Annotated in this window: 88 protein-coding genes and 1 pseudogene (2 of these 89 running past the window's edge); 22 read left to right on the plus strand and 67 right to left on the minus strand. The window is 51.3% G+C overall.

All coding sequences use genetic code 11. The annotated features are described in order from the left end of the window. Together H7F31_RS30220 and H7F31_RS30225 are read right to left on the minus strand one after the other, a co-directional pair. Nucleotides 1–440: the start of an AraC family transcriptional regulator gene (locus tag H7F31_RS30220; RefSeq protein WP_187101845.1), read on the minus strand. It extends 1,210 nt beyond the left edge of the window; 440 of the gene's 1,650 nt are visible here — the first part of the coding sequence; the start codon lies at nt 438–440; the stop codon falls past the left edge of the window. Between the two features lie 51 nt (nt 441–491). Further along, nucleotides 492–1,544, minus strand: a complete 1,053-nt coding sequence (locus H7F31_RS30225) for a helix-turn-helix transcriptional regulator (RefSeq protein ID WP_187101846.1) — start codon at nt 1,542–1,544, stop codon at nt 492–494. Between the two features lie 239 nt (nt 1,545–1,783). Here H7F31_RS30225 and H7F31_RS30230 point away from each other — a divergent pair, with 239 nt between their 5' ends. Further along, the gene (locus H7F31_RS30230; RefSeq protein WP_187101847.1) at nt 1,784–3,505 is read left to right on the plus strand and encodes an ABC transporter ATP-binding protein; all 1,722 of its coding nucleotides are present in this window, start codon (nt 1,784–1,786) and stop codon (nt 3,503–3,505) included. 576 nt (nt 3,506–4,081) lie between these two features. On the opposite strand, the gene H7F31_RS30235 is transcribed toward H7F31_RS30230, so the two are convergent. Beyond that, the gene (locus tag H7F31_RS30235; protein WP_187101848.1) at nt 4,082–6,013 is read right to left on the minus strand and encodes an FAD-dependent oxidoreductase; all 1,932 of its coding nucleotides are present in this window, start codon (nt 6,011–6,013) and stop codon (nt 4,082–4,084) included. A 108-nt stretch (nt 6,014–6,121) separates the two neighbouring features. Between H7F31_RS30235 and H7F31_RS30240 the strand changes: the two genes are divergently transcribed. Further along, a complete protein-coding gene (locus H7F31_RS30240; RefSeq protein WP_187101849.1) occupies nt 6,122–7,270 on the plus strand; it encodes an acyltransferase in 1,149 nt (382 codons plus the stop codon). Between the two features lie 49 nt (nt 7,271–7,319). Here H7F31_RS30240 and H7F31_RS30245 read toward each other — a convergent pair whose 3' ends face one another. Then, nucleotides 7,320–7,679 carry a Lin0512 family protein gene (locus tag H7F31_RS30245; RefSeq protein ID WP_087571869.1) on the minus strand — a complete coding sequence of 120 codons (360 nt, stop codon included), beginning with the start codon at nt 7,677–7,679 and terminating at the stop codon, nt 7,320–7,322. A gap of 136 nt (nt 7,680–7,815) precedes the next feature. On the opposite strand from H7F31_RS30245, the gene H7F31_RS30250 reads away from it, so the two are divergent. Together H7F31_RS30250 and H7F31_RS30255 are read left to right on the plus strand one after the other, a co-directional pair. Further along, nucleotides 7,816–9,426 (plus strand): copper amine oxidase N-terminal domain-containing protein, encoded by a 1,611-nt coding sequence (locus H7F31_RS30250; protein WP_187101850.1) that lies wholly within the window; start codon nt 7,816–7,818, stop codon nt 9,424–9,426. 295 nt (nt 9,427–9,721) lie between these two features. After that, nucleotides 9,722–10,399: a DUF2306 domain-containing protein gene (locus H7F31_RS30255; RefSeq protein WP_187101851.1), complete on the plus strand. Its 678-nt coding sequence runs from the start codon at nt 9,722–9,724 to the stop codon at nt 10,397–10,399. A gap of 843 nt (nt 10,400–11,242) precedes the next feature. On the opposite strand, the gene H7F31_RS30260 is transcribed toward H7F31_RS30255, so the two are convergent. From H7F31_RS30260 to H7F31_RS34515, 15 genes are all read right to left on the minus strand, one after another. Continuing rightward, nucleotides 11,243–11,596 (minus strand): hypothetical protein, encoded by a 354-nt coding sequence (locus H7F31_RS30260; RefSeq protein ID WP_261800188.1) that lies wholly within the window; start codon nt 11,594–11,596, stop codon nt 11,243–11,245. A gap of 193 nt (nt 11,597–11,789) precedes the next feature. After that, nucleotides 11,790–13,082 carry an MFS transporter gene (locus H7F31_RS30265; RefSeq protein WP_187101852.1) on the minus strand — a complete coding sequence of 431 codons (1,293 nt, stop codon included), beginning with the start codon at nt 13,080–13,082 and terminating at the stop codon, nt 11,790–11,792. A 70-nt stretch (nt 13,083–13,152) separates the two neighbouring features. After that, complete coding sequence (locus H7F31_RS30270; RefSeq protein WP_179215913.1) at nt 13,153–13,596, minus strand: SRPBCC family protein; 444 nt, start codon at nt 13,594–13,596, stop codon at nt 13,153–13,155. 27 nt (nt 13,597–13,623) lie between these two features. After that, nucleotides 13,624–14,625 (minus strand): acetylxylan esterase, encoded by a 1,002-nt coding sequence (locus H7F31_RS30275; protein WP_261800189.1) that lies wholly within the window; start codon nt 14,623–14,625, stop codon nt 13,624–13,626. Nucleotides 14,626–14,904: 279 nt separating this feature from the next. Then, a complete protein-coding gene (locus tag H7F31_RS30280; RefSeq protein ID WP_187101853.1) occupies nt 14,905–16,056 on the minus strand; it encodes a Ger(x)C family spore germination protein in 1,152 nt (383 codons plus the stop codon). Next, a complete protein-coding gene (locus H7F31_RS30285; protein WP_187101854.1) occupies nt 16,056–17,525 on the minus strand; it encodes a spore germination protein in 1,470 nt (489 codons plus the stop codon). The genes H7F31_RS30280 and H7F31_RS30285 overlap by 1 nt, the downstream gene beginning before the upstream one ends. Next, entirely contained in the window at nt 17,522–18,619 is a 1,098-nt protein-coding gene (locus H7F31_RS30290) for a GerAB/ArcD/ProY family transporter (protein WP_187101855.1), read from the minus strand. The genes H7F31_RS30285 and H7F31_RS30290 overlap by 4 nt, the downstream gene beginning before the upstream one ends. Before the next feature lie 194 nt (nt 18,620–18,813). After that, nucleotides 18,814–20,700: an ABC transporter ATP-binding protein gene (locus tag H7F31_RS30295; protein ID WP_187101856.1), complete on the minus strand. Its 1,887-nt coding sequence runs from the start codon at nt 20,698–20,700 to the stop codon at nt 18,814–18,816. Further along, nucleotides 20,697–22,493, minus strand: coding sequence for an ABC transporter ATP-binding protein (locus H7F31_RS30300; protein ID WP_187101857.1), 1,797 nt, complete (start codon nt 22,491–22,493; stop codon nt 20,697–20,699). The genes H7F31_RS30295 and H7F31_RS30300 overlap by 4 nt, the downstream gene beginning before the upstream one ends. Before the next feature lie 363 nt (nt 22,494–22,856). Beyond that, the gene (locus tag H7F31_RS30305) at nt 22,857–23,273 is read right to left on the minus strand and encodes a GNAT family N-acetyltransferase (RefSeq protein WP_261800581.1); all 417 of its coding nucleotides are present in this window, start codon (nt 23,271–23,273) and stop codon (nt 22,857–22,859) included. A 182-nt stretch (nt 23,274–23,455) separates the two neighbouring features. Beyond that, on the minus strand, nt 23,456–24,868 hold the full coding sequence (locus H7F31_RS30310; protein WP_187101858.1) for a glycan biosynthesis hexose transferase WsfD: 1,413 nt from the start codon (nt 24,866–24,868) through the stop codon (nt 23,456–23,458). Nucleotides 24,869–24,939: 71 nt separating this feature from the next. After that, nucleotides 24,940–26,046, minus strand: a complete 1,107-nt coding sequence (locus H7F31_RS30315) for a GerAB/ArcD/ProY family transporter (protein ID WP_187101859.1) — start codon at nt 26,044–26,046, stop codon at nt 24,940–24,942. A 16-nt stretch (nt 26,047–26,062) separates the two neighbouring features. After that, a complete protein-coding gene (locus H7F31_RS30320; protein WP_187101860.1) occupies nt 26,063–27,160 on the minus strand; it encodes a Ger(x)C family spore germination protein in 1,098 nt (365 codons plus the stop codon). After that, nucleotides 27,150–28,601 (minus strand): spore germination protein, encoded by a 1,452-nt coding sequence (locus tag H7F31_RS30325; protein WP_187105616.1) that lies wholly within the window; start codon nt 28,599–28,601, stop codon nt 27,150–27,152. The genes H7F31_RS30320 and H7F31_RS30325 overlap by 11 nt, the downstream gene beginning before the upstream one ends. Before the next feature lie 200 nt (nt 28,602–28,801). After that, the gene (locus H7F31_RS34515; RefSeq protein ID WP_315970534.1) at nt 28,802–30,538 is read right to left on the minus strand and encodes an ABC transporter ATP-binding protein; all 1,737 of its coding nucleotides are present in this window, start codon (nt 30,536–30,538) and stop codon (nt 28,802–28,804) included. 404 nt (nt 30,539–30,942) lie between these two features. Between H7F31_RS34515 and H7F31_RS30335 the strand changes: the two genes are divergently transcribed. The 4 genes from H7F31_RS30335 to H7F31_RS30350 all read left to right on the plus strand — a co-directional run bounded on the left by H7F31_RS30335 (nt 30,943) and on the right by H7F31_RS30350 (nt 36,490). Beyond that, a complete protein-coding gene (locus H7F31_RS30335) occupies nt 30,943–32,388 on the plus strand; it encodes an ABC transporter permease (RefSeq protein ID WP_187101861.1) in 1,446 nt (481 codons plus the stop codon). A 55-nt stretch (nt 32,389–32,443) separates the two neighbouring features. Next, entirely contained in the window at nt 32,444–33,949 is a 1,506-nt protein-coding gene (locus tag H7F31_RS30340; protein ID WP_187101862.1) for an ABC transporter permease, read from the plus strand. A 155-nt stretch (nt 33,950–34,104) separates the two neighbouring features. Further along, on the plus strand, nt 34,105–35,934 hold the full coding sequence (locus H7F31_RS30345) for an ABC transporter substrate-binding protein (protein WP_187101863.1): 1,830 nt from the start codon (nt 34,105–34,107) through the stop codon (nt 35,932–35,934). A gap of 103 nt (nt 35,935–36,037) precedes the next feature. Further along, complete coding sequence (locus H7F31_RS30350) at nt 36,038–36,490, plus strand: hypothetical protein (RefSeq protein ID WP_187101864.1); 453 nt, start codon at nt 36,038–36,040, stop codon at nt 36,488–36,490. Nucleotides 36,491–36,607: 117 nt separating this feature from the next. On the opposite strand, the pseudogene H7F31_RS30355 reads toward H7F31_RS30350, so the two are convergent. Together H7F31_RS30355 and H7F31_RS30360 are read right to left on the minus strand one after the other, a co-directional pair. After that, nucleotides 36,608–37,864, minus strand: a pseudogene (locus tag H7F31_RS30355) (SulP family inorganic anion transporter); the annotation flags it as partial. A 96-nt stretch (nt 37,865–37,960) separates the two neighbouring features. Next, the gene (locus H7F31_RS30360; protein WP_087571893.1) at nt 37,961–38,290 is read right to left on the minus strand and encodes an ArsR/SmtB family transcription factor; all 330 of its coding nucleotides are present in this window, start codon (nt 38,288–38,290) and stop codon (nt 37,961–37,963) included. Between the two features lie 170 nt (nt 38,291–38,460). Here H7F31_RS30360 and H7F31_RS30365 point away from each other — a divergent pair, with 170 nt between their 5' ends. Beyond that, entirely contained in the window at nt 38,461–39,096 is a 636-nt protein-coding gene (locus tag H7F31_RS30365; protein ID WP_187101866.1) for a hypothetical protein, read from the plus strand. Nucleotides 39,097–39,105: 9 nt separating this feature from the next. Here the strand turns inward: H7F31_RS30365 and H7F31_RS30370 are convergent, their stop codons facing one another. The 5 genes from H7F31_RS30370 to H7F31_RS30390 form a co-directional block, all read right to left on the minus strand. Next, nucleotides 39,106–40,035 carry a phosphotransferase family protein gene (locus tag H7F31_RS30370; protein ID WP_187101867.1) on the minus strand — a complete coding sequence of 310 codons (930 nt, stop codon included), beginning with the start codon at nt 40,033–40,035 and terminating at the stop codon, nt 39,106–39,108. Next, nucleotides 40,032–40,478, minus strand: coding sequence for a YdeI/OmpD-associated family protein (locus tag H7F31_RS30375; protein ID WP_187101868.1), 447 nt, complete (start codon nt 40,476–40,478; stop codon nt 40,032–40,034). The genes H7F31_RS30370 and H7F31_RS30375 overlap by 4 nt, the downstream gene beginning before the upstream one ends. Nucleotides 40,479–40,624: 146 nt before the next feature. After that, a complete protein-coding gene (locus H7F31_RS30380) occupies nt 40,625–41,710 on the minus strand; it encodes a stalk domain-containing protein (protein ID WP_187101869.1) in 1,086 nt (361 codons plus the stop codon). A gap of 14 nt (nt 41,711–41,724) precedes the next feature. Then, nucleotides 41,725–42,684, minus strand: a complete 960-nt coding sequence (locus tag H7F31_RS30385; RefSeq protein WP_187101870.1) for a hypothetical protein — start codon at nt 42,682–42,684, stop codon at nt 41,725–41,727. Next, complete coding sequence (locus tag H7F31_RS30390) at nt 42,677–43,174, minus strand: RNA polymerase sigma factor (RefSeq protein ID WP_187101871.1); 498 nt, start codon at nt 43,172–43,174, stop codon at nt 42,677–42,679. Before H7F31_RS30390 ends, H7F31_RS30385 begins: the two co-directional genes overlap by 8 nt. Nucleotides 43,175–43,259: 85 nt before the next feature. Between H7F31_RS30390 and H7F31_RS30395 the strand changes: the two genes are divergently transcribed. Continuing rightward, nucleotides 43,260–43,709, plus strand: a complete 450-nt coding sequence (locus H7F31_RS30395) for a hypothetical protein (protein WP_187101872.1) — start codon at nt 43,260–43,262, stop codon at nt 43,707–43,709. Between the two features lie 633 nt (nt 43,710–44,342). After that, a complete protein-coding gene (locus H7F31_RS30400) occupies nt 44,343–44,567 on the plus strand; it encodes a YolD-like family protein (RefSeq protein ID WP_187101873.1) in 225 nt (74 codons plus the stop codon). A 1,434-nt stretch (nt 44,568–46,001) separates the two neighbouring features. Here H7F31_RS30400 and H7F31_RS30405 read toward each other — a convergent pair. Together H7F31_RS30405 and H7F31_RS30410 are read right to left on the minus strand one after the other, a co-directional pair. Beyond that, complete coding sequence (locus H7F31_RS30405) at nt 46,002–46,577, minus strand: DUF3238 domain-containing protein (RefSeq protein ID WP_187101874.1); 576 nt, start codon at nt 46,575–46,577, stop codon at nt 46,002–46,004. A gap of 483 nt (nt 46,578–47,060) precedes the next feature. Next, a complete protein-coding gene (locus H7F31_RS30410; protein WP_187101875.1) occupies nt 47,061–47,309 on the minus strand; it encodes a hypothetical protein in 249 nt (82 codons plus the stop codon). 629 nt (nt 47,310–47,938) lie between these two features. Between H7F31_RS30410 and H7F31_RS30415 the strand changes: the two genes are divergently transcribed. Further along, a complete protein-coding gene (locus tag H7F31_RS30415; RefSeq protein WP_187101876.1) occupies nt 47,939–49,684 on the plus strand; it encodes a methyl-accepting chemotaxis protein in 1,746 nt (581 codons plus the stop codon). A 54-nt stretch (nt 49,685–49,738) separates the two neighbouring features. Here H7F31_RS30415 and H7F31_RS30420 read toward each other — a convergent pair whose 3' ends face one another. The 6 genes from H7F31_RS30420 to H7F31_RS30445 all read right to left on the minus strand — a co-directional run bounded on the left by H7F31_RS30420 (nt 49,739) and on the right by H7F31_RS30445 (nt 57,222). Further along, nucleotides 49,739–49,906 (minus strand): hypothetical protein, encoded by a 168-nt coding sequence (locus tag H7F31_RS30420; RefSeq protein WP_187101877.1) that lies wholly within the window; start codon nt 49,904–49,906, stop codon nt 49,739–49,741. A 541-nt stretch (nt 49,907–50,447) separates the two neighbouring features. Then, nucleotides 50,448–51,320, minus strand: coding sequence for a carbohydrate ABC transporter permease (locus H7F31_RS30425; RefSeq protein ID WP_187105618.1), 873 nt, complete (start codon nt 51,318–51,320; stop codon nt 50,448–50,450). Between the two features lie 57 nt (nt 51,321–51,377). Beyond that, nucleotides 51,378–52,271: a carbohydrate ABC transporter permease gene (locus tag H7F31_RS30430; RefSeq protein WP_087571912.1), complete on the minus strand. Its 894-nt coding sequence runs from the start codon at nt 52,269–52,271 to the stop codon at nt 51,378–51,380. A 140-nt stretch (nt 52,272–52,411) separates the two neighbouring features. Next, nucleotides 52,412–53,731: an ABC transporter substrate-binding protein gene (locus H7F31_RS30435; RefSeq protein ID WP_187101878.1), complete on the minus strand. Its 1,320-nt coding sequence runs from the start codon at nt 53,729–53,731 to the stop codon at nt 52,412–52,414. A gap of 121 nt (nt 53,732–53,852) precedes the next feature. Next, nucleotides 53,853–55,478, minus strand: a complete 1,626-nt coding sequence (locus tag H7F31_RS30440; protein WP_187101879.1) for a response regulator transcription factor — start codon at nt 55,476–55,478, stop codon at nt 53,853–53,855. Next, nucleotides 55,471–57,222, minus strand: a complete 1,752-nt coding sequence (locus tag H7F31_RS30445) for a sensor histidine kinase (protein WP_187101880.1) — start codon at nt 57,220–57,222, stop codon at nt 55,471–55,473. The genes H7F31_RS30440 and H7F31_RS30445 overlap by 8 nt, the downstream gene beginning before the upstream one ends. Nucleotides 57,223–57,522: 300 nt before the next feature. Between H7F31_RS30445 and H7F31_RS30450 the strand changes: the two genes are divergently transcribed. Then, nucleotides 57,523–58,032 carry a DinB family protein gene (locus H7F31_RS30450; protein ID WP_187101881.1) on the plus strand — a complete coding sequence of 170 codons (510 nt, stop codon included), beginning with the start codon at nt 57,523–57,525 and terminating at the stop codon, nt 58,030–58,032. A gap of 211 nt (nt 58,033–58,243) precedes the next feature. Here H7F31_RS30450 and H7F31_RS30455 read toward each other — a convergent pair whose 3' ends face one another. From H7F31_RS30455 to H7F31_RS30500, 10 genes are all read right to left on the minus strand, one after another. After that, a complete protein-coding gene (locus H7F31_RS30455; RefSeq protein ID WP_087571860.1) occupies nt 58,244–58,474 on the minus strand; it encodes a hypothetical protein in 231 nt (76 codons plus the stop codon). 103 nt (nt 58,475–58,577) lie between these two features. After that, nucleotides 58,578–58,931 carry a DMT family transporter gene (locus H7F31_RS30460; RefSeq protein WP_315970581.1) on the minus strand — a complete coding sequence of 118 codons (354 nt, stop codon included), beginning with the start codon at nt 58,929–58,931 and terminating at the stop codon, nt 58,578–58,580. A gap of 26 nt (nt 58,932–58,957) precedes the next feature. Next, nucleotides 58,958–59,287, minus strand: a complete 330-nt coding sequence (locus H7F31_RS30465; RefSeq protein ID WP_187101882.1) for a DMT family transporter — start codon at nt 59,285–59,287, stop codon at nt 58,958–58,960. Then, nucleotides 59,284–59,832, minus strand: a complete 549-nt coding sequence (locus H7F31_RS30470) for a TetR/AcrR family transcriptional regulator (protein WP_187101883.1) — start codon at nt 59,830–59,832, stop codon at nt 59,284–59,286. Before H7F31_RS30470 ends, H7F31_RS30465 begins: the two co-directional genes overlap by 4 nt. Nucleotides 59,833–60,488: 656 nt before the next feature. Next, nucleotides 60,489–61,361, minus strand: a complete 873-nt coding sequence (locus tag H7F31_RS30475) for a fumarylacetoacetate hydrolase family protein (RefSeq protein ID WP_187101884.1) — start codon at nt 61,359–61,361, stop codon at nt 60,489–60,491. A 48-nt stretch (nt 61,362–61,409) separates the two neighbouring features. Then, entirely contained in the window at nt 61,410–62,384 is a 975-nt protein-coding gene (locus tag H7F31_RS30480) for a zinc-dependent alcohol dehydrogenase (protein ID WP_187101885.1), read from the minus strand. Between the two features lie 69 nt (nt 62,385–62,453). Beyond that, the gene (locus H7F31_RS30485; RefSeq protein WP_087571850.1) at nt 62,454–63,575 is read right to left on the minus strand and encodes a mandelate racemase/muconate lactonizing enzyme family protein; all 1,122 of its coding nucleotides are present in this window, start codon (nt 63,573–63,575) and stop codon (nt 62,454–62,456) included. Continuing rightward, entirely contained in the window at nt 63,572–63,940 is a 369-nt protein-coding gene (locus tag H7F31_RS30490; RefSeq protein ID WP_187101886.1) for a cupin domain-containing protein, read from the minus strand. The genes H7F31_RS30485 and H7F31_RS30490 overlap by 4 nt, the downstream gene beginning before the upstream one ends. A 31-nt stretch (nt 63,941–63,971) precedes the next feature. After that, nucleotides 63,972–64,745 (minus strand): SDR family NAD(P)-dependent oxidoreductase, encoded by a 774-nt coding sequence (locus tag H7F31_RS30495; protein ID WP_187101887.1) that lies wholly within the window; start codon nt 64,743–64,745, stop codon nt 63,972–63,974. Nucleotides 64,746–64,781: 36 nt separating this feature from the next. Beyond that, a complete protein-coding gene (locus H7F31_RS30500; protein ID WP_187101888.1) occupies nt 64,782–65,492 on the minus strand; it encodes a PIG-L deacetylase family protein in 711 nt (236 codons plus the stop codon). A gap of 156 nt (nt 65,493–65,648) precedes the next feature. Between H7F31_RS30500 and H7F31_RS30505 the strand changes: the two genes are divergently transcribed. The 3 genes from H7F31_RS30505 to H7F31_RS30515 all read left to right on the plus strand — a co-directional run bounded on the left by H7F31_RS30505 (nt 65,649) and on the right by H7F31_RS30515 (nt 69,163). Further along, nucleotides 65,649–66,314: a GntR family transcriptional regulator gene (locus H7F31_RS30505; RefSeq protein ID WP_187101889.1), complete on the plus strand. Its 666-nt coding sequence runs from the start codon at nt 65,649–65,651 to the stop codon at nt 66,312–66,314. Between the two features lie 21 nt (nt 66,315–66,335). After that, nucleotides 66,336–67,394, plus strand: coding sequence for a DUF6786 family protein (locus H7F31_RS30510; RefSeq protein ID WP_187101890.1), 1,059 nt, complete (start codon nt 66,336–66,338; stop codon nt 67,392–67,394). Between the two features lie 209 nt (nt 67,395–67,603). Next, complete coding sequence (locus tag H7F31_RS30515) at nt 67,604–69,163, plus strand: IS1182 family transposase (protein ID WP_187101891.1); 1,560 nt, start codon at nt 67,604–67,606, stop codon at nt 69,161–69,163. Between the two features lie 310 nt (nt 69,164–69,473). On the opposite strand, the gene H7F31_RS30520 is transcribed toward H7F31_RS30515, so the two are convergent. From H7F31_RS30520 to H7F31_RS30585, 14 genes are all read right to left on the minus strand, one after another. Continuing rightward, a complete protein-coding gene (locus tag H7F31_RS30520) occupies nt 69,474–71,852 on the minus strand; it encodes a glycoside hydrolase family 95 protein (RefSeq protein ID WP_187101892.1) in 2,379 nt (792 codons plus the stop codon). Nucleotides 71,853–71,933: 81 nt separating this feature from the next. After that, entirely contained in the window at nt 71,934–72,137 is a 204-nt protein-coding gene (locus H7F31_RS30525) for an SDR family NAD(P)-dependent oxidoreductase (RefSeq protein ID WP_187101893.1), read from the minus strand. Nucleotides 72,138–72,504: 367 nt separating this feature from the next. Next, a complete protein-coding gene (locus tag H7F31_RS30530) occupies nt 72,505–73,683 on the minus strand; it encodes an IS110 family RNA-guided transposase (protein ID WP_187101894.1) in 1,179 nt (392 codons plus the stop codon). Between the two features lie 298 nt (nt 73,684–73,981). After that, the gene (locus tag H7F31_RS30535; RefSeq protein ID WP_261800583.1) at nt 73,982–75,397 is read right to left on the minus strand and encodes a response regulator transcription factor; all 1,416 of its coding nucleotides are present in this window, start codon (nt 75,395–75,397) and stop codon (nt 73,982–73,984) included. A gap of 1 nt (nt 75,398) precedes the next feature. After that, entirely contained in the window at nt 75,399–77,177 is a 1,779-nt protein-coding gene (locus H7F31_RS30540; RefSeq protein WP_187101896.1) for a sensor histidine kinase, read from the minus strand. Nucleotides 77,178–77,227: 50 nt separating this feature from the next. After that, complete coding sequence (locus tag H7F31_RS30545) at nt 77,228–78,679, minus strand: SGNH/GDSL hydrolase family protein (protein WP_187101897.1); 1,452 nt, start codon at nt 78,677–78,679, stop codon at nt 77,228–77,230. Between the two features lie 75 nt (nt 78,680–78,754). Next, nucleotides 78,755–81,733 carry a TIM barrel protein gene (locus H7F31_RS30550; protein ID WP_187101898.1) on the minus strand — a complete coding sequence of 993 codons (2,979 nt, stop codon included), beginning with the start codon at nt 81,731–81,733 and terminating at the stop codon, nt 78,755–78,757. 81 nt (nt 81,734–81,814) lie between these two features. Then, complete coding sequence (locus tag H7F31_RS30555) at nt 81,815–86,818, minus strand: S-layer homology domain-containing protein (protein WP_187101899.1); 5,004 nt, start codon at nt 86,816–86,818, stop codon at nt 81,815–81,817. 18 nt (nt 86,819–86,836) lie between these two features. After that, nucleotides 86,837–87,994: a Gfo/Idh/MocA family protein gene (locus H7F31_RS30560; protein ID WP_187101900.1), complete on the minus strand. Its 1,158-nt coding sequence runs from the start codon at nt 87,992–87,994 to the stop codon at nt 86,837–86,839. Nucleotides 87,995–88,058: 64 nt separating this feature from the next. Beyond that, nucleotides 88,059–89,696 carry a type 2 periplasmic-binding domain-containing protein gene (locus H7F31_RS30565; protein ID WP_187101901.1) on the minus strand — a complete coding sequence of 546 codons (1,638 nt, stop codon included), beginning with the start codon at nt 89,694–89,696 and terminating at the stop codon, nt 88,059–88,061. Between the two features lie 56 nt (nt 89,697–89,752). Continuing rightward, nucleotides 89,753–90,628, minus strand: coding sequence for a carbohydrate ABC transporter permease (locus tag H7F31_RS30570; RefSeq protein WP_187101902.1), 876 nt, complete (start codon nt 90,626–90,628; stop codon nt 89,753–89,755). Next, complete coding sequence (locus H7F31_RS30575; RefSeq protein WP_261800191.1) at nt 90,629–91,588, minus strand: ABC transporter permease; 960 nt, start codon at nt 91,586–91,588, stop codon at nt 90,629–90,631. Nucleotides 91,589–91,840: 252 nt separating this feature from the next. Further along, the gene (locus tag H7F31_RS30580) at nt 91,841–94,462 is read right to left on the minus strand and encodes a glucosidase family protein (RefSeq protein WP_187101903.1); all 2,622 of its coding nucleotides are present in this window, start codon (nt 94,460–94,462) and stop codon (nt 91,841–91,843) included. Between the two features lie 185 nt (nt 94,463–94,647). Next, entirely contained in the window at nt 94,648–95,550 is a 903-nt protein-coding gene (locus tag H7F31_RS30585) for a LysR family transcriptional regulator (RefSeq protein ID WP_187101904.1), read from the minus strand. A 145-nt stretch (nt 95,551–95,695) separates the two neighbouring features. Between H7F31_RS30585 and H7F31_RS30590 the strand changes: the two genes are divergently transcribed. From H7F31_RS30590 to H7F31_RS30605, 4 genes are read left to right on the plus strand one after another with little or no spacing between them, the layout of a single operon-like run. After that, nucleotides 95,696–96,895, plus strand: coding sequence for an acetyl-CoA C-acetyltransferase (locus H7F31_RS30590; RefSeq protein WP_187101905.1), 1,200 nt, complete (start codon nt 95,696–95,698; stop codon nt 96,893–96,895). Next, nucleotides 96,892–97,608: a CoA transferase subunit A gene (locus tag H7F31_RS30595; protein WP_261800192.1), complete on the plus strand. Its 717-nt coding sequence runs from the start codon at nt 96,892–96,894 to the stop codon at nt 97,606–97,608. The genes H7F31_RS30590 and H7F31_RS30595 overlap by 4 nt, the downstream gene beginning before the upstream one ends. Continuing rightward, entirely contained in the window at nt 97,605–98,267 is a 663-nt protein-coding gene (locus H7F31_RS30600) for a 3-oxoacid CoA-transferase subunit B (RefSeq protein ID WP_397373387.1), read from the plus strand. The genes H7F31_RS30595 and H7F31_RS30600 overlap by 4 nt, the downstream gene beginning before the upstream one ends. A gap of 16 nt (nt 98,268–98,283) precedes the next feature. After that, nucleotides 98,284–99,075 carry a 3-hydroxybutyrate dehydrogenase gene (locus H7F31_RS30605; protein ID WP_187101906.1) on the plus strand — a complete coding sequence of 264 codons (792 nt, stop codon included), beginning with the start codon at nt 98,284–98,286 and terminating at the stop codon, nt 99,073–99,075. 14 nt (nt 99,076–99,089) lie between these two features. Here the strand turns inward: H7F31_RS30605 and H7F31_RS30610 are convergent, their stop codons facing one another. The 8 genes from H7F31_RS30610 to H7F31_RS30645 all read right to left on the minus strand — a co-directional run bounded on the left by H7F31_RS30610 (nt 99,090) and on the right by H7F31_RS30645 (nt 110,903). After that, on the minus strand, nt 99,090–100,694 hold the full coding sequence (locus tag H7F31_RS30610; RefSeq protein WP_187101907.1) for a response regulator: 1,605 nt from the start codon (nt 100,692–100,694) through the stop codon (nt 99,090–99,092). 22 nt (nt 100,695–100,716) lie between these two features. Further along, nucleotides 100,717–102,504, minus strand: a complete 1,788-nt coding sequence (locus H7F31_RS30615; protein ID WP_187101908.1) for a cache domain-containing sensor histidine kinase — start codon at nt 102,502–102,504, stop codon at nt 100,717–100,719. Beyond that, complete coding sequence (locus H7F31_RS30620; protein WP_187101909.1) at nt 102,501–103,835, minus strand: ABC transporter substrate-binding protein; 1,335 nt, start codon at nt 103,833–103,835, stop codon at nt 102,501–102,503. Before H7F31_RS30620 ends, H7F31_RS30615 begins: the two co-directional genes overlap by 4 nt. A gap of 56 nt (nt 103,836–103,891) precedes the next feature. Beyond that, nucleotides 103,892–105,655: a family 43 glycosylhydrolase gene (locus tag H7F31_RS30625; protein WP_187101910.1), complete on the minus strand. Its 1,764-nt coding sequence runs from the start codon at nt 105,653–105,655 to the stop codon at nt 103,892–103,894. Nucleotides 105,656–105,675: 20 nt separating this feature from the next. Continuing rightward, nucleotides 105,676–106,509 carry a carbohydrate ABC transporter permease gene (locus H7F31_RS30630; RefSeq protein WP_187101911.1) on the minus strand — a complete coding sequence of 278 codons (834 nt, stop codon included), beginning with the start codon at nt 106,507–106,509 and terminating at the stop codon, nt 105,676–105,678. 1 nt (nt 106,510) lies between these two features. Beyond that, a complete protein-coding gene (locus tag H7F31_RS30635) occupies nt 106,511–107,410 on the minus strand; it encodes a carbohydrate ABC transporter permease (protein WP_187101912.1) in 900 nt (299 codons plus the stop codon). 104 nt (nt 107,411–107,514) lie between these two features. Continuing rightward, complete coding sequence (locus H7F31_RS30640) at nt 107,515–108,786, minus strand: ABC transporter substrate-binding protein (RefSeq protein ID WP_187101913.1); 1,272 nt, start codon at nt 108,784–108,786, stop codon at nt 107,515–107,517. A gap of 146 nt (nt 108,787–108,932) precedes the next feature. Next, entirely contained in the window at nt 108,933–110,903 is a 1,971-nt protein-coding gene (locus tag H7F31_RS30645; RefSeq protein WP_187101914.1) for a glycoside hydrolase family 43 protein, read from the minus strand. A 208-nt stretch (nt 110,904–111,111) separates the two neighbouring features. Between H7F31_RS30645 and H7F31_RS30650 the strand changes: the two genes are divergently transcribed. Both H7F31_RS30650 and H7F31_RS30655 read left to right on the plus strand, forming a co-directional pair. Beyond that, entirely contained in the window at nt 111,112–111,996 is an 885-nt protein-coding gene (locus H7F31_RS30650) for a pirin family protein (protein WP_187101915.1), read from the plus strand. A gap of 632 nt (nt 111,997–112,628) precedes the next feature. Then, a complete protein-coding gene (locus H7F31_RS30655) occupies nt 112,629–113,840 on the plus strand; it encodes an IS4 family transposase (RefSeq protein WP_187101916.1) in 1,212 nt (403 codons plus the stop codon). Between the two features lie 272 nt (nt 113,841–114,112). Here the strand turns inward: H7F31_RS30655 and H7F31_RS30660 are convergent, their stop codons facing one another. After that, nucleotides 114,113–115,343, minus strand: partial view of an MFS transporter gene (locus H7F31_RS30660; RefSeq protein WP_187101917.1) — the 3' portion only. 2 nt of this gene lie beyond the right edge of the window; 1,231 of the gene's 1,233 nt are visible here — the last part of the coding sequence; its start codon straddles the right edge of the window (only 1 of its three bases is visible, at nt 115,343); its stop codon occupies nt 114,113–114,115.

The following is a 115,343-nucleotide window of genomic DNA, read 5'->3' on the forward strand; positions in this document are numbered from 1 at the left end:
TCGCTTCGCCAATTCTCATAGATGGAGCGGCATAAGTGGGCGAGCCTTCCTTTCACGGGAACGTTCAGCTCATCCTTGCCTTCGAACAACATTTCGATCAGATGCGCAGCCGGCAGAGCCGCGAGGGGCAGTTGCTCCTTACCGGATTCGATTGTCGCCTCGAAGTGCAAAATGGCCGCTGCCAGCTCGCCGCCCCGATCCGACAGCAGGCCGAATGTGCTGTCCGGACGCACCGGGTAAGCGCGGTCTCGTACCAATCTCAGCGATCCGGCATCCAGTTCCAGCTCGCCCTCGCCGCGAATCGGCACGATGAGCGCGGGAAGCAGCGTTAATTGCCGCTCCATCCTTTCTCCTTCCGCCCCGGCAAACAGTTCAACATCGATCAACCGCACCCGAAGCCGCTCCAGCGGCACGCCCCCGTTCCTTGCTGTTTTCAACATCGCTGCTCCCTCCCCTATGTCGTATGGTCATGACTTGTTCTCCCAGTCCGATCATAGATCAAATGATTTGCGGTATTGGCTCGGCGTAATATGATGTATCTTGCGGAATACGGCGGAGAAGCGTCCGGCGCATTCGTACCCGCAGGCTCTCGCGATATCCCGGATGCTCATCTCATCCTTGGCCAGCATCCGCATCGCTTGCTGCATCTTGCCCTCGCGGACATAAGCGGCGATCGTCACGCCGTAAACCAGCTTGAACGAACGCCGCAGCTTGCTCTCGCTCATCGCCGCAAGCGCAGCCAGACGAGATAAGTCGGGCGGCTCCAACATGTTTCGGTCGATTGCATCTTTAACCTTGAAGATGCGCTGCTTATTGTCCCACGTCACATGGTCGGCGCGCCTCTTGTCGATCAGCTCCGGTTGTTCCTGATTGCGCTTGATCAGCATCAGAATTTCCCCGCATTTAAAATAGTAATAAGGCAGCGGCGTTACAGCCTTCCGTATCGACCATTTCAGCTCATCCATCGCGAGCAGCACATCCGGCGTATTGATCTGAGGCTCCGTCCATAGCCGGGCTTCGCCTGGTTTAAAAGCAGTCTCCGGGCCGCCGCCCGCAAGCAGTCTGCCGTGGATATATTCTTCGAACACGATCATCGCGTCGAAGCATATAAGTTCCTCATCGGAATAATGAATCGCAACCGGCGTTCCCGAGCTCGCCACGACCTGATTCATTGGCTTCAGCTCCCGGTCGCTCCGGCCTTGTCCGGATATCGTTATTCGTCCTTTGCTGACGCTGAACAGCCATAGACAGGGCTTGTCCGTGTCGAATGTATAAGACAGACTTGTTGTCGTTGAAAACCATGCACTGACGCAAAACAAACCTGGCTCGGGGCTCATCTGTATGATCCAGCCTTCTCCCCGGCTCTCCGGCATGTCGTAACACCATCCGTTTCCAAAGCGGCGCCTTTGCATCCCGAATTGCCGGGCCATTGATTCAAGACCGTCGACAAACATCCCTTTTTCGTCTTGAATAAAGCTTGTCCTTCTCGCCTTCGAACTTCCCACGTCTATCCTCGCATTCGCTTTTCCGATTGACTTCCCCATACCTTCTGCCTCCACACAATATGCCAAAGTGATATAGTTCTATGCTGATTTTAACTGATTTTGATTATCATTAACAGCTATAAATCTAATAAAATGCGGATGTTCCGGGCTTTCGCTTCTCTTTTCCACTTGTCCAGGAGCCTTTCGTCAGCGATTGACTTCCTCGATGACAACAACCTATTATAGCTTTGAATCATTTATTTTTTTGAACTACCTTTAGAAGGAAGGAAGATAAGCGCGTGCAGACTTTACGTCGTTTTTTCTCGTATTACAAGCCCTACAAGTGGCTTTTCACCCTTGCTTTCGGCAGCGCCATCATGGCCGCGCTGCTGGAGCTGACATTCCCGATGGCTATCAATATCATCATCGACGACTTGCTTCCCAAGGGCAACTGGATGTCGATTCTGTGGGCCGGACTTATTTTGCTCGGGATCTATTTACTGAGCTCCGTATTTCATTTTGTCGTCACCTATCATGGACACAAGCTCGGCATCAATATCGAGACGGACATGCGCCGCAATCTGTTCAAGCGGGTGCAGAAGCTGTCGTTCCGTTTCTTCGACAACAACAAAACCGGACATCTCGTCTCCCGCATGACCAACGATGTCATGGATATGGGCGAGGTCGCCCACCATGCTCCCGAGGATCTGTTTATCGCCGTCATGACGCTGCTCGGCGCTCTGGGCATCATGCTCGGCATCAACTGGCAGCTGGCTCTCCTAACGTTTGTCATCGTGCCGCTTATGATCTGGGTATCGCTGCATTTCTCCCGCAAGATGAACGCGGCCTTCAAAAAAATGTTCAGCGACATCGCCGATTATAACGCGCGCGTCGAAAATAACGTCAGCGGCATGCGGGTCGTGCAGGCTTTCGCCAACGAGCCGTTCGAGATAGAGAAGTTCAGCCAGAACAACAATCAGTTCCGCTTGACCAAATTGATCACGTACAAGGTTATGGCCTGGCATTCCTCTATCAGCTTCGTCATGCTGAAGTTCGTTTCCCTGTTCGTCATCGTCTGCGGAGCCTGGTTCGTCATTGAAGGAAGAATGAGCAATGGCGACTTCATGGCGTTCATCCTGCTCTCCAACGTCTTCCTGGGACCGATCCGCACGATCAATTCCCTGATCGAGACGATACCCAAGGGGCTCGCGGGCTTCCGCCGCTACGAGGAATTGATTCATACCGAGCCCGACGTAAAGGAGAAGCCCAATGCACGCAGCATCGGCCAACTCCGCGGCGATATCGTGTATCGGAACGTAAGCTTCGGTTATGAGTCGGACAAGTCGATCGTCAGCAATCTGAGCATGGACATTCGCGCCGGCGAAACCATCGCGCTGGTCGGGCCGTCGGGCGGCGGCAAATCCACGCTTTGCAGTCTGCTGCCCCGCTTTTACGACATTGCGGGAGGGCAAATTATGATCGATGGCCTGGACATTCGCGATATGCCGCTGCGCAGCCTGCGCGAGCAGATCGGCATTGTGCAGCAGGATGTATTCCTGTTCGACGGAACGATTCGCGAAAATATCGAATATGGCCGGCTCGGCGCAAGCGAGCAGGAGATCCGGCAGGCTGCGGAACGCGCCCAGCTCGCGGAGATGATTGACTCCATGCCGGACGGACTCGATACGCTGATCGGCGAACGCGGCGTCAAGCTGTCCGGCGGACAGAAGCAGCGGCTGTCCATTGCCCGCATCTTCCTGAAAAATCCGCCGATCCTGATCCTGGACGAAGCTACGTCGGCGCTTGATACGGAGACGGAAGCTTCCATCCAGCAAGCTCTGGCCGAACTGTCCAAAGGACGCACCACGCTGGTCATTGCCCACAGGCTAGGCACCGTCCGCAACGCTGACCGCATCTTCGTCGTGGCCGAGCAAGGCATCGCCGAGAGCGGCACGCATGAAGAGCTGATCGGCCGGGATGGCATCTACCGCCGGCTGCATCAGCAGGGGCTGACGGGCTGAAAAGCTGCATCTTCTGCATCAGCAAGGGCTGACAGATTGACGGGCCGACAGGATGCTGGGTTGATGGGCTGATGGGCGACATTAAAAGGATAATTGCCCCTTATTTGATTTCTGAGCTGGCGTTTTACGATATTATAGGGAAAACTGCCCTCTAATTAACTGCGAACAAACGGATGTGGCGCAAATCCCCAGAAATAAAGGGAGAATTTCCATCTATATACGCTAAAAAGCCATTTCCCTCGAAATTAGATGGAGAATTTCCATCTATTCCGTAAAATAGCTGCAGCGGACGATGTGAAAAATGGAGAAGGAATGCCAGAATAATAGTCTTTCCAACAATTGAACATGGGGCTGTCCAATAGTCGTAAATGACTTAGGGACAGTCCCCTGTTTAGTATTGGATCGCTAATTTCCGTTAGATTTCATCGGCTGAACATCCGCCAGTGCAACCTCACCGTTCAGATTAGCAAGACCCACGCGCATGTGCCTACCCAACGCCCATGCTCGGCGCACCGCAAAAAAAAAGCGAATTGCACGAAAACGTACAATCCGCTCGAGATTTTCAAATAAATGAAACTAGCTATAAACCTTCCCAACGTAAAACTCCATCAGATCCCGAACCAGCGAGAAAACCTCCCCCACCTTTAGCTCTTGGGAATCCTCGATATCCGACAACGTTGTCTCCGCAAGCCATCCTTTGGAGACGACATCGTCGAGTGCGGACTCCGGCGTAACAGACAAATCCGTTGTCAGCGCGATGGTGTAAGCCAGTTGCTCCAACGTAAGCGGCAGCTTGGCCGGTTCTTCGAGGTCGGCGATGGCCACGTACGGATTGCCCAGGAAGTGATCGGCATGAGCGATCTTAACCGTCTGCATGATATTGGCGAATTGACCCGCCGTTGCGATGCCGTCAAGGTTAAAGGTTTCGTTATGATCGCCGCCGAACGTCAGCGCCATGCTTACGGCGGCCAGCAGCCCCTGATAATGTTTGTGTTTGGCATATTCCGGCGTCTCGAATTTGACCGGCGCAAGCTCCATGCCCTGTGCCATTAAACGTTTGCGCAGCTCCGCGATATCCGCTTCCGAACGCGACAGCTCGCGGAACGACAAGCCAAGCTCCGCTGCCAGCTTCGTCGCGGCGCCTGCCGCCTCGCCGGTCGCCATGCCCAGCGGGATGACGCGGGCGCTTCCGTGCGGAATCGTATCGAAGCTGGCTGCGCGACCGACGACAAGAAGGTTGTCCACCGCAAGCGGCACGATAGCGCGGAACGGCACGCCGTATCGTTCCGGCGCCGCGACGATGGCCCCTTGATCCTGCGCGTTAAGCCGCTGGATATCGATTCTGTAAGAACCGTAGGCGATGGCATCCTTAAAGTCGCGGTTGTCCACGACGTCGACAGCGGTCAGACGATATTCGCCCTCAAAATGACGAGTCTCCCGCACGTACAATTCCGGTGCCACGCCCGCGTACTCGACGTCCTTAAGCTCCTTGTACGTCTTCTTAAGATAATCCACGATCAGAGGCGCTTCTTTGGCTCCAATCTCAAGCGCTTCCTGCACGGATTCCGGATTCAGCGGATCAATACCGAAAATATGCATCGCGTTGATCAGTATCGTGTCGTCGTTTTGCCTGCCTACGTTCAATGCCCGAATGCCGACCCGCTCCGGATTCGAAGAGACGTATTCCCTCGACTTTATGAACCCCCATGCGCTCATGCTGTCGATGCCCGTGCCGTCGCCGATGTTCGCGAAGGAATCCCACACCTGCTGGGTCACGCCGCTCATCTTAAAAACAAGCGTGACGGCCTGCTGGTCTTGCGGCCTGCCGATATCCTCGCGCCCCACCGAATACGGAACGCCCGCCGCGGCGGCGATATCTCCGTCCTGCGTCGCATCAATGACCGCTCCAGCACGAACGGCATATTCTACGCCGCCTTCTGTTTCCAGGCGAAGCCCCGTAATCATTTGGCCCGAGCCTTTGTTGCCCGTCTCCATGATGGGCTCCAGGAACTTCGTCTTCATGAGGAGATCGATATTCGGCTCCGCCTTCACTAGCTCGTAGAACGCGTTAGCCGCCGTATTGACGTCGAACGAAGTCCCTTCGATCATGTCGTACCATTCCTGAAAGATCCCCTTGTTGAGAAAATTATGTTTGCCGGACAACTTGGACTGCTCCGGCGAATAGTTCAAATCCAGCGAATTCAACCAGCCCAGCGTCATGAGTCCGCCCAGAATTTCGCGATTCCGCCCATCGACCAGCAATACGCGCTGATCGTTTCGCGCCGCGGAAATGGCAGCCACGATGCCCTCGGGATCCGTGCCCGCCACGATGACATCATAGTTGTCTTCGGGCTGAGTGATGGATTCGACTTGCAACAAAGCCTGAGGCTCATGCCGATTCACCGTGTTATTCCGTTCCTTGTACCAGATCCAGCCTGCCGCTGCCGCCGCAATGACGACAATTAATAATATCGCCGTAAGTAGTGCCGTTCTTTTCTTGCGCATCATTGTATAGGTTCCTCCTGCAACTCCCCGCTTGACACGGGACTAATTGTCGATGACAATTGACTTTGGCTTAAATGGAAAATATAAGAACATCACCTGTCGGGGGTATTCATGAATTCCAACATTACAGTTCCGAAGCCGCAATCGCGGATTGCAGAGCTTGATCTGCTGCGAGCATTCGCCATTATTGCCGTCATTGCCATTCACTCCACATCCTTCGCCACCATCGAAATGACTGCTTCTTCGCCAGTCGCCTACTTCCTGTACATCGCCGCGAATATCGGAATGAATTTCGCCGTTCCCGTTTTTCTGTTTCTGAGCAGTCTTGTTTTGTTCAAGCGATACGGCAACATGCCTTTCACTGGACAGACATTTATTTCCTTTTATAGGAAACGGGCGACCCAAATCATTATACCATATACTGTATGTTCGGCAATCTACTATATCGCCGTCGAGGTTACGAGAGCCGGATGGGATCTTCAAGCCTCCCTCCTGCCCGATTTTCTCGAAAAGCTGGCAACGGGGACCGCTTACGCTCATTTTTATTATATTTTTATCATCATTCAGTTCTATGCGCTGTTCCCGTTCGTTCTGCGACTGCTTCAGGCATTCCCTCGTCTTGTTTCTTGGGGAATTCCGTTCGGGATTGCCGTACAAGCTGCCTTCTATATCGCGGGCCAATTCGTGGATATTCCGAATGCCGCCAGCTGGTTTCTATCCTACTTCGGTTATTACATGTTGGGCGTATTCGTCGGCATAAAGTATGACGAGATCCGGTCTGCAATTGTTTCGTTACGCGGGGGTCTCGTTCAACGATTCGGGCTAGCTCTGCTCTGGGGAGGCTGGCTTGCTTCCGGGCTTGCCTACATCGTCTTGTGGTACAAATTTAGAATAAATACGATTACGCCCCAAACGTGGACATTCTACTTCGCGGGGAGCATTTACGCCTATTTGTCTGCTCTGACGTTGACTTACGGAGCCTTAATCCTGGAGACCAGATGGACGCATACGCGCGTTGTACGTTTCCTGAAGAAGCTTAGTCCGTATGCCTTCGGCATCTATTTGCTGCATCCGCTTCTGCTGGCCGCATATCGCGAGCTTCGTCCCTTGCACGCCGAACCTTATCTCTACCATATCTGGTACATTGTCGGCTTCCTGCTGGCTTTATTCGGCACTTGGGCAATCGTCGCCTTCGCGCAGCGTTACATCCCATTGGCATGGATTGTGTTAGGCAGCAATGAAGTTAAACAAGCGCGCTGAATAATAACGGCGAGCCGTCGAAGCGACTCGCCGCTCCCATTTTCAAAAGCTAATAGCCAACCTCCACGGACGCGATGACGACATATGCCAGATCATTGACGTCATCCTTGTCCGTGAGCAAAATACCGCTGCTTGTCAGCATGCCTCCGTCCACAACTTCGAATGTAACTTGTCCGTAAGGCAGCTCTTCTCTGACCCTCTCCAGGTCAAGCTTCTCTCTATCAGCAGGCACCGCCAGCCTAACGTTCACCTTCATATTGGCCAGATCGCCGCCAGGAAGCACGGACCGAATACCCGGCATCGAATTATGATGGATGGCGTTCTGCACGGCGCGCACCGCCGCCTTGGTCACGTTTTGCCCATGCAGGTCGATTCCCATTCCGATTTCTACGAACATCATTTTATCCATTGCCGCCTCTTCCCTTCTCAGCTTCATAAAACACTATCACTATCGTAACTTTGCAGATGGCAGATCGCAACCTTCCTGCATAATTGACGTCTTAATAATTGGTAATATTTATTTATTGTGGCGGGGAGTGGAATCCTTGGAAACAAGCAAAAGAAATGCCCGGGTCTTGGCGGCGGCTGTATTCGTGACGCTCTTGCTCAGTTCGTACGCAGGCGCTAGCCATGAAGCTGGAGCTTTGGCCGTAAACGGCAACACCGAGCAATCAGCCAAAGTTGCCACGCTTGCAGCGATCGCCCACGACAAGAGTCCCATCAAGAAACTGGATACAGAGAGCGCCGCGATTAACCAAGCGATTGCTTTAAAGCTGATACCGCAGCAAGCAGACCATTATACGGCTAGACTAGCCAACGATATTTGGACAATTCAATACACGATGTTAGATTGGGATCGTGAAGGGACGATCGGTTTAAACGCAGAGACGGGGCTTCCTGTCAGTTTGGATGAACGTTTGGGCAGAGTGTCCGTCCACGATGACAACGTACCGATAGAGTTCCTGGGCGAGGAAAACATTACTTACACGGAAGCCGTATCCATTGCGGAGGCATATACCAAAAGCCAGGGCTGGGATCTGGACACGGATTGGACGCTGTGGCGTTATCCGCACAGCTACTATTCCTTGAGGTTCGAAACAGGCGTCTACCATCGCGTAGAGTTTGTTCGTTCCTTTGAAGGCATTCGTTATGATAATAACCGGTTCATCATCTACGTGGATCGGGAATCAGGCAAGGTCGTTGCACATACTCTGACTTGGTCAGATACTGAATTTATTACTCCAGATGACATGATTACACTCGAGGAAGCGGCATCAACGTTTTACCGCAAGGTGGAGCCTGTACTCGAACCGGGATTTTGGCCAACGGACGATGGCGACTATCCACCGCAGTATAAAGCGTATTCCAGCTATACTATACATGCCAACGGAGATTGGGCCGTGGACCATAACTCTAGCACCTCTGCGCCGATTAAGGAGATCGTTGCCGCCTACCCCCGGGATATAGCAAAAAAGAGGCTGCTGTCCTTGTTTGATCTGGAGCAGCTTTATTTGGACGACTCGCCTGGTCAGGCCTCGCTTTACTTTCAACTACGCGTCAAACCCGAGGTTCCGATCTCCCCCTGGGGCGATCATCCTTTCATTTATGCACATACAGGCGAATGGCTGGTCCCTGTCCCAGATGGCTCAGCCGGAGATTTACCGCCAGCAAGCGATTGGCTGATTAATCTCACAGCCCCAGCTAGCGCCATCGATTACAATGCTGCCGTCGTATGGAACAGCAAGTTCCTCCCGCTTCGCGATGAACCGGTTATTCGCAACGGTTCCACGCTTGTGCCGTTTCGCGAGCTGCTGGAGAAGCTTGGCGCTTCCGTACTGTGGGACCCGGCGAAACGCAAAGTAACAGCCAGCAAAGGCGATGTCACAATAGAGATGACTATTGGATCCGGCTTAGCGCTTGTGAACGGCAAATCGCAGACGATAGGCGCTCCGGCAACAATCGTGAATGGCCGCACCTATATTCCGGCACGAATGGTTCTGGAAACATTCGGTGCCCATATTAGCTGGAACGAACAATCGCGATTAGTGCTGGTGAACACCGGAGAGACGTCAGAAGCTCCTGCCTTGAACGAGCAGGAGATCGGCCAGCTTCGTTTCACGGCGCAGATTAATTGGGAAGAGAAAAATATTCGCTAGTCTATTTGCCCTTTAACAGCCGGTATCGGGTATATCGATACCGATTGTTTAAGGGCTTTCGTTTGTTTTGTAACAGTGTCGCTTCCGCGAACACCAACATTCGATCGAGCTACTTATGCGCGACCTAAGGGGTCATGGACGCACAAATTTCAAAAATTGTGCCTATTTTGTAACATTACGTGAAAATATTCACGTACACTTCATTTATACTAAAAATGTGACCATCTCTGTAAAATTATCCGTAAGCGCCACCGCTTGCGAATTACTCATTCGTGCTTGAGAGGCAGGTCCTTAAATGAAAACTTCGCGGCTTTTTGCCTTTTTGCTTGTAACGATATCTCTCTATCTCGTCTACGTTCTGGTGGACAATTACGTCCTGGACCCGCAGGCGGAGCAATTCCTCGCGCTCAAAACAGGAATAGACCGCGTTCTCAACCTCCCCGTATGGCTAAACGTCATGTACGTGCATGTCGCGTTCGCGACGATTTCCACTGCGTCGGGGGCGATGAATTTCTCCAAATACATTCGAAATCGATTCCGTGGGTTTCACCGCGTCAACGGATACATTTATGTTGTGTCTGTCATGCTCGTTGTCCTTACTTCCGGTTACATGGCCCCCTACTCAACAGGCGGCAAACCAGTCAGTGTCGCTTATAATATGATGAACATCGTATGGCCGGCCTTCACTGTCATTGCTATTATGCGCATTAAAAAGAAGGACCTCGTCGGCCATCTCCGTTCGATGGTTCGCAGTTATGTCTTTTGTTTCACCAATGTGTTCGTCCACACGATGACGTTCCTCGCAGAGCAAGGGCTGCGGCTTCCGCATGAGACAAGCTACACGTTCGGCGTCTTCTCCGCTTTCGCGCTTAACTTGTTAATCGCCGAGCTTATCATCGCGATTTTTTACGCGCCGAGCCGTGTTGCCAACACCTCGACTTATATTAAGGGAGAAATACAGCCTCAAAAGTAGACTGAGGACGGCGCGCAACCAGCAGGGCTTTGGTCTCCTGAGCCCTCGCATCTAATGATTTATGGTACGTTGATTGCAACACTAACTGGGCGCTGTGGTTTCCATTAAGTTGTTGCCGGCTGCGGGCGCTGTGCTTGCCATTACGTTCTTGCCAACTGTAGGTGCTGTAACCTCCATTATGTTGTTGCCGGCTGGCCGATCCTCAGCTTTCCCCTACAATTGTACAAATCTACACAAATTCACTTACGGAATCCCATCTAAAGCCGTAAATTGTACGAAAATACACAAATTTTCGCTTCACATCATCGTTTTTGAGCTCTCCGAGCCTAAATTTATGTATATTTGTACAAATTCATAGAAAACAAGCATGCACCTGGTACTATTTGTGTATTTTCGTACAATTGTTATCAAGCAAACTCCACGATGCGGTATCTATTATGTGCGCATATAGCCGAAGGCTAGTTGAATACGTGCCTCCTTCCGTCAATTCCCCCCCTTGCATCCTCACGTGCATCCCTCCGCGACTGCTTCCGTGCATACTTTCGTGCAGCCTTCCGTGCCTCCATCAGCTCCTCCCTCCGTGCATACTTTCGTGCATACTTTCGTGCATCCTCACGTGCATCTTCCGTCCCTCCTTCCTTTGGCAGCGCAGCGCGTTTCATTTCGAGAAGGATCGATCACGTATGGAGAATGCTAATGTTTTTCTATAATAGCAGCAAAAAGCGCATCCCGCAGGATACGCTTCTTGTCGTACTTTATCACACCGGCCATGCGGCAAAAGCCGCTGCTCTCCAGAGAACCGCTCGCCAAAGTCGACGCCGCACCCTCTACATAAACGTTAGCCTAAATCGGAATCCGGTACTCCGAATTCAGCTCGATAATATGCTCGCCTTCGTTATAAACCCAACTGAAGTGGAACGTGTTTCCCTCGTACTTGGTGCGTTGCCGAATGTCGGGAACGATCGTCGTGTTCATGTGGTCGATGATGATCGACTCCATTTCTTTTAGCCGCCGCAGCGTCTCGCTTGCCAGCTCCTCCGCTCTATCATCGGGCAGAGAAAGGCGGAAGTAATGCTCCGCAACCTCGGAAGGCGGCAAGCCTTCCTCCATCTCGTAACCCGCACCGCGCAGCACTTCCTTTACCGTCTTGATCCAGTCGGCAGTCAAATCCATCGTGATTTCGTACATTATCGTCATGACTCATTCCTCCGATTCTCTTCTTACGTTACCCTATCATAACGTCTTCGGAGGTTGCAAGTGCATTCGCGAGTCCATCATGGAGGCTATTGCGCTGACGCATGACACAATCAACAAGTCCTGCTTCAGATACTTCCCGTTTTCCGCTCGATCCGGTTCAAGAAGCGAAGCCGATCTAATCCGACTGTTCCTGTTATGCCTGCTCAGTGTCTGGCAGCGGCTTCAATCGGACGAAAGAAGAAAGCGCCAGCGAAATAACCAGCAAAACAAACGGCACCACGCTGATGAGGACGCGGAACGTCAACTCCGGATTGTCGCCGGGATTATCGCCGCTCTCGTAGCCTAGCAGCACGCCAACAACGAGGACGGAAAGGACCGAGATCAAGCCGCTGGAGCGCGTAATGAAACCGCTGACCGCCGTATAGATACCTTCCCTGCGCCTTCCCGTCTCTGCATAATCCAGATCGATAATATGGCTGTTCACGACAGGCGGCGTTACCAGGAATCCAGCGAGGCCGAAGCCGACCAATACGCCCGCCGCAATTCCGGTAAAGAGATTGCTTCCGAACCATAACGGGATGACCGACAGCGCGTAAGCGAGCAGCGACAATCGCCATGCTTTGACGCTGTCCATTCTTTTAATGATCCAGAACCAGACGGCAACAAGCGGAATCACGGAAACGAAGATGGAAGCCAGCAGCAAGGCCACTTGCTCCGAAGGCACTTTCAGCACGTATTTGGCGTAGAAGGGAATCATGGAGCTCAGCAACCCGTTCACCGTCTGTGCGAACGAATTGGCAATGTTGAAAATCCAGAACGGCTTATTGGTCACCGTGGCCGCGAACGACTCCTTGAGCCCCATGCGCGGCGTCTTGCGAGCTTCTTCGTCCTCCTGCGTAAACCGAAGGAACAGGATCATTAATACAGCAAACATGCCGCCGAATATAAGTGCCATGGGGCCGAAGCCGAGGCCGTCGTACAGAATCGGTCCCGCGACCGAAGCGATGAGAATCGCGACGATCTGATACCCTTGCTGAATGGCCGAAGCCTTCTTGCGCAGCGTATTCCCTCTATATAACTCCGGGAACAAGGAGCCGTAATTGACCCATATAATCGTCGCCACTGCTTCGAACAACACAAGCGCGACCAGGAACCAGACGAACAGAGCCGTCTCGGACAACCCTTCCGGCACCGCGAACACCAGATAGAACATAAGGAAAAAGAGCGGAATGGAAACGTACAGCCAAGGTTTTCTTCGTCCGAATCTCGTATCCGTCCGATCGGATAAGTATCCCGCCAAAGGCTGGTTGACGGCATCCCAGATCATGAACACCGTTCTCGCGAACGTCACCAGACCGATGGCAAGCCCCAGTGTTTCCATATAATAAAACACATAAAAAGCGCTAAAAGCATGGCTCGGAATCATCATTGCCAGCATCCCGAATGCATACATCCATGGCGAATTGATCGCTCTGTTTCGTGCCATCCTTTTTCCGCCCCCCATGATTTGGCCAGATTATTTTTCTGTTTCCATCATGATGTCGGTTCTCCCGCACTCAATAAGGCAGCTCGCTCCCGCTCAAATACGCATACAGATTGGCAAGCGACATGGTGTAGCCTTCTTCCGTCTGCGCGGCCGCCGCTTCATCTTCGTAACCTGTCTCGCGAATCGTTACCGTCGATCCGCCCTTCTCCTCCTTCACCAGGAACGAAGTAACCATGTCCGATAACTCGCCATCGAATTCCCAGCGAACGGAAAATTCCGACCGCTCTTCGATTCTCTCGATAACAGCCTTCAATGAGACGACCTCGGAGCCGTCATGATAATCGTTCGGCGTGTGGTGGAACCACAGCTCGGCTCCTGCCTCCAATTGCGGGATATCCCAAGGCGAGCCGGGAGAATACCATAACGACAATTCTTCATCCTTCGTGACCGCTCTCCAGGCCCGGTCGGGACCGGCTTCCACCCAAACGGAACATTCGACCGTTATGTTCGACATCCGATGCTCTCCTTCTCCATTCATTAATTAAACTTCGAACCAGTCCGGGAAGCGGCGGCGCAGATGCGCCAACTTCACTTCCGCCTGCTTGGAGCCCCCGCCCTCATGGCCGTTGAACGGATAGAGAAAGATCTCCTTCTCGCCGACGATCCGATTGTATGTCGCATAATACATTTGGGGAGGGCAAGTCTCGTCCTTAAGCGCAACGGATGCCAGCACGGGACACTGAATGCGCTCCGCCATATTCATCGTATCGAAGTAGCTGAGATTGTCCATCACCTGATCCGTCAGCTCGGGATGATGGCGCAGAAACTCCGTCACGGAGCCGAACGCGCCGTGGTTTCCTTCGATGCGGGCGACGATATTGCTGTTGCTGGGCACGTCCACCATGGCCAGCTTCGCGCGGTTGTCCAGCGCGGCGATCGCCATGCCTAGTCCTCCTCCTTGGCTGCCTCCGTCGATAACGATGCGGTCCGCGTCGATCTCTTCCTGCGCGCAGGCGAAATCGATCGCCTTGAGACAATCCATATACACATGGCGGAAATAATATTCGTATTTATTATGTACGCCCCGACAGGCCACGTTCGACGAGTAGCCATGCGTATACTGGGCGCTGTTGCCCGTTTTGCCGCCCTGATCCCTGCAATCGACCGCAAGCACCGCCATACCCATCATAACAAAGTGCATGTAGCCCACAGGATTTCCCCTGCTGCCGTTGAAACCGTGATAATGGACGACACAAGGGTATTTCTCCTTGCTCAGGAAGGCCGGCAAGATCAGCCATCCATGGATTCGCGTCTCGTCCATGCCGTTGTACGAAATATCGTATACGCGCACCGACGGGATCGGGTAGTCTATTTCCTTTCTTTCCGGCCGAAGCGGCACCTCTTGCGCCTCCGCAATGGTCTCCTCCCAGAACTCGAAGAAATCCGACCTTCTTGTTAACTCCGGCAAATACTTCTCCAACTCTTTTCGTTTTTGTTCCACATAACCCACTACCTTCGCTTCCCCCTCATTGAGGTTGTTCAAAAAGTCCGCTTCCCATTACGAAGTCATCCAAGAAGCATACTCGACGTAGAATATTGAATTCAGCCGAACCTAAGCAGATGCTTACGAAGTATGTTTCCTTCGGAAACATTGCAGGTGCTCACGTAGCTTCCACTACGCTCCGCTCCTCAGGTTCTAGCTTCATCCAATCTTCTCGGTACTGAGAACCGAACTTTTTGAACATGCACTCATAATAACCTTTCTCGTTATGTCATTTACTTCTCTCCTTTCCGCTCCCAATCCTGCTTGCTTAGGAAAACTTTACGGCGGCTTGCCTTGATATTTGCCTGTGTTCGTTAGTCTTACTCTCACTACTACTTCGGCAAGCGATTTGTTCGACAAAACAAACTTGTCGCCCGTTGTCTCCTTGCGGAAGCGGCTCGGATTGCTCCGGTACAGCTCCTCCAATAAGCCGAAGGGATCCGTTTCTTTTTTCACTCCTTCCCGGAAAGTCGTCTCCACCTCCCGGGCGATGGCTTCCTCCGCAAGTTTCTCCATCTCCTTGATCGATGCCTCATCCATTATCTCCATAACGAACCCTTTCACTTTTACCTGTATCCTGAATTGGCTCCCTTCGCCCTCCGAGATGGCCTTGACGCTCGATCTTGGATGCGAGAGCATGAGCACCGCAAGCGGTTTTCCTTCACGGCGTATGAGCAGCGGAGTACGCTCCAGATCCTCTTCGATCCACCTGAGACCATATAAGTCCTCCACGGGCATCCAGCTGGACATTCGATTGTTTCGAAAAAAATACATTCCCGTCAACCTAATCATCTTTTTAGGCTTTTCATCCTCTGTCCATTCCCCCCCATCAATTCCGACTGAAGGTATGGCTGCCGGTTCGCCGGGCTCATTTAGATGGGCAATGACCCGATTGGCCTTAACGGGCAGTATAAACGCTTCTTTGGAGGCGGACTGAGTGCCGGTAAACATCATCGTATATAACGGAGCCATGTTTATGATCGACTTTTGCATGAGCACATCGCGTATGTTCTGCTTCGTACCATAAACGTAGACGGTATAACGAACCTCGCGATAACGGTTAATCGCGCTGTATATATCCTGCACGCCTTTCTTGAGCGCCTCCTCCGAGATGACGAGCACCTGCACATGTCCCCAGAACAAGCGAAGCTGCGACGTTTCTCCCACCCTGATAAGCGCCGATGCCACGGTATCTCCTTTCCCCGAGCCAATCCATACGGGCTTTGCGGGGCCGAGGTCTACCTGATCGGAGTGCGCGACCGTCGAGAAGTTGATCACCTGCGCGTAGGCGATCCATTCTCCGTTCTTGTAATCGATGCCGATTGCTGTCGCATAAGCGTTGCTTTGGATATCGGGCATAGCGGTGCATGCGCCGGAGACCAGCAGCATTATCAGGACGGATGCTGCTAGAGCTAATCTTTTCAATGTCATTAGCTGTCGCCCCCCTGATTATCGCTATCAATCGTTTCCAGCGCCATAGGCCTTTTCTTCATCTTGCTCCAAGGAACGCGCAGGAAGGAAACGACGAGCTGCTTAAAGTTAAGCGGGGACAACGGAGTCAGGTACGGCACGCCGAAAGGCTTCAAACTGGCCATATAGCCCAGCAGCAGCACCATGCCGAGAATAACGCCGAACAAGCCCAGGAGCGCGGACAGCAGGAAGAAGAAAAACCGCATTAAGCTTACCTGAGTGCTCAACGTCTGATTGACGAGCGTAACACCGGATACGGCGGTAATCGCGCCGACAACGACGACGGACGGAGAGACGAGCCCCGCCCGGATGGCGGCATCTCCGATAATCAAGCCGCCGATGGACGTGAGCGTTTGTCCGATTGCGCTCGGAAGGCGGATGCCCGCTTCCCGGAATATTTCCAGAAGCATCAGCAAGAGGAACATCTCCATATGCGAAGACAGCGGGATACCGAGCCTTGTTACGGAGATCGTCGCCATAATGCGGTACGGAATCTGATCGGGATGGAACGACATCAGCCCCACCCAGATCGCGGGCAGAAAGATGGAGAGGAACAGGCTGATTCCCCTGATGATGCGCGCGAACGACACATACGTATAATTGAAATGTGCGTCCTCCGGCGATTTTAGAATGAGGGAAATCCCCGCCGGAGCGATCAGCACCATGGGCAATCCATCCACGACGATGACAATCCTTCCCGACAGAAGACTGCTCATGACGTAATCGGGACGACCTGTGAAATCCATCACCGGCAGCAGCTTAAACTTCGAATCCGACAGGTATTCCTCCAATTGGCTGATGCTGAAGATGGCATCCACGTCGATGCGGCTAAGCCGATCCTTCATCTCAGTCAAAATAGTAGGATTTAGAATGTCGCGAAAATAAAGCAGCGCAATCCGGGTCTTCGAACGACTGCCCAAAAGCATATGCTCTACATGGAATGATGGCGTTCTAAGCCGCTTGCGGATCAGCGCGATGTTGACCGTAATATCCTCCACGAAGCCGTCTCGCGGACCTTTGACCGAAATTTCCGTACTGGATTCGAAAGGCGTTCGCGTCGGCTTATCCGCAATCGCGATGAACCCGACCTCTCCCGTCGCGACGAATAACAGCAAAAGATCCCCTTGGAAGAGCACCTCCGCCAGCTCATCGGGACTCTGATCCGTTTGGACGAGCGGCAGGACGCCTGACAGCTTCTTAAAGGGATCCTCGTCCATCCCTTCCCGGTACATCCGATCCAGCTCCGGCAGGATATAGTCGCCGATATCGCTCGTACGTGCCAATCCTTCCGCATAGGCTAAGACAACCTCCACTTCCGTTTTTTCTCCGAAGCGGCAGGTTTGAAACAAAACATCGTCGCTTCCACGGAACAGTTCCCTAAAGCTCTCTTCCGTCCAGTTCTTTTCCTTGCTCCCGACGTTGCTTGTCATGTCGCTTCCTCCTTGCTTTTCTTCCTTTTTGGGAATAGGGCTGCCGCCATCCACAGAAACGATAAGGGCAGCAGAACGGCCAATGAGATCGGCATGTAATACCAGGACATCCACTGGTAGAAGTCATATTCATTAATAGGGTATATAGCGATCAACGCATAGCTGGCCATGACGGCGATAACGATGATATTTCTTAGGTTCTTCCGCTTAAATCGGAACAGCTCGACAAGCAAGAAAGCCGAGAGACTGATGCGAATGCACGCGCCCGACAGCCATTGAAAGATCGACAGAAAGTCGAGATGCTCTATATATTTGCCGATCTGGACAAGCCGCCATTGTTCGTAGGGAGAGGTCGTCTGATGCATCGCTTCCGCCGGACCGAATTCCGTAACCGCCGCCATGAGCGGTCCCATAGAGATGATCGTGGAGAACGCCACATATAGCAGCAATTGCCAGAGCCTGACCTTCTTCTCAAGACGGTGCTGCAGCAGCATAATGACGATAAACTCCACGAACCCCGCGCCTGTATATACCATGCCGTTCGCAACAGGCCCAAAACCATTCTCCAGCACAGGCCGCAAGAGCGAGTAATCTTTATTGGGCGCGTTAAACGAGCTGACAAAGATGCCCAGCCCAACGACGATGGGAAGCAGTATGCCGGATACGACCGCAATGACCGGCAGCCCCCAGAGGCATATAGCCGCGCAGAATAATACCAGGCATCCAATTATTAGCAGCTTAGGAGTTATGGGCAAATAATTCGTAATCGTCCATGTCGAGGTATGGGCGACGGTCAATCCTCCGACCAAATACAAATGAATCGCGACCGGCACCATAAGCGCAATAGCAGCGGGACGAGTAATTCGGGCGGACAACCAGTCCAACCAGAGCTGTTGACCCGACCGGCGCATCATCCAATAGAGCAGCGCGACCCACAACATGAACAATGCCCCGCTAACGAGCGCCGTAATCCAGGAATCCCGTCCCGAAACGTCCAACACCATGGGGTTGACGATGACATGGCTGGCCAAGCCGTTCATAAGCGAAAACATCATAAACAATTGCACAAAGTTGATTTGTCCCGTACTTTTCATGGGTTCGCCTCCGTATCGCAGCCATCCAGATTTTAGCATCGATTAGTATAACCTCTGCCACTTTTTTCTATGCCGGTGGCCAAGATGAAAAACAGAAAAAGCAGCCCGCCCTCTAATGGAGGATGAGCTGCTTTCGTATCATGATCATATCGGACCAACATTCCATCTTTATAGGTACTTCAAGGCCCGCGCTATCAGCCGGCGGTCGGAATCGAGGGTCCCGCCGAGAATTGGCTGTTGTACAGATCCGCGTAGAAACCCCCTCGAGCCAACAGCTCCTCGTGAGTGCCTTGCTCGATAACCGTGCCTTCTTTCATGACAAGAATGAGGTCGGCGTCCCGGATTGTCGACAGTCGGTGAGCAATGACAAAGCTCGTTCGACCGGACATCAAGTGATTCATCGCCTGCTGGATTTGAATTTCGGTTCGCGTATCCACGCTGCTCGTCGCTTCGTCCAGAATGAGAATGGACGGATCCGCGAGAATCGCCCTTGCGATCGTCAAAAGCTGCTTCTGGCCTTGCGAGATGTTGGACGCCTCTTCATTAAGCACCGTATTGTAGCCATCCGGCAGCGTGCGGATGAAATGATCGGCATGCGCCGCTTGAGCCGCCTCGACAACTTCCTGCTCTGTCGCCTCTAGCCGGCCATAAGCGATATTGTCCCTAATCGTGCCGCCGAACAGCCACGTGTCCTGCAATACCATGCCGAACAGGCTCCGAAGCTGCCCTCGCTCGAGCTCGCGGATATCGTGTCCGTCTATCGTTATCGCTCCATCGCCAACCTCGTAGAATCGCATTAACAGATTGACAAGCGTCGTCTTGCCCGCCCCGGTCGGTCCGACAATCGCGACGGTCTGACCGCTCTTGACCGAGATGTTCATATCCTGGATGAGCGGCTTCTCCGGGTTGTAGCCGAAGCTTACACCCTGGAATTCCACCTCTCCATGCGACCTGACCAAGGCAGGCTGCTTGCCCTTGGCTTCCGGAGATTCCTCGGCTTCGTCCAGAAGCTCGAACACCCGCTCTGCCGAAGCCAGCGTCGATTGAATGATGTTGGCAATGTTGGCCGTCTGCGTGATCGGCATCGTGAATTGCCGGGCATATTGGATAAACGCCTGAATGTCGCCGACGGTAATCGTCCGCTGAGTCACAAGGACGCCGCCAACAACGCAGATGCAGACATATCCGATGTTGCCGATGAGATTCATGACCGGCATGATGATGCCGGAGATGAATTGCGCCCGCCAGCTGGAATCGTACAGCTTGTCGTTCATCGCTTCGAATTTGCGAATGGATTCCTTCTCGCGTCCGAACGCTTTTACGATGGTGTGTCCTGTGTACATTTCTTCGACGTGGCCGTTGAGATCGCCAAGCTGAGCCTGCTGGTTTTTGAAATGAACCTGGGACCGCTTCGCGATCATCGCGATCGCGATGAAGCTAAGCGGCAGCGTAAGAACAAGAATCAACGTGAGCAGCGGACTGATCGTCAGCATCATGACGATAACGCCAATCAGCGTCACGATGGATGTTATGAGCTGCGTCAGGCTTTGCTGCAAGGTGTTGCTGATGTTGTCCACGTCGTTGACGACGCGGCTTAGAATATCGCCGTTCGAGCGGGAGTCGTAAAATTTCAGCGGCAGCCTGCCCAGCTTGTCGTTCACTTCGTTCCGCAGCCGGTATACGACCTTCTGCGCGACGCCGGCCATCAGATATTGCTGCACGAAGGCGAACAACGAGCTGATCACGTAAAGTCCCGCGAGCAAGCCGAGAATTTCGACGATGCCCTGGAAGTCGATCTTCGTGCTGGTTACGATGCCCTCGAATAAAATATCCGTCGCTCTGCCCAAAATCTTCGGGCTGAGAATCGAGAATACCGTGCTTAAAACCGCAGCCAGCAGCACGGCCAGCAAAATGATACGGAACGGCTTCAAATAACCGGAAAGCCGCTTTAGCGAGCCCTTGAAATCACGGGCCTTTTGCCCTGGAATGCCCATTCCTGGTCCCGGGCCGAAGCCCATGGGTCTGCCGCCGGGTGGGCCTCCTCCGCGAGCGCCAGCTCCTGCATTGTTCTCTTTGCTCATGCGCTCTCCTCCTCTGACAGCTGCGAGGACACGATCTCGCGATACACGCCGCTAGTCTCCATCAGTTCCTTATGCGTGCCGATGCCCGCGATTCGGCCTTCGTCCAGCACGATAATGCGATCCGCGTCCATAACGGTGCTGACTCTCTGCGCGACGATTAATACAGCCGCATCCGCCGTCTCCGCCCTGAGCGCGCTTCGCAGCTTCGCGTCCGTCTTGTAATCGAGCGCGGAGAAGCTGTCGTCGAACAGGTACACCTCCGGCTTTCGCACCAGCGCGCGTGCGATGGATAGCCGCTGTTTCTGTCCGCCGGATACATTCGTTCCGCCCTGCGACAGAACGGAATCGAAGCCCTCGGGCATCGCCGACACGAAGTCGAGCGCCTGAGCGGTTTCCGCCGCTCTTCTTATCTCTTCGTCGGTCGCATCCTCCTTGCCGTAGCGGATATTCTCCGCGACCGTTCCCGAGAACAGCACCGCTTTCTGCGGCACTAGCGCAATTCGCTCGCGGAGCTCTTCCTGCGTCCACTCCCTGACGTCCTTGCCGCTGACGCGGACGGAACCGCTGGCGACATCGAAGAACCTCGGGATCAAATGGATAAGCGTGGACTTCCCGGAGCCTGTTCCGCCGATGATCGCCGTTATTTCTCCACGGCCAGCTTGGAACGAAATGTCGGATAAAGCCGGCATCTCGGCGCCTGGATAACTGAAGCTGACATTAGCGAATTCCACGACGCTGCCGACGCCAGCTGCCGCTTCTTTGACGCCGCCCTTGGAGCCTGGCGCTTCCTTGACACCGTCCTCGGAGCCTGCCGACGCTTTGATCTCAACGCCGTCTATATCCGTCACCGACGGCTCAAGCTCCAGCACCTCGTTAATACGAGCCGCGGATGCAGACGCTCTCGGAACCATAACGAACATCATGGAGAACATGAGCAGCGAGAACATGATCTGCATCGCGTATTGAATAAACGCCATCAGGTCGCCGACGCCCATCGCTCCGTTATCGATACGCAGACCGCCGAAGTAAACAATCGCGATCGTGGACAAGTTCATGATCAGCATCATGACCGGCATCATAACCGCCATAATCTGATTCACCTTGATCGATGTCTGCATAAGATCGGCGTTGGCCTCCGTAAATCGCTCGTTCTCGTGTGCCGTGCGGTTGAACGAACGAATGACGCGGATGCCCGTCAGTCCTTCGCGCAACACAAGGTTCAGCCGATCCAGCTTCTTCTGGATCGCTTTGAAGTACGGCATCCCCTTCGACGTAATGAGCCAAATCGCTCCCGCAAGAACCGGCAACGCCACCAGAAGCACAAGCGTAAGCTCGGCATCCTTGTACAGCGCCATAATGATGCCCCCGATGCACATCATCGGCGCCATGACCATGAGGCGAAGCATCATCATAAGAACTTGCTGCACCTGGTTAATGTCGTTCGTCGTGCGGGTGATAAGCGAAGCCGTGCCGATTCGATCGAATTCCTGCAGCGAGAAGTGCTCGGCATGCTGGAACACCTTGCCTCTCACGATCCGTCCGAAGCCGGACGAAATCTTAGAGGCATATAGACTTGCTAGAATCGAGACCGCGGTACCCAGCAACGTAATGAGCAGCATGTAGCCGCCCATCCGCCAAATAAACGGCTTGTCTCCCTCAATGACACCCCTGTTGACGATATCTGCCATCAAGGTCGGCAAGTACAGCTCCGACAACGACTGAATCAGAATAAGCGTCATGACCAGCGCAATCGCGACCCGATACGGCCGCAAAAATCGGAACAATCGCAGCATCTTCCTTCACCATCCCCTAAGCTCGGTATGTGCCCGTTCCATGAGAAACGAGGCGACTATCATGCCAATATTTTAGTAGTAAACAAATCTTCTCCTATTATATCGGTTCCGCTCCAAGAAATTCAATGTGCCTGCCGAAACCGAAACGTTCTCCCCGTCCGGCCTTATCCCCTAAGCTCCGTCATATCGCGTACCTCGGTCGCTAACGGACACAAACAACGCTATTTCATAAATTCTAGCCCGAAAAAGGCTAAAAGATATGGAATAGCGTTTCGCTTGTCCGTTACATTTGCCAGATCGCCGAATTGATCAAAATAGCGTCTCTCTTGTCTGTTACAACGCAGCAAAAAGGCTCTTCCCGGTTCAAATGAACGACAAGTAACATCGTTCCATAATCACATAATCCTTCCCGCTTTTGCTGAAGACGGCGCCTGTGGCACGCAATCCGAATTTCTCGTAAAACACGGCTTTATCGATTCTCGCATTACAGAAAATCCGCTTAACGCCCGCCTTCTCCGCTTCCCCGATCACATACTTTAAAAGCCGGCTCCCGTACCCTTTGTTCTGATGCGCCGCCAGCGTCGCGAATTTTCTGAACTGCGCTTGGTCTCCTTGAGCAAAGAGGGAAACTACCGAAACCAGCTCGCCTCCTTCGAATAGTCCGTAATGTTTGCCCAGTCCGTCATCATACAGCTTGATGAAGTCGAACTCCTTCTCCGGCCACATAACCTGATGACGCAGCAGCCAAGCCTGCTCTTTATCGATCAATCTAATATTAATATCCAAGTCCCCCACAACCCTTCATATTGTGCTCGGATTCATTCCCTACATTTTATCACACGGAAGCTCATCCGTCGGACACCTTAGCGGAGGTAGAGCGTCATTCCGGAGCAGCGTGTTTTTTACGGAAAACAAAAACGCGTACCAAAAAGTGTCTACACCACTTTCGTACGCGTCTCTATCTATAGCAGCTTGCGAATCCGATAAATCGCCCAGACAACGGACGACACGACCATGGCATCAAAGCAAACGTTAAACAAAAAAAGATGTTTGCCCATGTCGGCCTGCCCATCGCCCAATATCGGGATAAGGAAAGCGAAGATGCCGGTAAGCGCCATCAGCAGGAACAGCTCTGCCTTGATTCGCGCTCCAAGCGCCCTCGCCTTGAACCACTCCAGGCAAGCAACAGCCATATATGCCGCAAAAAAGGCAACGACAAACCATAACTCGTTCGGAACGTATCGATGCTTGAATTCGCTCCACCCGCTAAAGCGAAACGAAAGCGCCCCTCGCTCCTTCCCTTCCGACTTCTCGTAATTGCCAAGATAATAAGGGCGGATGCTCATGCCGTTCTCCGCCGCATACGCCATCTTCTCTACCAATCGGCCGGGATGGCTCAGATAGAAGCCCAGCACATCGAAATGCGAAATTCGGTCGTAGAAGTCCTCTTTCAAGGAAGGATCGTTCTGCGGAATCGCCGTCCCTGACTGAAAATAATTCGTGCCCGCCAGCACGGACAATCGCTGCGGCAGCCCCAGCTTTTCCAGATCGCCTTCCACATCGGGCGAGTTATTTAATATGCCGAAAAACACGGTCTGATAAATATTAATTTCTTTAAAATCTTTGGGAGCCGCCGCATACATCGTCACGGACGCCAACACGGTAAACGCGGACAACCCGACTATCCATGCCCGTATACGCCTCCCTTTGCCGCCAAGCCCGATATATCTAAGCCCCAGCAGGGCAAATCCGATTCCGATCGGCGCATTCTGCGTCTTTGAGCAAGTCAAGAACAGCACAGACGCATAGAAGAGCAGAAGCAGCGAGACTGTCGGTTGCTCCGATCTTGCCAGCTTCAGCCCGAATCCGATCGAAAGCAGCAAGAAAATGAAGGAAACAGGTTCCCCGAATAATGAATTGAAATAGGCCAAATAGCCGACGTCGCCAAAAACAAATACCATGAGCAGAGCAAGCAGTGCCGAAACAATCCGAAACTCCGTTCGTGCAGCAGTTATCGCAACATACCCTGCAGCCAGTAACAGCGCGGTGTAGATGCCTCCCAAAATACGAATATCGAAGGCTTCGCCGTTCGCAATTCCCCCTATAAATCTCGCGAGGACAACCAATAGAATTTGCGTAGAAGGATAAAATCCCCGGAGAAACCCGTCATATGCGAATAAGGCGTGGGCATAACCAAAAAAACGATCTTCGTAAGACTCTCCAGCATCGTAATAATTCAAGCCCGCCGTCCCCATAATTCGCAAAAAATCGCCGTTGTCCGCCACCCCGATAAATGGCCCCGCAAACAACAGCACGATTGCAACAATTCCCGCGGCGGCAACGTACAGCCACTCCGCCTTTAACCATTTCCCCATACAGCACATCCTACTCGTTAGACTATTATCCCTGGATTTCCCATTTAAGTCTAACACAAAACGGTTGTTTCTTAAACTCGCTTATATTGCTTCCTTTCTAGCTGCCTCTTCACGAAAACGACGATCGAAAGCAACGGCAAATAACCGAACAAGATCCCCATCCCCGAATAAGAAACCAGCCAGTTGAGCGTATGGCTGCCGGCCGGACTCCGGAAGAGACATACGATCGCAAAAACGAGCCCCGCGGACAACCATAAGCCGTAACGGGAGTTCAAGCTCGTCGATCGTTTTAATAAGCGGGCTCCGCACCATAATGCAATGCAAGCCGCCGACATGATAACCAGAAACCAAGTGAACACATAGACATAATCGAACCTCTCGAGCACGGTTATTTTTATGATTTTGGAGAGATAAAGGGTTGGCCAGATTACGTTCTCGAGCTGATTGAGATTGAAGTAGGAGAAAGTCACGATAAGAATGATCAAATACAGCACGGTCGTATGAGCGACGCCGATATGCGCCCAACGCCGGGATTTGCCATTGTCTTTGATGTAAGGGTAATAGATGAGCAGAAATTCGATGCCAAGAAATACGAAGACTGATTGTTTGGTCGACTCCATATATTGTCGGAAGCCATGGTCGAACATCGGCAGGAAGTTGTCCCAATGCGCCCATTGGAGCGGATAATACAAGGTTGGAATCAGGAGCGTCGGCAGAATAACGGAGAAGAAGGCTACGCCGGCGATGACCCGGAAGCCTCCCGAAACGATGTAAACACAGACGAACAACACAAGAGCCGCCGTGTCGAGAAGACGGCTGTTCGGGAACGCCCAGACGGAGATGATCTCCGCATAGGACCGGAGCTGCGCAGCTGCAGCCATTAGACAATAGCCATAGAATAAAAACGTCAAAGCCGTCCCGGCGTATCTTCCGAAGAACATGCCGTGCAGCGATATCAAATCTCCGTCCTTCGCATAGCGCAGCACGTAAAACATGAGCGCCACCGCGACATGGAACGCCAGCCCTGTCACGATTAGTGACAGCCAACTGTCCATCCCCGCCCCCTTAGACAGACCGATCTGGAAGTTCAGGACGCCGATGCCCGTCTGCGAGGCATGAAGGACGAACCATAGAAGATACGGGGATACCGTCAAGCTTTTTTTCGCGGTGCTGCTCACGTCGTTATTCACCTCGCTAATTGCCAATGCTGGATTCTTTCAGCATTACTTCAGATACTACATTCAGCTTCACCTTAGGATAGACGTGAGCGTAGAATTCGTCTTCCTTCCAGGCTTTGTCGCGCGCCCGCACGAAATCGCCAATGCCAAGAGGATCGATGCCGCGCTCCTGCAGCTTCTTGAGAAGAACCAGCAGCTTCCGATTCACCTCCTTCTCGACAGCTTGTTCGATATGCTCGAAGTCCTTCTGCTCCCGAATGTCGACACGCTCCTCTTGATCCTTTAAGAAGCCGTAGATCTTCGTATGAAAGGTGATCCCGATACCGCTGTCCGATCGCGTCATCTTCATCTCGCTGCCGCCCGAAACGAGATTCAGCACGGCAGGAAAATCCTCCTCCGAATCATCGAATCGCACCGTGAGGAAACCTTTCTCGAATTTGGGCTGAAGCAGCTTGAACGCGACGGTGTCCAGCTTGTCAAGCACCAACGCCAGCTTGTCCTCTTGGAACAAAGCCATTCCCTTCACTTCAATCACGCCATCGCCACTCAGCCCGATATACGGTACAAAAACGTCCCTGCCATCGCCATAATAGTTGAACATGAACGTATGAAGGTTGGTAGCCGGCACGTTGCCCGCCTTCTCATTCTGCTCAATAATCCTGTTGGGAAGTTTGTCGCTCCTTTGTTTCCCCAGTTGTTTCAGTAAAACTTCCGTCGACTGCTCCGATACGGCCACTATCAGATAACTGTTAATGAGCGGGTCCCTGCAGATGGAATGAATATATCGGATCACTCCTTTTTCGGCGAGCGACTTGCTGAACAGCAGCATCCGCAGCTTGCCCAGCCGCAGCGGTTTCGTCTCGTGCATCTGCATCTCGCCGAATACGAGCTGCGTGGTTTGTCCGATGCCTTGCGTGAACTTCAGCTTCTCCTTGCGATCATAATCCGAGTAGATGGCATTCCCGACAATTTGGCGGCCGCGCTCGTCGATACCAAGTATGTTGATCATGGTGATCCGGTCAACGATAAGCTGTTGGTTGCAGCCGGACAGCAAGAAAGCCGAAACGACGATCCATACAGGAACGACGCGGAGCCTCTTCCGATTAGTCTTCATCCGGCTTCTCCCTTCTCGCTGCGGGACTGTATCGCTTCAGTTTCTGAGGTCTCAGAAAGATGCTTCGAGTAGTCGTGTATAGATACGAGGCACGTATGACGCTGTCCGTGAAGTTTCCTCCTCTAAACGGGAACAATGGCACGAGATAGGGCATGCCAAGCGACTTTAAGCGCAGCAGATGCCCCATGAGCAGGACGAAGCCCGCAACAATGCCAAGACCGCCCCATAATCCCGCAAGGAAGATAAACGGGAACCGAATCAGACGGATCGTGTTGGCCATCTTGAAGATCGGCGTAGTGAACGAAGCAAGCGCCGCAAGCGCCACGATGATCAACAGAATATTGCTCGTGAGCGCAGCCCGTACGGATGCTTCCCCGATGACTATGCCGCCTACGATGCCCAGCGTCTGGCCGATTTTCGTCGGCAGCCTTGCCCCGGCCTCCCGCAGGAGCTCGATCGTTATTTCCAGGAAGATAACCTCGATAATCGGCGGGAATGGCACATGCATTCTGGATTCGATCAGGGGAACGAGAATATTGTCCGGGATCACTTCGAAGTGGAACGTCAGCACGGCAACATAAAGAGGCGTAGCGAAAATCGACAAAATGACGCAAGTCAGCCGAATTAGCCTGAAGAAGGAGCCAAGAATCCAGGGCAAGTAATAATCCTCGGGCGATATAAAAAAATCCAAAAAATTCGAGGGTCCCGTAACGGCATACGGCGACCCGTTCGCCAGAACAGCCACTTGGCCCGAGATGATGGCATACGTTACCCGGTCGATCCGCTCCGTGGACAGGAAAAGCGGGAATGGCGTGTTGGAATGATCCGAGATAATCTGATCCAGCTGCGAGCTGTCGAATAAGACATCGAAGTCGATATCCTCTAGCCGCTGCCTGATCGTTCCGACCAACTCCTCGTTCGTCACGCCTTGCAAATACACGACGACGACCCGAGTCTTGGAGACCGAGCCAATCGTGAGTTCCTCCACGACGAGCTCGGGCACCTGCATTTGAGTTCGGAGCAAATGAACGTTTACATCGACGCTCTCGACGAACCCTTTCTTGGGACCAACGACGCTGAATTCATTCTCCGTCTCGTTATTCTGGCGCAAACCCAATGAATCATGATGCACATCTACCAGCAAGCAAGGCTGATCCTTGTGCTGCAGCAGAATCAGAATGCATCCCGCCAAAAGCGCGGTTTCGACTACTTGGGGATCATGCGTAAATGTCACGTTCTGGAATGGCAAGCATGCACGCAGCGCGATAGCGTCATCCACCGCACACCTATGCTCTTGAAGTGGCTGAAGGAGCCATTCAGATGCCTTGGAGCCATCTACAAGCGAGCTAAAATAATAGAGTGTTATAAGCTCCTCGTCCGCCAGCGGCGTCATTTTTCTAAAATCGCTCGACTTGGCTGCCTGCCCCAGCACCTCTTCCATCGTTGAGCGGCATTTGCCGATTTCTTTGCCAGGCAAATCTGACTTCGGAATTTGTCTCCCTCCCCGCGAAGGAAATCTTTCCAATCTAATATGCGATACAGGAACCTGTCTTATTCCAACAGAAAAAACGTTATTTCCCCACGGCAGCGCGGATCGCGATGCCAATACGAGAAATAACGTCCTCTGTTCCGCTCTTCAATTCAAGCCCCCGCTACCGCTACCCAATGCCCTCTCGACACTTCCACGAACTGCGATCTGTCCAGTCCATACGGGTCCGCCTTGGAAGCTTCCTGATTGATGACAAGCTTCTTCTGCGACTCCACCTTCGGATCCGGCACCGGGATGGCGGCCAGCAGCGTCTTCGTATAATCATGTAGCGGATTGGCATACAACTCCTCGCTCTCCGCCAGCTCCACGATCTTTCCCTTGTACATGACGGCTACACGGTCGCTGATATGCTTCACCATGGACAAGTCATGGGCGATAAACAGATAAGTCAGACCCAGCCGCTGCTGAAGCTCTTCGAGCAGCTTCACGACCTGGGCCTGGATGGATACATCCAGCGCGGATAACGGCTCGTCGCAGACGATGAAGTCCGGCTCGACGGCAAGGGTACGGGCGATGCCGATCCGCTGCCGCTGGCCGCCCGAAAATTCGTGCGGGTAACGCATGGCATGCGAGGCGTTTAATCCTACCATGTCGAGCAGTTCCTCGATCCGCTTCTGGCGGGCGGCCTTCCCCTCATGCATACCGTGCACGTCAAGCGCCTCGCCGATAATATCGGCGACGCGGAGCCTTGGGTTCAGCGAAGCATAAGGATCCTGGAAGATCATTCCCATATGGCGGCGCATCCTTTTCATCTCTCCGCGATTCAACTGTTGGAGCGGAATGCCGCGGTACAGCACCTCGCCGCCCGTCGCTTCGTTGAGCCGCAGAATCGTACGGCCCGTCGTCGATTTGCCGCTGCCCGATTCCCCTACGACGCCAAGCGTCTCCCCCGCGTGAACATCGAAGCTGATGTTGTTGACGGCCTTAAGAACCTGCCCCTTGCCGAGATCGAAATGCTGGCGCAGCGACTTCACCTGCAGGAGCGGCACATCGTCTTTTTCGCGCTTCACAAGAGGAGCGAGCTTCGGCTTCTTCTTTTCGTCGAGACGCGGCAGAGCATTGAGCAGTCGAATCGTATAGGGATGCTTAGGATTCGCAAAGAGCTCCTCTGTCGTCGCCGTCTCCACAATCTCGCCGTCCTTCATAACAACGACGCGGTCGCACATGCCGGCGACAACGCCCAGATCATGCGTGATTAATATAATGGACGTGCCAAGCTCCTGCTGCAATTGCTTCATCTGATTCAGAATCTGTGCCTGAATCGTTACGTCGAGTGCCGTCGTAGGCTCGTCCGCGATAAGCAGCGAAGGCCGGCAGGCCAGCGCGATGGCGATCATGACGCGCTGACGCATCCCGCCGGAGAATTCGTGCGGATATTGCGAATAACGAGTCTCGGCGTTCGGTATCCCTACCTTCCGAAGCATCTCGATCGCTTCATTCCGTGCTGCCGACTTGTTCATTCTGCGGTGCTTGATGAGACTTTCCTCGATCTGCTTGCCGATTCGCATCGTCGGATTGAGGGACGACATCGGGTCCTGGAAGATCATGCCGATCTCCTTGCCTCGAATTGCTTCCATCTCCGAATCGCTTTTGTCCGCCAGATTCATCCCCTGGAACAAGACCTCTCCGCCCTTAACGATAGAAGGCGGCGACGGCAGCAAACGCATAATCGTGCGCGCCGTGACGCTCTTGCCGCTGCCGGATTCTCCGACGATTCCCAGCGTTTCGCCCTTGCGCAGCTCGAAGCTGACGCCGCGAACCGCCTCCACTTCTTTATCTCTTACATAGAAAGAAACCGATAAATCTTTGACTTGCAGCAACTTATCCATGATGTCACCTTTTTTTTTATTTTTTTCGCGTGTCGCGCATCTTTTCTGTTTTGTTGCAAATAGCTATAATAAATAATATATGAAAATTTTATTTCAAGCTATTATTTCATTCCTTTAGTATCTAATTGAAATTTTATTGACTTTTCGTAACCCTTAAAATAAAATCTACTATATCGATCGGAATTATGCAAATTAAAATAGATAAAAGTGAAAGTTCAAAAAGTTCGGTTTTCAGCACCGAGAAGATTGAAAGAAGGTAGAAAGTGAGTAGCGGAGCGTAGTGGAAGCTACGTGAGCAACGGAACTTTCGCCTGAATTCAAAATTCGATGTCGAGTAGGCTTCCTGGGATACTTCGTGATCAAAAGCGGACTTTTTGAACAACCTTTTAAAGGAGCGGAATAGTTTGACTGGCGATGCTGCTGCAACGGGATACGGCTTCATTGATCGTATTGCCTCCATCTATAATAAACTGTTCGTTAACCCTGCCTATCGCCCCTTGTTGCTGTTGCTCGGAGCGCCGATCACGTTGATCCTGTTCGGAGTGTACCAATACCGTAAAACAAGAGACGGCTCGAGCAGGCGAAAGCAAGAGATTCGCTCCGAACTGGCGGCTTCCGGAATGAAAGAGCGATTGCTGGCGGAGGCGATTGACCGGCTCACGCGCAAACATCGCTTCTTCGGGCAGTCCGTTACGAAGGAACAGCTCAACGCCGAAGCGGTACGGTTGGCGGAAACCAAGTTTAACGTTCTTGTCGAAGAGCGGCTCCATGAAACATTCGCCGCCGGGAATTCGCGAGGGCAATTAACTTTCTCGGAAACCTATCGCGAACTTATGGGTCATCCTCTCTTCGCTGCCCTTTCGTTCGTGTTAGGTCTTCCCATGTACGTCCTGATGGCCGTGTATGCTAACCCCTATGCGAAATATATCGCCGAACGGCTGTTTATGGCCTTGTTCGTCATTCTGGGCGTCTCTTTCCTTGTCTTCACCATTCTGTACATCTCGCCCATGAGTCCCGCCGCCAATATCCTTGGCGAGACGGCTACTGACGAGCAGATTGCCGCTTTTAATCGTCTATACGGGTTGGACCAGCCTTATTTTGTCCAATTATGGAACACGATTAGAGATATTTTTACCTTCGATCTCGGTCGTTCATTCGCCGGCAACGAAGACGTAACGGTATCCATCGCGAACAAGTTTCCGGTTACATTGACGCTAACGCTGATCTCCACAGTGATCGCCGTTATTATTGCCTTGCCTATTGGCATTATATCGGCGACAAGGCCGAATTCTTTTTTTGACTATACGTTTATGTTCATCGCGTTGCTCGGACTGTCCATCCCGAATTTCTGGCAAGGCTTGATCTTCATCTTGAACTTCTCGATCAATTGGTCCTGGCTGCCGGCAACCTATAATCCGAACAACTGGCTTTCCGCTATTATGCCAATCGTCGTGCTTGGTACCGGTTTGACTGCCGCGGTTGCGCGAATGACGCGCTCGTCCACGCTGGAAGTCATTCACGAGGACTATATTATTACGGCCCGGGCCAAGGGTCTTGCTCGCCGCAGCGTATTATGGAAGCATGCCGTCGGCAATGCGCTGATCCCCATCATTACCGTTATCGGCCTTCAATTCGGCGGCATGCTCGGTGGAGCGGCCGTTACGGAGAAGGTATTCAATATTAACGGTATCGGAAGCTACATCGTCGACAAGCAGTTCATTCCGGATATTCCGGCCATCATGGGCGGCGTCGTCTACACGGCTATTACGATCTCGATCGTCAACGTCATCGTTGACCTGATGTACGCATTCTTCGATCCGCGAATCCGCTCCAAGATGAAACAATATTAAATTGTGAGTTCAAAAAGTTTGGTTTTTGAACAACCTCTTAAAGGGTGCTTATAGGATGAATATTACTTTGACTAAACAAGAGCTCAACTTCCGGCTGAAGTCGGCGCCCGAGTATGGACAAGCCAGCTTTGCGGGCATCATTACGCTCGCGCTGGGACTTGTTCTACTACTGAACAGCTATGTACCTGATGAAGGTGCTTTCCGTCCTGCCGTTCTGGCCGTTGGTGTCGCCTATCTCGTCTTCGCAGCCCTGCAGTTTGTCGTTTGGCTGCTCATTCGCCGCAATCTTATTGCCATAGGCGAGATCGCTGCCGGTACCCGAATATTGGGCTACTTGCTAATGCTTAGCTTGTTCACTGCTAATGTATTCGCAGCCACCGCAGCGTTCCAGCTTGTAAAGAAGCGCAAGACGGCGGCTTACACGCTAGCGGTGTATACGCTGCTTACGACCTTGCTCGTATTCGCCGTATCGTCGCTAAACCTGTTCAAGCCCTATGTGTCGAACGGCTTCCTGCCCGGCATGTTCCTTCTGCTGGTATCGGCCGTCGTTCAGCTCGTTGCGCTGCTTCTCATCGCCAAATCCGCGAACGGGACCAGGCTTCCCCGCTGGATGTGGGGCGTAGCTTTGATCCTGATCGCCACAGCCGCTACGGGCAACCTGTTCGCCTTGTTCCTTGGCCTTCTCCTGATCTCGAAGCTTCGCGACAAGGGTTATACGTCCGGCTCCAAGGTTGGCGATATTATCGACCGTTTGTCCCGAAGCTCAACTTCGATGCTGGGCCTGCTTTTTATTTTGTTCCTGCTCGCTTTGTCCATCAGCAGCTACCTGACCTTCGATTACGGCATGGCTATCGATAATAATTATGCAGCGATCTTCCAGCCCCCGAGCTTGGAATACCCGCTGGGAACGGATAACTTCGGACGCGATCTGTTCTCGCGCATCGTATTCGGCGCCCGGATCTCGCTTGTCGTAGGTTTGCTATCCACGCTCATCCCCGTTATTATCGGCGGAGCGCTTGGCGCAATCTCCGGCTACTACGGCCGTCAAACGGACAACATAATTATGCGGGCTCTGGATATCCTGTATGCGATTCCCGGCATCCTGCTGGCTATTGCCATCATCGCGGCTTTCGGCGCCAGCACGACCAACCTTATTCTGGCGCTAAGCATCGGCGCGATTCCGACCTATGCCAGGACGATGAGGGCAAACGTCATGCTCGTATCTACGCTGGAGTATGTACAAGCTGCAAGAGCCTTCGGTTCCAGCGATCTGACGATTCTGTTCAAGCATATCGTCCCGAATTCGCTGGCGCCGATGATCGTGAAGTCGTCACTGACGATCGGCACGGCCGTCATCTCGACGAGTAGCCTCAGCTTCCTGGGTCTCGGAGTAGAGCCGCATATCCCGGAATGGGGCAACATACTGAAACTGGGCAGCGCCTACCTGGAGACCCATTCCTATACGGCGATCTACCCTGGCCTGGCGATTATCGCCCTCGTGCTGTCGTTTAACTTCCTTGGCGACGGCCTGCGCGACGCGCTGGATCCGAAGCTGGATTAGCAAATGGCCTGTCTTATTAACTAAAATCGCCAAAGTCGCATTCCTTGTCGTAACCTCATTCATATTCCATCGACTTCTATGATTCGAAACCATGACTGGACGATGAATGAATGTGAGTTAACATATACAAACATATCTTGTAGGAGGGGAACACCATGCAGAACAAAGTCAAATTCGGAGCGATGCTGCTGCTCAGCTTATCCATCGTGTTAAGCGGCTGCAAGCTGACCACCAAAAACGACGTAGCAGAATCACCGTCGCCTACGACCGGCTCGGAAGTCGTCGACAACAACAAGGTAGACATCGAGGTGCTCGGCATGAGCGCCAATGAAGCGGATCTTAACATCGTCCGCGATCAGCTGAACAAAAACGGCTTCAACGTCAAGCTTAACGTACAGGCCGACTACAGCAGCTTCAAAGCTCAACAAGACGCAGGCAATTACGACGTATCGTTGTCGGGCTGGACAACGGTAACAGGCAACCCGGACTACGCGGTTCGCTCGCTGTTCAAGACCGGCGGCGACTACAGCATCATGTCCGATGCCGACATCGATGCTCTGATCGAGCAAGCGGCAGCTCAAACGCCGGAACAATTCGTAGCGACGTACAAAGATTTCGAGCAAAAGCTCGTATTCGATAACGCTTATATCGCTCCGCTCTACAGCTCGCTGAAATCCCAGGCGCTGAACAAGGACGTGCTGAACCCGGATTCCGTTCGTCTGTCCAAGTCCCGCTCCCTGCCTTGGGAAGAGCTTGACTTCAACGATACAGCGAAACGCGACAAAGACGCGCTGGTCTTGCAATCGACTATGCCTACATTGACATCGCTTGACCCGATCAAGGGCAACGACGGTTCCATCAACATCATCAACACGAACCAATACGTTCGCCTCGTTAACCTTACGGACGACGATAAAGTGACATCCGCAGGCTCCCTGTCGCTTAATCATGCTATCGCCGACGGCAACTCCGACTACTTCTTCATCCTTCGCGACGACATCAACTTCGCCGCCGTTAAGGACAAGCTGGCTGTCGACACCGGCGAGCGCGTAGGCGCGGACGATGTCATCTTCTCGCTTGACCGTGCGAAGAACAAGGATTCCGTTCCGGATCACCGCACATACACGCTGCACGAGCATATTAAAAGCGCTGAAGTCGTTACGGACGTAGCCGCTCTGGAAGGCATCAAAGTATCGGGCAGCGACCAAACGGTTAAAGCCGCTCTTGAAGAAGGTCTGGATGCGAAAATTGCCTCCCTTGTGTCCGACAAAACGCAAGCCGACAACGGCGCAGGCAAATACCAAGTCGTCAAAGTGACAACAACGGAGCCGTTCCCGCAAGTGCTGAACTACCTGGCTCACCAATCCGCGGGCATCGTATCCAAGAAACAAGTAGAAGCAATCAACACATACGACGTGGCGAAGTTCGACCCGAACAAGGACATTCCTTACGGCGACCAAAACACGGTTACCGAAGGCAACGCGTACAACAATACGCTGTACACTAGCGGTCCTTACATCCTGTCGTACAAAAACGATTACGAAGCGATCTTTTACAAAAACCCTGCTTACATGACTGGCAGTGATCACGCTCCGAAAATCAACAGCATTAAAGTCCGTTTCATCAAAGATGCCGACAGCACCCTTGCGGCGCTTCGCAGCGGCGAGATTCATCTGTACTACGCCGTGTCCGAGACGAAATTCGACATCGTGAAGGGCGATAGCAAACTGCAACTGCAGACGCTGCCAAGCAACGCGGTATCGTATCTGCTGTTCAACACGAAAAACCGCGCGGTCGCGGAGAGCGCGGATCTGCGCAAAGCCGTATTGTACTCCATCAACCAAGAAGACTTTATCACCTACTACGGCGGCAACAAATTCAAGGCAATTTCTACGCTTAGCCCGATCGTGGATACAGGTCTGGAGCTTAAAGCCGACGCGGCCAAAGCGAAGGAATTCCTGAACGCTTACAAAGCGAGCAAATAATTGGCACGATAACAGAGACTGCTCCCGGCCCTCCAACACCTGGTCGGGAGCGTCTCTTCGTTTAGGGACTTGTTGATCATCATACATGAAGGAGCGATTGAACATGACTCAACCAACCGCAACTAAACTTTCGCAGTGGGACGCGCTTCAGCTCGAATCGCTCAAGTCGCTTGGCTGGTCGAACGAGGAGTTGATCTCGCGGGTAAACAGCGGCGACCTGCCGAAGGACGACAGCAAATTCCAGTTCGACTACGCCGGCTTGAGGACAGTTGCCTCCGAGGAGCCGGATACGTTAAAGGCAGCTGTAGAAAGCGGCTACCAGATCAAATACAACACGATCCGCGGCATCCATAGCTGGATCCTCGTCGCATTGAAACAAGATGCGGAGCTCATCCTTGATCCCGGCTCCGAAGCGGTCGCAGCGTCGCTGACGGCGGCCGAAGCCGCATCGCTCGCCGGCGTGCTCTCGTTCGGCTGGGCGCTAACCGCCGTGGACGATGCCGGTACTGCCGGCGCCGATGGGCGTACGGCTTATCGGGTGTCTCCTGCGGGATAATAACATGCACATACACAGAGACGACCTTGCGCTCCTTCTTTAAGGAGTGAAAGGTCGTCTTTTATCGTTGATCTCATCTTCAAATGTCCGCTTGGATAATAGTCATTAACCTTCCGCATCCTCCGCCACGCTGGCGTCCGAACGCTGCTGCCGCATGCGAGAGACGTACAAAGCAAACGACAGAGCGACGCCTATAAGTACAGCCATAGTCAAGTTCGTAAATACAGTCAGCAGAAACGTCGTCGCCAGCACCAGCGATTCGCCGTTTCTGGCGCGCAGCATCCCCATAAACGCGCGGCGTTCGCTCATGTTCCAGGCGACAACCATCAGGATCGGCGCCATGCTTGCAAGCGGGATGCGGGAAGCGTACCCCGCAAATGCCATCAGCACTCCCAGCACGACCAGTGCATGCACGATGCCGGATACCGGCGACGCCGCGCCCGACTTCACGTTCGCAGCCGTTCGCGCGATTGCTCCCGTTGCCGGAATCCCCCCGAATAAAGGCGCGACTATATTCGCGATGCCTTGACCCACCAGCTCGCGATTGCTGTTATGGCGGCTTCCCGTCATCCCGTCTGCCACTACGGCGGACAACAGCGATTCGATGCCGCCCAGCATGGCGATCGTCAACGCGGGAACGAACAGCTGTCCGGCCAGCTCCAGCGAAAGCTCGGGAATTCGAAGCCCGGGCAATGCATTCGGTATCTCGCCGTACAACGAGCCGATGGTCTCGACTCTCCCGTCGAACAGCAGCACTGCCGCCGCGGCGGAGATCAGCAAACCAACCAAAGAAGCCGGCACTTTGGGCAAGTACCGGCGTGACAGCAAAATGCCCGCGAAGCCGATCGCGGCCGTGGCGATGCTGTACGCATTGACGGAAGACAGATGAACCGCCATCTCCTTGATGCTTAGCAGAAAGCTTTCTTGTTTATCGATCCGGTCCAAACCCAAAAATGCGGGAAGCTGTCCGGCAAAGATGATGACTCCGATTCCAGAAGTAAAGCCGATGATAACCGGCTTCGGCATAAATCGTATGAAGCTCCCCGCCTTGAGCAGTCCCAGGGCCACGAGAATCACCCCGGCCATCATGCCCGCCGTCAGAAGCCCTTCGTAGCCGTACTGCAGCGTCACGGCCAAGAGAACAGGAACGAACGCTCCGGTAGGCCCTCCGATCTGGTAACGCGATCCGCCAAACACCGAGATGAGCACGCCCGCAACGATTGTCGTGTAAATCCCGTACTCCGGCTTTACTCCGGAAGCAATAGCAAATGCCATCCCTAACGGAATGGCAATAATCCCTACAATGAAGCCGGATAACAAATCGTTCCGAAACGACCCCGCGCGATAATCCGCGTATCTCCCCGACCCTTTCATTTGTACAACCTTCTTTTCTTCATATATTTAAATATTTGAATATATATGAAATACTACCGCCTCGCCGTTAGATTGTCAATCGGAAGTTGCCTATTATCAGGGCTCCTTCCGAATGACCTCCAGCAGCGAAATCGCGTCAACGAGATGGTTGTCGAATATTTGCTTTGTAATGGCGAGCATATCTTTGATCAGCGGATCGCGGAGCGAGTATATAACCGTTGTTCCTTCCTTGATGCCATATACAACATTTTTGCTTCTTAATACAGCCAATTGCTGCGAGACGGCCGATCCTTCCGAGCCCAGAATGGTCTGAAGCTCGTTAACGTTCCGATCGCCCTCGCATAATACCTCAAGAATCCGTATTCGCATCGGATGAGCGAGAGCTTTGTAAAAATTCGCTTTGAATTGAGGAATTTCTTGATTCACGGCAGCTGCCCCTTACCTGTTTCTTCTTGGTCATCTTACTCCATCATACCATAATTCGGCTTTCAGGTTGACCAATCGCTCCAGAACCTTTGTCATTTTCGCGGAGTTGCACTATACTTGAATAGTTATATTTGAATTTTTGAATATTTGATTTCATGGAGGTTTGACCGGTGAGCGAACAGACAATCGGAGCAAGGAAGGCGACGAACGATTCCCCGGAGGGGGGACATACCGTTACTCTTACCCGGAATGCGCTAATCGTGGACGGCATGAAGACGCTCGGAGAGCTCGGAACGCATCATATATGCAACGTTTGCATCAGCTACGGAGGATCTTGCTGCAGAGGCTGCCCGCATCTCGCCGACGGATTGGGCTGCGGCCAAAGAAATACCAGCTGTACGGCATGGTTATGCGGATTTCTTAAATATTATTTATACGAAATTGGCGTATTGGATGAGTGGCAATCATTCTGGGAGCAAATTCCGGGTCAGGATTACAGAGAGGACTTTACGCCGGAGCGAGTTGACGTCAATCTGGCCATGCCTCGCACGAATGTACGCCATGAACGGCTTGGCCTGGCATTGGCAGCCGATCTGCGCCAAATAGAGCAATCGCATGTCGCGATCGGCTTTATTTTGACGCTCCGGGAAAAGCTCGACAAAACGATGGATCAATTGATGCATTGCGGCACGGACCGCAAACGGCGTATTCGACTGCAAAGAAAAATCAAAATGATGACGGCCGATTTCCGCTCCTTCCATCAATCTTTAGATTCGTACCGCTCTAATTCGATCATCGAGCGGTGAAAGCCGCTCTTAGATTTCGTTCTCCCTTGCCAACACGCTATCTAAATAAGCGTCCAGGCGCTCCATCACCAACTCGTTCGTCAATTTGGCAAAGCCGAGATCGATCCATCCCTGGTAGACCTCCGGTTCTCCAAAGGCGTAGTCGACGAGGGTGGCCAGATCCCAATACGGATGATAGACAAAGTTGTCGCCTGCATAACGCCGGTAACTGTCCAAAAATGCGTCGGCGGCTTCCACGCCGTGAAGCTGCGCGAGATTGACCCGGCAATGGCCGACATCGATGCCCGCCGGGCCGATGCAGCCGTTTACCCAATCGACGACGCCGCTGACTTCACCGTCCACCCACAACAGGTTCGTCGGATGGTAATCGCGGTGAATAAATCTCGGGATAAACGCCGGCTTCGGCCCGAGAAGAATGTCAATGGCTCTCTTCCAGCGGCCCGGAACGGACGTCCAGCCCGATGCATCGAACTTCGCCGCATCGCTGTAAGCGCCATACGTCCACGGGAAGCCATCCGTACTCGCGCCAACATGCAGCCGCGTTAGCGTACGGGCCATGCGATCCGTCCACGCCCGCACATCCTCAGGCTCCAGCACGACGCGGCCATCCAGGTGGGTCATCAGTAATGTCGGCAATCCGCATTCGCTTCCCGTCTCATCATAAGCAACGACGTTCGGAGCATCAATATCCGCCGTGCCTGATGCCTTCCGCAAGCTTTCTGCCTCGTGTTTCGCCAAATCCGGCTCGCTCTCCAGCCACTCCTCATCCGTGTATTGCCTCAGCACGAGACGGTGCGCCTCGCCTCGCACGTCAATGATTACACGATGGATCGGCGTCGACACTCCGCCCATCAAACGTTCAATCGATTTTATTTTTGCTTCAGGATGAACCGCCCGCTCGATCCATCGCAGCACATGTTCTTCGATCATCGCTATCATAACTTGCCTTCTCTCAGCGATGAAACCGCCTTGTCGATACGACGGATGCGGGTTTCCTCCGACTTCGCCCCTTCGATTTGCAGCACGATTCGGCGCTTGTTGCTATACGACAGTCCTTCGAAAAACGTTCGGGCAGCCGGTACGCAATCTAGCGCTTCTGCGAAATCGGCCGGCACTTCCAGTTCCCTCGGTTCGGTATCCAATTCGAGCGCGACATCAACCTTGTCCCCGGCCGCGACGCCGGCGGCATTCCGGTTCTCCGCGCTAAGCGGCAGCATGTACTTCCCTCCGTACACGGCGACCGTGCTGCGGTAGGTATGCCCGCCAATCGTTACCTTTACGGCAGGTTTCTTTCCTTGCCCGAACGCCTCTACCGCTTCGGCCGGCACTTCGAATCCGGTAGCCGTTTTGCCTCCCAACTCAATCACTGTCGTAAACTTCATTCTGCCATCCTCCTTTCGCCTTATCTCAAAATCATACGAAAACATTCCGCTTAATTCAATTGATCTTTGCAAATGCAAAAAAAGAGAGCGAAACATCCCCTTTTCGAGGAAATTCCGCTCTCCTTATTTACGCTTGTGACAACGACCTACTTCACAATCTTAACCTCGTTTAGCGCGATCAGATCATCCGCAGTCAAGAAGGTCACTCCGTCTTTCACCACGGATGTTGCGAAAAGCTCGCGCGTCTCGCCATCCCCCGTCGTCACTTCCGAGCCGCGCGCCGTAAGACTGTACAGCACATTATTGCCGTTCACCACCTCGATGCCGCTTGTCTCCGCGTTCCACTTGATCTCGTAGCCAAGCGCTTCCGCCAGCTTGCGCAGCGGCAGCATAAGATGACCGTCTGCCGCATACGGTGCCTCATCCTCGGTAAGCTCCAGCGCTTCCCCGTTCACCGACAACCCTTGCAAACCTGCCTCTACGTATCCCGCGTATTCATAAGGGAACGCTACGACCTTGTTCGCCGTGCCGACATCCGCAGCCTGCTTTCCGTCTTCCGTCACGGCTTGCGACCACACCAGCACTTTGCTTCCCGGTCTAAGATGGTCGACCGTAATGATGTTTTTCGTCAGGAACGGAATCAAAGTTGTATCCGTTGTTACTGTAAAGTCAACATCCTGGTTTGTCTTTAGCACAACGCTGCCGTCCTCCCCCTTCTCTACGCTCTCGATCTCTGCGTATGTCGGGACGGCGAAGTCTGCCGGTATGCCGGCGAGGATCAACTCGGCGCCCGCGATCGGCGGCAAACTCTTCGTCATGGCAGGACCTGCATACGCGTACAGAGTCTCGTTCTCGCGAATGTCCTCCAGCTTCATAGGCAGTCCGTCGACCGCATTAAGAATACGGGTATTCTCTCCAATGTTCAGGACGATCGACGGAAACTCCGCGTTTTCGTTGCTATTTTCGAGAGTAATCCGTTTCTCCTCAATAGAAGCGGCTTGGCCGTATACGCGAACAGGCGCCAGCTTATTCTGATGCGCGATCACATAATCAGGCGCGCTGATCGGCACGATCTCCCCGTTAATCGGAGCGCTGATCGGAATAATTTCACCGTTAATCGGCGCACTGATCGGTACGATCTCCAGCGGCTGCGCGGCAGCCAGGGATGCTCCGCATGCGAGGCAGGAAACAGCTGTAAGGGTCACGAAAGCTTTTTTTATCGTTGTATTCATTGTCATCTATCCTTTCAGTCGGTTAGTTGGAATTCTTTCGAGTATGTCTCCAGAAACGTCTTGCTCAATTCATAGTTGCCGTTGCCAATCGTAAGCAGGGACAGAGCGGGCACGAGATTCATGACGATGGATGTTCCGTCCCGCAGCACCCATCTGGCCTGAAAGGCTCTGTCCGACGATCGCGCTTTAGCCAGGCGCTCGTACTGTTCGTCCGTCAGCTTTTCCGCAGGGATGCTCTCGCCGATCAGGTTGGACCACTTTCGGATATCCTTCCTTGCGTCCCAGACTCGCATAACCGTCGTCCCTTGATGATCCAGCCACTCTATTCGCGTTGTTATCCGACTAAGATCGGCTAACGAGACGAACTCTTTGGCGTCGATCACTCCGTCGTCCGTCTTGCCCGACAACTCAGCGATATAGTATCGGCCTTCATAGGATACTGCCAGCCTAAATGCGGGGGCGTAGCCGGGCAGCGCATATATTGTGCCTCCGTTCATGTACGTCGTGGCCAAATCGCGGCTGCTGTACCCCTTCGTTCCGCCGTTTTGGATGTCCGCCGCAATATCATATTGCAGCGTACCCAACACGTCTTGCTCTTCAATCTTCCAGCCGGAGAGATCGTATGCCGCACCATTCTCCAGAAACGTGTACCGGCTGCCGTTATAATTCAGAAACTTCCCTAACGTTCCGGCATGGATCGACTTGCCTCCCCTAGGAAGGCCGAATTCTGCGGCGAAAGGAGCAACGGCGATTGTCAACTGCGGAATCTCTTTGTTTTGCTTCTGTTGCAAGGCAGGCAACCAATAGAGAGAAAACAACAAAACGACGAGTGCGGGCAGTGCGATCCGATAGCTTTGCTTGAGGGCAAATCTGGGCTTCGCCGCCGGGTTCAAAATCCGCTCCAGCATGCGATCCGTCTGCTTATCCGTAGGTCCCATCCGGGCAAGACGGTCGATCAGCTCCTTCTCAGTCATCGCCTTCACCACCTATCTGCAGCTTCAGAAGTTTCCTGCCCGTATGTAGCTGCGTGCGGATCGTCGCTTCCTTAATGGAGAGAAGCTCCGCAATTTCCTTCGTGCTGTACCCTTCGTAATAAAACAAATAAATAGGCAGACGGTATTTTGCAGGCAGGGCCAGCACTTCGCCGAGCGTCTCGTCATGCCTGATTTCCTCCGCGAGCAGCCTCTGGTCGGCCTCTTCCAGCGTCGTTCGCATTCGTCTCCACCAATGCTTAAGCATATTGCGGCAATGGTTGCGGGCGGTCACGATGAGCCAAGCCTTCTCGTGTTCGTTGTCGCGGAAGGTCATGTCCGACTGCATCAGCTTCAAGAAGGCGGTCTGCGTCGCTTCTTCGGCATCGACTACGTTCCTGAGCAGCATGAAACTGACTTTATAGACGGTGTGGGCATGCCGACGGTAGATTTGAGCGATATCCTTGCCCGTACGCTGCAAGGGATCCTCCATGCTGAATTGCCCCCCTTCTATATAAACACAAACGAACCGGGGGAATTGTTTGGTGCAATTTTTAATTTTTTTTTTGGGGGAGTAGATGAAACAGTTCAAAGCCATCAAAGAGGAAACGGGTGAAATCCTAAGGGGACAATATGAGTCCGCCAGACAACAAATGGAGCCTTACATCCCCTTTATCCAAGATAATCTGCTGAATGGCCGACCGCGAACGAGAATATTTATATGCCTGAAAAGTACGCCTGCTGTCATGCATTCTAAGTTCATCATTTTGGATTTTGTTGAAATGGAATGTTTCGCTGATAAATGGCACGGTTTTTCGGAAAAGCAAATTAAATATACAGAAGTTCCATTAAACACATTTATCGGAGTCGTTAAATCTTTAACTCGTGACAAACTGGACTGGTTCCCGGCTATGGTCAAGGATCATCCCAAGATGCACGAGCTAATTCAAACGCTGATGGCTGCTGGATTTCGGATCAGCGTCGGTGATTCAGATAATGATGTGGAAATCACGATTCATCATAATTAAAAACACAACCTACAGCCGCTATATCTTAGCGGTTTTTTTGTATGTGCGGAGTTATGGGAGTCAACAGCAGAGGAGCAACTTTGATGGCTGCCAATCTTCCCCGCACGCTCCTTTGCCTGACCAGCATCGGCCGAAACAGCTCGTATAATGATTGTATCTCCGTACCTTGGGGTCACCTCACGAAACGGAAAATAAAGTACGTTAAGCCGTCGATGTGTCCGATTAGGTTCATAGAACCGGCGACTGATCTGTCAGAAAATAGTGAAATAGACCCTATCCAGACAATTTTGAGACTGCGGTTGACGACAGCTTAAGGTGCACTTCAACCTGGACTAACAAGGCTTAATAATTCGTTAGCGTACGATTATTTCCGTTTCGTGAGGTAACCCCATATAGGTGTAAGCCAAGGTCAATCAACAGTCTGAAGCCCGTGCTAAAATCTTGCTCGTCCATCCAGTCATCGAACGGGTTAACCCATGGCGCGGGTCATGGAGGGATGAATCATGGCAATGCCAAAGCCCAGAAAAAAGCTTGAAGGAATGGAATGTGGGAATCGTCACGAATGATGCTTCCAGAGCATGTGCGAGCGCATAATGCTCAGCAAGCAGATCAGAAGAAGCAGCCGCGTACTCCTTGGATGAACAGGAGAATGAGTTGGTCGCGAGAGCGCTCGGAGACAGCTTCAGTATGAAGGTGTCCGTCCGGGTTCTTTTATACGGCGAGTTCGAGCAACGCGAGGTCAACGGAGTCGTTGAGCGGCTGGATCAACTACGTAGGCGTTTCATGGTAGATGGTGAATGGGTTTCTTTTGCGGATGTCGAGGGCGCCTCGGCCGGAGAAAGTGCTAGCGTCCGCTAATGCGTAGCATCATTAATCTCTGGGGCTACTCCCAAAGAGAAATAAAAGACTCCGGCGATATGGCACGCGGACAAGCTCGTAATATCGCCTGGCGGCGATTAAAACTACTTCAGGAGATAGAGCCATAGGGAAGCGATGTTTCAGCCTAGCTGTTCGAGAATTTTCGCTTCGCTCATGTTCTCCCCCTGCATTCCTTTGGTATATGTATCCGATGCGATCACTATATCACTGCTTTTTTGTTCCGTCTATCATCAGGATCCCGGTCAACATCCCTACTGTATATATAAAGTTGGGAATATCACTTTAAATTTTTAGTTTACAGCACTTCGCTTTAAGCGCAAACTAGTATTCCTGCCCTCAGTCGATCAGAATCGTATCTATAATCAATCTTTCCATCGCACATGGGTTAGATAATGAAAGTGGCATTCTGCGCCTTAAAATGGCGTTGGAGGCTTCAACGTTATTTTCCTTCGCATCGATGGACGTTTACAAAAAGTTCAATTGCACATACTACGTAAATATACGCTAAGGGCTGAAGTTATTTCGAGTGAAGTATAAAGCCCATGCTGATCGCACTTTCGTTGTTCGGTATCGCAGTGGTTATAAAAATACATCTACACATAAATACAGTTATACACAAGTGCAGTTCAAGGTGATTTGGTTTACCTCGATGCGCTGGACCGGGACTGTGATAACTGTACAAAAGAAAATAAAGTTTTAGACTGACGATGCTTTATTAAGCTAACGAGCTGCAAAGTGGGTAATAGATGGAGTACTACAAATGTTAGAACTACTCATTCTTTGGGTGTGGAGCTATAATCTATGTAATATTTGATATTACATTCTAGACACGATTTAGTTTTTTAAGTGGAGGTGGAGCAAGTTATGCGCTTTTTAAAATATCTATGTATATTAATTGTATATGTCGTATCGTATTGGAATGGCTTTCAAATGTACAAGAATGCTCTTTGGGCAATCTCGGGGGAACGACTGGGTGGGGACACTCATGCGACGGTACTTTGGACGGTATTTGCCTATGTTCCGACAGGCCTCATATACCTTTTTATATGGTACATTATCAGGCATATTGTGAATCGTCCCTTCCTCCGCTATTCCCTATATCCGATTTGTTGTTCGCTAATTTTTTGGCTACCAACTTTATTCTTCGTGGGAATGCTTGGTGGCGGCAGTTTATTTTCATCCGAAGCCCAGCTATTGCATATAATGTTTGCCTCAACCGGGATAACTTTTGGTTTGGGTTTTAGTTTAGTTTCAATAGTGTTCAATAAAAGTGACAGGCAGAACAATTAAAATATGAATATCCATTTGATATTAGCGCTAGCGCCTCGTTAACATTAAATAATTAAATCTATAAATTCCAAGGGTGAACAAAACCGACCGTTAAACGGTCGGTTTTGTATTCATTGATATAAATTATCCGGATACATTTACAGAACGCTCCATATCACCGAAAAGAGCAGAAAGGTTAGTTTTTTGAAAGGTATATAGGGCTTTAGGTACATTGGAGTCTACTTTTTTCCATATCTCATGGCAAGGAAAACCATCATGCTTACCAGTAACAGAAACCGTCCCGTTACTGTTTATTACTACATTGTACTCCCAGTCAATATTCGGAGACCCATCTACTGCAGGATTATTGGATGCCCCTCTGAGGTATACAGTCGCTTGTGTCTTTGCCGAGTTCATTGAAGCAGTATAAGTCATTTCGCCTGTATCCGTTAACAAGGTAGAAATCGTATCCGGTGAACCGTTAAACCAAACAATTCTTTGTCTTGTTGGACCAACTTCCGAATAAACATTAACTGCCCCAGTCGCGAAATTAGCAACAACATGTTGGGCCATTTTATACTTATCAGGTTGATCTACAGAATCATACGTAAATCCACGGTTATTTCCTTCAAAAAACATACCATAAGTCGGAGTTGATTTAAACAAAATCCAATCATCATCAATGAAAGCTGTTGTACGCACTCTAACTATATTTGCCATAATCACCATCTCCATTTTCAATTTATTGAGGAGAGACCATGGGACGTAAATATGGAGAGCGTCCTTCTCTCCATATCGTTTATCTCCCTCATTAAGATAGGTAATTACAGAAACCAATCTACAACCATTTTTAAAACTTGCTTATTCTAACAGGAATTGATGATGACCTCCGTCCATAACGTAAAGAAGGCTGTCGTCAATGCCTGTTCCAGAACCTTCTTTTGTGGCAATTGTGAAGTCCGTGGGCTCCAGGTAAAGAAATTCGGGTTTGAACAGTCGCTTGAAGTAGCAAGCGCAGTGGCCAAGCGAACCTATCTCTTATGCCACGACGTTCATTACACCCTGGTTGTGCTTTATTTATAAATTCTTCTACAACTCGTCTAGATCGGGGCTGACCAATCAAGGCGCTGCCGAAAAAACGACATTGTGGGCAGAGAGCTTCAGCCAATTGCTAAAGAAAACGGATCGGACGGTCTTCGAGTCTTATGCCTGTCCCTCATCTTTAACAGGGAAGGGCCTCTTGGTATCCTGGAACAGTTCAATTAAGGCGAGACGCATGTGTTGCAGGGCATCTTCTTGAGGCATTCGAATAAATCGAGTATGCCAGAGCATTTCTGGTTCAAAGAATTCTAAAAGTTTCAGCATAGCGTCCGGATCTTGGTTTTGGGCTTGGCTCACCAAGCTCATAAACTCATCTTCTGTGAGAGCGACTTGAGGGTTTTCCTTTTCCACTTATTGACCCCCTGTTGCGATATATTTAATTCCTTTGCCAATTGTGTTTCGGTTTGGTTCTTTATAAAAAGACCATGAATGATCTTACGCCCAATGCCAGGCTGAATTTCAGCCAGTAGTTGCTGAACAAATATGCGATTATCAACCATTTCGAAAGGATGATAATACGGATGATTGTGTTCCATCCATGAACACTCACGCTTGCGTGTACTTCGTGCTTTATACTGCAAACGCCAGGCTATTCGTTGCAATTCCTTCTTGTAATAGTTTACGTCGCTCATAGTTTACCCCCTTTCATTGGTTTCTTTAAAGTATGTGAATTACTAGAAATCGGAACGGTGTTTGTACAATACAAGGAGATGAAAAGGGCCTTTAACAACCAAATTAAGAACATACGTCCTTATTTTATCTCTGTTTCTATGGTGATTTTGTCGGATTCTGTCGATCCGTTTAAATTAAAAAAATAATTTTGAGTGATCAGCCAACAATGTGGCCGGATTGTGATTTACTGCTGTATCGTCTCCTTATCGAATCGGGGGGTTCTTAATACAAATCAAACGATTGGTTACGTAATTCGCTAACAATTAGTCATTATAATGAAGTTAAAACTACTAGCGGGGTGTTTTGAATTGTTCAAATGGCTGAAGCAAAAAAGTTTGCTCGCAACCAGCTCGATCGTTTTATCCGTTCTCTTCCTGATCATCATTGCAATTATGGCAACGGTCATGTATCTTGCGCAGAAAGAAGCCGCTTATCACGAATTCGAACAGCTTGGCAGAACGCTGAGGGCTCAGACGCAAGCCAACATCAGTGTAATTGAGCCTATGGCAAACGCAGTCAACTCGGGCCAACCGATCCCGGACAACGAAGGTTCCATTACAAAAAGACTGCTTAACGGCATGACAGACGATGACACGATTACGAACGCCTATTATTTTTCTGCTAAAACCACAAGCCTGAACGGATCTCATCAACTGTATTTTCTCCAAATCAGCGACTCCTTTGGCGGTCCCGAAACGCTGACCGCGCCTTACGAAGCTGGCAGCATCATTTTCAACCACTTCGACGAAGCCCTTTCAGGTAACCACGGGTTAAGCGCACCTTTCGAAGATGGTTTCGGCACTTGGATTACCTATTTGGCGCCAATTCTGAATGTCAAAGGAGAGCCTATCGCCGTATTTGGCATAGACTTCGATTATGACAAAGTCGAAGCGCGCATGAGTACAATGCTCCTTCGCGCGGTTGCCCTGGGCCTCATTGCCGCCGCGCTTGCCATCGGCATCATGATTCCGCTTCTGCGCTTGGCCATCCGCCCTCTCCAGAATCTAAGGAACAACGCCAAGCTGGCCGCAGGCGGAGACTTGACCGCCTCCGTCCCCGTAACTAACGGCAACGAAATCGGACAGGCGGCGGAATCCTTTAACGAGATGATCGGCAGTCTTCGGAGGCTCACGATCAACATCCAGCAATCCGCTCGAGAGGTGGGGGATTCGTCTCTCAATCTAAAGGAGACGGCTACCCAAACAGCGCAGGCAACAAACGAAATTACGGAGTCGATCCAGAACGTGGCAGTCGGCACGGAGACGCAGCTGATCAGTTCGCAGGAATGCCAGACCGCGATGACCGAGATGGCAGTAGGCATTCAGCGCATCGCGGAATCATCCGGCGTCGTGTCGGAGCTGGCTATCGATACGGCGAAGCTGGCGGCGGAAGGCGGCATCATCATCGACCGTACGACGGGGCAGATCGAACGGCTGGAGCAGCACATCATCTTCGCGGCGGAATCCATGCGCGAGCTCAACGAATACAGCAATCGCATCGGCGACATTCTGTCCCACATCAGCGAGGTAGCGGGCCAGACGAATCTGCTTGCGCTCAACGCTTCGATCGAAGCGGCGCGCGCCGGCGAGCATGGCAATGGCTTTGCCGTCGTTGCCACCGAGATTCGCAAGCTGGCCGAGCGTTCCAGAGAATCGTCGGAGGAGATCGCGGAGATACTCCAAGCGATCAGCACGCGCTCGGGCACGCTGTCCAAATCGCTCGAGACTTCGGCTTCCGAAGCGAGAGAGTGCACGAGTCTGGCTGGCGGCTCCGGCGATTCGTTCCGCTCCATTCTGGTAGCCGTCGAAGAGGTCAGCTCGCAGGTTCAGGAGGTATCCGCGGCTTCGGAGCAAATGTCCGCCAGCAGCGAGCAAATCGCAGCTACGCTCGAAGAGCTGGCCCGTATCGCGCAAACTTCGGCAGGCCATTCTCAGCAAGTCGCTGCCGCATCCGAGGAGCAGCTTGCCTCCGTCGAAGAAGTCGCCGGCGCAGCCGAGCAGTTGCGCACGCTTGCCTCTGAGCTTAATACAGCGGTGAGCAGGTTCCGGGTGTAACGCAAAGAGGGTCAACCGGCTATATGCCCGGTTGACCCTCTTCGCGTTCCCCGATTATTCGCTCTCCACTCGTATCGGCGGACTTATCATTCCTTCTCCTTGTTGCCTTTCATAAGCCGAAACGGTGTACACGCCGCTTTGCAAACCTCCCGAAGTTTCGCCCTCGAAGACGTTGCGATCCGTCATGGCGATCAACTGATGATCCCTGTAAATGTTATACAAACAGGCTCCTTCTACCGTCTCCCACTGCAGGCGGCTGATTGCGCCATCCGCGATTATAGGACATTGGGCTCGCCTGACGGATGCAGTTACCGGTATGCACTCCCATTATGAACGATAGGCAGCCAGCCATTGTAGCTGAAAAATCAGCTACAATGGGCACCAAAGTGGACCTGAGGCGCAAATGTAGCTGAAAAATCAGCTACAATGGGCTCCAAAGCAGGCCTGAGGCGCAAATGTAGCTGAAAAATCAGCTACAATGTGACCCAAAGGGTGCCTGGTACGCAAATGTAGCTGAAAAACCAACTACGTTGAGCTCACCGGGCGCATAGCAAGCTCGGATAGCACCAGATCGGCTGGAGCAGCCCCTGACGTTGTAGGGCTATGTAGCCATAAAAGCAACTCCCTCTGCCCAAGGGAGTTGCTTCTTGTTTTTTATCGGCTTTTCTATCATTGCTACAGCTTAGTACACCCGTCTTTTCGTCACAAGCAAGTCATATAATTGCGTTGAAAGTATCGACAGGTTCCTCTCGGATGTGCGCATTTATTTGAGACCGCTCGTACTAATGCCCTCCACGATATGCTTCTGGAAGAGGAAGAACACGCCGATGACGGGCAGCAGGCTGACGATGGACATCGCGAACATCGCGCCCCAGTTCGACAACGTATCCGCATCGAGGAACATCTTGAGCGCCATCGATACCGGGTAGAGAGACGGCTTGTTCAGATACAGCACCGGCCCGATAAGATCCTCCCATCTCCAGTAGAAGGAGAAGATCGCGGCCGTTGCCAGCGCAGGAGCGATCAGCGGAATAATGATTCGGTAGAACAGCTTGAACTTGCCGCAGCCGTCGATCGTCGCCGCTTCGTCCATCTCTCTCGGGATGGTATGGATGAACTGCACCATCAGGAAGATAAAGAACGGCATGCCGAAATACGCCGGGATAACAATAGGATTGATGGAATTCAGCCAGCCCAGCTTGGAGAAGAGAATGTATTGCGGGACAAGCACGACGTCATGCGGCAGCATAAGCGTAATCATCATGATCGTGAACCAGAATGCGCTGCCCCAGAATTTCAGCCTAGCGAATCCGAATGCGACGAACGCTGAGGAAATAACCGCGCCGATCGTAGCAAGCACGACGAGCACCAGCGAGTTCCAGATGAAGGTGCCGAACGAATAGCCGCCAATGCCTTCCCAACCTTGCGTATAGTTGCTCCAGATCCACGGATCCGGAATGAGACTGTCTGATGTAACGAAGATTTTGTCGCTCGGCTTGAACGAGCTCATGAGCAGCCAGATGACGGGATACACCATGATGAGAGCTCCGCCGGCCACGAACAGATGATAGATCGTCCATTTGAACGTTTTGGCAGGAGAGAGCTCGCGAGACTTGCCCTTCGGTCTCTTGCTCATCCCCATGCCGCCGGGAGAAACGGATGCCGTCCGCCCTGAAGATTGATCGGCCATCGCTTACCCCTCCTTCGACTCGTAATGCACCCAGAACTTTGATGACAGGAACAGGACCGACGTGAGCACGGCGACGATGATCAGCATGACCCAGGCCATCGCGGATGCATATCCCATATCAAAGAATTGGAAACCTTGGCGGAACAGATACAGCGAGTACAGCAGCGTACCGTCGAGCGGTCCGCCCGTGCCTTTGGAAATAATGTATGCCGGCACGAACGTCATAAACGCCCCGATCGTCTGCATGATCGCGTTGAACAGGATGATCGGCGTCAGCATCGGAATCGTAATTTTAAAGAACCGATGAAAGGCATTCGCCCCGTCTACGCTGGCTGCTTCGTAAAGCGGACGCGGAATATTTTTCAGACCAGCCAGGAAGATCAGCATGGACGAGCCGAACTGCCAGACGGAGAGCGTGATCAGCATCCAGAGTGCAGCCAGCGGATCCGCGAACCAGCGTACGCTGTCGAGACCCAGCGAATTCAGCAGCAGATTGATGATGCCTTGATCGCCGTAGATGTTGCGCCACATGATGGATACCGCGACGCTTCCTCCGATGATGGAGGGCAAATAATATATAGTACGGTATAACCCGATTGCCTTCGAAGCCGTGTTCAGTAGCATGGCGACCATCAGCGCGAACGCCAACCGCAGAGGCACCCCGATGAAAACATAGAGGAACGTGACCTTAAGCGACTGCCAATACTTCTTGTCCTTCGTGAACATCTCCACGTAGTTATCGAGCCCGATCCAGCCGGGCGTGGTAAACAAATCGTAATCCGTCATCGACAGATACAGCGACGCGATAATGGGAATCAGGGTGAAGGCTAGAAACCCGATAATGAACGGGCTTATGAATGCGTAACCGGTCAGCTGATTTTTCCATGCCGTTCTCATACTATCCAACTCCCGCTGACTTAATAAGATTGTTCAAAAAGTCGATACTGAGAACCGGACTTTTTGAACTGGGATTAAGAGCCGCGGCGACCAGCCTTGTGCCTGTCGCCGCGGAGCGTTATGCCTGTTTGACTAACTCCCTATTTGTTCTTGCCCAAAATAGCGTTCGCTTCTTCGCGGAATTGCTTCGCAGCGTCTTCAGGAGTCAACTGCTGGAAGTCCATTTGTTCCGTCAGCGTCATGAACAGCTGGATGATTTCCGCCGTGCCGACCGGATCCGGAGGATCCATCGGGGAGCTGTTCTCTTGCGCCCAGGAAACGTAGTCGAATACTTGAACCTGCGCCGGAGCGAGGTCCGACTTAATGGCATCGATAACCGTCGAATTGACTGGCACGCCGCGGTCGCCTTTGATCAGCTTGTTCGCTTCCACGTTATTGACCCAGAAGTCGATGAACTTGGCTGCTTCTTCCTTCACCTTGGAGTTCTGGGAGATGGAGAAGTACATGCTTGGCTTCAGATACAGCCCTTTTTCTCTATCGGGACCTGGCATATGCGCCATCTCCAGCGGGCGGTTTGCCACTTGCTGAATGCCGACGAATTGGTTCGTCCATTGGAAGATGCCGACCTGTTGGCCTTTCACGAGCATGTCGTCTTCTACGCCTTTGATCTGCGCCTTCACGTCCGGAGCAGGCGTGTCGCCGTCCTTCACGAGCTGAGCCAGCGGCTTAAAGAAGTCGACGAACAACTGATCGTCCTCATAGCCAAGCGCGGTGCCTTCCGCGTTGTAGAGATGCTGACCTTTCGTACGGAGGTAGTAGCCAAAGAATACTTCCGGGCGGAAGCCGTTGTCGAAGTACAGTCCCGCTTCCTTCGCTTTGCCAGCCAGTGCATAGTAGTCGTCCCAGTTCCAGTTTTCGTCCGGTTTGTCTACGCCAAGCTTCTTAAGCAACTCGGGGTCATACTGGAAGTTGACCGCGTTGACGCCGATGTTGAAGCCAAACAGCTTATCGCCGATGCGACCGCCGGATATCGCGTTCTCCGAGATGTTTGCCGTATCAATGCCCGCGTTCAGGAACGGAGTCAGGTCGGCCAGTTGTTTTTTGGAACCATATTGCGCCAGGTAGGAAATATCCATCTGCAGAATATCGGGAAGCTCGTTAGCCGCCGCTTGCGGAGCAAGCTTCTTCCAGTAATCGTCGAAGTTGGCGTATTCAGGCTCGATCTTTACGTGAGGGTTCTGCGCCTCGTACATCTTGATGACTTCCAAAGTGTAATCGTGTCGTGGCTGCCCACCCCACCATGCCATGCGGAGCGTTACGTTTTTGGGTTTATCCGTCGCCGCGCCTCCGTTGCTTGTGGATGTACTTGTCGGATCCGCCGAATTGCCGTTCCCTCCGGCGCAAGCTGCGAGCGAGAACGCGACCGTACATGCAAGAACTGCCGTTAACCATTTTCTCATGTCTGGCTCCCCTTCCGTGCTTCACTTGTTTTGTAAGTGTTTACATTGCTAATTTTATAGGCTGAAGCCCTTTGAAGGAATGTAAATAGCAGGTCTCTTTGTATAAAAAACAGAGGTTCCGTCAAGGCAACCTCTTGTATTCGGAGGGCGAAACGCCCGTATATTTTTTAAATACCTGGCTGAAATATTGCGGATTATCGCCAAAACCCAGCTTCTCCGCAAGCTCGAACACTTTCACGTCGCCGCCGAATCCGATCAGCTCCACGGCCCTTTCCATCCGCGCCTTCATGACATAATTGGAGAACTTCTCTCCCGTTTCCTTGCGGAACAGCTTGCCTAAATAATCGGCGTTCATGTAGAGAATCTCGCTCGCCACCCATTGCAGCGACAAATCCGGATTGCCGATATGCGCTTCGACGATCTCGTGGATCTGCCCGATGATGGAGGAATGCCGGCGCTTCTGATTGTCGTAGTTGCTCTGACAGATCAACCTCGCCTTCTCCTTCACGAACGTCTTTAATCCTTGCATGGTCGCGATGCCCTCCAACCGGCCAAGCTCCTTCAGATGCTCGTTCATGGACGAAGGATCAGCCTGACGAATAAGAGCTACGTAAAGAGGGATGAGATAGGACTTTACCGTCAAATCATCAAAGCGATGCTCCTCCAGCGATCTAAACACCTCATCCAGCTCCTGCATGACGGCATCCAGATGGCCGGACTTCGCAAACAGGCATAAACGGGCATCGTCGTACAAAAATCCGCTCTCTTCACCCGTTGAAGGAACCGGCGTTGCAAATGCCGCTATCAGCTTCTCCTGCTCGGGAGCAAGCCCGCTTTTGTCCTCTCCGCCCTCTCCCGTATCGCGGACCGTGATAATGCTGCCTTCGCCGAGATAAAAGCGGAAGCTCATACATCTCAACGTCTCCAGATACATGCGGCGAGCGTCCGTAAGCGGTCCGGGATCGCTGACCGCGATCGTCGCGTCAAGCCGGTAATACCCTTTGAACGTGTTGCGTATTTCGTGCAGAACGGCCAGCAGCCTTTCTTCAGCGTAGGTGTTACGGACGAGCAGCAGCGCCTGATTGCCAATTGTTGTGCTCAGCACAAGATTGGACCGCTCGATCAAGTCCTCCGCGATGTTCTTGAGCGCGAACAGCTGCTCGAATTCGAATTGTCCTTCGAGCTGCAGCAGCAGAAGCCGGGCCTCGGCATTTTCCACCTCGATGCCAAACAATTCCTTGTATCTCTCCCAGTCTCCGCGCCCATACATCTTGTTCGTGACAAGCTCCTTGAGGAACTGCTCCTTAGCGCTTGGCAGCACCTGACGGAGCTCCTGCTGCAGATTTTCCAGGAACTGCGTCTTCCGCTTCTGCTCGCCCAGCCCCGCGACCACCTCGGACAACGCTTCGCCGATTGTATTCTCGTTGCACGGCTTCAGCAAATAATGTTTTACGCCATATTGCATCGCCTTTCTCGCGTAATCGAATTCGCCAAAGCCGGACAACATAATAAAGGCGATCGACGGGAACAGCTCCCGCGTCCGCTCCGCCAGCTTGAGCCCGTCCATGCCCGGCATCCGGATATCGCTGATGACGATGTCGGGGGCATGCTCCTCAATAAACGTCAGCGCTTCCAGCCCGTTGCGCGCCGTTCCGGCCAGCTCCGTTCCATATTTTGCCCAATCCATGAGACCGGCAATCCCCTCCAAAATAATTCTTTCATCGTCGACAATCAGCACTTTATACATGTGGATCCCTCATTTCTACGGGCAGAACGAGCGTAATCCGCGTCCCTCCGCCTTTATTGTCTCCCACCTCGAGGCCATACCCTTCTCCGAACAGCAGCCTGATCCGTTCATCAATATTTCGGAGGCCTATCCCTGTTCCTCGAGGCACCAATTCTCCCGAATCCAGACGGGCGAGCACGTCATGTTGGATGCCCGGACCGTTATCCGAGACCGTAAGCCGCATAATGCCGCCGCTTTCCTCCGCCTCTACAGTAATAACGCAAGTATCGATCATCGGCTCCAGCGCGTATTGAATCGCATTCTCCACGATAGGCTGCACCGACAGCTTCGGCACTAGACAGTCATTCAGCCGAGCCGGGATATGACTGCGGAAGTCCAAACGTTCCTCGAATCGAATCGCCTGAATCGATATATAATGGCCGATCGTCGCCATCTCTTCCTGAAGCGGAACAAGAGGCTCCTTGCCGCTGATGGAACTGCGAAGCAAATAACCGAGCGATTCCACCATCACGGAAATTTGCTTATGCCCCACTGCCTTTGCCGACCAGTTGATGGATTCCAGCGTGTTGTATAGGAAATGGGGGTTGATTTGCGCCTGCAGCGCTTTGAACTCCGTATCCTTGATCGCCAGCTGCTTGACGTAATTTTCATTGATCAGTTCGTTGATGCGCTCCACCATAATGCGGAAGTTGCGGTGCAGCAGCCCCGCCTCGTCCATGGCCGGTTCTCTCTCTCCCGGCAGTAGCGCGTATTCGAAGTGTCCCATCTGCACCCGCTTCATTCGGTCGCTAAGGCGCTCGATGGGACCCGTCACGGAACGGGAGAACCACAGCGCCGCCATGAGCACCAGCAAGAACACAATGAGGTAAATGACAAACACGGACTGCTTGGCCGTCTCCGTCTTGCGGAAGATCGCGTCATAAGGCTGAATATTGAGATAAGTCCAGTCCATGTAGTTCGACGGTACGTAGGTGATGAAGAAGCGCTCGCCGTTCACTTCTCTCATCTCGTAGCCGCTTCCGTCTCTATGGGAGACGTTCAAAGCGCTGACATCGATGCTCGGGTTGGTGGGGTATACGGACTGCCCGTCCCCCGCCAGAATCGCGAACATGCCGTCGCCTTGATTCACGGGACCAGCCAGATCGCGAAACAGTCTGGCCAGATCCAATCTGACCGCTAGCGTACCCAAAATATCCAGCTCGAGATTCCGCACTTGACGGATCTGCCTTCCCGCAATTAAGGCGCCATCCCCGTTCTCGGGAAAAATGTAGCTGATCCCGCCGATATTCCGCTCCGTCTCGGCTATAACCTCTTCTATCCGCCCGGCTGACAGCATATTCGCATTGGCGCCGTGCTTATACTCCCGCTGGTACACATCAATAAGGTGGAACGACAGCACGTACTTCGCGAAGCCGCCGATCGAAAGCAGCCGCTCCTGCAGACTGATCGCCACCAGAAAGTTGTCGTAGTCCGAGCCGCCTTGCTTGATAACGTCCAGATATCTCTGTATGGAGCCGTCGGTCGCGATCGTAAACGTGAGCTTCTCCATGTCGCGAAGCTCTTTCTCCACTCCTAGCGAGGCGCTGTTAAGCGCGCTGGCCGACTGCCTGTAAATCTCGTCGTCATAGGCTTCGAACGTGAAGCGCATGACGAAATAGGTCGCGAGGCCAATGACCAGCATCATCAGCGAGATGAGCCCGACCAGCTTGTATTTGATCCGCAAGTTCGAATAAAACGCTTTCAATTAGAGCTCACCTCCCTCTGTTGTCCCGGCTCCCGAGCAGCCTATGGTTCGTCCCACTATTATAAGGAGGAAGATGGCGACGTGCAATCGCCTATCATTTATTCAACCAGATTACGGAAATTATCGTTTATAACTCGTCGCGATCGGCTTCATAAGAGGTGCTTTCTCGAACTTTTTTTTCATTGGCAGGATTGTTTAATTCACTGCACGAATACCCTTAAATATGGATAGTTTGCGATGTTCATAAATAAAACGTTATAGGAAATATCCGCAAAATACTAAGGATAGGAGTTTTTCTCTATGGATTTTCAACAAATCATTGAAAAATTGGAAGAAACCAGAACCGAGTTGCTCGTAATCCTTGCAAGTATGAATGGTAATCAAATAAATAAACAAAAAGACCTTGAAAGTTGGAGTATTAGTCAGGTCTGTCAGCATCTCTATATCACAGAGGAATTGTATGTCGTAGCAATAAGGAAGGGATTAAAGAGCAAAGAAGATTCATTTATAGCAAACAAACCAGTAGAACGTCTATTAGACAGAAGTAATAAATTAGAAGCACCTGAAATTGCCAAACCATCTAATGAAGTATTAGAATACCAAGTGATTATAGAAAAGCTGAACAATTCAAGACAGAAGCTACATGAACTTTTAAGTACAATTGAAGATTCTTCAGTGCTGAGTAGAAGACATTTTGTACACCCTGTTTTTAAAGAGATGTTATTAATTGAATGGCTCGAATCCTTGTTCATTCATGAACAAAGACATATTCAACAAATTAAAGAAATTATAGACGAAAGAAAAGGATAGAGCCTACATTAACTCTAACAACAAGAGAAAGTAAAAACCCACCCAACGGTTAGCGCCAGAGGTGGGTTTTTTAATCCTGTTCGACTTTGAAGGGAATAAACCATCCAAGCCAATTGTTAAGCCGAGTGTTAGCCGCACTCGGCTTCTTTAAAAGTATGATAACACTTGGAAAAAGAAGTGAACCAGGTAAATCTGTTCAGCCAGACCGCACTCAATTTCCCGTACGGTACTTTCGTTCGCTGTGAGAATCCTGTTTCGTGCGCTCCTTGTCCTTCTCGTCTTGTTGCTCGATGGTCTGGTCCTCAACCGGGATCGGATCGACCGTGCGCTCGCTGACAAACTTATCGAACAGACTCTCATTCTCCGTCGGAATACCTTCCGGATTGTCGCGCTTGCCCTGCTGCTCGCGCCGGTTATCGGCGCTTCGTTCGAATTCGTTCATTGCCGTCACCTCCCAAGCAGATTGTATATCTACTTACCCCTTTTTCTGCTGACCTCAAACCTATAGCAAGAAATATTTCCCCAGTCTGGATATCTTCTGACACCTAGCCCTGCTCCGCAGCCTTCCCTGCCGTCTCAGCCTTCTTGGATCCATTTAATAGAACTACGCCGCCGATGATAAGCAGTATGCCGCCAACCGTGTAGGCGTTCCATGCGTCTCCCCAAATCCATACGCCGATGACCGCCGTTATCGCGGTGCCGACGCCCGACCAGATCGCGTAAGCGAGACTAAGCGGGAGCGTCCGGATACTAATCGACAAACAGTAGAAAGCAAGCGCGAATCCGATAACGACGCCAAAAGACGGAAGCAGCACCGTGAATCCCTCCGATAACTTCAGCATGGAGGTGCCGAATATTTCCGTGACGATGGCGAGCGACAGCCAGCCGTATCCCTTCAGCAAGGACTGCTTCGTTACCCGTTCCATCAATGCCCGCCTCCCGTTAATTTCATTACGACAACGCCGGCGATGATCAGAATCAGCCCCAGCCCCTTCTTCCAGTCCAGCCGTTCTTTGAACGCGATAACCCCGATCATGGCTGTAAGCGCCGTGCCCAGGCCGGACCAGATCGCGTAAGCCGTGCCAAGCGGGATTACAGTGAGCGCCAGCGACAGACAATAAAAGGCGACTCCCATGCCAAGTACAACGCCCAGCGATGGCATGCGCCGCTTGAAGCCGTCGGACAACTTTAGCATGGAGCTGCCGAACACCTCGCTGACGATCGCGACGGCCAGCAACAAATACGCGATCGTCATGTTCGTGCCTCCCCCTCCGTCCACTGCGTCAGCCTGGCCTGTACTTGGCTTCGCAGCCCGTCGTCCAGCAGCCCGAAGCCGAACAGCTCCGCGAACCAAAGTCCGTCGGTCGCAAGCCGGATAATCGTGGACAGCACGGGATCCATTCCGTCAGACTGAATTTCGTTCTGCCACGAATCGTATTGCTCCCTAAGCGTGCCCAGCAGCTCCGGCCTTGCGAACAGCGCGGCGATTAGCGCCGTCGTCAGTACATCAGACTCCGATCCTCCCCGGAACGTCGAAGCCACATAGGCACGACTCCACTTCCCCGTCTCACGCGGATCCTGCTTCACCCGGCCTTCCATATCGGCGACAAACGTATCCGTAATGTGCTCCACCAATCCTTTGATCAGTGCTTCCTTGCTCGCAAAATGATGCAGCAACCCGCCCTTGCTAACGCCCGCTTCCTGCGCGACCGCGTCCAGCGTCAGCTTCGCCGCCCCTTCTTCCTTGATTATTCTGGCGGCAGCCTCCAGCAGCAAGGCGCGTTTGGAATTCGACCTCATGTCCGATCCTCCTCAGGTATTTGTTAATGTTAACTATACCGTCTGGACGGTTTTTTAATCAAGGGTAGGATCAATTTATTGCAGCAAGCCACCTTCTAGTGACGGTTTCCGCAAACCCACCAAGCTTCGGAAAGCATGCGGGAAAGAGGGAGCACCGAAAGTTCAAAAAGCTATACGTTGCAAATGCTAGAGCTACCCGACACCATTAATTCGCATCCGTTATTGCAGTGTACACGGTGCTCTTCCTCGCTCGAGGATGCTGCATGCCAGGGGTGCGAGATGCGCCAAGTCTTCGATCTCCCACAGTCACGATTTGTCGTCATCAAACGGAGGATAAATGCTGCCCCCATTACCATTCTCTGGAGCAAGACAGCAACGACAAAATCGTATGATTCGGACAAAAATTGAATCTCTAATCTCTATAAAGATCAAAAATCACCCTTACGGGTGATTTTAAGTTTCGGATGCATACTCGCGTGCCTCGAATCAACTATTCCGGCGCCATTGTATATGATTTTTCATACTCGTATGCCTCGAATCTACCATTCCAGAGCCATTGTGTATGATTTTTTATACTCGCGTGCACAGCGAGGCCTATGATGTGTATTAATAATGAAATCATGAGAGTGGATTGCAATGTGTGTATGATTTATAAATTAGTTCAATGAAGCTTCCGCAACAAACGTGTTGCGCAAAACGCCTATCCCTTCGATCTCCGCTTCGACTATATCTCCCGGCTTCAGCCACACCTGCGGCTTCTGTCCCATGCCGACGCCTGGAGGCGTGCCCGTGCTGATCACATCGCCCGGCTTCAATGTCATCGTATTGGACAGGAATGAGATCAAATAAGGAATATCGAATATGAGCTCCCTTGTATTGGAATTCTGCATCAATTTCCCGTTCAGTCTCAGCTTGATAGGCAGGTTGCCGGGATGAGGAAGCTCGTCCGCAGTTACGATCCACGGCCCGATCGGAGCGAAGCCGTCGATCGTCTTGCCGCGCGTCCATTGCGGCTCATTAAGCTGGATATCCCGCGCGCTTACGTCGTTGAGCACGGTATACCCGAACACATAATCCATCGCTTCCTCACGCGATACCCGCTTCGCTTCCTTGCCGATGACCACCGCAAGCTCCACCTCGTAATCGCATTGTGCGACCTCTGCGGGAATCGCAATGCTCTGCTCATGCGCGGCGATACAATTCGAATATTTGGGGAACAGCACGGGCACGGAAGGCACCTTCATGCCGGACTCGATGACATGGTCATGATAGTTCAGACCGATACAGATAATTTTCTCGGGATCGGTCAGCGGCGACAACAACACAACCTCTTCCAGCGGCCATCCTTCGGCTTCTTCCACCCATGTCGCAAGCTCCCTCTCCGACGGCTCAGCTTCCGACAGACGCGCGATAAATGGCCGCATCGTGCCGTCCGTGCGAAGCGGTCGAACGATATTGCCTTCGCCCAATACGCCAATTTTCAGCTTTCGTTTCTCGTCTCGTTTCTCATAAAATTGCAGCAGTTTCATCTCTTTATTCCTCCTTCATCTATGCCTTGCCCGTAGTCCCTTCTGCTATTAAGGCTTCAGCAAAATCTTGGCGATGCCGCCGGGACTTCCAAGCAGCGTCTCAAAGCCGGCCGCCCCTTGCTCAAGCGGCAGCACCCGCATCCATGACGACAAGTCCACCCGTCCCTGCTCCAGCCAGTCGAGCGCTGCTGTAAAATCTTGAGGCGCGTAAGCAAACGCGCCCCGGCACGTTATTTCGCGTCGGATGATATCATTAATTGGCAGCAAGCTATCTGCTTCGTGAAGGCCGGTAAATACGACCTTGCCGCCTGACCGAACCGCTTCGACGCAGCGTTGACGGGTAACGGACGCACCGACCGCGTCCACTGCCGCATCGAATTCGCCCTCCGCGGCAACGGCTCCTTGCCCGCCCATCGCGCTCGCAATCGCGAGCCGCTCTTCGTTAATGTCCACGATGACGATATCTTGCAGTCCGCTGATGCGTGCTGCTGCCAGCACGAACAGACCGATGGGGCCCGCCCCATAAATAAGCAGCCGGTCTTGCGGCTTCCACTGCAGCAATCGGCCGATATGCGCCGCGCACGCAAGCGGCTCCGTCAGCACTCCGTCCCCGAGAGAGATGGAATCCGGCAGCCGAAGCACATTGTCCGCAGGCACCGCGATAAATTCTGCGAATGCTCCCGGACGATGTGCACCTAGCAACGCCCGCGACTCGCACAACTGCTCCTGCCGGTTCAAACAATACGAGCATTCGCCGCAAGTCACGAGCGGATTGACCACCACTCTGTCCCCCGGCTGCCAATGCAAGGCACGGCTTCCCGCGCGCTCCACGATGCCGGTAAACTCATGACCCATAATAAGCGGCGGCTTGCGGAGCGAGTTATGTCCCAAATATCCGCCAAGCTCGGAGCCGCATATGCCGGCATAGGCGACTCGCACGAGCAGTTCATCCGCCTTCGGCTCAGGGATGTCCGCTTCCCTCATATTCATCACGCGCGGTCCTTCATAGATTAATGCTTTCATGAGCTAACCCACCTTTGAACTCTATTCGCAACGGTTCTGCCCGAATCAACTCATCCCGTTTCCGAGGTTTTAGTTCACCCGATAACGGTTCAGAACTTCCTCGTCCATTTCTACGCCCAGCCCTGGACGGTCAACCGGCACAGTAACGTATCCGTCCTTGAACTCGATCTCCCGACTGACCAGATCGCGAGCGAGCGGAGAAGAAGACACCGTATGTTCAATCATAAATCCATTCGGAATAGCTGCCGCAAAATGAGTGCTGGCTGCTACAAGAATGCCCGTCTTGAACGCATGCGGCACGACCTTCTTGTGCCGGTCATAAGCAAGATAAGCAATTCGTTTGCCCTCGGTCAGTCCGCCTACTCTGCCAAGGTCCGGCTGAATAATGTCCAGATGCCCTTCGTCCAGCAGACGCTGGAAAGCCAATCTGCCGGCTTCCTGCTCGCCGCCGGCAATCATGATTTTGGAGCGATCGGCCAGCTCGCGGTAACCGTTAAGATCATTGGAGTGCACCGGCTCCTCCAGCCAGTATACGCCATACTTCTCGTATACCTCGGCCATGCGCAAAGCCCCCTTAAGATCCCACGCGAGGCCGGCATCGATCATAATATCGATGTCATCGCCAACGGCCTGCCGGATCGCCTTGATCTGCGCTTCGTCAAACCTGGCGTTGCGGCCGATGGGCCCCCAGCCAAACTTCATCGATTGGTAGCCCTGCTGCACATAACCTTCCGCCATCGCTACCGCTTCTTCGATCGTCTCCGGCATCAGAGCGCTGGCATAAGCTTTCAGACGCTTGTTAAAAATGCCGCCCATCATCTCGCAGACAGGCCGATTCGACGCTTTCCCTACAATATCCCACAAGGCCATATCTACACCGCTGATGGCGTGCAGTGCGGGACCGCTTCTGCCGAAGTAGATGGTTCCGCGATACATTTTGTCCCACAAACGCTCTATTTCGAATGGATTCTCGCCAATCAACAAACTTCTGAGACCGGTCGCAATCGAGTGAGAGGGCGGCGTGTCTACAACGGCCTTGGCTACGAGCGGAGAAGAATCTACTTCTCCGATCCCCGAGATCCCTTCGTCGGTATGTATTCGAATGACTAACGTATCCTGCGTTCCGTCGCATTGGCTGGCATCAAGATCAGGCAAACGCAAATAAATCGCTTCGACTTCCGTAATTTTCATGGTTGATTCCCCGTTTCCTTATGAATGATAATGCCGGCTGCTTCAAGCAAATCATGCCGCAGCGGCGTAAAGGTTTCCAGCACAAGCGAATCTTCGAGCGCAAGCACGTCATGAGGTACGTCGCCAGGCACATAAATTTGCTCACCGGCGTGTACTATCCTTTCTTCTCCGCCAAGCCTCATCCGAATTTTGCCTGAAAGAACGAAGCCAAGCTGCTCATGCGGATGGGCGTGCTCGGCGCCATACCCGCCCTTCTTGAAATCGATTAACATGCTCATCATCCGCTCTCCGGGTGAAAGCACCTTGCGGCGAATGTCCGGACTGATGGACTGCCACTCGCCATCTGTTCGATGTGGTTCCGTCATCACATTTAGCCTCTCTTCCTCATCTCCCTTATCAGAAGGTGATGGATAATCCGCCGTCTACCGGCAATATGGCTCCCTGAATATAAGAGGCTTCCTCCGACGCGAGAAATAAAATAGCGCGTGCGACCTCATGCGGCAAACCGGGCCGTGCGAGGGCGATCTTGCGTTGCCCCACATAGTAGCGCTTGAAGTCCTCCGTCTCCAGCTCATTGACGCCGCCAATGACCGACAACGCCGTGTCGATAAAGCCGGGCGCTACGCCGTTAACGCGGATGCCGAGCGGCGAGAGCTCCAGCGCAGTGCCGCGAGTCAATTGGTCAAGCGCACCCTTAGCCGCATTGTAGTGGCTTGACTTCATCAGAGCCCGCACTCCGTTGATGGACGACACGTTGACGACGGCTCCGCCGCCCGTTCCCTTCATCGCCCGTGCCGCATACTTGGTGCACCAGTAAGCCCCGTTTACAATCGTATCGAATACGGCCCGCCATCGCTCCGTGCTTTCCTCCATAAAATCGCTTTCATAGAACATCGCCGCATTGTTGACAAGCACGTCGACCCGTCCGGTAAGCGTCATCGTCTGCTCGATCAATCGCTTTACGTCTTCCTCGACGGAAACATCGGTCGCAATAAAATGTACTCGTTCCCTGTAACGTTCCAACCGAAGCAACGCCTCGGTTCCGCTTTTGACGCTGCGACCTGCAAGGACCACATCTGCGCCTTCGGCGGCAAAATGTTCGGAGGTCTCCAGGCCGATGCCCGTTGCCCCGCCCGTAATTATGACCGTTCGGCCGTTAAACCGACTCATTGCGCATCCCTCCGTTGCTCCCGTATCCCTTGCGCGTCAATGCGGCAGCAGGGATCCTGTATAGTTGCGGGGATACGCCTTGGCCCGCACGAACCCTTCTGCATAACGAACGCCGCTCTGAATCCCGCGGAATCTCGACATCACTTCGATCATCTCGATCGCATTGGAGCCATATTGATCCTGCAGCCAATCGCCTACCTGACTGACATGTTTGCCCAGCATTTCTTTTTTTGAGCTCATGGTCTCCGTAATATCTACGTATTCGTCCGGGTGGAAGCCGATGCCCACCACACTGTCGACAAAATAGACAACGGGAATTTTTTTTAACGGTTCGCTCGCCGTAACGATGTTGGGTACGGTTGTCATAATCGCCACATCATTCGCCACCTGCCCCGTTACCGTATGGTCGGGATTGTACAAATCCTGCGGCCAGTGCGTTAACACGACGTCGGCTTCGCTGCTGCGCATCGCTTCAATAAAAGCCAGTCTGACTTCGGCTGTATCGAACAGAAACTCGTCCGGATAATTTAACCAGAGCAGCTTTGCGCCAATGACCTCGGCCGCTGCAATCGCCTCCAGTCTCCTAATTTCCGCAATTTCAGCCTTAGGCAATACGGGAGACCCTACTTCTCCATTTGTTGACACCGCTATCGTCACCTGATCGCCGCGCGCGGCATATTTGGCCAACGTCCCGCCGCACAATATTTCTGCATCGTCGGGATGAGCCACTATGGCAAGTACATTCATTTCCTATGACCTCCTCCTGTTATCGTTGCTGGTAATAAATCCATCATACTTTCATATATCGTAGATTGTCAACAATCTTCAATTGATCGTTGAATGAATATATAAATTCGCGTATAATACTTATTAGGAAATAGAACTAAAGGGAGAATTAGATAGATGAAGCCACATCAATTCAAAAGTCAGGAAAACTTGTCCTTGCGGCAGCGGATCTTCTCCGATATTCGGGACGCCATCCTGCGGGGGCATCTCAAGCCCGGCGACAAGCTCCGAGAACAGGACATCTCGGCACAAATGTCAGTCAGCCGCGGGCCGCTGCGCGAAGCGTTGCGCGATCTGGAAGCGATTGGACTTGTCGTCAGTCAACCTTACCGGGAAACGGTGGTCGCCGATGTACAGGTGGATGAAGTCGTCGGGCTGCTGATCCCGATTCGCCTGCAGCTGGAGCTATTTGTTCTAAAGCAGCATAACAATCAGCTGGACGAAGAGCTGTTCAACGATCTGGAGCAGATCGTTGCCGACATGAAGCAAGCCGCAGAAGAGCAAAACTTATTTGCGCTTGTCGAAGCGGACATCCGTTTCCACGAGCGAATCATCGCGCTGGATAAAACATCCTATGCGCAACAGATATGGCTCAGCATTGTAAATCGGCTCCGTCTGCACTTTATTAAAAACACGGGTATTTTCCCTGATCTGCATAAGGTGCCGAAGGAACATCAGGAGTTGATTAAAGCCCTTCGCTCGTATAATGAGACAGCTGTAGCTCAGATTTGGGGCAGCCATATCCGCGACGAGGATTGCCTGTTGTGTTTTAATCAAAGCTAGCTAGGAAGGAGCATGTGCCGCTTGGCCACTCAACTCGAAACGCTAATGAACCGCCATCACGGTGAATTTACTGCTTTGCAGGGGATGGACGGTTCTTCCCTGCTGGTGTTGCCTAGAGGCGGGAGACTTCTGGGCTTAGTACCCAGAGGATCCGATGCCCCCCTTCCATTTTGGACGCCTGCCCAAGCCGCTTCTCCGGATCATTGGAATGTAGGCGGAGACCGTACCTGGATCAGCCCCGAGCTGGAATACTTCATGGATTCCGAAGGCCAGTACAGTGTTCCCGGCTCTCTGGATCCCGGCAACTGGTCGCTGGAGTCGCTTTCCACAGAAGAAATTCGACTCGGCATGGATGGCGTGCTCCATCATCGCACCTCGGCCATGCCCATCCAATTTCAAATCAAAAAACGATTCTCCCCTGTGCCCAATCCGCTGCTCCATAATGGCTCCACGGCTTCGCTGGCCGATCCTGCCGTCAGCTATGCAGGCTGCGAAACGACAACCGAACTGTCACTGGAACCGTTGGGGAATGCAGACTACCGTGCTACGGCAGAAGGCAACGGTTATTGCAACCTATGGAGCATCCTGCAGCTCCCCTCGGACGGCGAAGCGCTGATCCCTACTTTTGGCGGTGCGCAGCCGCTCACCATGTTCGCCGACAGTCAGCCGGAAACGCTTGAGATCTCGCCTAGCGGAGCGCGTATTCCATGCGGCGGGTCGGCCAAATTCAAGCTGTCGTTCGACGCGATTGCCTCAACAGGACGATTTGGCTACATCAGGCGTCTCAGCGAAGACGTAAGCACGCTGATTATTCGTCAGTTTGCCGTGCATCCCGCAGGGATTTACCCGGACTATCCTCCCGATCGGCCCTCCTATCGCGGATCGTGCGTGCAAGTCTTCAACGATGGCGGGCAGTTCGGCAACTTCGCAGAGCTGGAGTATCATGCGCCTGCCCTGCCGATTTGGAAGCCGGGACAAACATCCGATCGTTCTGAGCTGTTTTACTTTTCAGGGCCTCCTTCCTCCATTGAACGTATTGCAGAGCATATGCTTGGCATGCCTGTCATGGAGAGGGAGTAAAGTAACAATGACCGGAGTAGAGTTCGTCCCATCACCGCAACCGCCTATAGTCTTTGACCGTCGACTACAATGCTCAAAAGGGGCTGTCCCAAAAGTCATCGTCAGTTGACTAAAGGCCCCCCCTTTTCTCTAAATTGTAAAACAAAAAGAAACCTTTCCTTGGTAAAATGGAGGTACCACCCAACCACATACCAAAGGAGAGGTTTCTTTTGTACATTCAATATACCATGGACCAACTTCATCTGCCAATGGACTTGGAGGACGACATTCCTCCCAATCACCTCGTTCGTGTAGTCAATGAGGCTGTCAATCGCTTAGATGACAAGATCTTCAGGGATGCTTACCCCGGTGGAGGAAGAGACAGCTACCATCCCAAAATGCTCACCAAAGTCATCATTTATGCCTATACACAGCGGATCTACTCTTCTCGGCAGATTGCCAAGGCGGTCCGTGAAAATATCATGTTTATGTGGATTGCCGGCAGACAACGCCCAGACTTCCGGACCATCAATCGCTTTCGCTCCGAGCGGATGAAAGACATATTGGAGACGGTCTTCACTGGTGTGCTTCAATTTCTTGCTGCTGAGAAATATGTGAAGCTTGAGCATTACTTTGTAGATGGCACAAAAATCGAAGCGAACGCGAATCGGTACACGTTTGTCTGGGGTAAGGCAGTCGTGAAGCAGAAAGCGAAGCTCCAGGAAAAAGTAAAAACGTTGTTTGCCACCATTGAAGCGACTGAAAAACAAGAAGATCAGGAGCAGGCCGGACAGGATCTTGCGGAGCTAGGCGAAGCATCCGAGTTGACCAGCGAGAAATTGGAATCGGCCGTTCAGCAATTGGAAGCCAACCTGCAAACTCGGCCGAAGGATAAGCCCCTTAAAAAAGCGGTACGCGCCCTTCGTAAGGACCTGTTGCCTCGTCTGCAGAAATACGAGACCCAGCAAGAGATTCTCGGAGATCGGAACAGCTTTAGCAAGACTGATCATGACGCCACATTCATGCGAATGAAAGAAGATCATATGCGTAATGGTCAGCTTAAGCCTGGCTACAATGTGCAGATCGGAACAGAGAACCAGTTCATTATCGGGTACAGCTTGCACCAACGTCCGACCGATACGCGATGCCTAAAACCTCACTTGGAGAAGGTCAAAGCAGCGCTCGGCAAGTTGCCGAAAACGGTTATTGCGGACGCTGGATACGGTGGTGAGGAAAACTACGCCTATTTGGAAAGCGAACAACTGGAAGCATTAGTGAAGTACAGCACCTACCATAAGGAAAAATCGAAGAAATGGAAGCAAGACATCAGTAAGCTGGATAATTGGCAGTACAACGAGATCGAAGACACGTGGACGTGCGCCGCAGGACGAAAACTATTATTCCGTTATGAAAGCAAGGAGAAATCGGAAAGTGGGTATGAGCTAAGGAAGCGGCACTATCGGAGCGAGAGTTGCGAGGGTTGTCCGTTTAAGGAATTGTGCACGAAAGCGAAAGGAAATCGCGAAATCAGTGTAAGTATGAAGTATTTAAGTTACAAGCAGCGAGCACGCGAGAAGCTCAGAAGTGAGGACGGGTACGCCCTCTCGGTTCGAAGGATGATTGAGCCGGAAAGTGTATTCGGGCAAATAAAGAATAACCGCGGATTCAGACGTTTTCTGCTTCGAGGCCTGCCAAAAGTGAGCCTAGAGGTCGGGTGGCTTTCGCTCGCCCACAATTTGCTCAAGAAGGCGGCAATAGACCAAAAAGCAGAAATGGTGGTGCAGGGATAGCCTCCCTAGCACCACCATTTTTCCATTTTAGACGCTTCATTCATCAAGTGAGCTATTACATAAGCGAACGATCTTACTTTTGAGACAGCCCCTTTCGTGAATCTGTTTCGCGACCGTTATCACTCCTCGACGTGCCTGTCCTCAACCGGGATCGAATCGACCGTACGCTGGCTGACGAACTTGTCGAACAGGCTCTCTTACTCCGTCGGAATACCATCCGGATTGTCGCGTTTGTCCCGCTGCTCGCGCGGATTATAGGCGCTTTGTTCGAATTCGTTCATTGCTGTCACCTCCCAAGCAGATTGTGTATCTACTCACATTGTGAAGTCTCGATTGTATAGTTTGCTCCTATAGTTGTAGGAAAGCTGATGATTCCGTCCTCCAACTGTTTTATCTGAACGGCTTGTCCTTCAGCTAGAACGGCCATTTGGCAGTCCATCCTTACACGGCACACTTTGCCTAGTGCTGAGTAAATGTTTACGCGCTCAACCTTATTCTGTCTCCACGTAAAACCGACTTCAAATCCGTTCCTCGCGCGTAAACCTTTTACTGAGCCCGACGGCCATTCAATTGGCAGTGCGGGAATCAAACGGATAGCATCGGTGTGGGACTGCATTAACATTTCTGCAATACCTGCGGTAAAGCCAAAATTCCCGTCTATCTGGAATGGTGGACCTACGTCAAAGAGATTTGGATAAATCCCCATGCTATTATAATCCGCTGTATCTTCTTCTCGGACTAGATTGAGTATACGATCTATTAACTTTAACGCGCGATCCCCATCGCCGAATCGTGCCCAAAGATTTATTTTCCAGGCCAAACTCCAACCCATGCCAGTATCACTTCGACGTTCCAAAGATTTTTTTGTCGCCTCATAAAGTTCAGGTCTTTTCCTTTCAGTAAATAAATACCCCGGGTATACCCCATATAAATGAGATACGTGACGATGATGAATGTCTTGATCTTCAAAATCAAGGAACCACTCTTGAAGATGACCATCTTTGCTAATCGTGTATGGGCGAAGTTTCTCAATAGTTGCTTTAAACTCTTCCCTCAGCTCCATATCTACATTAAGCAAGGATGCTGCTTGAATACAATTTGTAAATAATTCCTCTATCAACAAAATATCCATCGTAGATCCTTTGCTTACAGCTGCCAATTGACGATCAGAGGTAACAAATTTATGTTCAGGAGAAGTTGATGGTGAAGTAACCAGATAACCATCAGGTTCCTCGCATAGCCAGTCGAGACAAAACAAAGCCGCTTCTTTCATAATAGGATAACCTGTCTCCCGAAGATACGTTACATCGCCACTAAATGCATAATGTTCCCAAAGGTGCTGACTTAGCCATGCACCTGCCACGAACCAACTCGCCCATACCGGATCACCATCTCCATAATCGCCTACTGGAGCCGTTTGACACCATATGTCGCTGTTGTGATGAGCGACCCACCCTCTGGCCCCGTAATTTACAAGTGCGGTTTTTGAACCTGACTCTGAGAGATTACGAATAAACTCCAACAATGGCTTATGGCATTCCGACAAGTTACAGACTTCCGCGAGCCAATAATTCATCTGAGTGTTAATATTTAATGTGTAATTTGCGCTCCATGGCGGGCGGGTCTCTTGATTCCATATTCCCTGCAAATTTGCTGCTTGTGTTCCAGGTCGTGAACTTGAGATAAGCAAGTATCGGCCAAATTGAAACAGTAACTCTACCAACTTTCTATCTTTGGCTCCGTATTCTAGTATTCTTTTATCTGTTGGGATACTTTCATTATCGTCACATCCACCAAGATCCAATTCAACCCGGTTATACAATCGTTTGTAATCCGAAATATGTTTGCCCAGCAACTCTGTGTAACTCAGATTATGAGCAGCATTCAAGTAATCCTCCGCTAAGCTGCTTGGCTCTACACCCTCGGTGAATGGATTTCGATCATAACCATTAAAACTGGTTGCTCCGCTAAAAATTAGCGTAACACTTGAAGCACCTTCCACATGCAGGCCGTCGTGATTAACGGAATGTGTGCCACCATCTAGTTTCGCACATATCCGACCGTCAAAGCGGATTCCGCCGTTCCCATATTGAATAGGTTGTTCTTTTTCGCGGTAATAATTGGGATCAACGTGGATAGGGGCTTGTCCCTTAATGATGTGACGTCCCAACTCAACAGTTGTCTGGCTGCGAAGCGGGCTTGAAAGATTGGCTTTAAAACTTATCATTTTTTGACGATCCGCTTCAATACGTAAGACGACTACATTATCCGGACTCGAAATAAAACAAGTTCGAGTATATGTAACGGTTCCAATCCTATAACGAACTACCGATGTTGCCGTCTCCAAATCCAGTTGACGCTCGTAATTGTTAGCCAAAGCTCCATGATAAAAATGGATAAACAGATCGCCCATGGGCATATAAGATTGTGTATAAGGTCCCATGGCTTGTTTGCAAAGTTCATCCGCTTCCACAAAATTACCTTGATTAATTAGCTCCCGAATTTCTGGTAGTACTTTTTGTGCGTTCGAATTTGTCGTGTCCTTCGGTTCCCCTGACCACAAAGTATCTTCATTTAATTGAAGTCGCTCCGTTTCAATCCCTCCGAACACCATTGCACCTAGCCGCCCATTTCCTAAGGGAAGCGCTTCCGTCCATTTATTTGCTGGTGTAGTGTAATGTAATTTCAATGCTTATCACTCTCCACTAAATTTGGGTATGCTGAATTGTTGTTCGGGCACATTTTTGAGCTTTTTATCACACTTGTTTCGTTACCCCTGTAAAAAAGCATATGTCGACTTTACTTCATACCCGTTCCTATGCAACTCTTTTTCGAGCTCTAGACCTGTATTTTCGTCCCTTCCCGTGAAGACTACTTTAGCGCCTCGTTCTGCGAATAATCGTGTACAGGCTTCGCCTATTCCTTTAGTGCCTCCAGTAACAATGGCGACTTTTCCTTCCAACTGCTTGTTCATAAAGTTCCCCCTTTCTTTTAATAAATCGTATGATACATTAATAAAATTCCCATAAAATGACATCTTATTATTGAATGGTGATTACATAATCAAATTGTATACAGATTGGACATTACACTACATGAACGTCCCTAACCATTGTTTGGATAATTCATACCAATTTGATCCGCCTCCACTGCGCCCTCTCTATCCATCTAACATTTGTCCATCCGTAACTAATATCAGTCCATATGGAATCCACGACACAAAAACCAGCTAATACTTGTCAAGCATTTAGTATTGGAGTGGGGCAGTTTAATTGGTATACTGATTTCTAGGCACGACAAATAACCTTCATTGGCGTGAAGGTTATGGGTAAATTTGGTTTTTAGTTTCTGTAGGGCTGCTCTTTACTAAGGATGGCGTACACGTGATGGAGAAGCTTGTTGGCGCAAGCGATCACGACCACCTTGTATGGCTTGCCCTCTTTTCTTTTCTTGTCGTAATATTCTCTAATCCTCTTGTTGGTGCTTCCCCGGATCCCGCATTGCACAGCTAAATACAACGATCGGCGAAGTCTCTTTGAACCCCGCTTAGTAATTCGTGAACTTGTGGCGGTAAATTTCCCGGAACTAAAGATTCCAGGGTCTAATCCCGCATACGCCACAAGCTGTTTAGCGCCTTCAAATTGTCCTACATCTCCAACCTCCGCAACAATTGCTGCAGCTAATTTATCCCCGATCCCAGGTATGCTTTTCACCAGTTCTACCTCAGGTAAATCAAATGCGAGTTCATTCATCTGTTTCTCAAGATCACTTAATTGCTCCGTGAACGAAAGCAACAAGGAAACCATACCACTTAAGGCTACGGTCTGAGATTGGCTTCTAGGCTGTGCTCTCCAATCTAACAAGATCTCTCGAAGTCGTCTTGCTTTCTCATCAACCCAACGTCTCGAACGGGATTTTCCAGCGCATGCCTGAATAGTTTCAACAAGATCCCCATCATCGCCCTCTAAACAACGCTCCAACACGCTTAGCGACGTGACAGAGAACAGGGCATAAAAGATCTCCTCATAAGCCGGAAAGACCTGTTCGAGCAATGCTCTCGCGTTTAACTTCGCTTGGACGAACATTCCCGTCACAAACTCATGCTGCCTGGTCACATGCTGCAGCTCTGTAAACGTTTCGTCCCATGTACGATGCGGTAAAACGTCCCCGCGGTAGTACATATCGGCTAGATGCCAAGCATCCGCAGCATCTGTTTTTACCTTCCTAAGTTGAGTTCCTTTCGCACGCTTAGACTGTAACGGATTAACGATGAAATGCGTCCATCCACTACGTTCGAGATAAGCTACAAGCCCCCGATGATAATGTCCTGTCGCTTCAAGAATAACTACAGGGGCAATTGCCATCCTCGCCTGTAACTCCGCTAAGAGCTCCCCTAGCCGCTCGAATCCGCTATCCCCGTGAGAGATGCTCTCCAACTTCCCGTACGGTTCGTTCCTCCTTGTAAAAGCTTGTACTACGCTAGATCCTTTCGCTACATCCACACCTACGACTGGCTGCATAACAACCTCCCTAATAAAATTGCCGGCACTCCCACGATGGTTCCAAACCCATAGCTTCGCTTGTGATGCGAGGTCGTTGCCTCTACCAGCTCAAACATGGTCATTGGGGGTAGTGGGAGAACAGTTTTTGTGACGGGGTCTGACCCCTAAAAGACGCACGTTCTCCCGGCTACCGCCATCGTATACCGACCATAAAAAAAGGCCAACCAGTAATAACTGGCTAACCTGATAATACGAAAAAGAGGACCTTCTCCCGTTTGAGAGAAATAGTCCTCCACTACTTTGATTCTGTAAACGATCATTGATGCTCCGCGCGATATGTGCTCGGAGGTGTGCCTGTATACCGCTTGAATTGCCTGCTAAAATAGAAATAGTCGTGATAGCCGGCCTTTTCCGCCACCTCCTGAATCGACGTATCGGCCGTTCTCAATAATTGACAGGCATACTCCATCCTTAATTGGGTCAAATGTTCGGTAAAGGTCCTCCCGGTCTCTCGCTTGAACATCTGACTGATATAATTGGCATTGATGTTAAACGATCGGGAAAGGCTCTGAATGGACAAATCCTGGCAAAAGTTTTCGTTGACGAAGTGAAGAATGGACGTAAACGTCCTGTTTTTGATATCCTCAGGTTTTAGGCTTAGTTTGCTTCGGTTTAAACTCTCCGACAATGCCTGCTTTAACTGCCTCACCATGTGCCCCGCATCCGAAAACAAGACGGTCAGCTTGTCATATGTCAGCAACAAGGGCTCTTCGGATTCTCCAATCCTGTTCAGAAATACGATAGTATCGTTGTATACCGTCAACGCATGCCTGATATTAAGCAACCCTTGGGAGAAGTGCCTCTCGATCCCGGTTAGCGCAGCAAATATCGCAGGCACATCCTGATTTGCAATCGCTCCTATTAGTTGGGTCAGTGCCTTGTCAGGCACTTCCGTATTTTCCGATTCCAATCTTTCGGCATTTTTGCCTACTGTAAAATAACGATAGGCGTCCAGCTCCGCCCTCTCGATCGCTCCCTTCAATCGGGCGACATCCCCGATATACCCTCCGTCTCCAACAGTTGAACCCGACATCTGAGCATGCGTATACCACTCATCGGCTCGGCCGGGAGGGTGATCTGCGATGCAGTACGCATATTTGCGATAACCGATCCGCAAAACCAGCTCACCCTGCGTTCCGGGATTTAGAGCCAGGCGCTCCTGCCCGACCGATACAGCCACTCTATAACGTTCCTGAGGCCCGATGCAGATACCAGCCTGCTCCAGTCTGGAGCGCAATTTATCTACGCCCTGATCTGTTGCGTTTTCAAGCAAATCCAGTATTTCTCCTTCGTCAATCGGCCGTGTCTGATCCAGCATAGCTGCGGCTTTATGCAGAAAGCTGGAGATCTCAAGTTCATCGAACGGCTTGAGACAATAACCTATCGCGCCAACATTAAGCGCCTTTTGCGCAAAAGCAAACTCGGCGTAGCCGCTGACGATAATAAACAGCGTAGAGGCGTCAACCGCTTTAGCTTTCTTAATGAACTCAAGTCCGTTCATGCCTGGCATGCGGATATCCGTAAAAACTAAATCCGGCTTCAACTGCTGCACCGCCCGAACCGCATCATCCCCATTGTAAGCTTCGCCTACAATTTCAAACCCGCAGGCCTGCCAATCCACGCTAGCCTTTAAGCTTTTAACTACAAATTCTTCATCGTCCACCAACAACACTTTATGCAAGTAGCTCCCCCCCGTAAGGCATCAGAATGCTAACCTCCGTGCCGATTCCGAGCATGCTGACAACACGTACACCATATAAATTGCCATAATTTAAACGAATACGGTCATGGACATTAAACAAACCTATTCCTTCAGTACACTCCTCCCTCTCGCCAGAAGCTTTAAATCCTGGCTCGGCCATCAGACGCGCCTGAATATGCTCGAGTGTATCCCGTTTAATGCCCACTCCACTGTCCTTTACCGACAGATAGAGAATATCTTGGCGGACATAAGCTTCGAATCGCAATTTACAACCGCCAACCTTTGGCTCCATGCCATGAAAAACGGCATTTTCCACTATCGGCTGCAAAATCATACGTGGGACTTTATAGTCAAGAAGTGTTTGATCGATCTCATATTCCATCTCGATCCGGTCGCCAAAACGAATTTGCTGAATGTACATATAATTTTGTATCATTTGAATCTCTTCACGAAGCGGTATCCTGTCCGCACCCTTAATGCTGTAGCGAAACACCAGCGCCAGCGCCTTGGAGATTCGAAATATTTTATCGGAACCTTCATCGGCGGCAATGCCTTTAATCGATTCTAATGTGTTATAGAGAAAATGCGGGTTGATCTGACTCTGCAAAAAGGCCAATTCGGATTTTTTCTTAACAAGTTCCGCTTCATACAATCTCACATTGCTTTCGAGCAGTTTGTGAGTCAAATCGTCAATTTCGTCCAGCATCGCATTAAAATGATTGGTTGTGGTCATCATCTCGTAATACCCTTCGAGCTCAATCCGTTTCTTCAACGTCTTCAATGTGCCCGATCTAATCTCTTTCATAAACCTCAACAGCTTCTTGAGCGGATACAAAATATTATTGATAACAAACAAAAAAGGAAAGGCAAGCACCGCTAAAGAAATGCAGAACACCAGCAATTGCTGTCTGCGTATTTCAGCCACTTCGCTTAGGAGCGCGCTGGCCGGTACTTTAATAATGACCCGTCCGCCGAGATCCGGAATTTCCCCTGTACGAATAATATCGCTGTCATCGCCGTCAAGAAGCTGAGCCTCGTCATACTTGCTCCCTACCGAAATCTCATCGTTGTTCGTATAAAAAACGACGCCGTTGCGGTCGATCATGTACACTTCGCTGCCGCTCATTCGAATCACTTGCTCTTGTTCCCCTAGCATCGCGCTAATGTCCAGTACAAGCAAAAGCGTGCCGATGGGAACCTCTTTGTTTTCGAAATTGGTAATGGAATAAATGCGGGTCCCGGCAATAAAAACATGCCTCATCTTGCTATTAAAAGGAATCGTTTGGAGCGACGTATAATAATACATTTTCCTCTCCGGAATTTCTTCGCGGAACGGGAGCAATTCATTAATGTCGCCGCTAGTATTGAAAACGGTTCCATTATTGTCGATCATAGCAATGTCCAGTATGCCATCCTTCATATCGATCATATCCCCGATGTAGCTTTTGAGCTGGGTGTATTCCACAAACTTGCTGACGGAATCCGTTTCGTTTAAGTAGCTTTGTACAATCGGCGAATTATAAGAGATTTTTTCCAGGAGACGTTTGACCACATCGCTATTGGAAGCGATGGTCTGGTTAATCTGGGAGATGGATTCCGTTACATATTCGCTATTCTTCTCCTTCATGACTCGGGAGACCTGAATAAAATTGCTTAAAATAATAAAAATCATAACAGCAACCACAAAAAAGGCGAGAATGGACAACTGCTGACCAATCGGCAATTTTTTGAAATATTTCAATGTCTTCACCGCCTCGCCGTTCATCCTATTAAAAATATAACAAAACGTAGGAAATCCCGCTACATAAGTAAATCAATAGCTTGCGAGAGCCGCCTTGCGATAAACTCATTGACGAAAGGTGACGGATGAATGGGGTCGTCGAATAATAGTTCATAATCCAGTATTCCGTCATGCACGCAGCTCTCGAAATATTGCGCGAAATCAATAAAACCGGCGCCGCTTGCGCGAGCAAACTCCCTTGCCGTTTCGTAGTAATCCTCATAGCGGATAGGAGCCGACGGTTCATTTTGAAACATAATCCGTTTGTCCCCCGGCGTCGTCAGCAACAGAAAGTCGGTTTGCTTTTTTCCATCCTCATTTAGATGTCGGCTTAACTTGTCTGTTAGGTCATGCAAATGGCTAGTAAATACCGCAAGCGGCGTTTGACGAAGATACTCGTTGACAATTGGCGCCTGAATCACGACCAATGTTGGTGTAAAGGGAACATATCGAAGCAATTGATCCATATGCGCCTGAGACTCATCGTTATAACTTGGCGTTCCATCCCCCAGCCATTGACCGACCGTATGACCGCCCATCGAAAAATTGCGAACATTGTTGCCGTCGAACACTACGCCACGCAATGCGACAAGCGGACATGATAATGGATCATGCCCCGGTTCGAAAGCTGTCGCTTTCGTATTGGCTCCAGCATGGACAAAACGAAGACGCCCCTTTTGTTTTTGTCCAAAATCGATGCAATAAACGACCTCTGCCTCCCCTCCGGCAAAGTATGTATCTAATACAATGCGTTGACCCTGAAAGACTTCGACTTCACCGCCAGCTGCGGGAGTATGCCTCCCTGAAACTAGCCGCGTAACCTGAGGATAACCTTCTCGTGGAGGATAAACGTATCCGGCCGCAAGTCCCTTGCTTCCCCCGTAAGGTTCGAAACTCACCTCCAGTCTCGCTCCCCAGCTACTCGCAACCACACCGATATAAAGCTTAGTAGCATACGCGGTCATATCCCAATTCAGAGCAGACTCTCCTAATCGACGTTCGGGCAACGCGATCAACTCTTCGCTGAACTTGTGATCCGCAGCCAGGTAACCCCAGGTTTCACGATCATCCTGCTCGCTGGCTCTAGGCGCATAGATACCTGCAGCGTCGTATTTATCACTGATTGGGCGTGTCATCCGTACAACCTTACCGCCCCCGCTGACTGGAGCGAATCCTGCCAACGGGTGGCTATACTCCACCTGACCCGACTCTGCTACATACCATCCGTATTTGCCAATGATATGTTGGCGCAGCTTGCTGAAGAAACCATTACTATGGGGGGCCGCCATATGAGGGCGGCTGGCCGAATGATCATCATATTCCGGCGAGCCCTGGCCCCATCCATGGCTGTCCCCCAGCAGCAGCACTTCGGTATCCGTTGTCACATGCGTTCTGCGCCTCCCTGTTAACGAAGGGAAGTTTTCCGCCGTCAAATTGCATGCATATTTCGCAAAAAAGTGGAGTTCATCCATCGTTAGTTCTCCTCTGTTTTTTGCTTTTATCTTACTGTCTCTTTCGATTAATTGTCAACAATCTACTGTCTTCAATTACCATGTTTTTATATCTAAGTACACCTCGTTCCAGTTGTCATAGAGCGCATCCTGACAAACGAAATCCAATACCGTTTCAGCCATAGACGATTTAGAGAAGCTATGTACTAGCTCAGCTAATTGTTCATCTGACTGATCAAGCGGACAATGCTTATCATAATATTGACCATAGTCATCTCTACCCGGAACACTTACCAGGAGGCCGCCAATATTCATCCTGTGCTTATCTAGCACAGCTTCAAGCTGTTCGCCTAATGCAATACTATGTGCCAAATTAAAGGCAAACTTAAGGTTATGAATCTGCAGCTTGTTCACGAAATCTACAGTCTCCTCCGTTGACTTCAGCAGTCGACCCTTCGTGCCATTCTGAAGGTAAATTGTAATCCCGTGCACCGCAGCATCTTCACAGATCCCCTTTAACGAAGCCGCCATCTGTTCTATCGCATCTACCACTGTAATATGATTTTCCGCATTGCGATGCAGAATGAAGATAGCTTTGTTACAGCCAAATAATGCAGCCTTTTCGAACGTTAACGCAATTAACTTTCTGTTTTCCTCATAACGGTCTTTAATATTATTCAAAAGCGACAGATGCGGATAATGATTAAGCATGCTAGAGAAATCAATAATGACTTCAACCTTGTATCGTTGTATAGACGATGCTTCCTGTCGCAGCCACTCCATATCCTTCTCAATGAAATAAGAAGCATCCAGCTTAACACCCTGAAAGTGATGCTTGAACGTAGGCTTGGTCAATAGCTCTGTCTTCAAGGAACTAATGTTTCTGATTGCCAGAAACTTGCCTTGCGTAGAATCACTTGTGAAGCTGACCTCTTGTGTTTGAAATTCCCACCCACTAGTCTTTAAGCGGAATATTCGGATGTCTGCTGGCTTGATCATCAAGCTTCCTGAGCCTTCCTCAGTCTGCTCCTCATGATGAAATTCCTTCGCATAATATCCAATCAAATCCTCCGGCAAGCCCGGAACCGCCAGCTCAGATTCTATCGAAAATCCATACTTATTGCTAACAAAATCAAACTTTTGAGTAGAGGAGCTATTATTCACAATCGCCGCTAAGAAGGAGCCGTCTTCACAAGTATTTACTATGCACTGAAGGCTATCATTCGTTATCTCAATAATTTTCATTTCATTTAAGCAGCTTCCTAGATATTTCTTGACCGTGGATAGGAAATCATAGTACATAGGCAAATCTTTACCATCCACATTGTCTGCAGCGGTCATAATTTTCTCTGTAACGATATCTTCACCTACAAGATATTTGGTTTCTCTCTCCTCCAGCTTGCACTCCTGCAATTTGTTCATGTTCAGCCCGAAGGGAGAAGCAATAAAGCTAACCTTGCCCTGCTTCAAGGCGTTGCATACAATGAATGGCGTTCCTGTATCCGACAATCGCGCAACAATTTCCACTTCATCATTTGGTTCAATGCTGTATGCTTCAAATGCTTTTTCTTCAAGATCCTTACTTCTGAATTGGATCGTCTCATCCGAAGTGTAAGCTTGCAACTCCCCTAGCTTTTTGATTCCGACAAAGTCTAATACCTGATTCACGTACTCCTGAGGCAGTTGAGCTGATAGAATGACATCTGCAGTCGCAATCAAATGCCCTCCGCCTTCTACAAATGCACGGAGCTTTTCATAAAGCTCTACATCCAGAGTGACTTTGCCAGCTAAAATAACCGTGTGATAGCTGTTCAATATTTGCTGATCCGCATCCGAGAAAATGACATCCGTCATATCTCCATACGGTGTAGCAGTCAGAAAGCCTCTCTCATCACGATAGAAGCCTGAATTTTCGTAGCCAGGAAATAGCATTGTGAACAAAGCATGCGTCTGATAATCGCCTTCCTCATAAGGAAGATTCCCCCAAACCTTGTAGTACTCATGGGTATATAGATGTCTTGGCGGTGTCCAGCCATTAAAGAAGTCCATCAACACTGCAGCTGGCGTGTACATTATGCCAGGATATCCATTATTAGCAACGAATTGGACAGCCTCGGTTTGAATTTGTCCAATTGGTGTTAGCTTAGTTCCGGTGTCATCCTCACTATCCGGCATCGTAAAGCCCCATTCCAAGCCAAGAATATCGCAATTGTACATGTATTCAATGTAAATAAGTCTGCGCAGCAGGCTTAAGCTAGTCCCCGCATCGGGTCCAAATTCATAGCCATTCTCCACACCTGCTCTTTCATAATCCTTGTAGCCAAAGCGATTCCAAATTGAAGCATTGCCGAACCATAACAGACCGTATTGCTTTCCTGCCCCTCTTAAATAGGAGTACCATATGTTGGCATTCGGGAGCGCCTGCGCTGTTTCCGCTCCGATTATAATAGCGTTGCCTTCCTTGGCAAAATAATGACAAAAGGTCAAAGAACAGACGACAGATGTCTGATTATCAAAATGATTCCCAAGCTGCTCGAAGTGACGCTGAAAGTGTAAATACTGACTCTTCCTGTTACTATCTACCGGACAAATCATTGGCGTATAAGCACCAATATATCGCCCATCCTGCTCACCATTATCGAAGCCCATGAACTTGCTGCCCAAAGACTTCCTAAGATAAGCGGCGGCTTGCTCCGGCACTTCATATTCACCCCATGACGACCGGTTTGAGAACGAGCCCGGCACATATCCCCAAATATCAAAGATATAAAGTCCTCTAGCCTTAACCTCATCAATAAATGAATTCAAATTTGAAGCATACAAAAATTTATAAAACAACCACAAAATCTCTCCAAGCTTATAGTGCTTCGTATAAAGGTCTAGTTGTTGATTGAAGTCTTTAATAGCTCCCTCATCGTCTAATTCCATTGCACGCATAGCCGAAAAATGAATTTTGTTCCCTAAGTCACTGCGCGTAACCGCCTTTGCAAATCTTCTTTTATATTCAATATGATTTTCCGGTTCCACTGTAAAAACACGAATGTAAGACGTTGATCGATCTTTTAAGTCTCCCACGTAGATCCTCCTCGTTAATCCAATAAGTTATTTATTAAAACCACCCTGAATATGAATCACATTCAGGGTGGCTCCATTCTGTTACTCCACTTGAGCGTCCAGTAATCGGAGTATGACGGTCAATGCTTCTGCTCTTGTTGCCATGCCAGCAGGATTGAATCTGTTGTTTAATTGCCCTTGCATGATTCCGGCTTGTTGTACAGCCGCAACTGCGGCCTTACCCCAACTCGGAATATCCTGATCATCTGCAAATCCCGTTGTCGATGTAGCTTCTAACGTAAGCCCGAGTGCTCTTGCAACGATTACTGCCATCTCCAATCGGGTAATGATAGCTTTCGGACGGAAGGTATTGTCGGCATAGCCCGAGATGATTCCCGCCCAGGCAGCTTGGGCAATGGCTTGCTCCGCCCACGCTCCGATAAACTCTGAATCTGTGAAGGCTATAGCCGCACCCTCTGACTCTGGCTTTACTCCGCGCATAAGCATGACGGTGAACTCTGCACGTGTGACCAGCTGATTCGGTTTAAACGTACCATCCGAATAGCCCGTAACGATTCCTCGGCTAATTGCATCTTGTATGCCTGCTTCTGCCCAATGTCCAGCCACATCATTTAACGAAGGTGCTGGTGTCGCTGTTGGCGTCACTGATGGCGTCGGCGCTGGTGTTGCAGTCGGTGCTGGCATGGCTGTAGATCCCGGTGTTGATGTTGGTCCTGGGGTCGTTGCCGGTTCCGGCGTCGTCCTAATATTACCTTCCTCCAACTGAAGCTGTCTAAAGCCTACCACCAGATTATTACTATCTAACTCATATACACCAACATACAATCCCACACTTACACCATAAAGATTTGCACCGGACGTATACGGATTCGTTACTCCTGGTCCTATCGGTGCAGGGTTGCCTATGAAAGGGATCGCGATCGGGTTAAATGAAAATTGAATGACTAGCTTATTACCCGTCTCTACTTCAGCATTAAAGCGACTCGTTCCAATCGCACTTCCCTGCGCTACTGTCGCAGCTAATTCCGTCGCCGGGGTCGGCTTTATATCGTCGATTGTCAGCTGCAGCAGCTTAAAGCTAAGCACTTGATTATTGCTATTCACTTCATAAACGCCTATATATTGACCTGCGCTTACGCTTATGTCTGCACCTGATGTATACGATTGTATGACACCAGCTCCTGCAGGTGCTAAATCGCCAATGTACGGTACGGCTATGCTATCAGAAGACAGTTGAATAACAAGCTGATTGCCTAACCTTGCAACAGCGTCTACCTTGCTCGTTTGTGCGGCATTGCCCTGAGACACCGTGGCAGACAATTCTTTAGCAGGAATCGGTGCGGCTTTAATATTCTCTTCCGTCAGCTGCAGCAGCTTAAAACCTGCCACCTGATTGCTGCTATCCACTTCATAGACCCCTACATACATACCTGCGCTTACATCGCTAATATCCGCCCCTGAAAGATACGGGTCTACAACTCCTGTTCCCGTGGGTGCAAGATCACCTACATTAGGCACGCTCATGCTGCGTTCAGACAGCTTGAGCACCAGACGGTTTCCTGCATCAACGGCTGATTGAATAGCTGCGCTTCCAGTTGCCGAACCTATGATAGCCTGAGCCTCTTTAGCTGATACAGGGTTAGACTCCGGATTTGAAATTGATATAGAAGCATTATCAAAGGCAGCTTCTGCATCTCCCCAAACCGTAAAGCCGGTTTTACCCCCAACGATTGGCTGCTCTTGGCCCGGATGTGTTAATTCTCCATAATACACATCAATGTTATCGATCCTAATCCATACATTCTGATCGATGTATTCGATATCGATCTGATGCCACTCGCCATCCTCCGTATTTGACGCAGAAAATGACCTCTCAACCCATTCTTCCAAATCTTCATTAAATGTTCGCATCCTGACAGCGCCACCGGACTGAAAGCCGATCCATGTGTACGATTCCGGAGAGGCATAGCGGAGAACTGCGCCTGCTCCCCCTGAGCCCGTAAACTTCATCTTAAAGGAGTAAATGCCGTCCTCAACCATTGGAGAGTTGTTGTCAATAGCTAGAAACTCCCCCCCCTGAATCTGTAGTTCCCCATTGGAAACAGCTAACTGCGAGAGCTGATTACCTTTCACAATTTGCAAATCATCCTCAAGATTATCGTTAAAATCCCTTGTGTACTGCTCGGCGCCATAGATCTCAAACTCGCTAATTTTCGGTGAATTTGATTCCGCTCCAGTAATGACAAACCTAATTTTATTGGTAAAAACAGTATCCGTTTCTATGACAGTTAGTGGAATATTCGTACCACTATAGAGCGGCAGGAATTTACCCCATGGCGCTGAGAAATATTCGATTCGGAAGGAAGTAACTTTGTCCCCCTCCGCTCCCGCTTCCTGAATAACGAATTTGTTAATCGGCAAGTATTCCCCTAGCTCATACTCTACCCATGCTTCGCCATCTGCCATATCAATACTACCGACAGCTGTATTTATATTTGGAGTCCAATAACTGCTTTGAACACCATCTGCCGTGAAGGCTCCTAATACTAACGCTTGATAGGTAATCGTCCCTTGACTGTCGATCATTGTAGATGTCATGTCCTTAAGAACGGTAGTCCAGTCTCCGTCAGGAGCGTTTTCATTCGTAATGGTTCTAAACTCAGTACCTGTATACGATTGAGTTGTGCTATTATATCCATCCTCCGTATGCGATGATGCCGTAACCTTGGCATGCAGACTAAGATTTGTACCATGAATGACCTCACGATTATTGCTATTGGATGGTACAAGAACATAACCTGTTAATGCTTTCGTGTTAAGCGTTACCTGACCACTATTCACATAAATCGTATCTACGTAGCTTCTTCCTTCAGAGGTCAATTCAAATAAATCAAGCGTACCATAGCTGCTCCAGCCTTCAGGAAGTTTCCATGTATTGGCATGACCTGCCTCTACACCATAAACAAATATACGATCCGTGCCATCAAACGCTGGAATAAAGCGATCGGTACCTCTTGCTATAACAACATCATCATTAGTCACTGTAATCTTTTGGGTTGCTTTGTCATACTCGTAGATGACGTTATCTCCCCAACGTGTATAGGTGCTAGTTTCCGTATCTTCATATTCTTGGATCCCATATTGAGCTAAATAACCGTTAAGCAAGCTGTACAAAAATGTCATCTTCGTAAGCGCAATTGCACTTCGGTTTTGGTCATATCCAATATTCACATTTCCATTTCTTTCTGTATCGCTGTATATCGTACCCCAAATATAATCCTGCGGCTGAGTTTGATAGGTACGCGTAGAGTGGAATACAGTTTTCCCTGCATTGATAAAGCTATCAAGCACGGCCGGTGCACGATTTTCTACCTTAAAGATATATCCCCCATTAAGTCGCTTCTCGGCATCGTAATATTCAGTAGCTGCGTAAGTACCAAGAGCCGCCCAATGATCAATTTCTCTCTTTTTGGCATAACGTTCTTCCGCCTTCCCATACTCACCCTTAGGATAATCGATCATGACATCCTGATAGATAATTAGCGGCGACCAGAAACGATCTACAAAATCATCCTGGCGGTTAAATGGATAACCCGCCTTCACATCCGTATAATGGCTAATCTGGTATGCATCCCAACCAAATACAGTAGTACCATATTGTAAGCCGTCTGTTGCTATTTCCGCATTTCCATAAATATGCGGAGTATTCCCTCTCAAATAGGCATTACTATTCGTCGTCATATCCGTCATATTCACGTGGAAAGATAAGTCTCCGCCATAGACTTCCATAGCTGATTTGGCTTCAGCCATCTTGGCATCCGTTCCCAGTGCCGGATTGTAATAAATCTCATTTATACTAGGCCAGCCATAATCATGTCCCCGGCCGTTCCAACCGACATATTCATAGGATTGTTTCCCAACCCCATCCGTCATATTAAAGGTTTGTCTTTGAGCTTCCTCCAAATGATCCAAGCTGCTATTCACTACAGTAAAGCCCTTAAAGGTGGAGGATAACCCGCCTGGACCCGGAAATGCTCCATGCGTCTGATGCCAGTTTCCACCATTAAAGAAATCTCTTAATTCCTCAGGCATTTGCGGAATCTGCTCTCTGATCCATAAAGCCCCATCCTGCCAATCCACTTGACCATTGTTGTTGCTGTCCTGGCCTATATGAATTTGACTCTCATACCATACCTCATTCACTACTCCTAATTCACTCTCATTCTGTGGACGATGGCCATCAACCAATCTGTGATAATAAACGCCATCATAAATATCCGCCGTCTTAGCGGCATTGTCATTATAACGAAGCCGCATCGTATAAGGACGATCAAAAGAGCTCGGCGTATAGACGCCTCCAACAGCTTTATCGTTCCATACAAATGCGTAAGCAACCTGCTCCATAAAATGCCTATCCCTAAATAAATCAGAATTATAAACGATATACGCATCGTACATATCCTGCAATGTCCATATAAAGTCACTTGTTTGATTATAGGTATAGCCCAAGGTAGGCGATTGAACTCCGCCTATATTGGATACTGCAACTCCAGTGTCAGCCATAGTGCCATCATTGACACTCATAATCGGATACTTTAATTGCACACGGAACGGAGCGCTTGCATCATCACCGGTAATTTCCGTGATCTTTTTGGTCAACGTCGTCCCTTCAACCATAAAGAGATATTTTAACGTAACCGCTCTCATTGTTAACGGACCTGCTCCATCAAGATCCACGTCATTGACCGTAACGATATATTCCGCGCTATTGGCTGACTCTACAGCAAACGTAACTGACGCTGCATAATCGACATCGTTGATCGATATTTGATAATCTGAAACGTTAGCCTGTAGTTCGCTTCCATCGATAAAACCATTGTTGTCTTTTAGGGTGTACGTAATGACTTGGGGATAATTCGGATCCAGTTCCACGACCAGAGCATTACTTTCTATCGTATTGCCTATGTGCAAATCCTCATCTGAAGCATACGTCGGCTGGATACTTCCTAGTGATAGTGCAAGCAGCGAAAATGAAAGAAAACCGGCGAGACCTTTCCTTATTCTAATCCACTTTAAACCTCTCATCTTGCAACCTCCCAATAGTTATTCCCATGCTATTGTCTTAAAGGTATGTGTTTCTGATGAATGGGTCGCTTTCAAACACATTAAGGCGCTTAGGAGACCATCATTTAACGGGGTTCCCGACTTCTCTTCTCCTTTCATAACCTGGATAAAGTTATGGACAAGAATGGCATCACCGCCTCCATGGGACATCTGCGAGGAGTCCAATTGATACGTTTCGACCCTGGGTGTATTATGCATATAAACTTTGATCGCTTCGGTATAGAAATCAAATTCTAAAGTGCCCTTGTAACCCAGCAGTCTGGCTCCTCTTGCCTCTGCGCCCTTTCTGGCAAAAAAGTTCTGAGAATAGCTCACATGCATGCCGGTTTCATACTGAATGATCGCACTGCCAGAATCCTCATTGCCGGTATCCGTGGCAAATGAGCACATCCCCCCCTGAATGTACATATCAGGCTCGGACTTGAAATGCTTAAGCACATAAGGGCTTTCCGGACAGCTCTTGTATTCCTCGCAATCTTTGCAATATAACCCCGCAGGCTTATTGCCCTTAAAGATCTGCTTGGATTTCATCGCGCAAATCGCAACCGGCTTAATGCCAAGCAGGTGGTTGATATAGTCAAAGTCGTGCGTAGACTTCTGAAGAAACAACCCTCCCGTTTCCTTCTCGTCTCTATACCAATCATGGAAGTAGACGCCGCCATAGGGCACATTATTGATCGCCTGCACATGCTCGATCGTTCCTAGCTTGCCTGAATCCACGATTTCTTTCGCCGTTCTTACAAGTGCCGTATTTCTTAATGGGAAGGAAACAATGACCTCGCTCGCAGAGCGTTCGGCGGCTTCTTTGAGCGAAATCAGATCCACCATCGTTGTGGCTACGGGCTTCTCCAGGTACAGGGGCAAATTACGCTGCAATACTTTCTTCGCCATTACCGTGTGCAGGGAGCATCTGGTACCGATTAATACGCCATCCAGTTGCTCCTTGTCCAGCATCTCATCCGCATCCTTATACATCGCTATGGCTGCAATGTCTCTCCCTTTGGCGGCTAGCTGCGCACTCACCTTGCTCCAGTTAATATCCGTAATGGCTGTCAGCTTAACCTCCTCGTGGGATGCAAGTAAATATTCCACGATGTTCTGAATTCTAAGACCGTATCCAATGACACCTATGCGCATGATGATTCTCCTTCTTATAAAAAGGGGGATGCAGCATTATGATCTCGACCGCATCCCCTTCATCTTAGTTGATCCCTAGCTCCGCTGCCTTAGCGTTTACCTCGGCAATGGCTTCTTGAAGCCCCTTGGCATCATAACTCTTAACCGCATTCTGCCACATCGTAACCGCATCTTCTTTGCCCAAAATGACCTTGTACAGATCATCCATAGCCGTAGCCGTTAATCCGCCAATGGCGTCTTTGGCAGGAGTGGATAGCAGCAGGACATCAAAGTTAATCGGGGTTGGTGTACCTTCAGCCTTCAATTTGTTAAACGTATCGATTTGCAATTGCTCGTATGCAGCCATCGTAGGATTCGTATTTACCGTTTGTTTGCCGGAATAGATAAAGCCTTGATTCCATGCTCCCAGGTAGGAAATGACGCTGATAATCGGATATTTCTGTGCCAGAGATTCGTCCTGAGTAAGCAATGAGACCGCCTTTCCGCCTTCCATCTTGTAATCTACGCCTTCAATGCCGTTTTTAACAAGCACGGCAAACTCCTCGGAGGCCATATAATCAATCAGTTGCAGGGCGCGGTCGAATTTGACGTCATCCAGATCGGCTCTAAAGAACATTTCCGACCAGTATGGCGTTTCGACAAACGTATATTTTTTTCCGTCTGCTGCCGGCCACATGGACATAAGACCGATTCCATCTGCCGCGGTCACTCCCGGGTTCGCTTTCTCGAACTGATTCAACAGATCAAGGCTGGTAGGGCCTCCATATACGGCGAATGCCTGCCCGTTCAAGAACTTATTCGGACCGTCTCCAACCTTCTGAATCGCAAAATCCTTATCCAGAATACCCTGCTCATATAAGGATCTCAGCTCTTGCACGCCTTGATTTACCTTCGATGAGACATAAGAAGGTATCCACCTGTTGTCTTCTTTCACCCAAGACTTAATATTGGCCATCTCAGGATAGCTGCCAAGGAAGTGGGTCAGTAAAGTCTGATTGTTATTAACAGCCAAACCTACAGCGTTAGGATGTTTGGCCAATACGGCCTTGGTCATGGCTACAAATTCGTCGAAGCTCTTGGGATCGGATGTATATCCCGCCTCGGCAGCCCAATCCTTGCGATATCTAATGGGTCTGTCCAACACCCAATCATCTGAGTTATCATAGGTCAGCCTTGGAATCATGTAATATTTCCCGTCTAATTTCAACGGCTGTACAGAAGGTAGTTCCAAGATCTTGGCAAGATTTGGGTATTTGCTCATGTCCTCGGGAAGCGGTTTTATAATGCCTTGCTCCGCCCACGTCACATAAAGACCGGGGTCATCCGTTACCAAATTATTGACGAACATGTCAGGCAACTGATTGGAAGTCGCCCAAATTTTATACTTCTCGGTCCAATCATCCCAGGTGACCTGAATCGGTTTAAGCGTCAAATTAAACTTTTCCTGCATGTTGTTGGCAATCGTGTCGTTTTTTGCGCCTGGATCGTCAAAGCCTTCTTGAATATTCCAGGTTGAAACGGTAAGCTCGATCTTTTCCGCATTGGGATCTGACGTGGGAGCTGCAGTTTCACCAGACTCATTGTTGCTGGCTGTTGGGCCAGTTGATGCCGCTGGTTGGTTCCCGTTATTGCTACAAGCTGAAACAACAAGCACTAGCAACAAGCTTAGCAATACAGACGATTTAATAAGCTGCCTTTTCATTGTGGATCCTCCCTTTTTTTTCTTATAATCCTGTATAATAATAGCTTTCGCTAGTATTAACCTTTGATAGAACCGATCATGATGCCAGAGGCGAAGTACTTCTGGATAAATGGGTACACCACGATAATAGGTACGGCAGAGATAATGATCATCGCGGATTTAACAGAGTCGCCATAGATATTTTTAATACCTGCCGCAAGCTGTGCCCCGGCCGTATTATTAAGGATTTGATTGACATTGGCAATCGCATTTCTTAACACAAGCTGAAGGGGATACAGCTTCGAATCATTGAGGAACAGCATAGGCAGCCACCACTCATTCCAGCGTTCGACTGCGTAGAACAACATCATTGTAAAAATAATGGGCAATGACACCGGGACCACAATTCGCATTAAAATCAAGATGTCATTCGCGCCGTCCATCTTGGCGGACTCTTCCAGCTCAGGCGAGATGCCATTAAAAAAGTTTTTCATAAGAATTAGGTTAAAAGCGTTAACCGCTACGGGAAGAATCATGACTAGCAAATTATTTTGCATGTGAAGCTTTTGAAGAAGCAAATACGTAGGGATTAGTCCGCCTGAGAAAAACATCGTAACAATGATCGCATTAAAGACAAAGTTTCTCCCTGGCAATGTTTTTTTGGATAATGCATAGGCCCCTGTCGTCGTAACGATCAAGCTCACCGCAGTTCCCAGTACCGTTACAATGACCGATATAAACAGCCCTCTCGTCACTTTGCCTTCCATAAACAAGTACTTATAAGAAGAAAGATCAAACTGCTTCGGCAGTAGAAATACCTTGCCGCCTCCAAGATCGCTAATGGTAGAAAAGGATAACATAAGCGTCTGGTAAAAAGGAAATAAAGCAAGAACAGCGCCGAGTCCGAGGAATAGGGTAATGGATACATCAATGACACTAAACTTGCGCTTCACCTACAATCCCTCCTCTTTCCAAACGACCTTGACGATATAATTAGCTCCAAACAAAAAGGCAAAATTTATGACTGACTTCAACACTCCCACCGTCGTTGAAAATCCGAATCCGGTCGAATCCAGGAAGGCGCTTCGATAAACAAAGGTATCTATAATATCCACATGGCTATAAACGATAGGGTTATAAAGATTAAAGATCTGATCGAATCCGCCGTTCATTAGATTCCCCACGGCCAGGATGAGCAGGATCGCCGCTGTCGTCTTTACAACCGGCCACGTAATCGCCTTCATCTGCTGGAACCTGTTCGCGCCGTCTATGGAAGCTGCTTCATACAGCTCGGGGTTTATACTAGCGATTGTCGCCAAATACAAAATGGATGACCACCCGGCCTCCTTCCATATACTTGAGAGGAATATCATCGCTGTAAAGCTGTTAGGATCGGTTAAAACTGATTTTTTCTCCAATCCAAATGTAACAAGGAGTTGATTCCATAAACCTTGATCACTAAAGATGCCGATAATAATTCCGCTTAAGACAACCCAGCTTATGAAATGCGGAAAAGTAAACACGGTTTGGAAAATCCGCTTCAGCTTGCTTTTGGATATTTCATTCAGCAATAAGGCCAAAATAATGGGAACCGGGAATTCGATGACCAGTCGGCCCAAACTGATTAAGACCGTGTTTCGGAAAGCTCCAATAAAATCGGGATTGCCCAGAACGGCCCTGAAGTTCTCAAAGTTGTTCCAGGGACTGCCCATAATCCCTTTGGCGTAATTAAAATCCTTAAAGGCAAGAACGACCCCGTACATAGGAGCATAAGCAAATACAGCAAAGTAGATCACAACAGGGGCCAAAAGAATATAGAAGTACTTATGTCTAGCAATCTCCTTCAGCAATCGATTTTTCGGATTTCGCGGTACGCCGCTGCTTCGGTCCATCATTTGTATAAGTTTTGCCAATAGAAATTCACCACGCTTGCTTTTATTTTGTCTGTAACCAAAGTATAAATAAAACGCTTCCATTCGAACATGAACGCTGCTTAGAGCTTGCATGAACAAATCATCTGTATTTCATGCCTCGCTCTCCGATCTGTCATCACAGCTAATGATTGTCCATGTAGAACGAACAATTGTCTATCTCAAAAGCGAAGATAGCCGCAAATAAAGCAAAGGTCCCCTCCTCCTAGAGAGGAAGGGACACCTGAATGGACACTAGAATTCAAGTATAACCTGTGTAATCGAACCCGATACCGCAATGACAACTGATTCCCTATCCGGATTATAGCTGCCGTTGCTCGCACGCCATGCCTGCTTCTCTTGCGGATGCGGCAAACGTATTTCAACCGTTTCAGGGAGTCGTTCGGAATAAAACTCAATCGTAGCCGTCATACTGCCGTTTTGGATATTGGATTCGATCACCATGGAGAATTGCCCAAAATAACTGGCAGCTCGATGCAGGGAAATCGTCTTCCCATGCTCCATCCATGCCCTCGGAATACCCGGAAGCAGCTTTAGGCTCTGTCCCTCCTCCATATAGAGCATCCACCGGCACTGCATAAGAAACCATCCTTCTTCGTGAGTCTTATGCGGACTCGCATGCCAAAAGTGCTCCCAGAAAGTAAAGATTTCTCGATCAGCCAAACTAGCCAAGCCATTATAAAATGTCTTGAGAAACGCCTTCGTCTCTCCACGCTTAAGATGGATCCATGGGTGAATGCTATAATAAGGCTGACTTAATGCCACATTGCGTAAACAAAATAATTCATTATGGAACTGCAATAGAAATGTCGTCTCCTGTTCATCGGGCTCAAGCACTTCCTGAATGACCAGATATAACGGTCCTAGCAAGGAGTCTCGGGCAGCAATAGATCCATGCGTGCCCCAGCTCCCTCCGTCTGCATACAACGCCAGCGGTCCCGTATACTCCGCCCAAGGCGGACATGTCGGGATCCAGCCCCCATCGCCAAGCGGAACAACCGGCGATCGGGCTATGGCCTCCTTCAGCGATATACGGATGTCCTGTTTCATTGCATCAGCATCCTCAAGAATTTGCTGGGACAGCGCCTTATCACTCAATGACAGCATCTCGGCTAACCGCTTTAAGCCTACAAAAGCAAAGCCATTAAGCATATAAGAACGGAAGTGATCCTCGGGATCCGCTGTTTTCCCTTCCAGCATCCCATAGCCCCTTCCCCTCAGCTCCTCGCGCAGATTCCGCTTACGCCAATCCATCAAAAAATAATAAGCTTTGATGAGCTTCGGCTTTATTTTATCCACCCATGCTTCATCCCTGGTATAGCGGTAATGCTCGCCCATACTCCAAAGAGCAGCACCCGTCTCCAGCATATAGCCGCCAAAATTTTGAATGAAACCGCTTTCGTGCTGCTTATCCAGAAAAAATTGAAGCGACCTTTCCGCATTCGTATGTGCCCCAACGGAGTCCAAATATTGAATGATAGGAGAGCTTTCGGACCCTATTCCCGTATATACGCCAATCATCGGCACTAAGGGCCCCTCGGGCTCCAATCCATAGCTAATCAGATCCAGATGCATAAATCCCGCCTGCATCATCTCTTGAATCCGCTGCTCCGGGAGCTTTATCTCCATCGTATTTTGCAGCTTGGCTGCCCAAAAATCGACGCATTCCCGATGTTTTATCGTAAAGTCCTGTAATCCAAGCTGCATGGCCCGGCTGCGACTAATGGGCTGATGCGGGATATAAAATTCGTAGACCACCGATTCGCCCGGACTTAGCAGTATAGCCATTTCCTCTTGCGGCATCGGACGTCCATTGATCTTGGATACAACAAATACACGCTCAGAGCTAAACATGCCAAGTCCGGCCTCGCCATCAAACGTTCGCTCGATATTAACCACAAATGGATTTTTAAACCACGCATACCTTGGAACGCGTGCCTGATTGGTTGCAATGGTCTTCGAATAAAAGACAGTCTCCTCTTCCGAGGGCGGCTCTAATTTTATAAGCCCTTCATATTCCGCACGCTGCTCCGGCGTAAACATATATCCTACACCATGCTGATCTGCCTTTAAATAAGGAGTCCCCTTAAGTGCCGATACCGATAATGGGCTTCTCTCAAAGGAAACGAATGCTGTATTCTCATAGTGGATGTCTTGATCTTGTATGACAGCCTCAACGATCGGAAAAATGCCATTATCGAGTCTGCGAGTCAACCGATGCTCGCAACCCAAGCCTCTCCCCAATAAGTAGCTGTACTGAACGGCTGTCCCGCCGGTCTCCTCCAGGTGCACCCGCTCACCCGCATTTCGCGGCCGAATGTTATCCCACATACGATCGATGTCGCTTTCGCCGCCCCCCCGATAATCCGACTCGAAAATACGTATATCTCTGGACAATCCAAGCCATACGGGAGTCATTAGGGGGCGAGTGGCATTCGCCGCCGTTTCGTAGCTCTCTTCTGGCTCGTCCTCCAGCCGTTCAAGATTCGTCTGCATCCCCTGGTTATGGATAGTCTTGACGATTTGTTCATAGTCGCTAGCGTTCTCGGGTACTGTAACGATGACTTCGTATTCCTTTATATAGATTGGATAGGCTTTAGTCACGTCTCTCAAGTAAAAGCTAAAGGCATGCTGATCCGTCCTAATCGATAGGATAGTCGAATGGGCGCCCAACTGAATGCTCTCATTGATGACTTGCAGCTCTAGTCTGCTCGCGGCATCCATTTGAAAAGTTTGTTTACTAGAGTCATAAGTGCCTTCGCCGTAGATTAAACCTCCACTTTCAATGTCTCCATGTGTAACCGTAATTGAACCATTGCGCACCTTGTTTTTCCACAGAATTGCAACTCCCTTCAACGGAAGCACCTCCAAGAATATCAATTAAGCAATAAGTTCATTGTAGTTACAATGTTTAAAACAAGACATAGACGCCAATTAGACGGCACATGCACATTACTTATCAATCCTATGTTCGAATGAGCCTCATCCGCAATCCAACTAACAATTGTCCATGTAGATACAAGTGCACTCCATCTTAAAGATTAAGACATCCGACAGTCCGTTTTTTCGTTCCACTCGCGAATATGCTGCAGCCATGCTCTGGAGGCGTGGGACAAATAATGCTGCCGACTCCAGATGATCGCCAAATCCCATGCGATCGGCGGATCCGTTTCCGCAATTACGCTCACGTTTTCCGGATCGAGTTTCTTAGCCACGGTAGGCGGAAGAAAGGCAATTCCGAGCCCTGCGCCTACCATCTCGCCGATAAAATCCCACTGCGAGCTTTCGAAAACGATATCCGGCTCAAAGCCTTCTCGAATACAGGAGTCCCGAACGCGGTCGTACAAGGAGAAACCCTCCTTGAACAAAATAAACGGCTCCTCCCGAAGCTCCGATAACCGAACCAAACGTTCCCTCGCCAGAGGATGATCCGCATGTACGATAAGCGACAGACGTTCCTTGGCCAAAGGAAAGGCGTCGAACAGCGACTCGTCTACAGGCAGCACGACGGCGCCAAGATCCAGCTTCGCCTCCCGAATTTGCTGTTCCACCACCTTTCCTCCTTCCTCCAGAAGCTGAAGCCGGACGCGCGGGTAGGTTCGACGAAAATCGGCAATTATAGCAGGGAACAAGCTTGCTCCGATTACGGGCGGCAGCCCAAACGAAATATTTCCTCTCTTCAATTGTTTCCCTTCATTTAGTGACGACTGCAGATCACGGGACATGGCAAGCATCGCCCGAGCGTACCGTAAAAAAACATCCCCGTCATCTGTTAACTGCAGATGCCGCGTCGAACGGTTGAACAGCACCACGCCTAACTCCTCTTCCATATTCTTGATCGCCTTGCTTAACGCAGGCTGCGAGATATGCAGCTTCTCGGCCGACCTGGAAAAGCTCCCCTGCTCCGCCACCTCAACAAAATAACGTAAATATTGAAGATCCATATGCCATCGCCCTCATCATTTATTCTGTTTTGTAATTAAAGATATGAATTATATCTATTTTACATATAAATAAGACTTCTTTACAATTAAAACCATCCTAAGAGTCGAAGTTCAGGGCGAATGAAAAGGGAGAGTGAGACTGGGCATGAAAGAACAGGAAGTTATCATTGTAAGCGCTGTCAGAACGGCCATTGGCAAATTTAACGGTCAGTTCAAGGATATAAGTGCCGTCGATCTGGGAGCGGCCGTCATTGCTCCGGCAATCGAACGGTCAGGCCTTTCCGCTTCCGATGTACAGGAGGTGTTTATGGGCAACGTGCTGCAGGCGGGACTGGGTCAGAATCCGGCCAGACAAGCGGCGCTCAAAGCGGGACTCCCCGTCAGCGTGCCCGCTACAACGGTCAATCAGGTGTGCGGTTCGGGATTGATGGCGGTACAGCTGGCCTATCGTTCGATTCAAAGCGGCGAAGGCGGAATTTTCATTGCCGGCGGAATGGAGAATATGAGCCGCTCCCCACACTTGCTGCAAAATTCCCGCTCCGGTCTTCCGATGGGCGACCGGATGATGAAGGACAGTATGATTGTCGACGGATTATGGTGTGCACAGAACGATGTCCACATGGGAATAACCGCAGAAAATATTTGCGAGGCATATAGTCTGGAGCGCGAGGAATTGGACCGTTACGCGCATCGCAGTCAGATGAAGGCAGCATCGGCGGTGGCGGCCGGCCGCTTCCGGGATGAAATTATTCCGATAGAAATACCGCAGAGCCGGGGCCCCGCTCTCGTAGCCAATCATGACGAATACATTCGTTCCGATACGACGATGGATGCCCTGTCGAAGCTCCGTCCGGCGTTTGCGAAGGGCGGAAAGGTGACAGCCGGGAACGCTTCCGGTATCAACGATGGCGCAGCCGCTCTTGTGTTAGCGAGCCGCCGGGAAGTCGAGGCGCGCAAGTTGACGCCATTAGCCATCATCCGATCCTGCGCCGTTGTTGGTGTAGATCCGGCCTTCATGGGACTTGGCCCCATTCCGGCCGCCGAGCAGGCACTGGCTAAGGCCGGTCTCTCTATGTCCGATATTAACGTAATTGAGGCCAACGAGGCGTTTGCTTCGCAAGCTTTGGTATTCGCAAAACATTTCGGGCTGGACGACAGCCGACTAAACGTGGGCGGCGGCGCAATCGCGCTGGGCCATCCTATCGGCGCCAGCGGCGCGCGCATTGTCGTGACGCTGCTGCATGAGATGGCTCGCCGGGAAGCTCGTTACGGAATGGCGGCGTTATGCGTCGGAGGCGGTCAAGGCATTGCCATCATTTTGGAGCGGGGAGTTGAACAACGATGATGCAGAAGAAAGTATGGACCTCGTTTGCAGAGGCCGTAGCCGATATTCATGATGGAGCTACTTTGATGGTCGGCGGATTCGGACTTGTCGGCATTCCCGAAAATCTAATCGCAGCTCTTGCCGAGCGCGGCGTCAAAAACCTGACCGTCATCTCGAACAATTGCGGCGTCGACGACTGGGGACTGGGAATTCTGCTGCGCAATCGGCAAATTTCCCGAATCGTGGCCTCCTACGTCGGAGAAAACAAAGAATTCGAGCGTCAAGCTTTGTCGGGAGAAGTGGAAGTCCAATTGCTGCCGCAAGGCACGCTGGCCGAGAAAATCCGGGCCGGGGGAGCAGGCATTCCCGCTTTCTATACGCCTGCCGGAATCGGTACGCCGCTGGAAGAAGGACGCGAACAGCGGGTATTCGGCGGCAAAGCCTATCTGCTGGAGGAGTCCTTGACTGCGGACTTCAGCCTGATCCGCTCTGCGATAGCCGATCGGGCAGGCAATCTTGCCTACAACCGAACGGCCCGCAACTTTAACCCGTTGATGGCGGCCGCAGGCAGGGTCACTATTGCGGAAACGGAATCGCTGTTGGACGACGGCTACCTGGATCCCGAGCATGTGCATACCCCGGGCATTTATGTACAGGGGCTTATCATTGGCAAACAGCAGAAACGGATCGAGAAATTAACCGTGTCGCATCCCGAAGGAGGGCCTTCTTTATGACCATGCCAAACCCGCGCATCAAGATGGCGCTGCGCGCCGAAAAGGAAATCGCCGATGGATTTTATGTCAACCTGGGCATCGGCATGCCTACCTTGGTAGCCAACCTCATCTCCGACGGAAAACGTGTATCGCTTCAATCCGAGAACGGGCTTATCGGAATCGGTCCTTACCCCTTGCCCGGAAAGGTAGATCCCGATTTGATCAACGCCGGCAAAGAAACCGTGACAGCCCTGCCAGGCGCCTCTTTCTTCGACAGCGCCGAATCATTTGGCATGATTCGGGGAGGACATATCGATCTGGCCATACTCGGCGGCATGGAAGTGTCCGAAACCGGGGATTTGGCAAACTGGATGATCCCGGGAAAAATAGTCAAAGGCATGGGCGGGGCCATGGATCTTGTTCATGGAGCCAAGAGGATTGTTGTCATGATGGATCATGTCAATAAGGACGGCAAACCCAAAATTCTTCATCGTTGCACGCTTCCGCTTACCGGACAGGGCGTAGTCCATCGCATCATTACGGATCGCGCCGTCATGGATATAACTCCGCAAGGACTCGTTCTCGTCGAAGCGGCGGCAGGTTTTTCTGTTGACGATATCCAGGCGGCAACCGAACCTCATCTGGTGGTGTCGGACCATCTCGTTATAGACGCTTATTAATCGGAGGGGGATTTTCTTGGACAAAGGACTTAACAATCAAAGTCGCATCGTATTGGTTACGGGAGCGGCCGGCGGCATTGGCCTCGCTATAGGACGTCGCTTCGCCGAGGCCGGCGCCAGGGTTGTGTTAACCGACCGTGACGGTCCGGCCGTTAAACAAGCGGCGGCCGAATGGCGCGAAGCCGGATGGCATGCGCTTGGCTTGCCTCTGGATGTAACATCCGAAAGCGAGATCTCGAACGTTATCGAACAGGTTCAGCAAACATGGGGCGGCATTGATATTCTGATCAACAATGCGGGCATGCAGTTTGTATCCCAGGTGGAAGATTTCCCGACCGCGACGTTCGAACGAATGCTCGCCATCATGCTAACCGCTCCGTTTATGCTGATCAAACAAGTTGTTCCAGGCATGAAGAAGCGACGTTTCGGCCGTATTATCAATATCTCGTCCATCAACGGATTGATCGGCTTCGCGGGCAAAGCCGCCTACAACAGCGCAAAGCATGGCGTCATCGGCCTGACCAAAGCCGTCGCGTTGGAAACAGCTCCCTGCGGCATTACCGTCAATGCGCTTTGTCCGGGCTATGTGGATACCGCGCTTGTTCGCAACCAGTTGGCCGATGTAGCGAGACTGCACGGCATCACGCCCGAGTCGGCGCTGGAGAGCGCGATCTTGCCGCTGGTGCCGCAACGCCGGCTGATCGATATAGCCGAAGTAGCCGAATATGCATGGTATCTGGGCAGCGACCTGGCCCGCGGCATAACCGGCCAAGCCGTTGTCATCGACGGCGGCTACACGGCACAGTAGACGAGAGTTCGCGCCTATCGCCTGCTCCGCACCTCTTCCCGATACTCCTTAGGCGTGACGCCCGCTTCGTTTTTGAAGACGCGGTTGAAGTGGCGAATATTCGAGAAGCCCGTTGTCTCCGCGATGCCCAGGATCTTCTCGTCCGTCGATGCCAACCGCCGCTTCGCTTCCTCCACGCGAAGCTCGGTCAGCCGCTCGACGAACGTCTTGCCGGTACGCTGCTTGTAGAGCGTGCTGAAGTAGGCCGCATTTAAAAACACCTTGTCGGCGAGATCCTTAAGCGCCAGCGGCTCGTGATAATGTTTCTCCAGGTACCTCTCCGCCAGTTGGATGGGGTCGCGATCCGTCGGCTTGCTTCCTTCCGCGATGCCCGACGTCAGACTGCCCAGCAGCATCACGCATACTTCGATCAGCTCCGTGCTGGATGAGATCGAACATATCTCGACGAGCAGCGTCCGGATATCCTTTTCGCCAAGCCAATCCCGAGTCAAGCCAAGCTCTTCCGACAGCTCGTAGCACTGGATAAGCAGCTTGCATATCTGCTGGTGCACAAGCTCCGGCGTCCCCGCCTTGGCGCACAGCTCGCCGATGGTCAGCTCCGCCAATCGCTCGGCTTCGTCTCGCCGCCCTTCGTGGATCGCCTTATCCAGCGACTCCCAGGACCACTTTTTCACCTCCGCCTTGAGGAGATGATTCTGCGCCGCGTTGCGGTAATCGATAACCTTGTCTCCTCCCACGACGAGACGGTACAGCAAGGCGATCCCCGCCTCGCGGAACGGCACGGTCATGGATTCGAACCCTTTTACCGGACGTCCGATGCCGATTGTTACGGTCAGATTGGAGAGAGACTTGATCTGTCTTCGGATGGATTCGGCGAGTTCCAGAAGAGCTGCCATATTCGTATCCGGCATGTTTACGAGCGCCGCAACCTCCGACTCCGAGAACACGAAGCTGAATCCCGGCATGCGGTGATCCAGAATTTCCTGTACGAACTGTTGAATGTAGAGCTGGAACAGCGACGGATCGGATTGCGTATACCGCTCCCGCGCAACCGATTCTTTGTCGAGCTTGATGACCAGGCAATTAAAATACGGCTCGGACAACTCGATGCCCAGTTGACTCAGCAAGTCGAGATCCTGTTGATGCAAGCTGCCGCGCATGATGCCGGCGGACAAAGCGTCCGAAGCCTGCTGACGAAGCTGGCGGTCATCCTTTAACGCTTCCGGAACCGGAGACGCTCCTCTCGTACGCAGCTCCTCCTTCAACTTATCCAACACGCGCGTCAGCTCTTCGCGCTCCACCGGCTTCATGATGTAATCCTTGGCGCCGCTGCGCATGGATTGCTGCAGGTACGAGAAGTCCTCATATCCGCTAATGACGACGCATTGCAGCTTCGGGAACCGTTCCTTTGCGATCGTCTGCAGCTGGAGACCGTCCATCTTGGGCATCCGAATGTCCGTCAGAAGCACGTCCGGATTGAGCTGCTGAAGCAGCTCAAGCGCCTCGTAGCCATCCTTCGCGTCGCCGACAACCTCCCATTCGGAGTCCCACGAAGCGATCATCGCCCGGAGTCCCCGCCGGAATATCGCCTCGTCGTCCACTACAACGATTTTAGGCATTCGTCCATCCTCCCCCGCTGATCTATTGCTCTCCGCCGTCGGTCATGGCCGGCAGCGTCATAATAACCCGAAGCCCTTGATACGGCATGCTCTCGAAAGCCAGACCGTAAGGTTCGCCATAATGCAGTTCGATTCGCCGATGCACGTTCAACAGTCCATTGCCCGTCTTGCCTCCGAGATCCTTGGCATGCTTTAGCCGCTCGCGCAGCATCTTCAGTTCCTCCGTGCCGAGGCCGATGCCGTCATCCTCCACGACGATCGTCAGCACGCCCTCCGCTTCCCGTCCGGATACTTTGATCCGGCCTTCGCCCACACCCTTGTCGATGCCGTGGTTAATCGCATTTTCGACGATGGGCTGAATAATGAGCGGAATGACCTTGCAGCCAAGCGCCCCTTCGTCGATGTCGGTCTCAAACGCGATGCGCTCCTCGTATCGGATCTTCTGTATACTCATATATCCTTTGACGTGCACAAGCTCGTCTTGCAAAGTGACGGCTTCCCTCCGGCTGCTCAGGCTATAGCGCAGCAGCTTGCCGAGATTGTTCGCCATCGTCACGATTTCCCGGTTCCCCTCAAGCTCGGCGTACATGCTGATGGAGCCCAGCGTATTGTACAGGAAGTGCGGATTGATCTTGCTCTGCAGCGCGGCTATCTGGGCATCCTTCTCCCTTATCTCCGTCTCGTAGAGCAGATAACCAAGCTCGCTCAGCTTGGACACCATCGTATTAAACGTGCTCCCCAGCTGACCGACCTCGTCGGCCGACGTGACGGGGAACGAGACGTTGAGTTCGCCTTGCTCGACCTTTCGCATCAACCGGCTCAGCTTGCGCAGCGGCAGCGTTATACGGAACGCGAGAAAGACGGAGATCAGCATCGCCAGTCCGATGCAGATGAAACCCGCAAGCGCGATGGAATTGCGGACGATCAGACTGTCCTTCATCAGCTCCCGGACCGGAACGGCGCTTACCGTCGTCCAGCCCGTTATATCCGAGGTTACATATGCGACAAGCAGCTTCTCCGTATCTCCGCCGTCAATATGAAGCATCCCTTCTCCTTGCGGGGAGCCGAGATCCGCGATTGCCGGCGCTTCGTCCCGCGTAATGACCGGCTGGCCGCCTCCGTCAACGATATACATGGACTCCTTGCGGACGGGGTCGGCTTGCAGCAATATTTTGCGGACGGAGGCCGGGTCGATATCCAGCACGATATAGCCTAGCGTCTCGCCGGTGTCGAAGCTGCGAAGCTCGCGGGCGATCGAGAACACCTCATACGACATGCCGCTCGTCGCCTGCACCTCGTGCGTCGTGATAAAGGTCGGCTGCCCGTAACGCTCCTTGGCCTTCATGAGCCACTCGGCGCTTTCATCCAGCTTATACGTCGTCACATATTGGCTCTCGGGAAGTACGACGTACGAGGCCCCTTTCTCCCCGAACAACGAGATGCCCATTATATCGATTCGGCCATTGATAAAGATCGACGAGACGAATTGGTTGAGCGCCTCGATCTCCTTCAATTCCAATCTCTGTCCAAGCGTCCGCCGCGAGCTGATAAAGCTCATGATATCCTTATTGGAGTAGGGGGACAGCGTCAATCGGTTTAATTCGTTCATATACGTGTCGATGTTAAGCGTAATCTGCTTGACGGTCTGCAGTTGATAGCTGCCGACGTTTTTCTCCATCGCCTTCTCAAAGCTGCCGAAAGTATAAAGTCCCATAGCGGCGAGCGGAACAAGCACGAGCAGACAGTTGATCCAGATCAGCTTGCGCGCCAGCTCCTGGTTCCGGAATCCTTGCGTCAGCTTCCGGATCATTCCGCATTCTCCCCATGTCCGCTCGCCAGTGCATTTACCTTCCTAACCGCATTCTCAAGCGTCTGCTTAGGCGTCTGCTGCTTGTAGTTCATCTTCTCGAACTCCTGAATTAACAATTCGATCGCGGACCATTGCTTTACATGCCGCGGCCAATAAGCGACATAATTGGCGACGGCGGCATAATCGCCCCGATATTCCTGATCGGTAAACGCCTTGCTTTCCACGACCTTCGTCATGCTGGGCACATGACCGGCTTGCGCCCATTGTTCGCCGTGCTCGACCATCCACCTCGAGAAGGTCAATGCCGCATGGCGTTTTTCCTCCGTCATGCCGTGTTTGGTCGGAATCGCCAGCGTATGCGAATCTCCCCAGGCCGCGGAATGATCGTATAGAACGGGAAGCGGCACTACGCCGAAATCGAGCGACTCCGCATGCTCGAAGGCGCCTGTTCCCCACATGCCGAGCATGATGACGGCAGCCTTGCCATCGCGAAACAATTTGAAGGAATCGTTGATATCCGGCGGAATTAAACCCGTTGCATATAGATGGTTGACGTACTCCAGCGCCTCCAACGCCTTGGCGTTGTCGAACCTGGCCTGCATGCCGGATTCGCTGTAGAACGTCCCGCCTCCGTTCATCTGATTGTACAAGCTCCACCAGAACCAGACGGAATCGATCCGCGTACTCGGCATCGCAAGCGGCGCCACATCGGAAGCTACAGCAGAGCGAATTCGCTCCAGAAATGCCGCGAAGCCTTCGGGTCCCGGATCGATGACCGGCCTCCCGGTCGTTTCGTCAAGGACGCCGGCCGCGCGTAAATGCGACTTATTGTAATACATAACGAGCGCGTGCGTATCCAGCGGAACGCCATAGGAGCTCCCGTCATATTCCGTTGCTTTGCGAATATGGGGGGTAAAGTCATTCCAGTCAAGACCGACCTCCCGGGCCGACTCCGTCAGATTCTCGATGTAACCATTCTGGACGAATTGCGGCATGCTCGTCGTATGAATGATTGCGACATCGGGCGCATTGCCGGCCAGTATCGCCGTTCGAAGGCGCGAATAATAATCATCGAGCCTGGTGTTGGTCTGCACGATTGTTATGTCGTCCTGCTGAGCATTGAACTGCTCCACCATCTCGGTCATAAACTGGTTGTCGCCGCCGCTGAAGGGGGTCCAGTAATCCAGGCGGATCACGTCGCGCTTGGGCTCGGGCTGCGGAGAAGGCGCCTCGTTCCGCGCGCAGCCTGCCAACGTCCCCGCGAGCAAACCTCCCGCAAGCAGACATGCCGCAAGCCTTCGCCAATCTATTGTTGAACCCGCAGATCTCATCCCTTCGAACCCCTTTCGGCTGTGGCAGCTCATGATTGTACGCGTTTGTTTTACCGCTATCGCACGATGTCGATATAATCAATAGATACCCCTTCCGAGGCAGGCTTTAGTGTAATAGAATTGGCGCCTTTCCGCAACTTCAGCCGGAGCTCCGTAACAGGGTATTCGCTGCGGGCAGTCGGCGGCAACTGCACGGTCTCCTTCTCGCTGCCCGATGTCTCCACATGCAGGGCAATCTCGCTTGCCGATGGATTGCTTGCCGCGATCCGCAGCGTAAATGGAGCCGTCTCCGGTACAATGACGGATTCGAACGCAAGCTTGCCGCCCTCGCCCTTCATGACCCCTGTGCCCGAAGCGAACGGATTATCTTCGGCAGCCATGCCTTCGCCGCCCTGCGCGTACTCCGCTTCATAACGCGGAATTTCCAGCGCGGTCACGCGAACGCCCTCCGGCAGCTCTCCATCCGGAATGGTCGCGACCACGCTGCGGCTTCCCTCCGCAAAGCCGATAACGGCGTAGACATAGCCGGTCTCATCGCCTGCAGGCGCCGGCAGAGCGACTTCTACCGGCTCGCCGCCGGTCGCTTCCAGCCGCACGACTGCGTCAGCACCGGTCGCATTGCGATAATGCAGCAGCAGCGGCGCTTGCCGAGCGGCTCCGGCACCCAGCGGCAAGCTGTCGAAGAGCAGACCGCCGCCTTCCGCCGTTCCCGCGTGTTCGGCCAGGAAGATACCGCTGCCGGAAGGAACCGGAATCGCGGTATCCGGCGACAACGGTTGCCCGAAGCTCGGCAATCCATTCTCGCCCCATGACACGCGCTGCGCGCGCGCCTTCCGATTGTTCCAGCCGTCGGCAATGCCGCTCGTCGCATGGTACACGATCCAATCCTCCGTGCCGTCGGGCGACTTCACGAACGAATTGTGTCCCGGGCCGTACACGCCGGCTTCGTCGTCCATCGCCATAAGCGGCAGCGCGGATTTCTCCCAATCCGCCGGTTCCAGAGGATTGCCGCCGGGCGCCAGCGCCAGAATCCCGATGCTGTAATGCGGCGTCCAGCTGCCCGCTCCCGAATAAGCGAGGAACGCGCGTCCGTCTTTGCTCAGAATCGCCTGTCCCTCGTTGATGTAAGGAGGTCCTCCCGCCCGCTCCCACTCCAGATCGGGAGCGCTCAGGAGCACGCGCGGACCGCTGATCGTCAGCGGATCGCTCATCGGAGCGATATAGGTGTTCTGCGCGATGTTGACGTCGGCCTCCCAGCCTGACCATACAAAATACAGCTTCTCTTCATGCTCCATGACGAGACCGTCTATCGCCCAGCGATTGGATTCATCCGTAATTTGGCCTTTGAAGGTATATTCTCCCATGGGATCATCGGTATCCGCCTCCAGCGCGTACATCCGATGATTTTCGTTCGCCCCGTCGTCGGCCGCGAAGTAGATATACCACTTGCCGCGTATATATTGAATCTCCGGGGCCCATAAGTTGGCGGAATAGGCGGTATTGACCGGCGGATACCAGACCGTCTTGCGCTCCGCGTGCTTAAAGTCCAGCGTGCGCGACTTCATGACCATGACGTCCGCGCCGTTATGCGTAAACGTCATATAATAGTAGCCGTCTTTGTAGACCACGCTGGGATCCGGCGTATCCATCCCGGAAATCGCGTTCTTGAATGTCCCTCCATGCCCCGCGTACGGGACCGTTTCTTCATCATTATCGTTCATCCACCCGTTCACCGTCCCTATCCAAATAGCGGCAAGGGCGGTCAGCAAGACCGCCCCCAGCCCGAAGTATATGCTCTTCGATCCCCGTCTTCGACCCATCCGCATACTCTCTCCTTCCCTTATTTCACTCCGGCTTGCGTAATCGCCCTGACGAACGAACGTTGTCCCAAAATAAATACGATCAAGACAGGCAACGTCGCAATCGTCGTCATCGCCATCAGCTTGCCGTACGCCTGCGTGTAGCTGCCCTGCGCCATCAGAGCGATGCCGGCCGTAATGGTCCGCATCTCCGGCGAAGTTGTCGCGTACAGCGGCCACACGAAGTCGTTGTAGATCCCCATGAAGGTAAAGATGCCAAGCGTGACCATAATGGAAACGGACGCAGGCAGCAGAATGCGGGAATAGATCTGCCACTTGTTCGCCCCGTCAATGCGGGCCGCCTCTTCGATCTCCTTGGGGAAGGAGATGAAAAATTGATAAAGCAGGAAGACGCCGAAAGCGCCTGCGGTATAAGGCAAGATCAGTGCCGAATACGTATTGATCAGTCCCAGCGCGTTAAATTCCATATACATCGGCAAAAACGTCAGCACGCCCGGAATCATAAGCGATGCGACAAACATCGCGAACAGCGTTCGCTTGAACGGCAGGTCGGACAGACGAGCGAGCGCGAATGCAGCCATCGAGTCAATCAGCAGCACGATCGCCGTGCCGATAACGCCCACCGACAGTGAGTTCGTAATCCAGCGTACGATCGGCACGTTCATCAGCTCGCCGGACAGTCCTTCCATATAATTTTCGATTGTCGGCTTCTTCGGGATAAAGTTCATCTGTCCTGCCAGCGCCTCGAAGTCGTTCTTGAACGAGGTCGAGAGCATCCAGACGAGGGGAAGCAAAAAGATGGCCGCGATGACGGTCGCCAGCAGTATCAATAATAGCTTGCGCGTTCCTTGCATCCTAGACGCCACTCTCCTTTCTTCCGTAAGTCAGCCTATATTGCACGACCGAAATGATCATGATGAGCAGCGCCATCATAATGGCCATCGCGGACGCGCTGCCGATTTCTTTGCGAATGAAGGCCTGGTCCAGCACGTTCATCAGGAGCACCTTCGTCGAATCGCCTGGCCCCCCGCGCGTTAGCAGGAATGGTTGCGCATAGACGTTAAACGAAGCGATCGTCGAGGTAATCATGACGAACAGCATGACGGGACGAATCGACGGCAATGTAATGTGAGCGAACTTGCTCCACGCCGTCGCGCCGTCTATAGAAGCGGCTTCATAATAGTCCTCTGGCACTTCGTTAAGCGCGTTGATGAAAATAATCATATTAAACCCGATCGTCCACCACAGCGTCGTCGCGATTAGCGATACCCATGCCCAGGGCGTATCCGTCAGCCACGGAATCGTATCAAGGCCCAGCTTCATCAGCATGCTGTTAATCAATCCGGCGTTCGTGTCGAACATCATGAGCCAAATCACCGCCATAACGGATGCGGAGATGGCGTAAGGCATGAAGTAGAAAGTGCGGAACAACCCGCGTATGCGGCCCGGCAAAACGTTGACGAGCATCGCGAGCCCCAGCCCCACCGCTATAAGCAGCGGCACGGAAAACAGCACGAACTGGGCCGTCGCCCAGAGGCCTCGGAGGAAGACGCTGTTCTCGTAAGTTCCTCCCGAAAAAATCGCGATATAGTTGGCAAGCCCGACGAACGGATGCTCCTCGGACAACAATTCGAAGTCATGTAGGCTGATATAGATGCCGTACCCGATCGGGAACAGCAGGAACATGGCGAAGCATAGCGTATACGGCAGTCCGAATAAAGCAGACGTTAACCTGGACGTCCAGGACGTTCTCATAAATGCAATCCCTCCAACGTTACTGACATGTCTCTTGTGCGCATAAGAAAGGACGGAGCCAGTCCTTGCCTCCGCTCCGTCCTTCCCGCTTTCGGTCGTCTATCTTACTTGCCGATCGCTTGCTTGGACTTCGCCGCCGCGTCGTCCATCGCCTTCTGGGCATCCTTCTTGCCCAGCAGCGCGTTGTTCAGCTCGCCCCAGATCGGCTCGGAAATCGTCGGCCAATTAAGCACGTTCGGCGCGAATTGCACGTAAGAGAAGCTGTCCGCGATCGCGCTTTGCGGCAGCGCCTTGAATTCGGCGCTCTCGATCATCGGCTTGGCGGCAAGCGCTTGACCGGATTCCGCCCACTCCAGCGAATTGGAGGAAACATACTTGAGGAAGTCGCCAATGCCGGCGATAATTCCCTCGTCCTTTACGTCTTTCGGAATTGCGAAGTTATGAGAACCGCCAAACACGGCTTGCTTCGCCTTGCCGATTTGCGGCACAGGCGCGACGCCATAATTGAGACCCGCTTCGTCGAATTGCGATTTCATCCATGGACCGTTGAATTGAATGGCGTTTTTGCCTTGGAGGAACAAGGTGTTCTCTCCATCCTGCTGTACATTGCCCGGCGATACGCCCTTGTCGACCATTCCGCGCAGCCACTGGATCATTTCGACCGCTTCGGGCGAATTATACGCGACATCGGTACCGTTCCACAGCTCGCCGCCGTTCTGCCACACAAGTGTCGGGAAGATAAATTGCTGCGGCCAGAGCGTAGGTACGACATAGCCGTAAACGCCCTTGTCCTTGTTCGTTGCCTTTTCGACCGCCGCGTCGAATTCCTCGCGATTGGTCGGAGGGCTTGTAATGCCCGCGGCTTCCAGCAGGTCCTTGTTGTAATACATAACAAGCGGGTGAATGTCGAGCGGAATGCCGTACAGCTTATCTTCGATCGTCGCGTAATTGACCGCGGCTTCCACGTAGTCCGTCTTGTTAATACCGGCAGCTCCCGCCAGCGTATCCATCTCCTGCAGTTGTCCCTTGCTCACGTAAGTCGGAATTTGATCCAGATGCATGATCATCAGATCCGGACGTTCCTTGCCCGTGCTGAGCGCCACGTCAAGCTGCTTGTAGTATTCGCCGTTGGGCTGGATAACGAAGTTGATCTTGTAGCTGTCCTGGGAAGCGTTGTATTTGTCGACGATCTCCTTCATAAACGGGCCGTCTGCTCCGGAGAACGGCGTCCAGAACAAAAACTCGGTTTTCTTGCCCTTGCCGTCGCCTCCCGAAGCGCTCTCCGTCTTGCCTCCGGCATCGCCGCCATTGCTGCAGCCCGTTGCGACCATTGCGAATACCGTCAGTACGGATAACCAAGTTGTAGCTTTTTTCATCCTTTCGTTTCCCCCTTGTAGATGATTCTCCCAATGAAACTTGCTGCGCCTCCAAAGGACAGTGCGGCCGTTTCACCTTGGTTCCCATCATACCTTTGCGGGGAAGGCGAAAAAATGTCTTCTTTTTGTATACTATGGACAATTTTTTAGGATCCCAGCGCCGTCCATTCCAATTGGCTCAATATGATCTTGCGTTCCGAGGACACCGCGATCGACCGCCATGTTTCCCCTTGTACGGACTCGGATAACACAGTCTCGCCGTCCATGCTGATGTGCAGACGTTGTCCCGCATGACGGATAAACCACGTGCAGCCTCCGACAATCGTATTGTCATGGAGGATGACGGAGCGGACCTCGCCATTCGCCGAAACAAGCGATAGCTCGAGCTTAGCGGAACCCCCGTCCAGCTCGAAGCGGCAGGTTGTCGCCTCTTCTGGAAACGGGTTGTTAAGACGGAGAGACGTTAATCCTGCGGTTGGGCAGCCGATCAGCGCCGTTCCTGCCGCGCTCCAATCGCCGGCCGACACTTCGCAAGCCGACAAGCAAGCCGCCGCTCCAGTCTCAAGGAAAGACAAGCAACCTGTTAACGAAATGCCGGCAAAGCAGGCGAACGTGTAGTGAGTGACGAGACCGTATCGCTCAACTGTAGAAGCACAGGAGGCGGACAACGTCTGCACCCCGTCCAGCTCCACCTTGACGGCGTTTCCTGATGTACGAATCACTAGCTGATGGTATACGTCGAATCGGAATCCGACCGGAAGAACGCGGCTTCGCTGCTCCAGCCTAATGCCGCGCACCGTCTCGTAGATGCCGATCGTCCGTTTGCCCGCGTCGAACAGCACCTCGATGAGGCTTGCCTGGTCCCCTGCTTGCAGCACGGCACCGTACAAACCTCCCATGTGGCTCCGCTCCCAGCGTACGTTCAGTTCGAAAAGCGCATGGGCATAGGAGGGCTCGACAAATGCCCGGCTAATGCCGAACTGGCTTGCTTGAAGCAGGCTGCCCCCGACAATCCGCCACTCTCCTCCATCGGTTGTCCAGCCGCTTCCGATCTCAACGCCTTCTGCCGTATTTGGACGATCGAACAGATCCCTGAACGCGGGCATTGCGGGCGCAGGCACTTCCTCCCAGCTCGGTCCCGGCACCATCATTCTGTCCCCATGCCACAGCAGCGGATCCATCCGCAGCTGTCTTCGTTCTTTCTCGTCCGCCGCATCATCCCCGCGTACTTCGCGCCCATGATAGACGATCCAGTCGTCGACGTTGTTCGGCGCCTTTGCGACGCTATTATGGCCAACGCCTTCCACCTTGTCGTTCTGCCTTAGCAGCGGCTCGTAGGTGTCGTCGTCCGGATGCTTGCTCCACTCGAGCTCCGTCAACGAATGATCCGCCGCATGATCCGCCGTGCTGTATCCGACATAATAATACGGACTGGTATAAGCGTTGCCGCTATACATAACGTAATGTTTTGCGCCTCTTCTCAGATGAAAAGCGCCTTCAATCGTATGCCAGTTCCTTCCGTCGCCGAAGCGATTTACGGCAAATACCTCTTCGTCCAGCGTAGGCCTGACGATCAGCTTCGGCTTGCCCTCCGGCGTTAAGGGATCCAGCAGCCTGTCCGCCAGAATAACCGTCCCCGCCCGATGAGCATCGATACCGTAAGTTTCGTTCGTAGAATAGAACAAGACGAAACCTCCGTCCGTATCGCGCACGACATGCGCATCGATAGAGAACGTATCGAACAACGTCTTCCGATATTCGAACGGGCCTTCCGGACTCTCAGATACCGCGACCCGCATAAATTGTTGATGCACGTCGTCTCCCCCGCTTGGCATATTGGAAACATAAAGATAGAATTGTCCGTTATCGTACATGACGGCAGGAGCCCAATAACCGCTGCGTCCCTCTTCCTGATAGGCGAATCCTTGAAAAGTCCACGTCTTCATATCCTTGGAAGTCAGCAAGGAAACGCCTGCTTCGGCGGTCGCATACGCATAATATTTTCCGTTCCACTTGAGCACGTACGGGTCGGGATGGTAAGCGGGAGCAGACGACGCTGCGGAATCTCTTAAGCTCTCGTCTTTAACGACGAGCGGCGGATTTGTATACATGTTCATGATGGTATAATTCCTCCAATTATAATAGGTTAGGTTTAAGCTTATTATAGCGGACTGGACGGGGCTTGGAAGTGAACGCTTTTTTGGACGTTATGGACATATTTACAGGTCATGCGCGCGCCGGTTGACAACAACCTTGCGACATGATACCTTTAATTCAAGATAATTAATATTAAGATTAATTCCCAAACCAAGGAGCGTGTTCTACATGACAACGACTTATAGACCTATCGACAGTGTTCGCAGCGGCGCGCCATTCCATATGGTCGGCGACGGCTTCCGCGTATCCAACTACTTCCCTTCCGGCAACGAGCTCGGCGAGCGGATCAGTCCCTTTATTCTGCTCGATTACAACGCGCCTTACCATTTCCCGCCAAGCGATTCCGCCAGAGGCGTCGGCGCGCATCCTCACCGGGGCTTTGAAACGGTCTCCATTGCATACGAGGGCTATGTAGAGCATCACGATAACCACGGCAATCACGGCATCATCGGTCCCGGGGATGTCCAGTGGATGACGGCAGGCTCCGGCTTGCTGCATAAGGAATACCACGAACGAGAATTCGCCAAACGCGGAGGCGTATTCCACTTTATCCAGCTTTGGGTTAACCTTCCGCGCGAACACAAGATGCATCCTCCAAGATATCAGGAGCTGCTGAAAGCGAATATGGGCCGGGTCGCCCTGCCGAATGACGGCGGAGAGGTTCGCATTATTGCAGGCGAATACGAAGGCACGCACGGTCCCGCAGAGACCTTTACGCCGATCACTTTGTTCGACATCGCCTTTAAGGCAGGCGGCATCGCCGAATTCGAGTTGCCGGCGGGCTACAATACGGGAGCCATCATCCTGCGCGGCAGCGCCAGAGTTAACGGCGAGCGCGAGGTCGGCGAAGGCGCATTTGTGTTGTTCGACAATGCCGAAGGCGGCATCGCCATCGAAGCCTTGAGCGACGACACGCTAGTGCTCGTGCTGGGCGGAGAGCCTATCGACGAGCCGATGTTCCAATACGGGCCGTTCGTCATGAACACCCGCGAAGAAGTCATTCAAGCCTACGCGGACTTCCAAGCTGGCAAAATGGGCAATGCCGATTTCTAATCGCAAGGTCCTCCATTACAGAAAGAAGAGCCGTCTAAAGGTGTTCGCATGATATGTGGCCGTCCCGAACATCCCGATTTATACGTGAAAGGACCTCAGATTCCACTGTAAAGTGGATGAGGTCCTTTCTTTCAAGGTGAAACGGCTATGCCGTCCTTTGGCGGCGCGGCTCGTTTCGAGAAAATAATCCTCTATCGAGGCCGTTCGAAGATGAGCGTCCGCGTTTAGAGGAAGATTTATCGCCAAAAAAGGCAAAAGTGTCGCTCTTGTCTGTTCGATCACCCTTCTCTCGGAATAAGTGGAAAACCGCCCTCTAATATCCCCATCTACGCCCTTGCTTGCGCTTTAGAGGGAATTCCTACCACTAATCCAGGTCGAAAAGCTGGATTCGGGCAGAATCCCCCCGAAGAAAGGGTGTTTTTCCCTCTAAATCGAGTCGATAGCCCGTTTTATCCAGATTAAAGGGAGCTTTTCCACTAGCGTTGCATCAAAGCTTACACTGCAAATAAATTTTCTAAAAGTAACTAATTTTGTAATTTTGTGTTCCTTTTTCATGGACAAAGCATGAAAAAAACTCCATTGTAATGAGGTAGGATACCGATCCATACACCCAATACAAAGGAGTAGCCGTAATGAGTGTATCGGATAAACAGGTCGTTCGTCAATGCCTTTCTCTTTTACCTTTGCAAGATTTTGTTGCCCCTTTTCTGGATTACCGGAAACAGTTCAAAACGGTTCAGCTGCTCAAACTTTTTATCACCGGGCAATTGCTGAACTGGGACTCCCTTCGTACCATAGAAAGCGCTATTCGCTCGGATGAAGGGTTTCAGGCTGAGTTTCAAGTGAAAAGCATCAGCAAGTCTCAGCTTTCACGTCGCATGAATAGCCTGCCCGTCGAGATTACACAAGCTTTGTTTGCTGCCGTGGTGCATGCCCTTCGAGAGCCGATCAAACCTTCTTTAAAGGGAAAGAAGCCCGTGTTGGCTATCGTCGATTCCACAAGCCTTCGCATGCCGCCTGTCTTAGGCGATTGGGCGTATGTGACGGAGAAACAAAACAGTGTAAAGGTCCATACTCGCTTGGTGTTTATCGATGAGCATACCGCGTATCCTGACCATATCGTGCCCTCCACGGGCAACATAAGCGACTTTTCAGGGTCGGATGATCTTGTTGTGGTCGATCCCAACGTGCTTTATGTCATGGATCGCGGTTACGTTTGTTATGTCAGGATGGAGAAATGGGTGACGAACAAAATCGATTTCGTCATTCGGCTTGCGAATCATCACTACGCCGAGGTTCAAAGCGAAAGACCGTCCACGGGTGAACGCTCTACCATCGTTCGCGATGCCGTGGTTATCCTCGGTAACCAGCCTAAAACTAAAATGAGAACACCACTACGCCTCATTGAGTTCTACGATGATCAAGGCCGGTTTTATCGGATCGCAACAACCAGACATGACCTACCTGCAGAAGAACTGATGGACGTCTATCGCAATCGCTGGCTAATTGAACTGTTCTTTAAATGGCTGAAGCAGCATCTGAAGTTCGCCAAACTCTACAGCTATCAACCGGACGCGGTGTGGAATCATATTTATCTAGCATTGGTCGGATACGGATTATCGTATCTGGTTAAACGTGAGCTCCATACGACGCATTCAACATGGGATATTCTCCGACTCATTCGCTTGTATGCGACGAAGAGGTGGTCGGCCTTTCTGACAGAAGTACACAGAATCCCAAAAGCCTGTAAGGTAACCAAACGAAAGACGGGTCCACCTAAGCTGCGAGAAGCCACGGAAACGCCTGGTGTGCGAGTACAACAGCCAAAGAAAAGAAATAGGTAATTTTTTTTGGAAAGGTAGCCTACGCTTAGGTGGAGCTGTCTTTTAATTGCAGGTAACATAAAACTTTGTGAAAATCAGCACGTTGTAGTGTTACAACGTGAGTGTGGAAGCATTAATGCAACGCTAGTGGAGCTTTTCCATCTACTTTCCGATGCGGTATACGATTGGCCTCACCTCGCGCTTGCTGCTACGGTGAAGATACCTCCATCGAAGTCTCTCGGGAAGAACAATCGCGCTATCTTCCTTCAAAGGCTTTGAAGACAGCCCCTTCATTACTCTGCAGAACTCGCGGCCGGCTCCGGCTCGGGCACATGCAGACGTTTGGATAGAACAAACAATACAATACCTGTTAGTACCGTTACGATTCCGCAGCCGAGGAACCAGCTCTGGATGCCGTACTTGTCCACGATCGGTCCCGCCATGAGCAGGCCGATCGGCGAGGACAACAGCATGATGCTCGTTACCAGCGAGATAACCCTTCCCAGCATCGCCGGATCATAAGCGCGTTGAATCATCGCCATATACGGTCCGTTAAAGAATGGGGCAGCCGCTCCCATGAGGAAGGACAGGATTACGAAAACGACAAAGGCCTCCCGGCTGATTACTCCGCTTGCCACGCAGGTGACGCCCATCACGACCATACTCATAACGATATAGGAGATGTCCTTCCACCTGGAGGCGACTACGGATAACAGCAATCCTCCTATGATCATTCCCGCCGAGAAAACGGCCTCCACAAGGCTGGCGCTGTATCCGCCGCGTCCGAAGTGGGACAAAGTCATAAACGGGAACAACGTGCCAAGAGGCATAAACGCAATCGAGAACACCGCGGTAGCCACCGTAATAATGACCACCGGCTTCACTTGTATAAAGGTTTGCCAACCCAGCTTGAACTCTGCCAGGAACTGCGGTCTCTCCGCCGCCTCGGACTTCGGCTGAGGAATCTTAACGAGCATCAGCATGATGTTGGCGATCAACGCGCCAGCCACGTCCAGCAGCAACACGGCTCCAAGCGAGGTTGCGGAATATACCGCAATGCCAAGCGCGGGGCCTAGCACGGTCGAAGCCGAGAACACCATTTGCTGCCAGCCGGCCACGCGCGTCAGTTGATCCGGCGGCGCGATCAGCGGAATAGCCGCCTGGAACGCAGGCGCGTGGAAGGACGAAGCGATGGAGCGCGCCATCAGGACAAGATAGACGAAACCTAGTCCGGGCTCGCCGAAGTAATAATACAAACCTAATGCAAGACTGAACAGCGCAATCGCTCCGTCAGCTGCGATCATCGTAAGTTTCCGGTTCCATCTGTCGAGCCAGACGCCGATAAACGGTCCGAGCAGCGCTTGCGGCAGAAAGCCGACGAGGCTCGCGATCATGAGCACGACGGCGGATTGCGTCGTCTCCGTCAGATGCCAAATAATCGAGAATTGTACCATCGAAGTGGTAAGAATCGAGAAGAGCTGTCCGCTAAAGATGAAGGCGAACTTTTTTTTCCAATCGGTATAC

The organism is Paenibacillus sp. PAMC21692, from assembly GCF_014303795.1.
In the GTDB taxonomy this organism is placed as follows: domain Bacteria; phylum Bacillota; class Bacilli; order Paenibacillales; family Paenibacillaceae; genus Pristimantibacillus; species Pristimantibacillus agaridevorans.

Excerpts from the sequence above, each read along its gene's own strand:
- H7F31_RS30450 (WP_187101881.1), top strand. The coding sequence starts at position 57,523 with ATGGATTTTCAACAAATCATTGAAAAATTGGAAGAAACCAGAACCGAG.
- H7F31_RS30295 (WP_187101856.1), bottom strand. The coding sequence starts at position 20,700 with ATGAGCAAAGAGAACAATGCAGGAGCTGGCGCTCGCGGAGGAGGCCCA.
- H7F31_RS30225 (WP_187101846.1), bottom strand. The coding sequence starts at position 1,544 with ATGGGGAAGTCAATCGGAAAAGCGAATGCGAGGATAGACGTGGGAAGT.
- H7F31_RS30285 (WP_187101854.1), bottom strand. The coding sequence starts at position 17,525 with ATGACAAGCAACGTCGGGAGCAAGGAAAAGAACTGGACGGAAGAGAGC.
- H7F31_RS30280 (WP_187101853.1), bottom strand. The coding sequence starts at position 16,056 with ATGACATTGAAAAGATTAGCTCTAGCAGCATCCGTCCTGATAATGCTG.
- H7F31_RS30430 (WP_087571912.1), bottom strand. The coding sequence starts at position 52,271 with ATGAGAACGGCATGGAAAAATCAGCTGACCGGTTACGCATTCATAAGC.
- H7F31_RS30325 (WP_187105616.1), bottom strand. The coding sequence starts at position 28,601 with ATGGAAGAGGTGCTGGGGCAGGCAGCCAAGTCGAGCGATTTTAGAAAA.
- H7F31_RS30530 (WP_187101894.1), bottom strand. The coding sequence starts at position 73,683 with ATGCAGCCAGTCGTAGGTGTGGATGTAGCGAAAGGATCTAGCGTAGTA.
- H7F31_RS30385 (WP_187101870.1), bottom strand. The coding sequence starts at position 42,684 with ATGACTGAGAAGGAGCTGATCGACCGTCTTGCCCGGATGGGACCTACG.
- H7F31_RS30645 (WP_187101914.1), bottom strand. The coding sequence starts at position 110,903 with ATGAACATGTATACAAATCCGCCGCTCGTCGTTAAAGACGAGAGCTTA.
- H7F31_RS30470 (WP_187101883.1), bottom strand. The coding sequence starts at position 59,832 with ATGAGGTCGAATTCCAAACGCGCCTTGCTGCTGGAGGCTGCCGCCAGA.
- H7F31_RS30310 (WP_187101858.1), bottom strand. The coding sequence starts at position 24,868 with ATGGGGAAATGGTTAAAGGCGGAGTGGCTGTACGTTGCCGCCGCGGGA.
- H7F31_RS30245 (WP_087571869.1), bottom strand. The coding sequence starts at position 7,679 with ATGGATAAAATGATGTTCGTAGAAATCGGAATGGGAATCGACCTGCAT.
- H7F31_RS30640 (WP_187101913.1), bottom strand. The coding sequence starts at position 108,786 with ATGAAAAAAGCTACAACTTGGTTATCCGTACTGACGGTATTCGCAATG.
- H7F31_RS30485 (WP_087571850.1), bottom strand. The coding sequence starts at position 63,575 with ATGAAAATTACGGAAGTCGAAGCGATTTATTTGCGTTTGCCTGATCTT.
- H7F31_RS30600 (WP_397373387.1), top strand. The coding sequence starts at position 97,605 with ATGACCATGCCAAACCCGCGCATCAAGATGGCGCTGCGCGCCGAAAAG.
- H7F31_RS30595 (WP_261800192.1), top strand. The coding sequence starts at position 96,892 with ATGATGCAGAAGAAAGTATGGACCTCGTTTGCAGAGGCCGTAGCCGAT.
- H7F31_RS30560 (WP_187101900.1), bottom strand. The coding sequence starts at position 87,994 with ATGCGCATAGGTGTCATTGGATACGGTCTTAGAATTCAGAACATCGTG.
- H7F31_RS30390 (WP_187101871.1), bottom strand. The coding sequence starts at position 43,174 with ATGGAGGATCCCTTGCAGCGTACGGGCAAGGATATCGCTCAAATCTAC.
- H7F31_RS30270 (WP_179215913.1), bottom strand. The coding sequence starts at position 13,596 with ATGTCGAACATAACGGTCGAATGTTCCGTTTGGGTGGAAGCCGGTCCC.
- H7F31_RS30650 (WP_187101915.1), top strand. The coding sequence starts at position 111,112 with ATGACAACGACTTATAGACCTATCGACAGTGTTCGCAGCGGCGCGCCA.
- H7F31_RS30255 (WP_187101851.1), top strand. The coding sequence starts at position 9,722 with ATGAAAACTTCGCGGCTTTTTGCCTTTTTGCTTGTAACGATATCTCTC.
- H7F31_RS30350 (WP_187101864.1), top strand. The coding sequence starts at position 36,038 with ATGACTCAACCAACCGCAACTAAACTTTCGCAGTGGGACGCGCTTCAG.
- H7F31_RS30615 (WP_187101908.1), bottom strand. The coding sequence starts at position 102,504 with ATGATCCGGAAGCTGACGCAAGGATTCCGGAACCAGGAGCTGGCGCGC.
- H7F31_RS30395 (WP_187101872.1), top strand. The coding sequence starts at position 43,260 with ATGAAACAGTTCAAAGCCATCAAAGAGGAAACGGGTGAAATCCTAAGG.
- H7F31_RS30620 (WP_187101909.1), bottom strand. The coding sequence starts at position 103,835 with ATGAGATCTGCGGGTTCAACAATAGATTGGCGAAGGCTTGCGGCATGT.
- H7F31_RS30525 (WP_187101893.1), bottom strand. The coding sequence starts at position 72,137 with ATGAACAAGCAGTTGGAAGGAAAAGTCGCCATTGTTACTGGAGGCACT.
- H7F31_RS30235 (WP_187101848.1), bottom strand. The coding sequence starts at position 6,013 with ATGATGCGCAAGAAAAGAACGGCACTACTTACGGCGATATTATTAATT.
- H7F31_RS30585 (WP_187101904.1), bottom strand. The coding sequence starts at position 95,550 with ATGGATCTTCAATATTTACGTTATTTTGTTGAGGTGGCGGAGCAGGGG.
- H7F31_RS30260 (WP_261800188.1), bottom strand. The coding sequence starts at position 11,596 with ATGACGATAATGTACGAAATCACGATGGATTTGACTGCCGACTGGATC.
- H7F31_RS30475 (WP_187101884.1), bottom strand. The coding sequence starts at position 61,361 with ATGAAACTGCTGCAATTTTATGAGAAACGAGACGAGAAACGAAAGCTG.
- H7F31_RS30375 (WP_187101868.1), bottom strand. The coding sequence starts at position 40,478 with ATGAAGTTTACGACAGTGATTGAGTTGGGAGGCAAAACGGCTACCGGA.
- H7F31_RS30320 (WP_187101860.1), bottom strand. The coding sequence starts at position 27,160 with ATGAAGACTAATCGGAAGAGGCTCCGCGTCGTTCCTGTATGGATCGTC.
- H7F31_RS30495 (WP_187101887.1), bottom strand. The coding sequence starts at position 64,745 with ATGAGTCGGTTTAACGGCCGAACGGTCATAATTACGGGCGGGGCAACG.
- H7F31_RS30630 (WP_187101911.1), bottom strand. The coding sequence starts at position 106,509 with ATGCAAGGAACGCGCAAGCTATTATTGATACTGCTGGCGACCGTCATC.
- H7F31_RS30490 (WP_187101886.1), bottom strand. The coding sequence starts at position 63,940 with ATGACGGAACCACATCGAACAGATGGCGAGTGGCAGTCCATCAGTCCG.
- H7F31_RS30240 (WP_187101849.1), top strand. The coding sequence starts at position 6,122 with ATGAATTCCAACATTACAGTTCCGAAGCCGCAATCGCGGATTGCAGAG.
- H7F31_RS30590 (WP_187101905.1), top strand. The coding sequence starts at position 95,696 with ATGAAAGAACAGGAAGTTATCATTGTAAGCGCTGTCAGAACGGCCATT.
- H7F31_RS30465 (WP_187101882.1), bottom strand. The coding sequence starts at position 59,287 with ATGACGATCGCGTATTTGTTGCTGGCCGTCGCGATCGTCAGCGAGGTG.
- H7F31_RS30500 (WP_187101888.1), bottom strand. The coding sequence starts at position 65,492 with ATGAATGTACTTGCCATAGTGGCTCATCCCGACGATGCAGAAATATTG.
- H7F31_RS30545 (WP_187101897.1), bottom strand. The coding sequence starts at position 78,679 with ATGGATGAACTCCACTTTTTTGCGAAATATGCATGCAATTTGACGGCG.
- H7F31_RS30405 (WP_187101874.1), bottom strand. The coding sequence starts at position 46,577 with ATGGCAAATATAGTTAGAGTGCGTACAACAGCTTTCATTGATGATGAT.
- H7F31_RS30435 (WP_187101878.1), bottom strand. The coding sequence starts at position 53,731 with ATGAGAAAATGGTTAACGGCAGTTCTTGCATGTACGGTCGCGTTCTCG.
- H7F31_RS30505 (WP_187101889.1), top strand. The coding sequence starts at position 65,649 with ATGAAGCCACATCAATTCAAAAGTCAGGAAAACTTGTCCTTGCGGCAG.
- H7F31_RS30340 (WP_187101862.1), top strand. The coding sequence starts at position 32,444 with ATGAATATTACTTTGACTAAACAAGAGCTCAACTTCCGGCTGAAGTCG.
- H7F31_RS30610 (WP_187101907.1), bottom strand. The coding sequence starts at position 100,694 with ATGCCTAAAATCGTTGTAGTGGACGACGAGGCGATATTCCGGCGGGGA.
- H7F31_RS30345 (WP_187101863.1), top strand. The coding sequence starts at position 34,105 with ATGCAGAACAAAGTCAAATTCGGAGCGATGCTGCTGCTCAGCTTATCC.
- H7F31_RS30625 (WP_187101910.1), bottom strand. The coding sequence starts at position 105,655 with ATGGGTCGAAGACGGGGATCGAAGAGCATATACTTCGGGCTGGGGGCG.
- H7F31_RS30655 (WP_187101916.1), top strand. The coding sequence starts at position 112,629 with ATGAGTGTATCGGATAAACAGGTCGTTCGTCAATGCCTTTCTCTTTTA.
- H7F31_RS30440 (WP_187101879.1), bottom strand. The coding sequence starts at position 55,478 with ATGTATAAAGTGCTGATTGTCGACGATGAAAGAATTATTTTGGAGGGG.
- H7F31_RS34515 (WP_315970534.1), bottom strand. The coding sequence starts at position 30,538 with ATGGATAAGTTGCTGCAAGTCAAAGATTTATCGGTTTCTTTCTATGTA.
- H7F31_RS30380 (WP_187101869.1), bottom strand. The coding sequence starts at position 41,710 with ATGAATACAACGATAAAAAAAGCTTTCGTGACCCTTACAGCTGTTTCC.
- H7F31_RS30265 (WP_187101852.1), bottom strand. The coding sequence starts at position 13,082 with ATGGCACGAAACAGAGCGATCAATTCGCCATGGATGTATGCATTCGGG.
- H7F31_RS30480 (WP_187101885.1), bottom strand. The coding sequence starts at position 62,384 with ATGAAAGCATTAATCTATGAAGGACCGCGCGTGATGAATATGAGGGAA.
- H7F31_RS30635 (WP_187101912.1), bottom strand. The coding sequence starts at position 107,410 with ATGAGAACGTCCTGGACGTCCAGGTTAACGTCTGCTTTATTCGGACTG.
- H7F31_RS30370 (WP_187101867.1), bottom strand. The coding sequence starts at position 40,035 with ATGATAGCGATGATCGAAGAACATGTGCTGCGATGGATCGAGCGGGCG.
- H7F31_RS30555 (WP_187101899.1), bottom strand. The coding sequence starts at position 86,818 with ATGAGAGGTTTAAAGTGGATTAGAATAAGGAAAGGTCTCGCCGGTTTT.
- H7F31_RS30425 (WP_187105618.1), bottom strand. The coding sequence starts at position 51,320 with ATGAGCAAGAGACCGAAGGGCAAGTCTCGCGAGCTCTCTCCTGCCAAA.
- H7F31_RS30300 (WP_187101857.1), bottom strand. The coding sequence starts at position 22,493 with ATGCTGCGATTGTTCCGATTTTTGCGGCCGTATCGGGTCGCGATTGCG.
- H7F31_RS30290 (WP_187101855.1), bottom strand. The coding sequence starts at position 18,619 with ATGAAAAGTACGGGACAAATCAACTTTGTGCAATTGTTTATGATGTTT.
- H7F31_RS30565 (WP_187101901.1), bottom strand. The coding sequence starts at position 89,696 with ATGAAAAGGCAGCTTATTAAATCGTCTGTATTGCTAAGCTTGTTGCTA.
- H7F31_RS30455 (WP_087571860.1), bottom strand. The coding sequence starts at position 58,474 with ATGAACGAATTCGAACGAAGCGCCGATAACCGGCGCGAGCAGCAGGGC.